Origin of the sequence: Aquimarina hainanensis, assembly GCF_042684685.1 — a bacterium.
GTDB lineage: Bacteria > Bacteroidota > Bacteroidia > Flavobacteriales > Flavobacteriaceae > Aquimarina > Aquimarina hainanensis.
Genome location: NZ_JBHULX010000013.1, coordinates 1 through 115,343, shown reverse-complemented (window position 1 = coordinate 115,343; position 115,343 = coordinate 1). Strand labels below are relative to the sequence as shown.

The window sequence follows — 115,343 nt, the reverse complement described above, 5'->3', positions numbered from 1 at the left end:
ATCTGGTTGTTGCAAAAATTATTACTGCGCTTCTTTTGGTTAGCCATTATCACGCTTTTTATTATTACACTTACTTTTCTTTTGAATGATTTTTCTTTTACCGATAATCTCGGTTCATTTTTATCATTCGCAGGTTTGGTAACAGTTTATATGTTATTTTGGTTTTCTGTATCATTCATAGTAAACTTATTAGTGGGATCTTCTGCTAAAAACGCAATTAGTCTATTAGGACTTTGGGTATTAATTGTTCTTATGTTGCCTGCGATTGTCAGTCAATTAGGAAATACAATTTATCCTGTCCCATCTCGAACAAAAATGATCAATGAAATCAGAACAATTAAAGCAGAAGCTAAGAAACAACAGGATAAAATTTTAGACAATTACCTAAGAGACCATCCGGAGTATGCAACTAACAACAGTGGGAATTATTCTTTTTGGCATAAATACATTGCTTCGCAAAAACTTGTCAAAGATAAAATCGCTCCGCTTGTTGCTGATTATGATCTTCAATTAGAAAAACAACAACAATGGATACAACAGTGGCAATATATTTCTCCTTCTATTATCCTCCAACAGAGCTTTAATCAACTAGCGGGAACTTCGACCGCCAGTTATGAAGATTTCAGAAAACAGGTTATCGGATTTTCTGAGAAATGGAAGGAACATTTTATTCCAATGTTATACAAAGACAAAACTTTTAAAAGTTCCCTGGTCAAAGAATTACCAACGTTTTCATATACCCCTTACAGATATGACAAAGGAGGGCAACATCTGTTCATTCTATTAATATTCCCGATACTTATTGGGGCAATAGGTTGGTACTTTTTTAATAATAAACTAAAAAAAGGAAGTGTTATCACCTGAAACAACTTCCCTTTTTCATCCTATAAAAACTCAAATCAAATTTTATTGGTTTGAGTTTTTTACTTTCCTAACATTAATAATTCACTGACGACAACTTCTGTAATAAATCGCTTCTCTCCTGTCTTCGTTTCATAACTTCTGGTCATCAATTTCCCTTCTACGGCTACTTCCTGTCCTTTTGATACATAAGCTTCTATAATCTCTGCTGTTTTATTCCAGGCAATCAGATTATGCCAATCTGTTTGTGTTATTTTTTCTCCCTGATTATTTTTATAATAATCATTTGTAGCCAAAGAGAATCTTGCCAATTTCTTTCCTGATTCTAAGGTGATAACTTCTGGGTCATTTCCCAAATTACCAATCAACTGTACTTTGTTTCTAAGTGTGTTCATACGAATATATTTTTAAGGTTAACAGTTAATACTATCGAATTTTATTGTTCGACAGTACGAAGCTAAATTTCAATTTATTGTTATTCGGTTCGGAAACACTTGTTATCGTTTGTAGTCGTTTGTAGTCGTTTGGAAATAGCTTTAACATTTCAAAAAAGCCTAACTCACTCAAAATAAACAACAAACCTGCAATTATTTTCTTTTTAACAAGAAAAAACGTACAATAGTTTTTATATTTGATTAACAGATGTGTGTTTGGAAGAGTTAAATTAAGAAAGTACCTTTGTAGTTCCCTACTGTTTTGACCTCCCGATAAAATCTATGTTAATCATGAACGAATTAGAAAAACGTTTTGAAGCCTACGATAATGTAGCATTAATTAAAGTATTCGAAAGCGAAGAAGAAGGTTCTGAGGCTGCTATTGCTGCAAAGAAAGAAATGCAAAAAAGAGAAATTACTGCCAAAGATATTGCTCAGGCGCAAAAGGAACTAGCAATAGAAAGAGAAAAAAAATAAGCTCCTTCGGTGTAAGCTCATGAGATAGTATACAGAAAGTAAACATCAACCTCAGGACAAACCTTACATTGTTTAAATCCTGATAATCGAGCCAGATAGTATTTCTGTAATTTCATAGCTAATCCGACATCCTATTGATTATGTTTGACCTTTTTATACAACTAATCAACCAATATACCTTACTAAATCAAAAGGAAATTGACCTTCTCAAAGATACTGTCTCCATTAGATCTTATAAAAAAAATGAAATCCTATTCGCAGAGGGGAAAGTAGCTACATCTATGTACTTCGTTCTACAAGGCTGGGTTCGGTTATTCTATAATGTAAATGGAAATGATAAAACTGCTTTTTTCTATACCGAAGGAAAATTTATATGTGCTGGGGAGAGTTTTGCAAAGCAAGTTCCCGCCAGAGAAAATTATCAGGCATTAGAGGATACAGTATTGGTACATTTCGAAAAGGAAAATATTGAGAAGTTACTTCAATATTCTTCTAAATTCGAACTTATCTCTCGATTAGCAACAGAAGATGAACTTATTACTTATCAGAAAATTGTAGCATCCTTCGTAACACAATCTCCAGAACAACGGTATCGGGATTTACTCAATAAAAACGGAGTCATTTTTCATAAAGTCCCGCAACAGTATATTGCTTCATTTCTGGGAGTCTCTCCAGAAACACTCAGTAGAATAAAAAAGCGAGTATTAACAAAAGAACATTGACTTTCTTTTTGACGATCGTCAAGAATTTCAAACACTTCTTTCCCTAGCTTTGATTCATGATAATGTAATTACAAATACCATGAATCAAATTATCAGGTAAACCTCGATCTACTGAAACGATAATTAAAATATTCTTTGCAAAAACAGTTGGACACTATGAAAAATAAAAAGATTCTTATTATTAACGGTCATCCTGATCCTGAAAGTTTTAATCAGGGACTCGCTGCTGCTTATATAGCCGGAGCGATCAAAACAGGAGCTGAAGTACAAACTATCTCAATCCGAGCATTAGATTTTAACCCCAATCTTGCATTTGGGTATCGCAAAAGAACACTGCTGGAGCCTGATCTTTTAGATGCTCAGGAAAAAATTAAATGGGCTGCACACATCGTTTTTATATATCCGGTTTGGTGGGGATCGATTCCTGCCATTATGAAAGGGTTTATTGATCGGGTTTTTCTTCCTGGATTTGCTTTTCAGAAAAGAGAAAATTCTGTTTGGTGGGATAAGTTATTAAGTGGAAAAAGCGCACGTATTATCTGTACACTTGATCAGCCTTCCTGGTATTATCGACTTGTTTATAGAGCTCCCAGTCATCGCGCTATGAAAAAACTAACTCTCAACTTTGTCGGAATTAAACCCGTAAAAATCACTACGATTGGTCCTATCAGGCTCTCTAAGGAATCATACCGAAAGAAATGGTTACAACGAATACATACCTTAGGAGAGAAACACCGATAAGTATACACATACGAAAAGGCATTTCTCCATCAGAAATGCCCTTTCACCAACAACATGTATGAAATAAACAATTTTCTTATTTTTTTGGATGATCAACCAAAGCCAAAGCAGGTTTTTCAAGGCGTTTTCTGGCTGCAATTCTCTTTTTTCTTTTTTTAATCGATATCGGAATCGTCACTGTAGCCTGAAATGTTATTGCACCAATCGCATTGGCTCCCATATCAGCCCAGGAAGCAACTCCATTTGATGAATATTTATCCGTTACTTCTTTTAAGGTACCGACAAGCATTGTTGTAGAAAACGAAATGACTCTCTTCTCTAATTCGGATAAATGCTGATAACGCTTGTGATATGACAAATAGGTATACGTGATTGCACTAATTCCAAAAGAGCCTACAGAATGCTTCATTTTATCATCTGCCCAGAATTCTCCTTTTTCATGTTCTTGCGCCATCATCTGAAGTCCTAAAATCATTATAATTCCTGTTACAATCGTTCTCATCTCCTTAATTTTTATCTCTGGGAAGCAATAAAGCCTCTTATCTATTCCTTTTTTATTTGATGATAAAATTACATGGAGAGATCAGCAAATTTTTGGCTTATTCGACCAATCGCCAATATGTATAGGTCGATTGTATGATTTCTTTATACAAATCGATTCATCGTTAATTTAAAATTTTCTTTTCTATTTTTTTTGATTGTTAACCTACTGATAAATGCACTGTTTTTGCTTTCTCATCTAACATTTATTATCGATATTCGTAAGCGTTAGTTATCATATTTATGGAAGATTATTTAATTGGAATTGGAAAACGTATTAAAGAAATACGTAAAAAAAACAAAAAAACAATTAGTGCGATTGCTACCAAGGCAGATGTTAGTAATGGTTTAATCTCTCGAATTGAAAATGGCAGAACAATTCCTTCATTACCTGTACTATTAAATATTATCAATGCTCTCGAAACGGAGATTCCTGACTTTTTTAATAGTATGCCTAAACAATCAGGTGATCTTTTTATTGTTTCCAGAGCAGGCGATAATGCCCTGTTAGAGAAAGAAGATGACGCCAGAGGGTTTTCCTATAAATATATTTTTGGAAAACAATTAGCTGCCATGGGATTTGAAGCAGTTCTCCTCGAAATACAACCCGATTCTTATAGAAAAAAAATAGAAACTGATGCCTACGAGTTTAAATACCTTCTTTCCGGAAGTTGTTCATATGTCATAGGAGAAGAAGAAGTCATCTTACACAAAGGAGATGCTATCTTTTTTGATGGAAGAACTCCCCATGTGCCTATTAACAGAACTGACTCTCCCTGTACAATGATCGTTATTTATTTTTTTATTAAACCTACTCAATAGCTGTTCATTCTTTTATAAATACTGAATTACATGATTCATTTCAAATAAAAAAAGAGACTTACTTTCATACTCAAGTAAGCCTCCATAAGAGTAAAATTTCAAAAAACTCTAAATAAAATCTTTTAATGCTGATAATTCTTCCAGAATATAAGTAGGTTTTGCTTTCTGAAGCTGTTCTTTGGATTGTGCTCCTGTCAAAACTCCCACTGTAATTCCACAATTAGCATTGATTCCTTCTTCGATATCAATTGCAGAATCACCTGCTTTTAATACCCTGGAGGTATCTGTAATATTATATAATTCCATCGCTTTATAGATCATATCCGGATGGGGTCTTCCCTGCGACACATCATCCATTGTTATCAGGGCATCAATATCTGTTCCGATAATCCATCCTAACTTATCCAATAATAAGGTCGCCGTCTTTTTATCATAACCTGTATTTAATACAACCTTTATATTATTTGTTCTCAGATATAAGAGTAATGAGTATACACCTTCGAATGCTGTTACTTCAAGCGTTTCATATGCTTTTTGCAGTGCTTTTTTGAAATTTTCGAAAATCAGGTCTGCTATATAATCATTACTTGGCTCCGTTGTTACATTTTTTAAAACATCTATAATTGCCTGATGTTTATCTTTACCTGCTCCATACTGCAGCACCTCTTCCAAAGAAACATTGTATCCCTGCCTATTGATCTCTTTCTGCACGGTTTTATAAACAACATTACTTTCATTTACTGTCGTTCCTGCCATATCGAATACTGCCAAATCTATTTCTTGTTTCATCTTTTTACACATTAAAAATTTTACTGATATGTTCCTTTGCAAAGCCTGCACTTCCGGTCATTCCTTTTCCCCCAATTCCTGTAACAATATGAATGGTATCATCAATTGTTTTTTGAAAAATATCACCATTCTTACACTGGGAATACATCCCAAACCAACGGTGTTTTATTTCATATGCCGGTAATGTTATGATTTTTTTTGCTTCCTCTATCATAAACCGATCTATATCCATATCCAGCTCATAACCTAAATCATCAATATCAGATGCATCTGCATATTGATGAGAATCTCCCAGAATAACCGATCCGTCTATAGCCTGTTTGAATAAAATATGCACCCCCCACATCTGTTGCAAAGACTCTTTTGCTTCGTTATTTTTTATTTCGCGATAAGAAGGACATTCACTAAACGCTTCATACCGTCGTATAGACCAACCAGTAAGCACAGATCCGGGTAATGTATAGGCTTTCTGTGGATATGTTTGCATCATTTGCAACTTCGAAACCTCTAAATCACTCTTTGCAAAAAGAGTTGGGTACAAACTCTTAAACTCATTCCCATTACATATAATTACTTTTTTCGCGATATACTCCTGTCCTCTGCTACACTGCACTCGTGCATTGCCTGCTTCTGATTCACAATGTATTATTGTCGTTTGATACTGTATCGTCAATCCCAGTATCTTTACCATATAAGCGTGCAATCGGTGAATCATCGTTCGAGGCTCTACCGTTACTTCCTGAGGGAACTGTAAGCCTCCCACAACATATGATTCATTAAGTCCAGGTAGTATTTGCAAGCATTCTTTTTTAGAACGCAAAACAGCGGTATAGTCATTAGCTTTATTAATCTTTGCCAATTCCTCTATCAATTGCATTTCTTCCTCGTTAGAAGCAACATACACACTTCCTTCTTCTCTAACAGTGATATCAAACTCTTGTTGAATTTCTTTATACAATTGCAAACTTTGGCGCCCATACGCCTGCCATTTAGTATTCATTCCTGAAGGTACTACCTGACCAAAATTCTGGGTAGTAGCTCCTCTTGGGACCTTATCTTTTTCGACAAGAAGTACATGTAATCCTCGTTTTAATGCATGGTATGCATGGAAAGAGCCTAAAACTCCTCCTCCGATAATAATCAGGTCATATGCAGCTCTCATATTGTAATAGGTTTACTCAATTAAGGGGCTAATAATTATATTCATTAATATTTTCCAGATTGGTATATTCAATAGGATATCCTATTGAATACTTTGTCTGGTGATGTTTCTTTTTATTTAACAGGTAATATGATCCAAGGACCGCAATCACCCCTATCCCAGAAACTACATATGAACCGTAAATAAAAAAGGAAGTCCACGATAGATTGGGATGTCCAAAATTCTTGTATAACAATACTATTACACTGCCCAAATACCCAAATGCATCTGCTATATAGATGAGAAATCCCGCATTTCCTTTTAGTTTAAAAGCGGCGATAAAGCGATCGAAAAACAAACAATTAAAGGGAACGTAACAACTGTAAAGACCAAATCCGGATAACACCATCCAGTAAAAACCGGACATAACTCCTGATTGAAAACACCAGGTCGTAATTAGAATACACAAAACTCCTGTCAATAAAACCCCGTGATAGGCATGTAAAGCTCTCAGGTTATTTTTGATATAAAATGTCCCTCCTAACAGAACTAATACCACAATAGCAATCAACAACTCTGAAGTGGTATAGATACTGGCATCTTCCGTATATCCAATATCATCCCACAATTCTCTGGTAAAATTATCTCTAAAATCCCTAAAAGCTGTCAAAAACATATAGAAGAAAACCAAAACAGTAATAGGAACAAAAAAATGATACAACACTTGTTTACGACTTTTAGCATCCATTGCAAACCGCTTCATTTTCATGCGTTTATCTTCTGCTGTCGGAGGTGGAATTCTCTCCAACAGCCAAGCAAAAAAACACAAGGGTATTATAAAAATAAGACCTGTGATTGCCGGCATCCAAAATGCTGAAATTCCCCATGAATTCATTATAAAGTATCCTACCGATTTTACCATTCCACTAGAAACAATAAAACTCGAACATAGAATAACCCCTAGTATTTCTGTATATTTTCTTCCTTCCACATAAGAAAATACAATCCCCCAAATCATTCCTAATGGCACTCCGTTAAGAAACATAAAAAAGAGGTTATACGGAGCAGGAACCAGTGCAAAAAACAGTAGCGCTATCTCCGATACTCCTATGAGAGCTAACAGGTAACATACCCTTTTCGAACTCTTTAATTCTGAAATCACTTTAATTCCAATAAATTTAGAGAATGCATACCCTATTACCTGTGCAATAATCAGAAGTATTTTATAATCTATATGAAAAAACTGAATCCCCTCGAACGTTGCTACACTAAAAGGTTTCCTAAAAGCGTACATACAAAAATAGGTTCCGAAAGAGGCAACAGAAGCCTGTAATAAAAAAGGAATGTTTATTTTATTAATATTCATACTTAATTAATAGCAACTGTCAATCTGTTCATGAACCCCTTCACTGATAACATTCTGACAATTATAATTATTTACACTGCTTTCTTCCAGAGCTTCACTTGCGCTCTTTTCGGTTTTCTCTATAGTCTTATCCTAACTAAGATTGCTGTTCTTTTAAAAAAGAATAGCAATCTTGTTTTTTTTACAAATAGTAAATTTATAATTGCAAAAATGATCAATTATTAATTATTTGTAAAAAATAAGAGTTTAAGAAATATTTACGAAGGCTTTGTCAAATTGTTAATTAATTCGACATTTCTATTGTAGTGCAAAAAAAGTATTGGCAAAAGCATTCCTGGGAGGTAAGAAATACCGCTTATCTAAATACTTTAGGAAGTAATCTTCGAATTCCTTTCTTTTTCTTTCTTTCTCCATAGCCATAACCGTACCCATATCCATAGCCGTAACCGTAGCCATAGCCGTATGATTTTTTCTGGTATACATCATTAATCAACAATGCCATTTGCCTAAAGCGCTGGTCTTTATACAAATGCCTTGGAACTTCTATTAATCGTTTATCCGAATAATTAAATCGTACAATGTACAGACACAGATCGGTATATGGGCTTAACAGCAATGTATCTGCTACTAAACTTACCGGAGGGGTATCTATCAGAATATAGTCATAAGTCTCTCTCAGCTGGGCAAATAGTTCTTTTACCCGTTCATTTTTCAATAATTCTGCAGGATTAGGAGGTTTAGGACCTGAAGTAATTACATCCAGGCTTTTAAATGTTGGAGCATTGGTCACGATATCCTCAATCTGTAACTCCTTATCTTTGATAAAATTGGTAATTCCTTTATGAGGTTGAATCCTTAAATTTTCTTTCAGCATAGAAGATCGCAAATCCATCTCTAATAAAACTATTTTCTTTTCTGATCGCCCCAATGTTATTCCTAGATTACTGGCTACAAATGATTTTCCTTCTCCCTTTATCGTAGATGTAATCAGAATCGTTTTGCAACCTGGAGCGGTATTTGCGAGTAAGAAATTAATATTTATCTCCAACAGCCGAAATGATTCTGCAATACTCGACCGGTCTACATCTCCAACAACCAGTCTTCGTTTTTCGTCAGTTCTGGGAATATCTCCAGCTATCGCAAAAGGAATTTTTTTCTTAATTTCTTTTAGACTACTGATCTTAGTATCAAACAGGTCCTTTACAAATATTAATGACACCGGTACTAGTACACTTGCTAGAAATATGGATAAAAACACCCGATTCTTTTTAGGACTCACCGGAGCTCTGCTACTATATGCTTTTTCGATTACTTTGGCATTGGATACAGTTGCCGCCAAAGAAATTGCGGTTTCCTCTCTCTTTTCTAATAGGTAGAGGAACAATGTTTCTTTTATCTGTTGCTGCCGCTGAATATCTCGTAGTTTTCGTTCCTTAGCTGGTAAGGCGGCAATTTTAGAACTCATCTCTCGATCTCTTCTTTTTAGATCCGTGAGTTTTAATCGCAATGTCTTTTTTTGATTTCTCAGACTTTGTTCCAGGCTCTGCTCAATACTTTTTAATTTTTCTGTTATGGTTATCAGTGCCGGGTTGTCTTCATTAGTGCTCTTCTGCATTCTATTCCGCTGTAAAGCAATTTCATTATACTTCAGAATCATTGTAGCGATAGTATGATCCGAAAAACCTAAATTCGCAGGCAATAAATCCACAGATGAATTATTCAGATAGTCCAATATAAAATCAACCAATCCAATCTGAATATTCGTCTCCAAGGCTTCTTTTTCATTAAATGAGGCCGTTTCTAAAAACAATGAAGCTTCTACACTGACATCTGTAAGACTGTTTTCTGTTTTGAAAGATTCTACATTTTTCTCTAAATCTCCCAATTCTTTATTGATAATCTGTAAACGTTCCTTGATAAAAACAGCCGTATTTTCTGCTATTTGGTTTTTATCATTAATAACATCCACATTATATTCGTCAATCAAACCATTTAATATCTCTTTTGCTTTTTCTTTAGCGGGAGTGAGCATGGTTAGCGTAACCACACTGGTTTTCTGATCAGTCAATCCTATTTTAATTGCAGACTTATACCCTTCTACCACATCTAGCAAAGGGATCATGCTTACATGAATTTTTTTTCCGATATATTCTGGTAAGCGCCTATAATCCGGTCTTATGGTAATATCACTAATCTCGGTAAAAGTACACTCTCCAAATGTTCCGCGTAATATGGGATTTCCCAATACATCTACAATTTCATACTGCTCACTGGAAAGAATCTTGATGATAAATGTGATTCCGGGAGTCGTAATGTCAATATCGTGAAAAGCTACTTCGATTGGACTATTTTCTGCTAATTCGACAAGTCGTTTTGAAAATTTTGTCTTGGAATAATACGATACATTGAGATGTAGTTTTTTTACGACATTCTCCATCAATGGTCGTGATCTCAATATTTCGATTTCATTTTCTACTTCCCGGTTTGCATTTTTGAAAATAGTTAAATCTTCAAAAGCAGAAAGTTCAGAAAGCATTCCATTTTTTTCGGCTTTAATCAAAATGGAAGAAGTTACCCTATAAATTTTGGGAGTATATCTCAGGTATAAAAATCCTGCAATGCAGCTAAAAATGAACGCCGCTAAAAATAATTTCCAATAGCGAATATATTTTTCAAATAGTTCTTTTATAACAAGGCTTCCGGAGTCGTCTTCAATCTCATAATTCATCCTATGAGTTCTTTTTGTTTTTTGTGTTTACTAGTAAAATCATTCTAAATTTAACCATTATCCTTCTACCTTCATTATTAAAAATTAAATTTAGAATGATCCATCAAAAAAATTACGTAATCCCCTCAAATAACTTATTTTTAAAGAATTACGAAACAACAACTAAGAACTTCTTTTTCCTCTCACAACGATATTAGTTATGATCTTACACAAGTATTTTATGTCTGTCACTAGAGGTTTTTTCTCATAGGCTTCCAGGTACCTCATTTCAGAAGCCATAATTTCATCCAGTGTTTTGGGCAGGTCTGCATAAAAAGGAGGGATCAATCCTGGTTTAAACCGGATTCTTTTTTCCTGCAATTCTTTAGAGTATAACCCAAAGTAATGGCTACTCAAAGGACGCCCCCCTACCAATTTCATCTCTCCTTTTAGCAAGTTGAGTAACATGGGTAATTCATCTATCCAGTATTTTCTGAGAAGTTTTCCTTCATTAGAAATCCTGAAATCATTTTTTATTTTCCCACCTTCTTTCAGGTCATTACATTCAAAAACATATTGTTGTAGGTATTCTGCATACGGGTACATGGTTCTGAATTTATACACCTTAATGGGTTTTCCTCCTTTTCCTACTCGTTTTAGTCGTATCAATGGTCCATAGCTAGGATCCATATCAAAGTTTGGTCTTTTTACTTTTTTGGCTACAAAATACAGGCGGTCATCGATTACTTTTTCTTCTATGACTTCAAAACCACAGGAATACAACCGACCTAATGTTTCTGCTTTTGTAAGTACTCTTCCATGCCCATTCGTTATATCGAAATATAACTTTTTAGTTAGTTTTAGCTTTGGCATAATACGGGTAAACACAAAATCTGTCAAATAATATGCATAGCTAAAAGGTCTGGGAAATTTTTTTAATATTCTTTTTTTCCGCGTTTCATAGGTCTCAACATTATTAATGAAAAGACCTCCTTCGGGTAACTTCATATTAACGGATTCAAAGAATTTGTTTATTCTTCTATAATCATTAACTCTATGAAGATTAATAATCGCACTGCAAGTGTAAATATCTGAATCGAGTATCCCATTTACTTTTCTGGTATCACATAAGAAAACATCTTGTAATCTCATATGGTTTACTTGTTCACTGATAAATTCACAGACTTGATTACCTAATCGTCTGGTTATTATTTGTTCTAATGTTATCTTACGGGTATCCCTTATCGTATAAGGTTGAGAGTCTGAAGAAACAGGTGTTGTAAGATGTTGGTTTTTTGTTTTGAAATAATGAATAGCTTCAGCCCCCACTGTTCTGCTAATCATTATGTAAGTTTAAATTAATAAAATATGTTCTAAACTGATATGGGTTCGGCTCGATAAGTTCAGAAGTTTTACCTTCTTTTCTAAATAGGTTTTTATTAATTAGTTTACTCATATATTTAAGTCTTGGTTACACACTTAAAGTTATGATATACAACCGAATATACAGAACGGATTTACCGTAGTATTACTACCTAAATACACTGTAAATCAAACTCTTGCTTGTTTTCTACACAAAAACCGTAGCCCATTAGCGCTTAACACACACAGAAGTAGTAAAAACCCTACACAAAAAGTACTTTTTTTCTATAATAATTAAGATATAAATCAAAGAATCCCGATAAAAAATATCAAAACAGGTGTTTCTACGGGGTATTTATCCCCTGTAAATCAAGCTTTATCGTATTTTTTCCCATATCTATTTTTCAATTTTTCGATAAGTCTGGTCGTATGTATACTTCTCCCTTCCTTATTTAAATGATATACGCTATCAAAAAAGTAGTCCGCCGGATAAACAAAATCATCGGGTTCTGATATAATTTCCCATTTCAATTTTTCCTTTATGGTCTCATGTATTTTATCTAACACTTCTCTGTTTTTTTGATATTCTGATTGTTCATAGGGGGCATATGAAAACAACAGAGTGATATTTTGTGACATCATTGTTTCTAAAAACGCATTCAATGCGTGTATTTCTTGTTTCTTATGCTCTTTAATAACTTCTTTACTCCCCAATTCTTTTAGCCCTAGTTTGGGAAGGTGTAAAGTGCCATCTCCTTCTTCATTAAACGTTCTTCTACTATATACTTCATCCAACTCTTTTAGCCCAAACCAACGGTCAATAATCTTCTTGAAAGACAAATGCCGATCTTCCAGAAAAAAAGAAAGTCCTCTTTCTTCTTTATCATAGTAGGTTCTTGATTCAGGATAATAATACGCTGCTAATGACTGTAATTCCTTATTCCCTTCCAAGGTCATCAAATGTTCCATAGATAAGATCACCACATCATTGTCCCGAATCAGATTTTTTGCCTCGTTGAGAATAAATTCTAAACCTAACTGTGCATGCAATCCCATATTTACTATAGGCATTCCTACTGCTTCTCCTATTTGTTTACTATTTACTCCAAAGACCAGATTAGATCCTCCCAAAAGGATAATTTTTGGTTTTTTAATCTTTGAAGCTGCCATATGCTTATCGTTCATTGCTGCCATAAAAGCATCTGAAGTCTCTTTGTTTTCTTCTAACAATGGCAATAAAAATAACGCCAATAAGTAAATAGCGATAAAGAGTGATGATTTATATAGGAACTTTCTCATTAAAATTGAAAATAAATAAATTGTTGTTGTTTTCCTGTAAAATAAAATAGCAGTACGACAAAACCTCCATAAATAATCCATCTCACCATTAGAGGAAAAGCAGTTGGCAAATGTGCTAATGCATGTTCATAATGCCTCCCTAACCATTCAATTACCAGACAGCACATCACCAACAACAGTACTTTTACGGACATTACTTCGGGATAGCTAAACAATGAACCTGAAAACATCGATGCGATGTATTCCACTCCATGGGTTATGTTTTCTGCTCTAAAAAATATCCAGGCAATCGCTGTTAGCAGAAATGTTATCCCTATCTGAACTAATTCTCTCAGAGAAGGAAACCATCGGTCTTCTGCAACAGTATTCAGGTAATTTCTATTCTTATTGGTCAATAGCAATGGCAAAAAATATAAGGCGTTTAATATTCCCCAAACAATAAACGTCCAGTTCGCCCCATGCCAAAACCCACTGACGATAAAGATGATAAACGTATTGCGAATTTTCATTCCTGTCCCCCCTTTGCTCCCGCCTAAAGGGATATATACATAATCTCTAAACCAGGTAGACAGAGAGATATGCCATCTTCTCCAGAACTCAGCTATATTCCGGGAAAAATAGGGATATGCAAAATTTCGGTTCAGATGAAACCCAAATAAACGAGACGTTCCTATTGCGATATCAGAATAGCCCGAAAAATCTCCATAAATCTGAAATGTAAAAAACAATGCTCCCAGAAGTAATGTACTTCCTGAATAATTTTCTGAATGATTAAAAATCAGATTGGCATATTCTGCACAGTTATCGGCTATTACCATTTTTTTTAGCAATCCCCACAGTATCTGCCGCATTCCATCAGCAGCTTTTTCGTATGAGAACACTCTTTTTTTATAAAACTGGGGTAATAGATTAGTTGCTCTCTCAATAGGACCTGCTACCAACTGAGGAAAAAAACTAACAAAAGCACTAAATGCAATAAAATCTCTGGTAGGTTCTATCTTCTCTCGGTAGACATCGATTGAATAACTCAATGTCTGGAACGTATAAAAACTAATCCCCACTGGCAATATAATATTTAATGTATTGACTGCTATTTCAGTTCCAAAAAGGGAAAAAGCACTTTGAAAGTTTTCTATAAAAAAATTGTAGTACTTAAAGAATCCTAAAAAGCCTAAATTCACCCCTATACTGGTCCATAAAAGTGCCTTACGCCGAAGAGGAGCTGATGCTTTCTTCATTTCCAAGCCTACGGTATAATCTACGATGCTACTAAAAAGAATCAGTGTTAAAAACTTCCAATCCCACCATCCGTAAAACACATAGCTAGCAATGACAATCAACCCATTTTGTAATGTTAAACTTTTGGCAACTACAAACCAGTACAGTACAAATACAATTGGCAGGAAAAGGGCAAAATCCAGAGAATTAAAAATCATAGCTTATCGATTGACGTAAAAATGTTTTTTTATAACATTTTTCACATTTTGTACGACTAATTCTTTTCCCCACTTAATAAAGTTATCACTCCAGCGCTGCGGATGAAAAGTGAACATCACTCTAGACGGAAAATCTCCTGCTGCGATAGCATCAATAATTTCCTTTGTGGTATGGTATCTTTGGGTAAAGCTGGTTTGTACTTTATCTCGTACACTGGCAGCATGTCCATCCCACTTTCTACCTGTATCTGTTATATAAAACACCTCATCAAAATTAATGTCAAAATACGGTTCACCTATTATATCATATGCCTGATACCGATATTGTTTCCATAGGTCTTTAGAATCATATTTAGACATTGGACTTCCATGCATACAGATCGTTTTTACAGGAGCCAATTTTCTTAATGCGTTCAGATTTTCTTCAAAATCTACAATCCCTTTCTCCATATCTCCATTACAGGTAGTCAAACACTCGTAATGATATCCTATTTCATGTCCCAGCGATGCTATATAGGTGATTACTTCTTCATTCCAGCTTTCGGGAACTGCCCGGAAATAATAGGTTCCTACAATCCCCAAATCTGATTGTATTTCTGCAAAACCTAACGAATTAAGCGGTAATAAGTCTACATCGTGCCTCAGCATAATCGTCCGTTCTTTAGGAGTATTCAGGTATTGTTCTACAGTTTGAAAACAATAACCGCCAGCTTGTAGGCTCTTTAAAAATTGTGTGTATATCTGAATTGTAAAATCCATAGGTTTTTAAAAATTTAATTGAAGTGCCGGATTCTCTCTTATTTCTTCTCTACTTGCGGGGTAATTTTCTACAAACCACACCATAAAAGCGGTAAGATCGATCTTATCTGCCAGCATTTTTTCTCGTCTCTTCTGAAAGGTTTCTTTTATATTCGGAAGTTGTTCTATTTCCTTTATTTTTTCAAAAACTCCTTCTTCATTCTGAAAATTAAAAACCAGTCCATATTGTTCCTGATCTTCATTATAAGCTCTTCGGATAGAATTCACATAAATTGAAGGGGTTCCTAAAACACCAGACTCTGCTGCCATTGTTGCTCCTTCTCCTACAAAGAATATCGCTTCTGCCAATACCTCATGAATTTTCTCCGGAGAAATCTTTATTCTAAAAGATTCATATTGTACTGGCAAATCTCCCTCTGAAGTAATAAATACTCTATACCTGGAAGACAAGTAAGAAATGATCCTTTCCTTCTCTTTTTCCGAAAACCCCCGCTGCCCTTTATCATGAGATGCGTTCCATGAGACAAATCGCAAAATCACATATTGCTCTCCTTCTTTTAACCCTAAAATTTCACGTGCTTTTCCTGTTGACTGAAAATAATGTGGGTGTAAATATGCTAATTCGTGATATGAAGTATATCGTATTTGTTTTGTTCCCAGATCTTCAAAAAGTACATCTGGTGTTAATACACATGCTGTAAAGGGAAGGTATATTTTCATCTGTTCCCAATTACCGGAATCCTCCAGGGATATATGTGGTTTCCCCAACATCTTTGCTGCATGGGCGGCATATGGCGATCCGTGACTCATTAATATATCAGGTTTAAACTTTACACCTTCGATAAATTCCATAATATCGAACTTGATAAGACCTATTAATTTCCCTATGGTACTGGAATATTTTTTCCCAAAAGAGACATATGAGAACCCTGCTGCCTTGAGTAGTTCTATTTCAAACTCTTTTTCTCTGCATGTAAATAGGATATGATGACCATTAGCCATCATGATATTAGCAAAATTTCTAAATAAATGTACATGTCCGGGATGCCCTATATCTATTAATACTCTCATAGTATCGTTTATTTTTTATTCGCTTTTCGAACAGAAATGCTTACTTTTTTCTCTTTAATACTTTTACAGCGGTTTTGCCTATCTCATACAAAATGGGTTTTGAGACACACAAAAAACGACCGTATTCTACTTCTACTCCTCCGAACTTTGATTTGAATTCTCTAACCCCATATGCTTCTTCGGGTTTCCCGGCTCCCATAAAATCAAAACAAGCAATGTGATGACGATGGGCATATTCCATAGCAGCCCACGTCGCCAATACACTGGGATACACGTCTTTATACACTCTATCCATTCCGCATATAAACCATTCATAAATCACTTTGTCAGAAAAAACAGGACATACAATACCTCCTATAATTTCATCCTTATAAGCTATTAATAAGAATACTGCTGTATTGGTCTCCCAAAGTTTTTTAAAAAACTGATATGTCGGTAATGGAGTTTTTACTTTTGTTTTGTACAGGTGATATAATAAAGTGTAATACGCTTTTATCTCCGCTTCTGTTGTAGCTGTTTGGATACTGGCTCCTGCTTTGATGCTCTTCTTTATTTGCCTCAATTTACTACTACTCATTCGTTTTTTCATTAAGGCATAATCATCACAAGCTACTTGAAAATTGAGATGTGGCTGATATGAAAACCCGACTTCTTCATATAGGTTTCGATAATTGCTATAGTCCGTAAAATTCCGTATTTCAATATATATTACCTTATTTTTTAACCCCTCAATCACAGCAGTAAGAAGTCCGGAAATATCTTGCTTCGTTGCTTTTTTTGAAAAAACAGGACCTCCATATATGATTGCTCTACTGGTAAGAGATGCTTGTATCCCTTTTTTTTTGAGAATAATTCCTGAAACAATACCTAAAACATCTTCTCCTGCTAATGCGATAAATGAAAATGTTTTTATTCCTGTTTTTTCAAAAAACAGTAATGCCTGTGGCGTCTGAAAAAAATTAGCTGTATCTTCTTCCAGTATTGACTTCCATTGCTTCTCAGATAGTTGTGTCCTATCGGTTGTAATACTACATTGATCAATCATCTATCACATCTTTATAAATAGTAGTCAGTTTTTCTGCGATTACTTTGGCGTTCAAATGTGCTATTTGATCACGACCATTGGTTTTTGAAGCATCTAATCGCAGTGCCTCTTTGAGTTTTGAAGCTAGTTCTTTTTCATCAGGTCTGGTCACAAAACATCCGTAAGTATCAGAAATCAGTTCCCGGATATCTCCTACATCCACAGCCACAATCTTACAATTACACGCCATGGCTTCTTTTATCACATTCGGCGACCCTTCCCATAGACTCGTCAAGATCACTACATCTGCAGCATTAAAATAATATGGCATTAAGGGATTGGGGATATTGATTAACGGATGCATTTCTACAGACTCATCTCTCAGACAGTTAAACGCTTTTTCTGCCAGTGCATAGTTCTTTACTTTTCGCCTCGGGTTTCCCGCAAAAAGAATATGTTTTTTATACGGACACCAGCCCGTTTTCTCCAGAGACTTTTTCTTGGAAATAGGCTTGAATGTATCAAAATCTACTCCATTCGGAAGTATTTTTACTTCTTCCATAGCGGTAGCTTCTTTCATATCTTTAGATTTTACAATCACTTTTTTCCAAAAGATTTTTTTAAAAAGTGAAATTCCCCAGGCAATCAGCGAAGATGCTTTGACATCGCTTCCCATAAGGGAAACTACTAAAGGGGATGCTCCTGCCAAGGAGGCAACCATTCCGCTTAATGAATAATGAGCGTGTATGACATCATAAGAATGTCTTTTCAGGTAACTCCTCAGAATGAATATATTCCGGATATATCCTTTTAGTCCTTTTCCTTTAATTGTAAAAAAGGCGACATCATGCCCTATCGATCTTAGGGAGACTCCTTGATTGTATACTATCGGAGTTATTCCTCGTTGTGTATTACCACTACTCACAAAAAGTATTTCCATGCGCTTCTTTTTAAAAAAATTAATACTCTGCTTGATACGCTTCTGAGGTTACCTGATCAGATTGATGACTTAGGTATCGGATGATACTATCCGCAAATACCTTTTCTACCTCTAATTTCTGTTCTATAAATCTCCACCCCTCCTTCATTTTTCTAAAATAGCCTTCTGAATATGGAATCCCTGCCGTACCAAAATAGAGCGATTGAAATTCTATTAGATAAAAGTTAGTCCCATCATATGCAATATCAATAGAAACATGCGGGACTTCGAGTTTTTGAAAAATATCAAATGCAAAATCAAACAATCCAGGAGGTGCTTCTGCTTCCAAGCCATAGTAATAATTATCATATCCTCCTCCACTCGCCTTAATCCCTCTTCCGGATAGAATTGGTCTTTTGAAAATGTATAATTTCTCTCCAAAAAAGTATACCTTCCAGTCATTGACGAGGTCTGGAATAAACTGCTGAAGTACAAATTTTTTTCTATATACAGATTCTTTAATATACCCTTTGTGCTTTAAGGCTCTCAGCTGATCTTTGGCGTCCATCTTATAATTCCTGGGACTTTCTGATTTGATTTTTCTAAGGAGTTCTTTTTCTGATGATACAAGAGATACCCCTGTCCCTGATGCTCCTCCGGATGTTTTGAATACCACTGGATATTCTATAGTATCCAAATGCATTTCTATATCCTTAAGACTCCCAAAAACAACCGATTTTATATTTTCTGTGAGCTGGAGACTATCCCTGTATAATTCCATAAATACCTTGTTATTATTAGCTCTCAGGTGTTTATACTCCGGAATTACTTTTGCTCCTGATAATTCTAATGCATATATGATATCTTCTATATATGATTTATACAGGTATCCTATATCCTCAGAAGAGGTGTAAATAATATGCTTATTCTTATACTCATTGGTTTTTAAGTCAATTTCATTCAGATATCTGTAATGAATTGTATACCCTCCTTCTCTAAAGTAAGCAGCAAGTTTCTTTTTATCCATTCCGCTCCTGTATGGCGTATCAAAATGCTTGGACCCGAACTTACTTTTGTAATCCATTAATGCTATAATCTCTTTCATATATTTGTCATACTTTTTTAGAGCCCCTATAGAACTTATTAAGTCATCATGCTGACCGTAATATTGTAGCTGTTCCATATGTTCTCTTTGTTATTATTTATCGGGTTTCACTTTCTTTGTTAACAAATCAATGATCTCAACTATATTCATATCCATAGTGAATATATCAGGGGATTATGGTATCTGATTTCTCATACGTATTCTTTTTCTTTTTTCTTTTTTACAGATTGTATATTATGTACTAATGATAAGCTCATCAGAAGAGCATCCCGCTCTTTCTCTACTGTGTAGGGAGATAGTTCTGTGAGCTGTTTTTCTATTCTTGCCAAATTAAAGTAAGGGACATCACTCAATGTTTTATACAGGGCTTGCTGATTACTTTTTATCCCTGATATAATCCCCAGATTATCCAGGTTTGTTTTGGTTACTTTGCGTTTCAATCGTTTGGTTAGAAAAGGAATCATAATGTTGTGATGATACCGCATCTCTCTAACATCAATAGGGCGATACCCTTTTCCTGTCATCTGATGGTAGATGGTCTCATTCGTTTTTTTGATAATATCTGCATAGAGATACTGTCCTTTCATCCTTTTTAGTGGGTTGTTGGTAAAAAAATCATTGTTCGCTCCTGCATATTGACTTTGCAATAGCTCTCTGATAAAATTAAAGTCTAAAAAAGGAGTCCTAACGGTGAGGTATTGCTGTTGTGCGACAATCCACTGTCCAAAAAACTTCCTGAAGGTCTCTTCAAAAACAAAAGAGTAAAACTGCTGATTGACAGAAAGCTCCTTAGGCAATCCTTTTTTATAGGCAATGATTTCTTCCAGTAGCTCTTTTAACTCCATAAGAAACTCATTTTTAACCAATACCTCCAATACAGGAGAATTTCGGAGTCTTTCTATTAATTCCTGCTCTCTTTCAATTCGAAAAACATCTGCTAATGCATGGGAAGTAACAGCTCCTGTTGTATGAAGTGCTCTAAATAACTCACTCCCTATAACACCTGAAATCAGATATCTGGATTCCTTACTCACTTGTCTGGCACTATACAAAAAATGAGCGTATAAAAATCCATTCCCCTGATATCCTGATGATAAATACTTTTGGGCATTTGCATAGTACTTATTGTTATAATAGTCTTCAGTTCCTAAATCAAAATAATGATATGGGATGCCTAATTCTTCGGCATTAAGCATAGGAATTCGCACATCGTCATTTTCTATTTTACCAAATGAAAAGGTTCTGAAGTTTTTGTTTAGATGTGTCGCACAACTAACCAGTGTTCTACCATCAAATCCACTGGTAAAAGCGATATTAAAAAAGTCATCAGGGAAATACGTCTTGACAGTATTGATAAACAAGTCACTCAATGTACCGGCAACCTTACTTCCTTCATTAGGGAAACTGGTAAATAGCCTTCTGGTTTCAAAATGTTTAATTACAGAAACGCTATTCTCCTGAAACGTCAAAAATGTATGACATGGCAATAAGTGAATTTCCTGGTATAAGGTTCTATTAAAAAAGCCATAGTTAAATAATAAACACTCCAGAATATATTTTTTATCAATCGTATATTCTGTATTTTTCCATTTCTGTATCCACGAAATTGAAGAAGAGAATATCGTTTTGTCCTTATGATAGAAAATAGGTAATATACTAAGGAAACTGCTGTACAATGATAGTCGCTCGCCTCTGATTACTATAGCATAAAAATTTCCTCTGCATCGGGGAATCGCATGGTCCTCCATGTTTTTGAGGTTTTCTATAGAGTCTATAAAATCGCCCAGAAGAATCACCTTTACATCATTGTATTCTATAATAGTATACGTATCATTTGTCATCAACTCCCAATGCCTGGATAATTGTATAGAAGTTCCTGAAAACACTTTCCTCTGATACGATTTTACTGAAGTATTAAAAAGAATAAATTCACCCATGATCCTCATTTTTAATTATAAAAGTCCTCGATTTGATAGTTTAAATACATTCCACATAAAAATGGCCAGAAAAATAAATCCCAAATACAGTATCCATTGTTGCTTTTTTCTTTTGTGATCGGCGATAATACCATCAGACATGAATACAATTAAAAACGGAAGGGATAAGATCTGGAATCTATCCTGAAATGAGATTCCTGATATTGCCAGAATAACGATATAGATAATCGAAAAGCTAAGTATAAAAATCGTCTCCCTATTACGTAGTTTAACCGCCCTGTACAATCCAAGAAATACAAAGAAGTACAGACTATTCCTTATAATTTCATTCTGATAATGTGCATAAATCCCCAATTGCGCCTCTTCAAAATCCAAGACGGAAGGGAAAGGTGTTATAATTGCCCCTACAATTAACAAGGGGGCTATTAAGGCTGCTGCATAGGTAATCCCTCTATTTTTAGAAGCCGTGGATAATTCCGTTCCGAATTGATTCTTACTTGCTTCTATCAATGGTTCCAGATGTTTATCCATTGATAATGTATTGACCACATATATACTACCTGCAATAAAAATGGCTGTTATCAATCCTGAAAAGAAACGATATCGTTTCTTTTTAGTCTTATAAAATACCAACTGCATCAATACACAGCAAAAAAGTAGGGGCGCTAAAATTGTCCGGAAATAAAAAACAACTCCAAAATGGCATAAAATAATCAATACATATAGAAGTAAAAACCTGCTTTGATTGATAATTTTAGTTGTATAATAAGCTGTATTAACAATGAGAAATATCAAGACTGTTTCTTTAAGAAAAATTCCTCCAAACCATAATAAGGGGGGCATCAGCATGGTAATAATACCTGCCAGCCGAGCTCTTTTCTCATCATATGCAAAAGCTGTAATTTGATAGATTCTGACAACAGTAAAAGCCCCTATAAGAGCATTAAATATTTTGATAACCAGAATATTCTTCCCCAGGAAAGAATACAGGGTACCAATTAATATCGAAAACCCGTAATCGGCTTCACTTTTCCAGAAATAAGAAAGCTTCTCAAAGATATCATCTCCTCCGTGTATTGCATTTGCCACAATAACACCTGAGTAGTGGTAGTTCCAGGAATCTGACGCTGATATCTCCAGAGGTAAATTTGCCGGATCATAGAGCATTGTCAACCAATACATCCCTAATACCCCCAATAATCGATACAACAGACTATGCATAAATATCGACTGTTTGAAATGTGGTTGATGCTTCCAGGATTTATTATAAGCATATACTCCTAAAAAAAAGAACACAATAATTCCTACTCCTGTAAATAAAATTGGTAAAGGCATAATATAAGACGGAAAAAAGAGCATATGAAATAGTAATATGCTAAGTGCAAAGCATATTGATATGTCTGTATATCTTTTATTCCAATCCATTATTACACGATATAGTTTACTAAGTATTCTCTGGCAATTGTTTTTATCTGATAATGATTCTCAAAACATTTTTTGGCATTATCTGACAAGCGTTCTTTTTCTTTCTCCGGCAATGCGATATAACGTCTGATCGCGTCACTCATTGAATCCACTTCCATGTCAGGGGTAATAAATCCGTTATAGTTTTCTTTAATAATATCTACTAAACCTCCTGCCGGAGTTGTAATAACAGGAACTCCCATTGACAATGCTTCTAATACTACAATGGGCATTCCTTCCTGTACGGAACTAACCACTAATGCATCTGTCTCTTTTAGAAAATCAGCTGCTTTTTCTTGCTCTCCGGCCAGAAAAACATTGGGTGCATTAATCGCAATCACCTCATCTGTTAATTGTTTATTTAGTGGCAATCCAACTTGCACGCACATTACTTCAGGATTTGTATCCGCGATCTCTTTAAAACTCTGGGATAACAGCTTAAAATTTTTATGCCGGTTTATATTACCAATCGCTAAAAACCGAACTCCTTTTTTAGGAACTTTAGAGAAGCTATTCCAGAAATCTTTAATTGCGACCATGTTCCTTTTAGGAATGTACGGATGAATTCCATTTCTGATTACTGTACTTTTCAATTTGGGATATGTCCGGCGTAATTCATTATAGATACTGGTTGTTACACATACATGCATTATTTTATTATTGAGATACCGGAGTCTGTTAACCCATACAAATACCTTTTTCCAGTTATCAAAGCTACTGTGAACCGTGTGTATATATTTTACATTTCTGTACAGACATGAAATAGCAAACACATAATAAAAAGGATTGTGTAAATGCACGTGAATTACCTTCGGTCCGATAGCATGGATATGCCGATATAATTCCATAAATTGCCGAATGGAATACTTCTTCTTCCACCCTAATGGAACGATCTTGATATCAGGATGTACATTTCGTATATAATTGCGAAGACTATTTGTCTGTCCCAGCAATACGATGGTTACTCTATTGGCTCGTACTTGTTCATTTGCCAACTGTACTACAAAGTTCTCGGCTCCTCCAATGTTCAAGGTGGATATGACATGTACGATATTCATACCTGTTGTGTCCCGTATATCCAGCTATCAACTACTTCATGTCCTGTGGTGTTATATGTGACTAAAAAGCCATTGTTCTCCAAAAATTCTGCCATGGTTTGTTTGATATTCCGCTGATCATCAAACAAAAAGTCATGGCATGAAACGGCTATGTTTTTTGTAATTTTTATAGCCTTTTGCATTCCTTCTATCATCTGTAATTCAGACCCTTCTATATTGACTTTGAGAAAATCAATTGTATGAATATTTCGCTCAGTAATCAGGTGATCCAATGTTACCCCATCTACTGCAATCCCCTTAGCTTCCTTATTAACCGCATCTACCTGATAGGTGTCGGATTCTTCTATCCATACTTTTTGATTACTATCTGTTATCGCCAGATGCAAGTTCTCTGATATATCAATCTTATTCTTCTTACACAAACTTTCTAACCGGCTGTGACTGGCAGCACTTGCCTCTACAGAATATATTTGTCCCTGATGGGCTGTCTTTTCATAAAAATACAGGGTTTCTGTACCAATACCAGCTCCGATATCCAGAATAACATCTCCTTTTTTGGGAATATAATATTGGCAGGCAATGCGTTCTATACTGGCAAACAATTTATCTTTACTAAAGTTAAAATATGGTTTAGGTACTATATAGAGGTACTCCCCATTGTCTTTTAACCAGTACATATCATAATCCGGATCATATTCTACCTCATTCGTTTTATTCATCAGGATTTTACTGGCAAACTCCATTAAGGAGGCTTTCTTTTTCTTGTTTCTCAAAAAAAACATGATGATATTTAGCCCCCCAGCGATCCCTTTTTTAAGCATATTTTTCATTTCAAAAATGGTTTTATTTGGTTTGTGTTTTTTTTCATATCACCTTTGCTTCTTTATTTTGATTTTAATTTCTTCATAAGGATTTCCTGAATTTCCGTAAGTTCTCTGAACTTAAACACATAAGCGAGCACGATGTAAAATCCTAAATTCATAATGACCCCGACTACCAATTGTATAAGCCCCGAAGGCAGCCCTCTGCATATTAAAAAAGTTAATGCTCCAATTCCTACGCTAGTCATGATATAGGGAGCCAAATCTTTTAGTTGCTCTAATGCTGGATAATTAATATACTTGCGGGTATAGTAGGTATTGATAAAAAAGCCTACAAAGGATACTCCTACATATCCTATAGTCATTGGAATCAGTCCTAATCTATAGGTAAGTACAATTGCAATAACTGTCAATAGGTTTTTGATAAGTTCTAATCTCAAAAACAGATCAGAACGCCCTTTTGCATTGAGAAAATTGAGGTTGATATATTGCATCGGATGAAACACTATTTCTAATGACAATATCTGCAACAACACTACTGTTGGCAACCATTTTTCTGTAAGAAGTGTTTTGATTAATGGTTCTGCACAAAACAGTAAAATAACAATCACCGGGGCTAATAAAAAACCTGTGAGCCGAATACTTCTCACCATCAATAGCTTTACTTTGTCTTGCTCTTCAATAACCTTTACCATAATCGGGAAGGTTACATTTTGTAAAATTGAAGCCACTAAAGTAGCCGGGATTTGCTTGAACAAAGTAGCTCGTGTAAAATACCCCAACTCTTCTGCTTTGTATACTTTTCCTATAATAATAAGGTAGCAATTCTTAAAAAAGATCTTTACTAATTCCGAAAGCATGAGATTCCCTCCAAACCCGAACATACTCCTGAATGCTTTTTTATCAAAAATCAATAACGGTTTCCATCTGTTCATACTCCAATACATCACAGAGGTAACCAGTGTTCTCGTTACGTATTGATATACCAATGCCCACACACCATAGCCTGTCAATGCCAAAAATATCCCTACTATTCCTGAGATTATAATAGCAGCTATATTGACAACTGCCTGTGTCTTAAAGTTCACCTGAGTGGTCAACATTGCCTTATGTACAATAGTGGTAGAGATAATGACGATACTGACCCCTATGACTTTTATAAGTTTCTCTAATACCGGTTCTCCATAGAAATTGGCAATGAGTTTTGACGAAAAAAAGAGTATACTGTACAGTATTCCGCTTATCAATAGGTTAAAGTAAAGTATGGTAGAATAATCGCGCTTATTCACTTCTTTTTTTTGTACCAGAGCCGTATAAAATCCACTGTCAACAAGAGATTGAGAAACTGCCATAAAAATGGCAATCATCCCAATAAGCCCGTAATCTTTGGGCATAAGAATTCTTGCCAAAACCACTCCTAACCCAAACTGAATTAGTAAGGTGGTAAATTTATCGACACTACTCCACACCAGTCCATCTTTTGTTTTCTGGGTTAATGTGCTCACTGGTTTTCGTAATTTTTAATCATAATTATTTCATTCTAATTAGCGTTTTGATTACTCTTACTGACTTTATTGAGTATCAAATATTGCTACCGGATCAGGCGTATTGCTTCTCCAGGGTTGGTTTTTTCAAAAACGGATGATAATCTCCTTTCAGGGATACAATTTCTGCCTCTCTGACATCATGGATAATCTCAATAGAAGGTCTGGCATCAACTAATCCATATCCCTCTCCTCTGAGGATGCCTTTATAGCTTTCTGTATGTAATTCTGTAAATCCGGTGCTAAACTCTATCGCATTACCATCTACTTCTATCGATCTGTAGGTGCGTTGTCCTTTTTCTTTTATCTCATCAGGGATATTCGCATAATCAATGGAAAGAAACCATCGGACTCTGGCTCTCTCTAATTCGAGATATCCAGCGGCAGAATCTTTTGTATGCAGATGTACTCTATTGTCCGTTACACCACCAAAGATCCAACATAACATATCGAAAAAGTGTACTCCAATATTGGTAGCGACACCACCGGATTTGCTAACATCTCCTTTCCATGAACTATTATACCAACTTCCTCTGGAAGTTAGATATGTCAGATCAATATCGTAGATTTTATCCTTGGGACCGTTATCGACTTGTTCTTTTAATGCCAGAATACTCGGGTGTAATCGTAATTGAAGAATGGTATGTACCCTATTTCCCGATTCTTTTTCTATATCTATCAAAGGTTTTATATTCCATGGATTGAGTACAAGTGGTTTCTCGCAGATGGCATCAGATCCCCTCCTAAGCGCCATACGAATATGGGAATCATGCAAATAATTGGGGGTACAAATACTCACATAATCTGTATGAATCCCTTTTCTCCTTTGTAGTTTTTCTATATGCCTATCGAATCGTTCAAATTCGACAAAGAAATCTGTATTCGGAAAATAACTGTCCAAAATCCCGACACTGTCAAATTTATCTAAAGCAGCTATCAAATTATTATTAGTTTCTCTTATCGCTTTCAGGTGTTTTGGTGCGATGTATCCTGCTGCGCCCATTAATGCAAAATTCTTTCCTCCCATATGATTTATATCTTAGTTACCAGTTCATTATTAATACGATATTGTTCTTTACTTTCCGGACATATTGCCAGTCCGTCGGCATTAAATTCCAGCCGGTGCCCGTACTCACTCATCCACCCTATTTGTATTGCAGGATTACCAACAACCAATGCATAAGGTTTTATATCTTTTGTTACTACAGCTCCTGCTCCTATAAAAGAGAAGGCTCCGATATCATGCCCGCATACTATGGTAGCATTTGCACCTATAGTAGCGCCTTTACCCACATGCGTTTTGCTATACTGCCCCCTCCTGTTTACTGCACTTCTGGGATTGGTTACATTCGTAAATACACAAGACGGTCCTAAAAACACATCATCTTCACAGGTTACCCCGGTGTACACAGAAACATTGTTTTGTATTTTCACATTATTCCCTAATACGACCTCTGGAGAAATCACTACATTCTGTCCTATATTACATCCTGCTCCGATATAGCAATTACTCATAATGTGTGAAAAATGCCATATTTTAGTTTTTTCCCCTATGCGGCAATCTTCATCCACTACAGCTGTATCATGCACGAAATATTTTACTGTTGTATCAATCATACTATTTCTATTTTTTATTTATAGCTACATCCAGATGATGGTAGATACTGAGTGCTGAAAATGATTCGCATTTCCAGTACTGTTATTAATCAGGGCGAATTTTGCCAGGCTCATAAAATTGAATCGAACAGATTCATTTATTTTGATATTAATTCCAAAACCAAAATTTAGCGTGACATTCATTGTACTGTCAAAAAAGCTTCCTCCTGCTCCTCCTGTAAGAAATCCATCATACCAGGAGTGGCGCGGGTCTAAAAAGTAGTTGGTTGTATAATTTTTAAATAAAACATCAATTGCTAAATAATTTATATCAACCGTATTCAATTCACTGTTAATCATTTTTCCCTGAGTAAACTCATTTAATGTCATGTTTAACTCTACTCCATAGTCATATTCAAATCGTTTCTCTCCTGATACTTTTATCAATCGGGAGATATTCCAATTATCCTCTACATTTAATATTTGACTCAATTGAGTTCCGGAGTTATCAACTACATTAAACCCAAGACCAAACACCCATGAATGTGATTCTTGTGCTCTTCCTTCGCATATGCACCAAAACATACACCCCATAAAAACAATTCGTATCCATTGCATATTGAATATTTATATTTCATTGAATAGAGATCTTTTTATCAAAAAGATAAGCCCATTGAAATATCATCTGGTCACATATAATATATTGATATGCAAACCGTACTAGTATGTATAGACAGAGATTTAGAAGTAGCGTATTGTTTCGGCTTCATCCCAAAAATAATTTTGAGCAAATCTTAACTATATTACATAGTACTATTATGTAATAGAAGCGATACTATCATGGGGATTGATACAAATTATTTCTTTAGAATTAACTAAACTACTATGGTTTAAAATTAACTATTATTTACTCGAAAAGTATACTGTTTTTCCTCAAACCTTATACTGCATATATTTATAAAACAACCACTTACTACACACAAAGCCTCCTATTCCGCATCTTTTATCAGCAAATAGCTCTTATATTTTCTCTGGAAAATTTCTTCTTTTTTAAAAAAAACAAAAGAAACCCTTAGCTGATTCGTTGCATTTTTATTTCCTTTTTTAATAAAAAGGCACAGGCACCCCCTATCTAATATTATACATACTTTTTTAGCTTATACATATCTATTACCTATGGCTAAAAGCACTCGTAAGAATTAAACATAATGGAAAGGTTTCTTTTATTTCCTTCTATTCTGTTTTTGCAACAAAAAAACAGTAACCATTTCAATAACAGCTATTGTCATCTATCAAAAGATTTTTATTTCCTGAATATGAATTGTCTATAAACAGGAATTATGTCGTACTATAAACATGCCTTTTTATACCCGGATTAGAAGTTTTGTCCATCACTGGATACTACCTGACTGGATACCTTGGTAGCTGCTCTGTTCTCTATGACCTGATTATACTGTCCTGCTAAAACATCTATTTGATTGACCAGAATCGGATATACTTCATGATTACCCAGGGTAGCATGTGCTTCGATATGACGCATGAGAATCCGATAAGCATCTGTTGCTTCTTTTCGCAACTCTTTAATATCATATACCTGGTTTGCTGCAGTTTCTTCTACTCTTTCCAGATAGCTATGAGTAAATAATGTATTCGCTGATTTTAGTTCTGTGACCCAGGATTCTAAATGTAACCTCCGCACAGATGCTACCAGTTCTCGATCGTTTTCTAATTCATCTATAATATTATCCAGTGTTGCCGTTTCTTCCTGATAGCTCATCCGCTGAATACTGGTTCCATGTGCCTGTATCATAGAAAGAATGGCTCTTCCTGCTTCTGCTACTGCTGCTTTAAAATGATAAGTATATGCCTCTGCAAGGGTTTTTATCCCTACAATAGCTCTATCTCTTCGTTCATCTAATAAGATGATTTCCTGAGTAAGAGTGCTTCCTTTTTCTTGTTGAAAAGCAGCGTCTATTTTTTCTACTGGTGCTTCTAATGCTGCTTTCTGGGTCGTTAATTGTAATGTGTTTAGGTCTTGCTGAACTAATAAAGACAGTATGTCTTTCATGTACTGCAAAAAACCTCCATGGCGGAATCGGCTAAGATATGGAGTATTCATACTAAAAATATTTAAGTTAGTTATACATTATTTGATGACAACGCATCAAATTGTTTTTTAATTTAAAAACTAACTAGCACATTTTCAATATTTTAACACTTAATACGTGTATGTTTTTTGCTTTTTACCACAAACCCTTCTTCTTCTTACAATAAAACCATCCTGCAATATGATGTTCTTCGTCATCAGGGCACAAAATATTCCTGCAGATAGGTGGAGCATATCAACAGGATACGAATCTCTGCTGCAGTTGTGTTATCCCCGTCGTCGGTGGACGAAACCTTCCTGCAGTCGTGCTGAAGCTGTCGTCGAACAATAAAATGATCTTGTTTTGATGCGGAGTGAATATTAGAATATGGATCTTCTGGCAATTTTTATGTTTTCTTAACAAATTTGGTAAGAATAACGATGTGCTGACCGTTTACTCTTCCTTCTATTTGTTCGGCATTATCCTGCACCAAAGAAATATTTCGAACAGCAGTTCCTCTTTTAGCCGTAAAATTAGCTCCTTTGACATTGAGGTCTTTTATTAACACAACACTATCTCCTGTCTGTAGTGTGGCTCCATTGCTATCAATATGCCGAATTGTATCTTCATCTTCTTTTCCTTCTCCGGTAGCTGCTGCCCAGGAAGCAGTTTCCTCATCCAAATACATCATATCCAGTAAATCCTGTGGCCAGCCTTCTGCCTTTAACCGATGTAGCAGCCTCCATGCCATTACCTGTACAGCTGGAACTGGGCTCCACATACTATCATTAAGGCATCTCCAGTGATTCACATCCATGGTCTCCGGGATTGTAATCTGATCTGTACATACCTTACATGCCCAGATACTTGTATCGATCGTAGGCGTGCTTACCGGAGGAACTGCATATGCTGCTAATTGCTCCGTATTACCACATAATTCACAGCTGGCATTGCTTCGTTGCAGAAGCTCCTTATCTATCTTCGTCATATTTCCTATCGTAATGTTATTGATATCACTACAGATATCATAGCACAAAATGCAATAATACTACTTATCCTTTGAATTAAGAGGGATTAACTATTCTTTTTGCATGTGCTATCATCTCATCCTGGCAAGAAGCTCCTCTTGTTGTTTATGAGCAACTGGTAACCGCCAGTAAGATAGATTGCAGCTCCTTGCAAGTATCGATCATATAGGTAGGGTTTTCTGCCTGCAAGGCTTCTTTTTTACGAAATCCCCAACTGACAGCAATACTGTCCATTCCTGCATTCTTAGCAGTTTGAATATCAACTTCCGTATCTCCGATCATTACAATATCTGCCATCGGTAGTCCGAACTTTCCTGCCAGGGCTATCGCTCCAGAAGGCTCTGGTTTTCTGTATTCCTTACTTTGCCCAATAACCATATCGAATCGTACCTCCGGGAAATAATGTTTAACACATGCAACAGCCAGATAATGAACTTTGTTCGTCAATACACCTAGCCGAACTCCAGATGATTTTAAGGAGATTAATGTTTCTCTGATGCCTTTATAGGCTTTGCATTTCTCAGTATAATGTTTTTCATACAACTCTTTGAAACGCTCCACCATAGGAGCAATATGATCTTCCGTTTGCTTTTCTGCAGGAAGCGACCTTTTGATAAGATTACGGGTTCCGGAACCTATAAAACTTTTGTAGTCATCTAATGTATGACCCGGAAATCCATACTCCTCCAATAATTGATTTACTAAATACCCGTAAAGATTAATAGTATTTAGCAGGGTTCCATCCAAATCGAACAGTACCCCTTGATACGTTTTTTTCATGATGATTGATTTATGATGATTGACTCATAGAACGTAAAGACGCTCTATATATTAGTACCCAAAGAAGAAAATTTGTTACTAGAAATATTGTAAGATTAATCGTTCTTTTCCTCTGCAAACCTGACAACCCCGCTACCCATCTATTAGTGAAAAAGTTAGCTATAAAAAAAACACCTGAGATGCTAAAAGAATCTACAGGTGTTCTTGTAATATAAATGGTTGTTATATTAATACGCTAATAATTCCAATACTTTGGCTTTGACTTTTTCTGCCGATGGAATCATGGTTTGTTCCAGGGTACTATTTAATGGAATTGCCGGCATATTCTCAGATCCTATTGTCATCACAGGAGCATCCAGAGACTTGAAACATTCTTCCTGTATTTTCCCTGCTAATGCTCTGGCAAACGAGTTATTACTAGGTTCTTCGGTAACGACAAGGCATTTTTTTGCTTTTCGCACAGAGGTCATAATCGTTTCTTCATCGAGTGGATACAGTGTTCTTAAGTCTACTATTTCTACTACTTCTTTATAATCTTTTGTCGCTTGCAACGCCCAATGTACTCCCATTCCATAAGTAATTATGGTTAGCGTTTCCTTTTCTTCCTGCTCCCAAATACGCTGAACAATATTTGCTTTTCCAAAAGGTAGTACATAATCTTCTGCTGGTTCTATGGTTCTTGCTGCTTCTGTCCCTTTGACCTTGGACCAGTATAGTCCTTTGTGCTCTAGTATCACAACTGGATTTGGGTCGTGATATGCTGCTTTCATCAATCCTTTTAGATCCGCTCCATTACTAGGGTATGCAATCTTAATACCTCTAATATTGGTAATTACAGATTCTACAGAAGAAGAATGATAAGGTCCTCCGCTTCCATAGGCTCCGATTGGCACTCTAAGAATCATAGAAACCGGCCATTTTCCATTGGATAAATAGCACGAACGGCTAACTTCTGTAAACAACTGGTTTAATCCCGGCCATATATAATCTGCAAACTGAACTTCTACAATTGGTTTTAATCCTACTGCTGACATTCCTACGGTCGACCCCACTATAAATGCTTCTTGTATAGGGGTATTAAAGACACGTTCATCTCCGAATTTCTGTGCTAAGGTTGCAGCTTCTCTGAATACTCCTCCTAAACGTCCTCCTACATCCTGACCATATAACAAACAAGCTTTATCTTCTCTCATCAACTCTTCAACAGCAAATAAGGCACAATCGACCATTACCACCTCATCTTTATCCTTTGGAGCACGTTCTCCTGCTTCTTCTGTGATCGGTGTAGGAGCAAAGTCATGTGTAAATAAATCTTCTGGTTTTGGATCTTCTGCTTTCATAGCTTCTTCCAAATCCTTTTGCACGGTTTCTTTTGCCGAATTTTCTATAGCAACTACCGCTTCTTCTGTAAATCCATTATCCAATAGTTGTTTACGAAGTACCGGGTATGGATCACGTGTTCTGGCTTCTTCCAGATCATCTCTATACCATTCCATTCGCACACCTGAGGTATGATGGTTTAACAAAGGTACTTTGGCATGCACCAACATTGGGCGACGTTCTTCACGAATCACACGGATCGCTTCCTGCACCGCCAGGTAACTTTCTATAAAATTAGCTCCGTCAATAGAAATAGCATCCAACCCATTAAATCCTCTGGCATACTCAAAAGCATTTTGCGCTCTTGTCTCTGCTTCATTAGCAGAAATATCCCACCCATTATCCTGTACCAGGTATAAAATCGGTAGTTGCTTCAAAGCTGCCATCTGGAATGCTTCTGCGATTTCTCCTTCTGTTACAGAAGCATCTCCCAGAGAACAAACCACTAATGGTTTTTCTTTTATTTCTTTATCATCTATACCTACTAATTCTTTGTACTGTAATCCCAAAGCTACTCCTGTAGAAGGAATTGCCTGCATTCCAGTAGCAGAAGACTGATGTGGAATTTTTGGTTTATCCTCATCTCGTAAGCTCGGATGTGAATAATAGGTTCTTCCTCCTGAAAACGGGTCTTCTTTTTTAGCTAACAATTGCAACATTAACTCATAGGGGCGCATTCCTATTCCTAATAACATAGCGTCATCGCGATAATACGGAAAGGCATAATCCTGTGGTAATAACTGAAGGGCGGTAGCTATCTGAATCGCTTCATGTCCTCTGGAGGTAGCATGAACATATTTGGATACTACCTTAAAATTTTCTTCATATAGTTCTGCCATTGATTTTGCCGTACACAACATATCAAATGCCTTTTGTAGAACTTCTTTTGCAATTGTTTTTTCTGCTAACATCTCTTTATGTTTTGTATTTTGGGATGCTTATTTCATTTCGCATCTCCAAAAGAATTATTTTATTGACACCACCAAAGGGTATCATACCCCGAGGCTTGTCTTGAAATTGAAAATTTGTTTCCAACTAATGCCTCGTGGGCTCGCCCTGAGGTCGTTTGCTTTTTTATTCAGTTACCGGAATAATCCATCCATATGGATCTTCTTGTTTTTGCGCCTTGATTTCATTAATGGTATTCATGATATCTTCACTTACTGGGTTTTCTTCCGGTAATACCAATTCCTCATCTTTATATCCTATGGTCGCTACCATTGCAATTGCTACGGCAGTTCCTGTACCAAATACTTCTTCCAGCATTCCTTCTTTGTGATACCCTATCACCTCATCTATCGTAATTGGACGTTCTTCCACTTCGAATCCTTTATCTTTCAGTAAAGTAATAACACTGTCTCTGGTGATTCCTTTCAGGATAGATCCGTCCGTACTCGGAGTTATGAAACGCCCTCCTATCTTAAAGAAAATATTCATGGTTCCTACTTCCTGAATATATTTATGCTCATTCGCATCTAACCATAATACTTGATCAAAGCCTTTGGCTTTAGCTTTTTCGGTAGGAACAATCGCTGCTGCATAGTTCCCAGCTGCTTTTGCTTCTCCAGTTCCTCCATTTGCTGCACGTATATAAGTGGTCTCTGCAAATAATCGTATTTTTTTTGTAAAAAATGGTCCGGCAGGAGAACAAATCACAATAAACTTATAGCTGGTTGCTGCTCGCATTCCTATAAAAGGTTCATCGGCATACATAAACGGTCGCAGGTATAAGGCACTTCCTTCTTGAGGAGGAATCCATCCTTTCTCTACAGCTACCAATTGCTTTACCGCATCCACAAATAAGGTTTCAGGTATTTCTGGCATTCCCATTCGATCCGCACTAAGATTAAGTCGTTTGGCATTGTCCTCTGGTCTAAATAACAAAGGGGTATTATTTTTTCCAACGGTTGCTTTCATCCCTTCGAATATTGCTTGCCCATAATGCAATGCCATTGCTGCCGGATGTGTAGGAATTAATGTTAATGGTTCTATTCTGGGGTTTGTCCATTTTCCATCTTCATACTCACAGATAAACATATGATCTGTGAATGTTTTCCCTAAGGGGATATTATCAAAGTCAACGGTCGCTAAACGAGAAGCCTCTGTTTTTGTTATCGTAATGTTATGTCCCATGTCAAAATATTTTAGTATTCCCTAATCAAGAGAAGGGATGTTATTTTCTTTTTCTGATATTGATCTGATAGAAAAAGAAATAACAGATTTATGCGTACTTCTTTTATATCTCTTGTTTTCTTGCCTTATATACTCACTACGTGAGCTCTTGATGTTTCCGAGTGGTTTCAGTTTATTTTACTCCCTCGGAACATTGTATTTATATTGTTCTATTGCTGTCAAACGCTTCTAACTCATCTCCTATTTTTCGCAGAAAAGAACCTCCCAGGTACCCATCGACAATTCGGTGATCAAATGATAAAGAGAGGTACATCATACTTCTGATAGCGATTTGATCTTCTCCTTCGGGAGAGGTAATAACCTCAGGCCTCTTCTTAATAATTCCCATGGCTAAAATAGCAGCCTCTGGCTGGTTAATAATAGGAGTTCCCATCAAACTTCCAAAGGTTCCTACATTAGATATCGTAAAAGTACTTCCTTGGATTTCTTCCGGTTTTAAAGCGTTATTTCTGGCATTATTCGCCAGGTGATTTACATTTTTAGCCAGTCCCAGTAAGTTTTTCTCATCTGCATTTTTTACTACCGGCACAATTAGGTTTCCTGTAGGAAGAGCTGTTGCCATTCCTATATTGACATCCTTATGCACTATAATTTTGTTTCCATCCAGAGAGGAGTTAATCATAGGGTACTCTCGAATCGCTTTGGCTACTGCTTCTACAAAAATTGGAGTGAATGTTAACTTCTCTTCGTATTTCTCCTGAAAATCTTTTTTGACAGCATTTCTCCAATTTACCATATTGGTTACGTTTACTTCTATATAACAGGTTACATGCGGTGAGGTATGCTTGGAATACACCATGTGATCGGCGATCATTTTTCGCATACGGTCCATTTCTATGAGCTGATCTTTTCCTTCTACATAAGAAATAGGAGGAGCATTATAAGTACTAACGGGACTCTGAACTGTAGGTTGCGGTCTGCTTGCTACCGGATAGGTTCGGTTTTTGAGGTATTGCATCACATCACTCTTACACACACGACCATCTGTTCCTGTCCCTGGAATACTGTGGAGCTCTTCTATTGTAAGATGCTCTTTTTGTGCAATACTGATGACTAATGGTGATAAAAAACCATTGGTATTAGGACTTCCTGAATTTTTTACAGCAAAACCTTCGGATGCTACCGTTACCTTTTTTATTTCTTCTTTTTCCTCTGCAACTATTGTAGGAGCAGTAGTTGTTGTTTTTGCAATTCCTTCTGTTGCTTCTGCATCTATTATGGCGATAACTTTTCCTACTTCCACTACTTCATTTGCCTGATGCAAAATCTGCTTTACAACACCACTACAGGGAGCTGGTACTTCTGAATCTACTTTATCAGTAGCGACCTCTAAAAGTGTTTCTTCTTCTTCAATATATTCTCCTTCTTGCTTCAGCCAATTAATTATGGTTGCTTCTGATATACTTTCGCCCATTTTAGGCATCTTCAATTCAATCAAAGCCATCTTTATTTTCTTTATGAACTAACGTTCGTTAGTTGTTTTGTTGTAAAAATACGAAATCTTTTATCTTCTTTTGCTAGCCCTTTGTGTTAGTAAACACATAGCGCTCACGATCCTTTTATCAGGATTGCACATAGTGCCTGTTATCTTTTACCAACCGGCACTATGTCCTGTATTATTTAACTATGCTAGTGTTTCCAGTGTTTTACCATTAAAACTATGGTTAATCTGGTCCCACAATGCAATTCTTTTTTCTAATGCTATACGGCTATAGTGAATTGCTTCATTCCATTTCTCTTCATCATCTCCACAAAGCTCTTCCACCATCTTCAGGCTAATGGGACCATGTTCATCTCCATCCAGCTCTATATGGCGTTCTAAATAATAGATTAGCTTTCCTATAGATGTATTATTGGATTGTTCCAGTCCTTTTACAATTCCAATAAACATATCCGGGATAAGATCTTCTCTTCCAAAGGTAAAAACGGCTGCGATTACATGTGGTTTTTTTGTAGCCAATACATCAAAGGTAAAGGTTACAAAATCTTGAACAACCACATCTGCCCTCACTTTTCTCAATGCGTTAGTCACGGTTTCTCCTGCTTCTATCTCTCGAATAAAACGTGTGATCTGAACCGTATCTGCATTGATTTCTTCCATTGCTTCCAGATACATTTCATAATGACTCATTGGAGTTCCTGTTGCATCAATATCGCTTTCTTCTCCATGTACAATTTCATTAATAAAACGCCTTGTTACTGGGTTATCCGAAGGAACCCATGGGACACGTGTGCATGTTAAATGAATCTGTAATCCTTTTAGCAGCGACATAAAATCCCATACAGCATATACATGATGTTCTGTAAATAACCGTATATCTTCCAGATCTTTTACGCTAGTGTATAGTGGGTGTGCTGTTAGCTGTTCTCTCAGTGGATCTAATGTTTGAAGTACCTTATTAATCATAGTTTTCTAATTACATTCGACGTCCTATTCTTCTATTTTTGTTCCTTAAATTCTTCCAGTGTTTTATAAAACTCTTCTTGCTTTGGTCTTGATTTCGGTATTTCTCTTAATGGTTCTACCGCTTTAAGACTATTAAAACAATCTTCCGGTAACTGCTGATACAATCGGGTTCCCTTGGTTTTCCATGCAATCATTTCATCAGACACCTGCTTGATTACTTTTGCTGGATTTCCTACGATAAGGCTTCTTTTTTCAAAAACACTTTTTGCTTTTACAAAAGACATTGCTCCAACAATACATTCATCTCCTATTTCTGCATCATCCATAATCACTGTATTCATACCAATCAGGCAATTCTTCCCCAGGTTTGCTCCATGAATCACTGCCCCATGTCCTACATGTGCACTTTCACTGAGTACAATCGATTTCCCGGGAAACATATGTACCGTACAATTTTCTTGTACATTTACTCCATCTTCCAGCACAATTTCTCCCCAGTCTCCACGGATTGCAGCTCCGGGTCCAATATAACAGTTTTTCCCGATAATTACATTACCGGTAACAGCTGCTAACGGATGTACAAAACTACTTTCGTGTATCACAGGGATATACCCTTTAAACGCATATATCATCTCCTACCCTTATTCGATTAGAACTTTAAAAAACTATCCTATATAAGATACTACTTTTTTATTTAAATCGCTTTAATGTTTCTTTTGTGAATTCTGATAACACTAAACGCCCACTGATAACAGCTCTTTCCGCCAGCAAAGTGTCCCAATGCTCTGTCCCTTCCCAAAATGCTGCTTTCATATCCCGCATAGCTTCCGGGTTATAGGTACAAAGATGGGCTGCAAATTCATTTACAGCGGTATCTAAAGCTTCGATATCTTCATATACATGGGTATATAATCCTTTATCTCTAGCCCACTCTGCACTATAAAATGTATTTGCATCGATTGCAATTTGTGTCATGGCAGATAATCCTATTTTTCGTTCTACTGCGGGACCTACTACAAATGGTCCTATCCCTACATTAAGCTCACTTAGTTTTATAGCTGCATATTTTGTTGCCATACAATAGTCTGTAGCTGATGCCAGCCCCACTCCTCCTCCAACAGTTTTGCCTTGTACCCGACCAATAATAAATTTAGGGCACGTACGCATCGCATTAATAACATTAGCAAATCCTGAAAAAAATACTTTTCCGGTTTCTGCATCATTAATATTAATCAACTCTTTAAAACTGGCTCCTGCACAGAATGTTCTATCTTTTCCACTTTTAAGAATAATTACTTTTATAGCATCATTCTTACCTGCTTCGGTAATTGTTTCTGCCAATTTTGCCAGGATATCTCCAGGTAATGAGTTATGTGCTGGATGAAAGAACTCTATGGTTCCTATTCCATTTTCTTCTGTTATGGTTACATATGGTTGTGTCATACGATATGTGATATATAAAAGCTATTGTATTTTGATAATAAAAACACAATAGCTTTTTTCAAAAAATTATTTTTCTTCTATTAATCCGAATTGTACAAAATGGTGATTAAAGTGTTTGGTATGCAATAGTTCCCACTCAAACTTATTCAGTGCACCAAAAACTACGTTTTTAGTAATTGCTTCTGGATTTTCTTTAAAAAATTCCTTGTAAGCATCATATGCTTCTAACAAACTGTTTTTAGCGCTATCCAAATCTTCATGGACCAAATCTTCTAATCCTTCTTCTTTGGACAATGGGAATTTATGTCCTTTCGGCATAGAGACATGGTTATAAACCATTTCCTGTACTTTATCTAAATATTTCTCCGGAGTAGCTACTTCAAAATCACTGATTTCTCCTGTCGCTATCCGTAGTGTTTTTTCTAAATGTTCTAACATATGTTGAGGGGTCATGATCCCCCATTCTGCGGTAGATTCTTCTGTTAATTGCGCCAAATAAGAGGTGATTGTTTCTCTATTGATCGGTACAAACGGGGTTTTCTTCTGAACCATTGTCAGAATTGTGGCTACTGCCGCCAGTTCATCTTCTTGATCAAAAACTTCTACAAACCATTTTGCGATCCCGCTAGGTAATTCCTTTCCTCTGTGATCTCTATCAACTTTCTCTTTACAGGTTAATCGTACATATACGGTATCGTTATGATAAATCGGTCTTAAGAAACGACATTCCTCTAATCCATAATTCGCTGCTACAGGTCCTTTATTTGGATAAACAAATAATCCTGCTGCTGCTGCAAGGATAAAATACCCATGTGCTGTTCTCTTCTCAAAGATACTTCCTTCTAGAGAAGTAATATCTGTATGCGCATAAAAATGATCCCACGTCAAGTTCCCAAAATTGATTATATCTGTATCTGTGATAGTACGTTTATGGGTTTTGATAGACATTCCTGCTTCTATATCCTCCCAATAATATGCAAACGGGTGCTTATCTGTTTCCTTATATGCTGCATTTGCCTGATATATTCCGGTTACTTCTGTTAAAGTGGTAGGAGTTCCCTGAATAGCACAGCGCTGCATATAATGCTTCACTCCTCTCATACCTCCCATTTCTTCTCCTCCTCCGGCTCTTCCCGGTCCTCCATGCGTAAGCATTGGTAACGGGGATCCATGTCCCGTACTTTCTTTTGCGTTCTCCCTGTTCAAGACCAAAATACGACCGTGATGAGAGGCGGCTCCTACAATATAATCTCTTGCCACTTTATCATCATAGGTAACAATGGAAGATACTAAAGACCCTTTTCCTTTTTGAGAGAGTGTAATCGCGTCTTCTATTGTATCATATGGCATAATCGTAGCTACTGGACCAAAAGCTTCTATTTCATGGGCTCCACTATTTTCAAACGGATGGTCTTCTCGTAATAAAACCGGACTTACAAAAGCTCCTTTGGATGCATCTGCTCCTATCGTTTCAATCGTATCCAGATTACCATAGACAATTTCTGCTGTCTTAGCAATCTCTGACACATTATTTCTAAAACTTGCTACCTGAGCTGCACTTGCTAAAGCTCCCATTCTAACTTCTTTTAGTCTTGGGTCTCCTATAGTTACTTTATCTAACTGTTTTCCTAGTGCAATTTGTACATCTTCAACTAAATCAGAAGGTACAATAATACGTCGAATTGCAGTACATTTCTGTCCACATTTCACTGTCATTTCTTTTCTCACCTCCTTGATAAACAAATCAAACTCTGGAGTTCCCGGCACGGCATCTTTCCCTAAAACAGAAGCATTTAGAGAGTCCGCTTCCATTGTAAAAGGAACAGATTCTTCTATTAGTCTAGGATGTGCTTTTAGTATTCTTCCTGTATGTGCTGATCCGGTAAAAGTAACAACATCCTGAGAAGTTACTGTATCTAATATTGAGCGTGTCAATCCACTCAGTAATTGCAGTGCACCTTCTGGCAATATCCCAGAGTCTATAATTACCCGAACCACTGCTTCTGTAAGATATGCTGTTTGTGGAGCTGGTAATACTACTGCCGGCACTCCTGCCATCCAGTTTACCGCACATTTTTCCAACATTCCCCATATTGGGAAGTTAAATGCATTAATATGTACAGCTACTCCAGTTTTTGGCACCAAAATATGATGTGCCATAAAACGTCCTCCTCGTGATAAATCAATCGGATCTCCTTCTACATGAAAGGGCTGATTAGGAAATAGCTTTCGCAGTGATGCATTGGCAAATAGGTTTCCAAAACCTCCTTCTATATCTATCCAACTATCGATACGAGTAGCTCCGGTACGGTAACTTAATTCATAAAATTGCTCTTTTCTCTTTGTCAAATACAAGGCTAGCTTTTTCAGCATATTTCCTCGTTCCTGAAACGTCATTTTGCGCAATACTTCTCCTCCTTTGGTTCTTCCATACTCCAAAGCTGAAGGCACATCCAATCCTTCTGTGGTTGACAATGCGATTAACTCTCCGGTTATAGCATCTACCATAGGAGTTCCTTCTCCGGTACCTGCTACCCAATGCCCATTTATATAGTTTTCTAGTTTTTTCATGCGTTTACAATCTTGTTATCTGATATTCACCAAAAATATTTTTACCGGTTCCCCTGTGACTACAAGTTTACATTTTCTATAATAGCTGCATACCCCTGCCCTACTCCAATACACATTGTAATTAAAGCATACTTCTTTTGTTGCTCTTGTAATTCCAGCGCAGCTGAATATGCAATTCGTGTTCCTGTTACTCCCAGTGGGTGTCCGATTGCTATTGAACCTCCATTAGGGTTAATTCTAGGGTCATTATCTTCTAAGCCCCATTCTCTGATACAGGCTAATGCCTGAGAAGCAAAAGCTTCATTCAATTCGATAATGTCAATATCATCCATGGTCAATCCTGCTTTTTCTAATGCTTTATTAGAAGCTTGTACAGGACCTATTCCCATGATTCTAGGTTCTACCCCAACTACTGCAGAACTTACAATTTTAGCCATTGGCTTTAGTCCGTATTTTTTTACAGCTGCTTCAGAGGCTATGATGGTTGCTGCTGCTCCATCATTTAACCCTGAAGAATTTCCTGCTGTTACACTTCCATCTTTCTTAAATGCAGGACGTAACTTTGCTAATATTTCCGGAGTAGTTGTCGGCTTGACAAACTCATCTGCTGTAAATTGAATCGGATCTTTCTTACGCTGTGGGATTTCTACCGTTGTAATTTCTTTTGCTAACCTCCCCGATGCTTGTGCTTTACTGGCTTTCATCTGACTCCAATATGCAAAGGCATCCTGATCTTCTCTGGAGATCCCATATTTTTCGACCAGATTTTCTGCAGTATTCCCCATTCCGTCTGTACCGTATAAATCATGCATTTTTTTATTCACAAAACGCCACCCAAAACTAGAGTCATACATTTTTGAATCATTTCCATACGCAGAGGAAGGTTTTGCTATAACATATGGTCCTCTGGTCATGTTTTCTACTCCTCCTGCAATAAAAACATCTCCATCTCCTGCTTTTATAGCTCTATTGGCATGGATAATTGATGACAGTCCAGAGCTACACAATCTATTTACTGTTTCTCCTGGAACTGTAAAAGGTAACCCTGCCAACAATAATGACATTCGTGCTACATTTCTATTGTCTTCTCCTGCTTGATTCGCACATCCCATAATTACATCATCATATGCTTCTTTTGGGATACCAGGGTTGTTTGCCACTAGTTTTTCTATCACTAAAGCTCCTAAATCATCTGTTCTAACAGCTGATAATGTCCCTTTATAACTACCTATTGGAGTTCTTACTCCATCGATGATATATGCTTCCATGTTTTTTATGGTTTAAAACTGTAATCGATGCTTCTACAAAAAACGTCCTTCCTTATATCTGCTTTCTATTACTGTTATTAATTCCAGTCAACCGTTTCTACATTCGGATTAACTGTTACTTATATTGATCTTATTTTACGCTATAATAGAGTTTCTAATACTCTGGGAGATGCAGAAACACAAAAACTCATATGCTATTCCCAATCTTTGGATGTTCTGTACACCACTCCTTTAAAAAGAGCAACGATTTCTTCTCCTCTTTTTACTTCTACCACATTAAAACCTACTCTGGTTTTTACGATATCCGTAACGGCTTCTGCTGTTATGTAATCTCCTTCTTCCAAAGCTTCAATATGATTAATCGATGTCTCTATTGAGACGGCATATTTTCCATGTGTATTTGCAGAAAACCCAAAGGCTGTATCCGCCAAACTATACGAAATTCCTCCATGAGCTTTTCCCATACTATTAAGCATTTCTTTTCGTATGGTCATTCCTACTTTGCATCTTCCTTTTTCTACTGATAACACTTCTATTCCCAACCATTGGCTAAAGGGATCTAAGCTTAACATCTTATGCGGAATCTGAATCCCTGTTATTGGCGTTTCTTTATTAGTATTCACTATTCTCCATGTTTTGACTGAAGGTGGTTTTGATATGCCTGTAGCATCTTAGCCAACTCCGTTACTTCCATTCTGTTTTTTTCGTCCTGCTCTGCCGAAATATATCCTCGCAACTTCGCTTTGGTACTACATACAATACAATCATGTGCTTCGTCATATGCCAATTGAAGGCAGGTCATAAATTCAATAACATCATTACTCATAGCTCCATTTGCTATATTTACTGCGAGATCATCTGCTGCTTTGCTAAAACGCGCTGTTAACAAATGAAGTTCTTCTTTTGGAAAGGTTTGTATTTGTTTATAAACAGCTTCTCCAAAATCTATTGCTTTATCATAGATAGTCAGTTCTTCAAACTTGAATTGAAATTCGCTTTTCAATGGTGTATTTTTTTTAATTTGTATTAGTTAAAAAAGGTAGTCTTCTCTCTTTTCATTTTTCTAAGTAACGGACTACATCTGTATCTATCTTCTCGATATTCATCATATAATGCATCTAACTGATGAACACACCAATCAATTCCTTTTTCATCTGCCCAGGCTAACAATCCTTTTGGATAGTTCACTCCTTTTGTCATAGCATTATCTATATCTGTTGCAGAGGCGATATTCCAGAACAATGCATCGGCTGCTTCATTAATCAACATAACCAATACTCTGTCAAAAATTTGCCGAGCTAATTGCGAATCCTCATTCGGGCTTGCTTTTTCTGCCCCATCTGTATATTCATAATACCCCTTTCCTGTTTTTCTTCCTAGATACCCTGCTTCTGATAATCGTTTTTGCGTAAATGAAGGTTTGTATCTCGGATCATTATAGAATGCTTTAAACACAGTTTCTGTTACTGTATAATTCACATCATTACCGATAAAGTCCATTAGTTCAAAAGGACCCATTCTAAATTTCCCCAATGTTTTGAGGCTGGCGTCTATCGTTGCAAAATCGGCAATTCCTTCTTCGTATATCCTCAATGATTCTCCATAAAAAGGACGAGCTACTCTATTGACAATAAAACCTGGGGTATCCTTGGTTACCGCCACTACTTTTTTCCACCCATTGATTACCTCAACAATCTCTGAGGTTACTTCTTCAGAAGTCTGAACAGCTGGAATTACCTCTACCAGTTTCATCAACGGAGCCGGATTAAAAAAGTGAATTCCGATACATCGTTCTGGTTTTTTTAGTGAAGAAGCAATTGATGCAATTGACAGCGAAGAGGTATTGGACGCTATTATAGCTGTATCCGATACATAGGTTTCTAATTCTGAGAAAACTTTTTGCTTAATATCCAGATTTTCGATAATTGCTTCAATTGTAAGATCTGCATCTCCTAAATCTTTTAGGGTAGATACATAGGAAATATTCCCCTGAATCCTCATTTTTTCTGCTTCATCGATTCGTCCTTTAGTCACCAATCGATTTAATATATTATCAAGTGCATTCTTACTTTTATCTAATGCTTCTGGTTTGGTATCATATACTTTTACAGAACAACCTGCTGTAGCAGCTACTTGAGCAATACCACTCCCCATTGTTCCTGATCCTATTATTCCTACTTTTTGTATCATATATAGGTATACTGTAAATTATAAAGACATCACAATAATCATGATGTCTCTTTTGGTTTTATTTTCCTTTAAAATTAGGTCTTCGTTTCTCTATAAATGCGGCAACTCCTTCTGCATAATCTTCACTTTCTGCTGCGGTTATTTGCAGCTCTGATTCTTTTGCTAATTGTGTTTCCAGGTCATTTACCATCGACTGATTTAATAAATCTTTAGTGAAGCCCAGTGCTTTTGTCGGCATCAACGCCAATTTTGAGGCTAGTTTATGTACTTCTTCTTCAAAGGTATCGGCAGAGAATACTTTGTATAACATTCCGAGTTTTTCTGCTTCTGAGGCATTTACTTTATCTCCTAACATCATTAATGCAGAAGCTTTCTGAAACCCAATTAATCTGGGGAGAAAGAATGTTCCTGCACTATCCGGAACCAATCCTATTTTACTGAAAGCCTGAATAAATGAGGCTTCTTCTGTTGCTACCACAATATCACATGCTAATGCTATATTAGCGCCTGCGCCTGCTGCCACTCCATTGACTGCGGCTATGATTGGTTTTTTAATTTTTCTGATTCGGGTTATAATCGGATTATAATGCTCTTCCAGGATTTTTCGAAATCCCGGATTTAATTCCGGAGAAGTAACTTCTTTTAAATCCTGACCTGCACAAAATGCTTTACCACTTCCTTTTACCACTATTGATCTCACATCAGCATTCTCTTCACATTGATCCAGCACTTCCTGAAACAATAATGCCATTTCTCTATTAAAACTATTGAAGGCCTCGGGTCTGTTTAGTGTAATCGTTGCAACATTATTATCAATTGCAATTAGAATTGGCTTGCTCATATATTTTTAAAAAATTAATTCTTCTTATAGAATTGTATATATTTATTTTAAACATTTAAAATAATCAAATGGCTCCAGGCAATCCTGACATTGAAATAATGCCTTACATGCGGTAGAACCAAATTGACTTATCATTTTTGTATTTAATGATCCACAATGGGTACATTTCACTACTTTTTTCCCTTCCAGAAGGGCCTCCTTATCAACTGCTGCTTCTAACGGGGCTGCAATTCCATATGCTTCTAATGCTTTTCTTCCTCTGGGAGTTATCCAGTCTGTAGTCCATGCCGGAGCTAATACCAGAGAAACGACTGCTTTTTTATTTTCTTTGGCAAAAGCTGCTGTAATATCATCCCCTATTACATCCATTGCCGGACACCCGCTATAGGTTGGTGTTATTTTTACATGTACCGTATCATCGATTATCTTGGCGTATCGAACTACTCCCATATCCATAATAGAAAGAACCGGAATTTCGGGATCAGACACTTGTTCCAAAATTGGAACTAATTCGGGTGATATGTCTTGTTCTAATTCGATAATCATTCTATTTTACTCAGCTTGTGAGGTTCTATCGCGTTATATGCCTTATATCCATGGTTGCTTTTTCTGGTAACCTTATAGCTCATTTGTTTCCTATACAGTGTCTCCTGTGTTCACTACCATGGTCGTTTATTACCACTTCATATTAGGATAGGTTCGCTGCATATATTGCATGTCCGAAAGTAAGTACCCCATATGCTCTGTATGAATTCCCTGCTTTCCTCCTTTTTGAAACCATTTAGATTCTGGCACTTCCAGAGTAGCTTCTTCCAGAATTTCTTTAACTGTTTCGTAATATGCTCCTTTTAACCTGGATACATCGACTCCTATTCCTAAGGTTACTGCTTTTTCATCCTCTTTAGTCATATGGAACAATTCATCTGTATATGTCCACAAATCATTCACTGCATCTTGCACTTTTTGATGACTAATGGCTGTTCCATCTCCAAGTCTTTTTATCCAATCAGAAGAAAATCGCTGGTGATAGCTCACTTCTTTGCTACTTTTTTTGGCGATAGCTGCTAAGGTTGCGTCATTGCTTTTTTCTAATTCAGCTAACAGCATTTTATGAAAAACATCAAAAAAGAATTGGCGTGTAATCACATACCCAAAATGTGTATTGGGTTGTTCTACTAACAATACATTTTTATATTGTCGTTCTGTACGTAAAAAGGCAATATCGTCTTCTGTCTTATCTTCTCCTGATAATTGCGCCACATACTGATAATAGCTTCTGGTTTGCCCTAATAAATCCAATGCAATATTAGATCCTGCAATATCTGTTTCCAGACTAGGTCCGTGACCACATAATTCTGATAATCGTTGTCCCAGAATTAAAGAATTATCTGCAATTCCTAAAATGTATTGTATGATCGTTTCGTTCTCCATTATTTACTTTTTTACTCGATATTCGAGAATTTAAATGCTCCGGGGCTTGCCTCGAAATGAACATTCTTCCTAGTTATAATACCTCGTGTATTCTCACAGAGGTGGGGTTTACTATGCCTGATGAAAGTTTACAATTGTAAAAAAAGCTTCTCAAAATAAGCATACTTATACAACTTCCTTACTATTTATAAACCGTTTATTGGGGCATTCTGACCAACCAACGTTTACTACATATGTTTTACTTCATCTGGTAAGTCATAGAAAGTAGGGTGTCTATACACTTTGTCCTGAGCTGGCTCGAATAACTCTCCATTATTTTCCGGGTTAGAAGCCGTTATATCCTTAGATTCTACTACCCAAATACTCACACCTTCGCTTCTACGGGTGTATACATCTCTCGCATTTTCCAACGCCATTTCTGCATCTGCAGCATGTAAGCTTCCACAATGACGATGTTCCAGTCCATTTTTACTTCTTACAAACACTTCCCAAAGAGGCCAATTTTTCATCTGATTATTTTTTTAGTCATTTCTAAGTAAATGAATCCATCTACTTATTTTCTTTATTTTTTAAAAAAGGTATATCTCTTTTTTATCTACTGATTATATTGCTTTCTGAAGGTTTCTATTCTCCTTTTTTTCTGCGTACGCTACTGCGGCATCACGTACCCATTCTCCTTCTTCCCAAGCATTGACTCTATCTGCCATCCTTTTTTTATTACAAGGACCGTGACCTTTTACTACCTGCCAGAATTCATCCCAGTCTATTTCTCCAAAATCATAATGTCCTCTTTCTTCATTCCATTTTAGGTCTTCGTCAGGAATGGTCAATCCGATCAATTCTGCTTGTGGTACTGTCTGATCAATGAACTGCTGACGTAGTTCGTCATTGGTCTTTCTTTTTAGCTTCCATTTCATGGATTGCGCCGTGTGAACAGATACATCATCTGTAGGTCCCAACATCATTAATGAAGGCCACCACCAACGGTTTAATGCATCTTGCGCCATTGCTTTTTGCTCAGGAGTTCCTTTGGCCAATGTAAGCATGATCTCGTATCCTTGTCTCTGGTGGAAACTTTCTTCTTTACATACTCTGATCATTGCTCTGGCATATGGTCCATATGAGGTACTACATAATGGTACTTGATTAATAATAGCTGCTCCATCTACTAACCATCCAATAGCTCCTATATCTGCCCACGTCACTGTAGGGTAATTAAAGATACTGGAGTATTTTGCTTTTCCAGAGTGCAATTGTTCGTATAATTCTTCTCTTGATATCCCCAATGTTTCGCAAGCACTATACAGATATAAGCCGTGTCCTCCTTCATCCTGTACCTTCGCTAACAATGCCACTTTTCTTCGTAAAGAAGGAGCCCTGGTAATCCAATTCCCTTCCGGAAGCATTCCTATTATCTCAGAATGTGCATGCTGAGAAATTTGACGGATATGTGTTTTGCGATACTTTTCGGGCATCCAATCCTTAGGTTCAATTTTTTCATCCCGGGCAATTTTTTGCTCGAAAAGCTCTTCTAAGTTCTTAATCTCTTTTTCACTCATAACACCAGGTTATTTAGATTATTCGATTTTATTTTTTTCAGAAATGCACCTATCCATAGCAGGTACTATTCATTTTACCTTTTTTTGATCTGGTCAAAATAGGTTACACATCAAAATCAACCACAACATTTTCTGCAGTTGGTACTGCCTGACATGATAGCACAAGTCCTTTTTCTACTTCATCTTTCTCCAGTGCGTAGTTGATTTTCATTTCTACAGTTCCTTCTACGACCTTACATTTACAGGTACTGCAAACTCCTCCTTTACATGCAAATGGAAGGTCTGCTCCTGCTGCAAGAGCCCCATCGAGAATATTATCGTGTTCATCATCCATGGCGAAATGAAATTCTTTCCCTCCATCAATGATGGTTACTTTTGTTCCTTCGAATTTTTGTTCTGCAATTTTAGCTGCTTTTGCTTTATCTGCATCACTTCCTCCGGTAAAGAATAATTCGTAATGAATTTTCTCTTTGGGCAATCCTGCTGCTGCCAATTCATCACGTATTAAAAATATCATCTCTTCCGGACCACAAATAAAGCACTCATCAACTTCTTTTATATCGATTACTTTACTTGCCAGTATTTGTAGTTTTTCTGAAGTAAATCTACCATTAAGCAATGGTATATCTCTGTGTTCTTTGGTCAGGAAATAAAATATTTCAAACCTTCCGAAATACGTATTCTTAAGCGCCTCTATTTCTTCCTTAAAGATAATGGATTTTACAGTACGATTCAAGTAAAACAACTTAAAGGTACTATTAGGTTCTTTTGCTAAATGGGTTTTGATAATAGACAAAATAGGCGTAATTCCACTCCCCGCAGCAAATACGATATAGTCTTTTGATTTGGTAGTATCTACTTCTGTATAAAAGTTACCATTAGGAGGCAATACTTCTAATTCATCTCCTGCTTTTATGTCTGTGCACGCATAAGTAGAAAACAGCCCTCCTTCTATCTGCTTTACGGCTACCTGCCATTTATCTTCTACCGGACTGGAGCATAACGAATAAGACCTCCGAACTTCTTCTCCATTAATCATTGCTTTTAGAGTCAAATACTGCCCTTGTTTATAAGCGAATTTCTCCTTGAGTTCCTGAGGGATATCAAAAGTCAACGAGGTGCACTCGTTCGTTTCTTTTGTTACTTCTGCTACTTTTATGGTATAAAAATCATTCATGCATTTGCTATATACAACGTTAACTTATAACAAAACTAACAATTGTTAGTTTTGTTAGCAAACACCTTTATTAATTTAGAATTATTTTAAATAACCCTAAATCACCCCCTTAAGCAAGACCGAAATCATATCTTTTTTTAAGATTTCTGCATCAATCGTTCCTTGCTTAGGGTACCACAAATACAATGTTCTCAGAGTAGATAATGTAGAAAAAACCATGATATCAATATTATATGGTTTTATCTCTTTTTCCTTCACTCCTTTTCTGATAATGTCACTGAAGTTTTCTTCATATTCATGGCGCATTTTCTCGAAGTATTGTAAGTTTTTCTCTTCTAAATGCATCCAATCATTATTAAGAGAAGCTAAGCCATCTGCATTCCTGAGTGTCACATCAATATGCAATGCTATAATATTCTCTAATTTCTGAATTGTCGTCTCTTCAGAGGTTGCTATTTGGTCCATTCCTGTTGTAAACTCCTCTGCCAGATCAATAATTATAGTCGATAAAATTTCTTGCTTAGACTGGATATGATTGTATAAACTTGCTGCTTTAATCCCCATAGCTCTCGCCAAATCCCTCATAGTAACAGCACTATATCCTTTCTCCTTAAAAAGTACGGATGCTGCATTAATGATTTCTTGTTTTCTACTTTCGGGTTTCATCTGTTCTATAATTTATTTCAAAAATAAATTATAATCTCTAATAAACGATTGTTTCTCTCTAAAATCCTTCATTATGACTTCCGCTGGTCATATTTGATCATAAAAATGATTTCTTTATGCTTTTTCTTTTCTCACAACCAGTTTTTTTGAGATCGCTAACGCTGCATTTTCTGTTTCTTTTAATAACATAAAATATACTCCATTCGACAAGGAACTAATATCGACACTCTGCTCCAGCGAATTCACCACTCCTTTTTTCACTCGCTGTCCATTTATTCCAAAAATCTCATAAAAAAATCGCTGTGTTCCTAAATTTGCTACGTTCACAATATCAGAAGCCGGTATAGGATACAATACAATCCCTCCTTCATTCTCTTCTCCTTTTTTTATAGCTTCTGATAGCATTTTTAATTTTTCCACTCCGGTTCCTGTTGGATCCAACCAATCTGACAAGCGCGTTTCTCTCGTCATCCCTTCATTCCACGAAACGGCAAACCTCCCATAGAAATCCTTCAGGTTATTATCTACTGTTGTCTCATCAAATCTACACGCTGCATCTCCTCCGTACAACTGACCAATCAACAGCCCTTCTTCATTAAACAGGGGACCTCCTGATGATCCTCCTTCTGTGACTCCTAATTCCCAACCATTTCCTTCGGCAGTAATTTCCCAAGTTTCTGCTTCAAAACCTTCTACTGCTGCACCATTATTGATTGCCTTAATAACCCCACTATCATCCCTACATACTTTCATAATATCTCCATTAGGGTGATGAATACTCACTACATAGGACGGCATATTGTCTGTTCTATCCCATCCTGCCCATTCTAAATCCCATGCTTTATCCAATCCGCCTTTTATTTCCAGAAGCTTAAAATCAGAGGCTACATTAGAAGCTAATTCCCTGGCTCCACTTGTTGTCTGATAATACTCTTCTTCTCCATTATCGATACTATCATCTGTAGAAGCACAAACTGTATTCTGGCTGACCCAATTAAAACGGAATGCCCAATTAACGACATTCCCTTCGCAATGATTTGCTGTCAAGAAATAGGGAGCATTATCATTATTCGTATTATTAACCAGTGCACCTGTGCAAAAACCATTACTCCCTACAATGACAATCCCTACGGATTTTTTTAACTGTTCCTTAAGAGTATCAAAATCCTCTCCCACAGAGCAATTCACATCTAAATTACAATCTCCAGAATCATTCAGTGCTTTTTGAGTTCTTTTATAATTCGCTACACTTCGATAGCCGTGTACCACCGTTCCCAGATGAAGTTTCCCTTCTCCCCGAACCTCAGCAGGCTCATAATATTCTATCCAGACCCGACCTCCATCGGCTAACCACGTTCCTAATGACTCATTCTCATTATTCATCAAACTGGTATACGCCCCTAGTTTAAATGTTCGCTCATCATTATACAAGTATACAGTAGCTCCTTCTGGCAATTTATATCGATCAAAAACAAAGTTTAATGTCTTAGCCCCATTAGAAACGATTAATACCCGCCACAATCGATCTCCATTAGGGAGTTCTTCCCATTTTCCGGCATTACCCAATCCTATATCTACACTAAATTCGTAACCAAATCTCCAAGCTTTGGTACTATACCTATCATTAATACGATCTTCTGCCTGTACTTTTCTCAAATCAAAAGAGGGCATATAAATCGGCGCTACTTGCTGCTTTTTAGTGATTGACCAACTAACAGGAATCCCCTGATTACTAATCTGTGCCTGAGTCGTTAGCACAGACATTAAAAAACAGACTATGAATATTATTCTCATAAGTTAAGACATTTGTGTTATGGGTTTTTCAAAATTAACAAGCTTCACCCACTTAGTTCAAAATAAAACTATTATTTTTCGAATCTAAAACTTTTTTATAAATTTTAACCATCAACATGGAGCCATCAATAGAGTCTAATCCGCTAATCGACAAACTACCTCCACATCTTAAACAGTTTATAAAGCCTCAAAATTATGAGGAATATACTCCGATGGATCAGGCTGTTTGGCGTTATGTTATGCGAAAAAACATAGCCTCTTTAAGCAAAGTTGCTCATGAATCTTACATAAAAGGACTGCAGCAAACAGGAATTTCTATTGATTCAATTCCCAGTATGTATGGCATGAATCGTATTCTGAAAGAAATTGGTTGGGCGGCTGTTGCCGTTGACGGTTTCATTCCTCCGAATGCATTTATGGAATTCCAGGCATATAACATTCTCGTTATTGCTTCTGATATCCGACAATTAGAAAACATAGAATACACCCCTGCTCCAGATATAATTCATGAAGCAGCAGGACATGCTCCTATTATTGCGAATCCTGATTACGCAGAATATCTTAGGCGTTTTGGAAAAATAGGATGCAAAGCCATTTCCTCTAAAAAGGACTATGAAATGTATGAAGCTGTTCGCCTTTTATCCATTCTAAAAGAAGCTCCTGGAACCCCTAAAACAGAAATTGAAGCTGCTGAAAAAAAAGTGGAGGCTTTACAAAATGAAAAATCCACTCCTTCTGAAATGTCTCTGATCCGTAATCTACATTGGTGGACTGTCGAATATGGTTTAATCAACACTGTGGATGACCCTAAAATTTATGGTGCAGGATTACTCTCTTCTATAGGAGAAAGCGAATGGTGTATGACAGATCAGGTAAAAAAAATTGCTTACTCTCCAGAAGCAGCTTTTCAGGATTTTGATATCACCAAACCACAACCACAACTTTATGTAACACCTGACTTTGCTTATCTATGTCAGGTATTAGAAGAATTTGCTAATTCGATGGCTTTGCGAAAAGGGGGACATCGGGGACTAGCCAAGCTCATCGAATCCGAAAACCTGGGAACTATTGAACTAAGCACAGGTTTACAAATTTCAGGAGTCTTTAGTCGTATGATTACGAATGAAGATAATGAAGTCATTTATTTTGAAACAAAAGGACAAACAGCATTATCTTTTAGAGAAAAAGAAATTATCGGACACGGAGTCGATGCACATCCTAACGGATTCCGATCTCCACTGGGAAAACTAAAAGGAATCAACCTTGCTATTGAAAACATGTCTCCAAGAGACCTCAAAGCATATCATTTCTACGATGGGGAATATATCGAATTCGAATTTGAGAGTGGCATTACAGTTGCCGGACTCAATGTGACTGGTATGAGAAATATCCAGGGCGAGTTGATCATTATTCAATTCAAAGAATGCACCATTAAATATAAAGACGAGTTTCTATTCCGTCCCGAATGGGGAACATTTGACCTCGCTGTTGGAAAAGAAGTAGTCTCCGCTTTTTCAGGACCTGCAGACGATTACTCTTTTGACCTTATTACTCACAAATCTTCATCTACAACTGTAAAAAAAGAGTATAATACCAAAGAACTGGAATTACATGAACTATATCAATCTGTAAGGAACATCCGAGAAGGAAACAATACTAAGTTTTCTCTGGATGCAGTTTTTGACATTCTCAAACAGGAGTTTCCTGATGACTGGTTACTTCCTCTGGAAATTTATGAACTAACACATAATAAGGACATTCGATTAAACACTTTAATCGTAGAGCATCTTACTAATTTAAAAGAAAAAAGAGAAGAAATTCGTCATTTAATAGAAAGTGGGATTCAAATCGCAAATACTCCAGTTTCTGTCTAATCATTTTATTTCTTCAGGTCTTTTTATATTATCCCAAACAAAAAACCAACAACTAATCAACTAACAACAAGACAATTACAACAACAAAAACTCTTTTTACATTATTTTATTATGCATGCATAATTTTTTGATCATTTCCAAATAAATACCGCATGAATTCATGCGGTAAAACCACCTTTCTTTTGTGCATGAGGCTCATAGCTGCATCAGCTTAATTCCCTAATTTTAAAGCCTTAACATATAACAAATTCACTTACGTATTATGAAAAAAACTATTTTCACAATTACCGCCCTAATTCTGATCATGCTACACATTAGTTGTGAATCAGAAAAGACCACTTTTGAACCTGCAAATGATACTGAAGTACCTAAGTTATCAGGAATTGATAAGAAAAAGATGGCATTTGATCTTATCGATCTCTTAAACAGTCCCTCATTCAGCACAACAATTGTACAGGAATTAAGTAACAACAATACTCCTGGAATCAAACTCGCTACTTTATTACAACAACAAAACTCTTTCTCTCATCACACAGCTTACAAATCACTTATTAAGAGTATCGAGACTTCCAAAAAACAGAGTAAAAACTACACTGCAGACTCTTTTGAAATTCCTGAATTATGGATGCATCGCCCAGCGAATAAAAAAAGCATCAACACAGAGGATATTCTTATTTCTTTTGCCCCAGAAGGAGATGAAAGCGAATGGAAAACAATCACTGCTTATACATTAGATAAGAAAGCAGTTGAGTTAGATCCTGAAAATGCTCCTGATCTTCCTGTTATTGTCATAGAAACTAAAGGATACGAAGTATTAAAAGCAGAAGTTGACTATATGAATACTCAATTACAACTTTCTGGACTGCAAAACGATCGATTTGCTACTCAAAAGATGGATCTACGACCTACAGCTAAAATCAATGCGGGTCTTGAAACTACAAAATTGGATAAAATCAGACTTAATAATGATGAGGAGCCCTGGATTAGCGGAGCTGCCGAAATTTATGCGATTACCTCTGGAATAAAGAATGCTGGAAATGATCCGGAAATCAAGATCATACCAATGTATTATTTAGATCACGAGGGAAAAGATTACTATCCTAACCAGGTATTGTTATTCTGGGAAGACTACAAATACCAAGCTGCTAATATCCAATTATTTGAAAAAGATGATAACCACAACTATAAAAATCTTGTTTCTGTTATCGTAGACGGTGTTTTTAAAATCATTGGAGCTGTCTCAGCTCAGCCATGGGTTTCCGTTTTAGGTCAGGTTGCCGGAGCTATTATTCAGGCTATGCCAGATGAGTGGTATACCAATAGCGATGACTATGTAGATTCTTTTTACACTATTGAAAAAAACAAACATTACACGGATCATATCGGAGCTGCAGGGAATGCGAAAGCAACGTTCTCTCCTTTGTTCATTCCGGAGAATTAACCAATAAAATGAATGCAATAAAAAGGGAAATATGTTTATATTTCCCTTTTTTATTTTTTTTATTACCAAGTAATATGTGCGTATTGTTCTTTTAACTGAAGCTTTTTTTCTTCTAATCTTTCTAAAAACCTGAGATGTTGTTCACTATCCGGATTAAAAGCTCTATGGGACATTCCTCGTTGAATCTCTTCTACACGTTTCATCGTTTGCTGAATATTTTCAGAAAGCCAAACATACGAGAATCGCTCCCAAATATAATTAATCGCTAATTCATTTGGATGAAGCATATCCATTTCATAGAACCGGTAGTCCCTCAATTCATCCATCACAATCTCATATGCAGGAAAATATCCTATTCCGGGATCATTATCCAATACTTGATGAAGCCCGGTCAATAAATGAGATTTACTTCTTGAGTTTTCTACAAATCCATCCTTACTATGCCGAACAGGCGATACCGTAAATGTGACAGTTATTTTGTTATTAAGACTTCGTATCAAATGAATACTGTTCTGAATACATTGACTAATTTCATCCACTGATAGCAACTCTTTTCTAAATTCTTTCTGTGGGATCTTATGACAATTCGCTACAATCATATCCAATGCCTGTAACCGATATACCCAAGCAGTACCTAATGTAATAAACACATGAGTAGCGGTCTTCAATCTGGCACGAGTAGTAACAAGTGTGTCATTCAACAACGCTAACAGCTCTTCTTTATTAGCCGTACTCAATTTGGAATGCGCATCAAAACAATGCCATAATTCATTGTATTGGAAAAGATCGCTTTCTGTATACTGCTCTTCCTGAGTAGCCATCCACAAAAAAGTTTCTATGGCTTTAGGATGAAAAAGAATTCCAAACGGATTGATCAGCGATTTAAACTTATAATACGAAAATTTACTCCCAATATTTTCTGCAAAACAAGACCCTAACAATACTACTTCTGAGGTATAATCAATTTTATGCTCCTGAGGCTGTAACTGTATTTTGGTCTGTAAATTCATAACCGATCTTATTTTACACTATACTATTTATTGAAAAGATATTATCCAATTTCGAAACAAGCTTTTTTTATTAAAAACGCTACACCCTCTCATATCTTATACAAAAACAATATACATCATTTTTTTTAGTTCAGATATTGTTTGGCTTTTTCGAGTGCTTCTTCAATTCCTTCAGGTTTTTTACCTCCTGCAGTCGCATAAAATGGCTGTCCTCCTCCGCCTCCCTGGATATACTTCCCTAATTCACGTACCATCTGTCCTGCATTCAGCCCTTTTTCTTCTACTAATGTTTTAGACACATAGCAAGACAATAAGGCTTTTCCATTCTGTTCTGTCCCGAAAAACGCGACCATATTCTCTATCTCACCTCCTAATTCGAACGAAAGATTCTTGATTCCCGAAGCATCCAGATCTACTTTTTTTGCTAAGAACTTAACACCATTTACTTCTTCAAATGCATTTTTAAGTTCTCCTTTAAGGTTTTTTGCCTTATCTTTTAATAATGCTTCTATTTGTTTTTTCAAGCTTGTATTTTCTTCCTGTAAAGAAACAATTGCCTTGATAGGATCTTTAGGGTTCTTAAGCACTGATTTTACTTCAGAAAATGCTTCTGACTGTGTTGTAAAATACTCTTTAGCCGCATCACTGGTAATCGCTTCAATACGACGCACTCCTGCAGCAACTGCTCCCTCTGATGTTATCTTAAAATGCCATATATCTCTGGTATTCTCTACATGGGTTCCTCCACAAAGCTCCATAGACTCTCCAAATCGAATTGCTCTCACCGTATCCCCATATTTTTCTCCGAATAATGCAATCGCTCCTTCCTCGATTGCCTGATCATAAGAAATAGATCGTTTTTCTTCTAATGGCAGATTTTCCCGTATTCTGGCATTTACAAACTCTTCTACCTGTAGTAATTCATCATCTGTAACCTTGGAAAAATGAGAAAAATCAAAACGCAGATTTCCACTATGCACCATTGATCCCTTCTGCTCCACATGAGTCCCTAACACCGAACGAAGCCCCTGATGTAATAAATGGGTTGCCGTATGGTTTGATGCGGATCTTGCCCGCTGATTTTTATCAACTACTGCCTTACATTCTTTCTCTAAGTTTTTAGGAAGGTTTTTGGTAAAGTGAATAATCAGGTTATTTTCTTTTTTGGTATCGATTACATACACAACATCTCCATTAGGTTCCTCTATATATCCTTTATCTCCCACTTGTCCTCCTCCTTCTGGATAAAACGGTGTTTTATCAAAGACTAACTGATATAAAGAACCGTCTTTTTTACTATCTACTTTTCTATATCTGGTGATCCGTACTGTCGATGATAACTGATCGTACCCAATAAACTCTTCTTCATTATTTTCTAAAAGAATTTGCCAATCTCCGGCAGACACCTGAGATGCAGCACGAGAACGTTCTTTTTGTTTCTGCAACTCTTTTTCAAATCCTTTTTCATCCAAATCATATCCCTGCTCACTCAAAATCAAAGCGGTCAGATCAATCGGAAAGCCATAGGTATCATACAATTCGAATGCTTTCTCTCCTGATATGGTTGTTCCTTTGGTATCTTTTATAACATTTTCCAACAACACCAATCCCTGATCTAATGTTCTTAAGAAAGATTGTTCTTCTTCCTTAATTACATTAACAATCAGATTCTTCTGTGCTTTTAACTCTGGAAAAGCATCACTCATCTGAGAACTCAATATATCTACTAACTTATAAATAAAAGGTTCTTTAGTATTTAGAAAGGTGTACCCATATCGGATGGCACGTCTCAAAATCCTACGAATAACATACCCCGCTCCTGTATTACTAGGCAATTGCCCATCTGCAATCGAAAAGGACACTGCTCTGACATGATCGGCTACTACCCGAATTGCTACACTCACTTTTCCATTTGCTTCTGTAGGCAGTGTAGTTTTATCATAATTCGTATTGGTTATTGTTTCTATTTCTCTGATTAAAGGGGTAAAGACATCTGTATCATAATTAGATTTCTCTTCTTGCAAAACCATACATAATCGTTCGAATCCCATTCCGGTATCTACATGCTGTGCCGGTAATTTTTCCAAACTCCCATCGGCTTTTCTATTAAACTGCATAAATACCAAATTCCAGATCTCTACCACATGTGGATCGTCCTGATTAACCAAATCACGTCCCGGAACTTTTGCTTTCTCTTCTTCGGATCGAATATCCACATGGATTTCAGAACATGGGCCACAAGGTCCTTGATCTCCCATTTCCCAGAAATTGTCTTTTTTATTCCCCATAATAATTCTATCCTCAGGAACAATTTCCTTCCACAAATCATATGCCTCCTGATCCATCTCCAGATTATCATCTTTGGAACCTTCAAAAACAGAAACATATAAAATATCTTTATCGATACCATATACCTCCGTCAGTAATTCCCACGCCCATTGGATGGCTTCTTTTTTAAAATAATCCCCAAAACTCCAGTTCCCCAGCATCTCAAACATGGTATGATGATACGTATCCATCCCTACCTCTTCCAGATCATTGTGCTTACCACTAACCCTCAGACATTTTTGGGTATCTGCAATACGATTATTCTTAGGAGTACCATTTCCTAAAAAGAATTCTTTAAACTGATTCATCCCGGCATTTGTAAACATCAAAGTAGGATCGTCTTTAATCACCATTGGTGCTGAGGCGACAATGCCATGTTTTTTGGATGTAAAAAAGTCTAAAAACTGTTTTCTAATTTCTTGGGATCTCATGAGTTTTATTTTATTACTTATCAGCCAACAACAATATATATTAAATCTGCAAAAAAAACGTTACTATATTATATCTTGATCAATAGAGAAGCTGCATCCGATGTCAGCTTTTTCTGATCTTTAATACATTTTATTATATTTGTTCCGATCACATGGATATAAGCATGTCGTTTTTCGGCTATTATCCTGCAAAAATAGTATATTTTAGATTATGTCAAAGGTTAAATATTACTACGACAGTGAGACGCTTTCTTATCGCAAAATAGAATACAAAAAAGGTCATAAAATTGGTCTTGCGATTTTGGGGGTTCTCGGTGCGTTTTTAGCTGGTTTTATCCTACTGGTTATCTACTTAAATATCCCGCAATTACAGACCCCTAAAGAAAAAGCATATAAAAGGGAACTGGATAACATGAAGCTTCAGTTCGAATTACTGAACAAGCGACTAAAACGAGATGAAGCCATCCTACAAGAAGTTGCAGAACGAGATGATAACATATATCGTTTATATTTTGGAGCAAAACCAATCCCTAAAGAATTGCGTAATGCGGGATTCGGAGGTGTAAACCGCTATAGAGACCTGGAAGGTTTTGACAATTCTGAGATTATTATTCGCGCTACTAAGCAGATTGACAAGATTACGAAACAGATTGTAGTACAGTCTAAATCATTAGATGAAATTGCCAAGCTGGCTGAGCAAAAAGAAGATTTATTAAGTACTATTCCTGCCATTCAACCTATTGCTAATTCTGACTTGAAAAGAATGGCTTCCGGATACGGATGGAGAAGTGATCCTTTTACAAAAGCTAAAAAATTCCACTACGGAATGGATTTCTCTGCAAATACAGGAACTCCCGTATACGCCTCTGGAAATGGTGTGGTTACCCGTGCTGATTCTAATTCATCGGGATACGGAAAGCACATTCGAATTGATCACGGATTTAATTATGTCAGCTTGTATGCTCACTTAAGTAAATACAATGTAGAGAAGGGACAAAAAGTAAAACGAGGAGATATTATCGGATTTGTTGGTAGTACAGGACGATCTGTAGCACCGCATCTACATTATGAAATTTTTAAAGGAAAAGAGCGAATTAATCCTCGTAATTTCTACTATGGTAGTTTAACCTCTGAGGAGTTTAATGAAATGCTTAAAGCCTCATCCCTAATCAATGAAACTCTAGATTAAACACACACATGCGCAAAGCACTCTTATTATTTATTTTTTTGGGTCTAGGATATACTATTCAGGCTCAGAAATACCGAGGAGAAAGACTTGACTCAATACACACATTGGCTGTACAGACAAAAGCAGCTTTAAAAAAACTCGAAAAACCAGCTTCTATTAGATTAATGGCTGTAGGTGATATTATGATGGGAACTGATTTCCCTAACAAAAGCTATCTTCCTCCTGCCGGAAAAGGTCCTTTTGATGATGTCAATGCTATTCTACAGCAAGCAGATATCCTTTTTGGCAATCTGGAAGGAACTTTAACTGACACTGGTGAAAATGCAAAACGATGCTCCGACCCATCAAAATGTTATTCATTCCGATCTCCTGAATACTTCGGAAAGTATCTTGAGGAATCCGGATTTGATGTCATGAGTATTGCCAATAATCACATTGGTGATTTTGGAAGTATCGGAATTAAAAACACTGCCAAAACATTAGAGAAGCATCACATTGCTTACGCAGGTGTATTTGCCAAACCCTCTGCAATCTTTGAAAAAAATGGAATTAAATATGGATTTTGTGCCTTTGCTCCTAATAAAGATTGCATAAAAATTCATAACTTAAGCAATGCTAAGAAGATAGTAACCGAATTACAAAAACAGGTAGATATTGTGATTGTTTCTTTTCATGGCGGAGCTGAAGGAGCTGAACATACTCATGTCCCCAGAAAAACAGAGCGTTTTTATGGAGAAGACAGAGGAGATGTATATCGTTTTGCACATACGATGATTGATGCTGGTGCCGATGTTATCTTAGGACACGGACCACATGTATCCAGAGCATTCGAAGTGTACAAAGATCGATTTATAGCATATAGCTTAGGAAACTTCTGCACCTATTCCAGGTTTAATTTATCAGGTATTAAAGGATATGCTCCGATAGCGGAAATTACCATTGATCCCAAAGGAAAGTTCATTTCCGGGAAGCTACACTCTGCAAAACAAGTCGATGAAGTATACCCTTATATGGATGATAAAAAACGTGCCTTAAAAGAAATCAAACAACTTACCCAAAGTGATTTTCCGGAAAGCAAACTAATCTTTGAAGAAGATGGAACTTTCAAACAATTAAAAGAGTAAGTATGTATATAAATTTGCCTAAAAAATTATACTACAGTATCGGAGAAGTAGCAGATGCTTTTGAGGTCAATACTTCTCTGATTCGTTTTTGGGAAAAAGAATTTGATATTCTAAAACCTAAAAAAAATGCAAAAGGCAATCGAAAATTCACTCAGGAAGATGTAAAAAACCTGGAGCTTATATATCATTTAGTTAAAGAACGAGGGTTTACATTAGAAGGAGCTAAAATCCACCTAAAAGAACAAAAACTAGAAGCGTTGGATAGTTTTGATATCATTCGGAAACTAGAAGCTATTAAAGGCCAATTATTAAAAATCAAAGATCAATTATAAGATTACGACAAACCTATTACCCAAAAAATATACGAAGCATTACAAAACACACAACACATGAAAAAACTATTGATTCCTATTATCGTTATTGTGGTACTTGCAGGTATTGCATATTCATTATTTGCAGGAAGATACAACACAGCTATTGGGCTTCAAGAAGATGCCAAAACAGCTTGGTCTAATGTAGAAAGTGCCTACCAACGAAGAAGTGACTTAATTAGTAACCTGGTGAAAACGGTACAGGGAGCTGCTGATTTTGAAAGAAATACCTTAAAAGAGGTTATTGAAGCAAGAGCAAAAGCAACCTCAGTATCTATCGACCCTAGCAATATTACCCCTGAGCAAATGGCACAGTTCCAACAAGCACAGGGAGGCTTATCTTCTGCCCTCTCCAAACTATTGGTGACAGTAGAACGCTATCCAGACCTAAAGGCTAATCAGAACTTCCTAAACTTGCAAACCCAGCTGGAGGGAACAGAAAATAGAATTAACACAGAGCGCAATCGCTATAATGAAAAAGTAGGGATCTTTAATAAGTATGTAAAATCATTCCCTAATAATTTCATACTTGGTCTCTTTGGTAATTTTAATGAGATGACTCGTTTCAAGTCAGATCCGGGAACAGAGAAAAAACCTGATGTCGAGTTTAATTTTTAATCATGTCTAAGGTAGAGGATTTTTTAAGTGCTGATGAGGAACAAAAGATTGTTGCTGCCATTCGTACTGCAGAAAAAACAACTTCCGGAGAGATCAGGGTTCACCTGGAAAAAAGCACCAATAAAGATTCTTTTGAAAGAGCGAGAGAGGTATTTCATTATCTAAAAATGGATAATACCATCCAGAGAAATGGAGTACTTATTTATATTGCTGTAGAAGATCGCCAATTTGTCATCTACGGAGATCAAGGTATTAATGACGTCGTTGCTGATAATTTCTGGGAACAAACTAAAGACCGTATTCTTTCTCAATTTAAACAAGAGAAGTATGCTCAGGGTATTATCGATGGAGTACTACTTGCCGGAGAGCAATTACAACATTATTTCCCCTGGGATCACAATGACACGAATGAACTCTCTGACGAAATCTCAAAAGGCTAAATGAACAATTATCAATATCATATTCGTCTTATAACATTTCTGTTGCTATTTATATGGCTTCCTTTTACAGGAAATAGCCAGCTGACCATCCCTCAAAGACCCTCTAATCAGACAAGTGTCTATGATGGAGCAAAACTTTTATCAGCACAGCAATTCAAAAGATTAGAACATAAGCTCATTACTTATAGCGATACAACCTCTACTCAAATTGTAGTTGCAACTATCCCATCACTTAATGGGGAATATATTGGCTCGTATGCTACTGAATGGGCCCATAAATGGGGTATTGGACAAAAAGAGGATGATAACGGGATACTACTTCTCGTCGCTAAAAATGATCGAAAAATATGGATTGCTACCGGATATGGAGTCGAAGAAAAATTAACGGATTATGTATCCAAAACTATTATTGATCAAATCATCACTCCTCATTTCAAACAAGGAAATTACTATCGAGGCTTAGATAATGGCACCACTGCTATTTTCAAAGTACTGGACGGCACCTTTAAAGGTAGCAGGAAGTCTGATAACGATGTTTCATTTCTTCCTATCTTGTTTTTCTTTATCATTTTCGTCATTATCATAATTTCTTTTTCTAAACGAGGTAGAAATGGCGGCGGCGGAAGAGGAGGAAACCGTTCTTCTATGGGAGACAGCCTTCTGGATGTGATCATCCTAAGCAATATGGGAAGAGGCGGATTCGGTGGCGGCGGATTTGGCGGAGGCAGTTCTGGTGGTGGATTCGGTGGTGGATTCGGCGGTGGTGGATTCGGCGGCGGCGGAGCTGGAGGTAGCTGGTAACTAAAGTCCAAAAAGAAGAAATAACAAAAGCACCATTAAATATGGTGCTTTTGTTATTATCCAAGTCTTATTTTTTATTTTTTCCTAAAATACACTGCTACCGGAACTCCATGAAAATCAAATTCTTTTCGCAACTGATTTTCTACAAATCGTTTATACGGATCCTTAATATATTGTGGCAAGTTGCAGAAAAACACAAATTGTGGTTGTGGTGTCGGCAATTGCATACAATATTTAATTTTTACATATTTCCCTTTATATGCAGGTGGAGGGTTATGTTCTATAATTGGTAGCATGACATCATTCATCACGCTTGTTTTGATCTTTTTTGATCTATTTTTATATACCTCTACAGCTGTTTCTATTGCCTTAAAAATTCGTTGTTTGGTCAGAGCAGAAATAAAAACAATAGGCACATCTGTAAAAGGCTCTATTTTTTTTCGGATATGTTTTTCGAAATCTTTGAGAGTATTACTCTCTTTATTTTCTATCAGATCCCATTTATTTACTAAAATAACAACCCCTTTTCTATTTCGTTCTGCCAGCCAAAAGATGTTTTGCACCTGCGCATCAAACCCTCTTGTAGCATCTACTAACAGTAAACAAACATCACTATGTTCAATAGCCCTTACCGATCGCATAACCGAATAAAACTCCAGGTCTTCTTTTACTTTAGATTTTCTTCTGATTCCAGCGGTATCAACCAAATTGAATTCAAACCCAAAACGATTGTACTTCGTATCAATCGCATCTCTGGTCGTTCCTGCAATATTGGTTACGATATAGCGATCTTCTCCTATCAGTGCATTAATAAATGAAGATTTTCCTGCATTTGGTCTCCCTACTACGGCAAATCTGGGTAGTTCTTCTTCTACGGTATCATCTTCTTCTGGTAACTTCTCTACCAAAGCATCTAGTAATTCTCCAGTTCCACTACCATTAATACTAGCTATTGTATAATATTCTCCCAACCCTAGTGAATAAAACTCAACTGCATTAGCTACCCGCTGTGCATTATCTACCTTATTCACCGCCAAAAACACAGGTTTTTCTACTTTTCTGAGCAACTCTGCAACCTCTTCATCCATTCCTGTAACTCCTGATTCTACATCTACCATAAATATAATAGCATCTGCTTCATCAATAGCTAATTCTACCTGCTTGTCAATTTCTGCTTCAAAAATATCATCACTCCCTACGACATATCCTCCTGTATCTATCAGAGAGAATTCTTTTCCATTCCAATCACTTTTTCCATAATGACGATCACGCGTCACTCCACTAACTGCATCTACGATAGCTTCTCTTCTTTTGATCAAACGATTAAAAAAGGTAGACTTTCCTACGTTAGGTCGTCCTACAATTGCTACTATACTACCCATTGATTTTTATTCTGAAATTTTCTGCAAAACTAGGCTTTTTATTTTAGAAGTCTCCTTTCTTTTTTATCAAACCAGTATATATCTTGCACAATACCCTGTATTTAATATAAAACTGTTATAAAAAAACCTCTAAAATTCTTCTTAAAAAGGATAGTAAAAAAAAAGTCCAAAGGCAGCGCATTGCCAATGGAACTTTTTCATAGTTGATAATCAGTCAGTGAAATAATTACTTATTACAAATATAGAAAACAATCATTATAAGGTGGTTACTGCAAAACAGCAAACTTTCTATGGAAGACTATTTTATTTCGTAAATTGATACTGAATTAGACACTTCATTAGAAATAATGATCAAATCATTTCCTGTAGGACTATCCTCTGCAGTAACAGCAACCAGTCCTTCAGGTCCCACATCAGCTGTTTCTCTTAGCCATTCCAAAAAGACAGGTGACCTAGGGTTACTTATATCAAAAACCATCGCGCCTCCTGTTCTTTCTAATCCAACAAATAACAATGTCTTCTCTCCTATTTTTAATATCTCTACTCCTTCCGGTTCTGCACCTTTGTCATCTGACCTCCCATCTGTTTTCCCTTCATCATTATTAAACAGCTCTGGTTGTAACTCCCATGTTTTTTCTCCAATAAAAGATCCACTATCATATACCAGTGTTCCCGAGGTAGTCCAAATAGTAAAAGACCTACCCCCATAGCAATATAAAGTATCGTAATCACCATCTCCGTCTGTATCTCCCTGAGCAGTGGTTATTTTTAGCCTCCCCAGGTTTTCTGATTTCTGTAATTCAGCTGCATCCGGAAACACCGTTGGGTCTAATAGTATGTCTTTTACTCGTTCTTCTTCAGAGAATCCTTTATAGTCTCTGGCATCTCCTTCATTTGCTGTTATTAAATATGGAGTTCCTCCAATGGTGGTATAGGTAATTGCATCTGGCATAAATATTCCATATACCGGCCAGTTTTTAAAATTCCCGGAGATATTGTCTTTATTACTTGCATCTATTTTATTCGATGCCAATGTGTGATCTTTAACACCTAATCCTACGATATCACTAATAACTTTATTTGTTAAATCTACTATTGCAATTCCGTTATTTTCCTGTAAGGTTACATATGCTGTTTTAGAATTCTTTGCTACTGCTATATACTCTGGCTCTACATCCTGAGAAAAAGTAGCAGAAGGACCAAAAACACGAAAGTCATATCCAATACTCTCAGCCGTAAACCCCTCAAAACCTACCTGATTGACCATTCCTGTTTCAACTTCTACGATGGTCACTGAACCTTCCGGGTCACTAGAGTAATCATCATTTGGTTCCCCTTCATTTGCTGCAATTATATAATTTCCATCGGGGCTAAACGTAACCATATCGGGCATTGCTCCGGCAGTATATTCAGCAAGTAATTGATAATCTTCTGTATCATAGGTCGTAATTGCTCCCGGAGCTTGCGGATTTCCACCATTTTCTACGGCTACTGCAACTACTCCATCATGAACCGCAACACTGTTTGGGGTTCCTGATACTGGAATACCTGTAAGATGTACCGGGCTTTTAGGATCAGATAAATCCCAAACAGAAAGTTGTGAGGCTGCCGGATTGACAATAAATAACTTATCGGTTTCCGGATCAAATGCCGTAATTTCGACAAACCCTTCTTTTCCTGTGCCATTAACAAAGCCTCCTATTCTTGTAAAAGTCAACGGATCTCCATTTCCTCCTCCACTATGGTCATCAGGAATACAAGAGTATGCTCCGCCTAAAATTGCTCCTAAAACAATTGCTTTTTGTAAAACGTTCATAATTTTCATGTGTATTAAATGAGTTAATGTGTTAAAATTCACCAATACAACAGTTACGAAGCATTATCCCCTAATTAAATAATCTTTAAATAATCCCTAATATTTTCAAAAAAAAGATAAAAAACGGTGTCTTAGTTTAGAGTACAAAAAAAAGCCATCAAAGAATGATCGCTTTTTATATTGTATAAAACCGGATGTTTTCTATTTATTATTATAGCCAAATCTTTTTAGTTGACGTTCGCTACTTCTCCAATTCTTATTTACTTTTACATATAATTCTATATGGATTTTCTTTCCAAAAAACTTTTCCAATTCTTTTCTGGACTCTACCCCTACTCTTTTTAATGCAGTTCCCTTATGCCCAATAATAATTCCTTTTTGGGATTCTCGTTCCACCATAATAACTGATCGTATTCTGATGATATCTTCATCTTCCAAAAACTCTTCTGTTTCTACCTCTACTGCATATGGAATTTCTTTTTTGTAGTGCAACAGTATTTTTTCTCTAATGGCTTCATTGACAAAAAAGCGTTCTGGCTTATCTGTTAATTGGTCTTTTGGATAAAATGGTGGTGAATCAGGTAACAGACTAACAATTCTATCAAACACTTCTTTGACATTAAAGTTTTCCAGTGCAGAAATAGGGTAAATTTCTGTTTTCGGTAATTTTTCTTTCCAATACTGTACTTGCTCTTCCAAAATTTCCTGAGAGGATGTATCTATTTTATTAAGCAATAACAACACGGGGATCGAAGCATTGGAGATTTTAGTAAAGAAAGCTTCATCTTTTAAAGCTTTTTCTCCTATCTCTACCATATATATCAGAATATCGGCATCCTCAAAAGCTGACTTTACAAAATCCATCATGGAAGATTGGAGTTCATATGCTGGTTTTATAATCCCTGGAGTATCTGACAGAATTACCTGAAAGTCATCTCCATTGACAATTCCCAAAATACGATGTCTGGTCGTCTGAGCTTTAGAGGTAATTATTGATAACTTTTCTCCTACAAAGGCATTCATGAGTGTGGACTTCCCCACATTTGGGTTTCCTATTATATTTACAAAGCCTGCTTTATGTCCCATTTCCTATCAATTAATTCGCTGCAAAGTTAGCTCAATTGATAGAATTACAACAAGGAACTCTTCTTTTTTCCATTCGTCTATCGAAAAAGACCATTCACCGAACTATAAAACCAACTGAACGAAATACAATCGTTTTTAGGAGAAAAAAGAAGAAATTTATTCTTGTAAATATTGATTATTCACCTTAACTTATGTTAAAATGAGAGACTTAACTTTTTTATTAGTAGAAGATGACGAAATAGAAAGAATCAAATTTTCTAGAGTTTTACAAAAAAACCAATACCCGCATCAGATTATTGAAGCGACAAATGGAGAAGAAGCTTTAGAGGCATTAAAAGACAACGAAAGGGTCCCGGATGTTATATTTCTGGATCTAAATATGCCAAAAATGAACGGAATTGAGTTCATCAAAATTCTTAAAGCCGACCCTAAATGGATGTACATCCCTGTTGTAATTTTGAGTACATCTAATAACCATAGCGACCTAAAAGAATGTTATGAAACAGGCATTGCAGGATACATTGTAAAACCATTAAAATACCAGGACTATGTGACTAAAATAAAAAGGTTAGTTGAATATTGGAGTGAAAATGAGCTCATACAATAATAACTAAAACACCAACATAGGATGAAAGGTATCGTATTTACAGAATTTTTAGAATTGGTTGAGGAAAAATTCGGTCTGGAAATGGTTGATAAAATCATTGCACAATCAGACCTCCCTTCTAATGGGGTTTATACTGCAATTGGCACGTATGATTTTTCAGAAATGCTCAGTTTGTTGAAAAACCTCAGCCAACAAACCAAAATAGCAATAGACGATTTGCTATTAGTATATGCAGAACATTTTTTTAATGTATTGGCTAATGAATATCCGGATCTTATTAAACGATATAAAGATCCATTAGAACTATTAGCCTCTATAGAAAACCACATTCATGTAGAGGTACAAAAAATTTATCCAGAAGCTGAACTTCCTACCTTTCAAATCGTAGAAAAAACTTCGGATAAACTGGTTATGATCTACAAATCCAGCAGAGCTATGTACAGCTTTGGGTTAGGACTAATGCGAAAAACATTCGAACACTTTGATTCAAGGGCTACAATAACGTACGAAAAACTTACATCAGATGGAACGGAAGTTAAATTCAGCATTGTCAAAACCAATGGATAATTCAGAAATTGACATATTAAAAAGAACCCTACAAAGAGAAAAAGCTGCCCGAAAACAGGCAGAAAAAATCCTGGAAAGCAAATCCAAGGAATTATTCTACCTCACTCAAGAATTACAAGAAACCAACGAGAAACTCGAAGATCTCGTTAATGAAAAAAAAACTGAGTTACAAGGTGTTTTTGACAATCTGGTAGACGCCTATGTATTGATGGACATCTATGGGAATGTCATAAACTTTAATGCGACAGCTACTGAGCTATTCGGATATGATATCAAAGAAGAAAAACTCAATGTAGTACAACTTATTTATAAAGAAGATTATCAATATGCAATGAAGTCGTTCCAGCAACTGATCAACCAGGGGTTTTTCTCTGATTATCAAGCAAGAGTCTATACAAAACATAAAGGTGTTCGTACTGTACACATCAATGCCAGTATTATCTATAACAAAGAAAAAAAACCGATAGCTGCTCAGGGAATTGTTCGGGATATTACCGATGAAATTGCTCAAAAAAAAGCTTTTGAACAGCAAAAGAAACAATTAGATATTATTGTTAATAATTCTTCCCTGGGAATTGTCCTGGCACAATTCGGTAAAATTATTCAAACCAACGCTTCTTTCCAGGAATTATTAGGATATGAGAAGGAAGAGTTGCTGAATGTTGCTGTCAAAGATATTACCGTGGAAGAGGATCAACAAACCGGAGAAAGTCTACGACACCAACTCAATGCGGGGTTGATTGATCATTTTACTATTAACAAACGATATCAGCGAAAAGATGGCTCTTCTGTATGGGCAAAAACCAATGTAACTTCTGTAAAAAATGAGCAAGGAAGTATTACACATCAAGTTGCCATTATTGAAAACATAACTGAGCAATTGGCTTTTGAAAAGCAACGGGAAGAACTGGTAAAAGACCTCGAAAAAAGTAATCAGGAACTCAATGACTATGCACATATTGTATCTCATGACCTGAAATCTCCTTTGCGAAGCATCAATGCTTTAGTCAATTGGCTCAGGGAAGATTATGAAGAAGTTTTAGATGATACGGCCATGAATCACATATCGATGATTGAGACTACACTAGAAAAAATGGAGAACCTCATCAATGATATTCTTAATTATTCCAGTGCCGACAATAAAAATGAGATGGAAAATGAAGAGGTAGATCTCAATAAAACAATTAGAGATATTACCAGTACTATTTACATCCCTACACATATCACTGTTTCGACATTGCAACCACTCCCGATAATAAAAGCTGATAAAACAAAAATTCAGCAATTGTTTCAGAATATTATCGGTAATGCTATCAACTACAATGATAAAGACAAAGGAACTGTAGAAATCGACTTTGAGGATCACGGATCATACTATGTTTTCTCTATAGAGGATAACGGAATAGGAATCGAGAAAGAATATCACGATAAAATCTTCAAAGTATTTCAGTCTTTGGGAAAACATGAAGATTCCACGGGAATAGGACTCTCCATTGTTAAAAAAATTGTAGACCTATACGAAGGGGATATTTGGTTAGAAAGCACCCCTACTATTGGAACTACCTTTTATTTCAGTATTAAAAAAAGATAATTATGTATATAAATACGACCGATATTACAGAGATCATACAGTGTATTCGCCAGAGAAAATCAGTTGCCTCTACAACGATCTTATTCTTCATAGCAGAAGAAACTCCTATCGATATTACGGCTTTAATTGATGCTTGTAATGCACAGGAAATTGCTTGTGCCGGAGGAATTTTTCCGCAGGTTATATTTCAAAATAAGTCTTATAAAGAGGGAATTGTTATTAATTTTATAGAAGAAGTGGTCACTACATTTGTCTGCAATCATCTAGACACAAAAGACTTTAGTATCCCTAAGGTTTCTTTGGATAAAAATCACAGCTATTGTGCATTTACATTCGTCGATGGGCTTTCTTCAAACATCTCTCACTATCTATCAGAATTATATCGTCAATTCGGGAATAGCTCCTCTTACCTGGGAGGAGGGGCTGGAAGTCTAACCCTGATTCAGAAGCCATGTATTTTTACAAATGATGGTTTTTTTCAGAATGCGGCAATCTGCCTCCTTTTTAAGTGTCAGGTTAGTATTGGTGTGAAACATGGGTGGAAAAAAATATCCGGTCCGGTCATAGCCACCAAAACCAATAAAAATGTGATTGAACAAATCAATTGGATGAATGCATTAGATGTCTATAAAAGTATTATAGAGCCGGATTCTTCTACTACTCTGAAAATTGACAACTTCTTTGATATCGCTAAAGGGTATCCCTTCGGAATCATTAAGGAAGATGCTGAATGTGTGGTTCGGGATCCTATTGCTACTAATGAGAGAGGAGAGCTTATCTGTGTCGGAGAAGTTCCTGAAAATACTGTTCTGGATGTATTAAAGGGAGAAAACAATGCTTTGATTTCCTCTGCAGAACAAGCTGCCAGCCATGCACTAAATGCCTCAAAACACCCTCAAAATGCATTTATTATCGACTGTATTTCCCGAGTATTATTTTTAGAAGATGAGTTTCCGAAAGAGCTCAATAGTACCGTACAGGCACTACAACAAAAGAGTAAAGGTATTCCTATCGCGGGTGCACTGACTCTGGGGGAGATCTCTTCTTATAATGGATACCTGGAATTTTTTAACAAAACAATTGTCATTGGGCTTTTAGAATAAAATAATATGGATATAAGTAATGTTTTGCAGATTTATGAGTTTTCGATGGCTATTGGTAATTCTTTAGACTATCAAACAAACTGTGAAAATTTTTTAAAACTCGTCCTTGCCAGAAAAAACTTAAGTGCCTGCTGGATCCTCAAAAAAGAAGTCAACGGGTATCTCCCTCAATACTCATACCCTTCTTATATCTCTAATTCGCTCCCATCCGTAGAGGAAGAAGAGGTTTCTTCTTTTTTTTCGCATCAGGTGCTAGCCACTGAACAGATTCCGGAAGTAATCTCCAAAGTATCTCCGGTTGCCATAGACCAGGGATCATTCTTGTTTTTTAATCTAAAAAACCACGGAGGGTTGTTCTTTTACAAAACACAACTTCCTGCTTTTTCTGATAAAGAAATTGCCCAGCTACAACCTATCATTAACAAGTTCATTCTTTCATTAGATGCCTGTGAATCCTTTTCTGAGCAAGAAAAACTACTCAAAAAATTAGCCATTCAGAATCAGGAGCTCAATGATTATGCACATATTGTATCTCATGACCTAAAATCTCCCCTTCGATCCATCAATGCCCTGATCAATTGGATACAGGAAGACAATTCGGAAACATTAGATCAAACGATTAAAGGATACCTGGATAAGGTGGGGGATAACATAGAAAAAATGGATAATCTTATCAATGGAATTTTAGAATACGCAGTAATAGACAAGAAATTAAAACATGTAAACACTCAGGTTAATTTATATTCATTACTCCAGGAAATCTTTACTCAGATTACGGTACCTGACCATATAAAAATCACTATCAAAAAACACATTCCCGTTCTGCATGCGGATCGTTTCAGGATGAAGCAGTTGTTTCAGAACCTGATCACAAATGCGATTCAAAACATGGATAAAGAAAAAGGAATTATCGATATCAGATATAAGGAATTTCCTTTATACTGGGAATTCGAAATAGAAGATAATGGCAAGGGAATCCCCAAAAAATATCACGATAAAATTTTCAAGATGTTTCAATCCCTAAGCACTCGAAAATCGTCAACCGGAATAGGTCTTTCTATTGTAAAAAAAATCATTGATTATTACGACGGAAAAATCTGGATCACCTCTACCCCGGGTGTGGGCACCATATTCCATTTTACCATAAAAAAAAATAACCATGACTGAAAAACCGAACCTAGATTACATCAAAGAGATTGCGGGAGGATCAGAAGCCTTCGAGCAACAGTTAATTGATATTGTCAAAAGAGAATTTCCTGCTGAAAAATCAGAATTTCTCAATAACTATCATGCAAAAGCATATCGAAAAACAGCTGAAAATGTACATAAATTAAAGCATAAAATCGGGATGATGGGGCTGGAAAACGGGTATACTCTGGCTGTTGATTTTGAAGAGGAGTTGAAGCTAAATAAAACTACCTTATTTCCGAAATTTATGCTAACTTTAAGTTCAATAGAAGATTTTCTTATAAACCTTTAAACCAATAACCAACATGAAATGTATTATCATTGATGATGAAGAAACAGCAAGAGTTATTATAAGGCAATTGTGTAGTAATGCCAAGGATCTCGATGTAATTGAAGAATTCCCTAATGCAATACAAGCTATGAAATTTCTAAATAAAGAAGAGGTTGACCTTATTTTTCTAGATATTCATATGCCTGACTTTACTGGGTTTGATTTTATTCAGACATTAAAAAACCCTCCTAAAATTATTTTGACAACCTCTGACAAGGATTTTGCCTTAGAAGCTTTTGAATATGAGTGCATTGTAGATTATCTGGTTAAACCAGTAACCTTACCTCGGTTCTTAAAAGCATTGCAAAAAGCAGAGGCAGCGAAGACTGTTACCCCAACCAAAGCTATTGAAAAAGAAGAAGCGACTTCTTCAAAAACAACGGATTCCGGAAATGATCTATATGTCAATATCGACAGAAGGCTTATCAAAATCGACATTCCCAGCATTTATCTCATTGAAGCAAAAGGGGATTATATCAAAGTAAAGACGGATCGCCAGAATTACACGGTTCATTCTACCTTAAAAAAGATTGAAGAGAAATTGCCTACGGATCTTTTCTTAAAAGTACATCGTTCCTATATTATCAATACTCAAAAAATTATTGATATTGAAGACAATAGTGTGTTAATTGCCAAAGATGTAATCCCGGTAAGTCGTTCTAACCGTCCTGAATTGATGAGGCGATTAAATTTACTCTGATCCAGGGTCTAATTGTTTATTCTGACGGGCTTTCTGCATTCACTTCCGTTTTTAATACCCGAATTCGTTTATCAAAGACTGGTTTTTTAAGGAAATACCATCTTAGTACCACCCCAACTTCAGAATACTCAAATCCAGCTGCTGTAGAAGAGGCGATATTACTATACTTACCATAGGCGTGCATCTTGAATCTGTTTACCTGATACCCCAATTTCCCCTCTAATCGATATGTATTGGATCCCGCATCATCCTCGATGAACTGTCTTCCTCCTGCTACATTAAAATGATAAAACCATTTTTGATCCTGCTGGTTTAGTATTTCTGCAAATACTTCTACTACATTAAATCGTTTAGGGCTAAAATAGAGTGCCGGATATTGATCTTTAAAAGATATGTATTGATAATTAACCCCTGCTTTTATTACCGGAGTATGCTTTATATTATAATAAAGCGATGTAAATAACAAGTGGCGATCATTATCATCTGTTTGATTGGTATACATATATTGTGTGTACCACCCCAGCCCCATCGTAGAACTCAGATTATTATTAAGAAAATAATGATTCATCAATATTTTTTCATTAATCAACTCAGCATTAAAATCTTGCAATTCTCTTTTTGCTCCTATTTCCAGATGTTGCATAGCCGAAGGTTTGGTTTTTAGCATAATTTCTCCAATGGATTCCATATACTCATTAGTATATGAATCTGCATTCGTAATTCCTCCTCTGGCTAACAGCGTTATTCTTCCATTAAACTTATATGATAAACCAACCTGCCCGTCATTCAAAGAAGCTTCATTTCTCGTGATATCATTTTTAGTATTTCTATATCGAACTCTTGTACCTATTGATAATTTAGTAGACAAAGGGATTTCTACTCTTACAGAGTTATTCATCGCTTTGTTTTCTCCATTATCTTTGGTGATTGCTACTTTTCCCTCTATATAGGGCATATGCGAGCGTTTCATTTTAATGAGTAGTTTTTCTGCATCTGGTTGCTTGGGATAATATGTGAGTGTTTTATACAGGTATTCGTATGTTTTCATATCATCTCCTACTGCTCTGTAGGCATTGGCTATTCCTAAATTTCCATCGAAGGAACGTTCGTCTTTTGCTAATAACATTTTATAAAACTCCAATCCTAAGGTGTACTTACTAGCATACATGCCATATGCTGCTAACAAACTCAAAATTTTAGGCTCTTCCGGGTAGTCAAATCGCAATTTATCTATTTCCATTTTTGCCTTTGAAAATTTTCGATTCCACAAAAGTGCCTGTACATAACGTTCTTGTGTCATCAGGTATACATCTTTGTTCTTCTCCTTATATATTTGTGCTTTTGTCCGGGCAGTATCTGCGATAGCCAATGCTTTTTTCTCTTTCTTATTCTTGTGCGCCACTAATGAAAGTCCAACCATCGACTGTATACTATCTACCGGACTAGTCGCTAGAGCTTCATAGACTTTTTGGGCTTGATCCATATCGTTTGTCATCAAGAAAATATTTGCCCTGTTTAATTGTGTATCCTTATCATTCGGGAAATCAACCAAGTTTAGATCCAACATTGCCAAAGCTCTATCATATTCTTTGTCTTGTGCTAATTTATTAGCATATCCCAGGTGTACGTATTTTCTGGAAATTAGCGCATTTTTATTTCCTTTTTGGATGGTCAAAGCTCTATTGACATAATCTAATGCTTTTTCATATTCTTTCAGATTTGACAAGGTATTTGCATATCCTAAAACTGCTGAGAAACTCGTAGCATCTTCTTTCGTTAATCCATCATATAAGGAGGCTGCTTTTTTATATTTCTTGTCCCAAAGCAATGATTCTGCATGATTTAATTTTATTTCAAAATCTTCTGGGTATTCTTCTAGTAATTTTTCAAATAACAGCACTGCTTTTTCGGAATCTCCTGAAAGTCCCAATGCTCTTCCATAACACAATCTGGCCGTTTTATTGTCTGGAAACCGTGTCAAAATATTTTTAAAAATAGCTCGTGCTTTTTCATACTTTCCCGTTTCTAATGCTTTAAAACCTTCTTTCATATTCTGCACTGACAATATCGAATACACTTTCTCTGCATTTTTATTATCTTTTTTCAGCTCATATAATCGTGCTTTTTTCTGCATAATCTCTGGATCATTGGGTAGCTCTTTTTCATTTTCTTCTAATAATTCCAACGCTAGATCATAGTTTTTTTTCCTTGTCAACTCCTCTGCATATTCATTCCTCACAGTCCTTCTTAATATGCTTACTTCTTCACTTTTTTGCACAGAGAGAATTTCATTTATATATGCCAACGCCTCAGGGTATGCTTTTGTGTGATATAAAACATCTACATAAGTCGTCATCATAGGCAGTTCTTTTTTTACAGAGAGTACTTTCTTATAATAAGGAACCGATTCTGAGTATAATTGCTTACGGTATAGTGCCTGTGCATATAATGTGTTAAGTCGGATATCCTCTGGTGTTTGATGTAGTAAGCTTTCTAGAATTGGCATTGCTTGTTTAATATTATCTGTATACATCAATGCCTCTGCGTATGGTTTCATAAAACTCGAATTATCTGGGTGCTCTTTTCGTATTTTTTCAAACTGAACGACTGACTTATTATATTCACCTAACTCCAATGACAATACAGCCTGTTGGATCTGTTTGTCCAAGAGAGAAGCTTTCCTCTCTTCTTCTATTTTTTTTTGACTCTCGACCTGCTCTCTCTTCTTTCTATTTTCTTCCTCATTTTTTTGTATTTGAATATTTGCAATATTCAATTTTAATTCACTATCATTTGGGTAATCTATGACGTTAGCTTCTAATTGCTGAATTGCTTTATCGTATTCTTTTTCCTTTCGTAATTCATCTGCATACCCTAGCCGAATATATTTTCTGGATGTCATCGCATTAGGGTTTCCTGATTGAAGAGTCAAAGCTTTATTTACATATATTAAAGCTTCTTTATATTTTTTCAGGTTTGAAAGTGTATTGGCATAGCCTAAAATTGCAGGAAAACTATCTTCTTTTTCCTGTATCAATTCTCGATAATAGTTTTCGGCTTTTAGAAATTTCTTATTCCAGAGTAATGACTCTGCATAATTCAATTTAAACTCATAATTAGTGGGTTCTTCGGATAGTAACGCTGTAAAAATTTCGGTAGCTTTTTCCGGAGTTCCGGATAATCCTATAGCTCTCCCATAACACAAACGTGCTGTTTTATTATCGGGATACGTTTTTAGTATTTCTTCAAAAAAAAGGCTCGCTTTTTCAAACTTCCCTGATTCTAAATAAGAAAACCCTTCATTCATATCCTGAGCCTGTACACTCATAAAAAACAATAAAAAGAAAGGAGTAAGTAATCTTTTGGTCATCATGTTATAGCTTTTGTTGTTCATTAACCATTACCAACAAAACACTTGGTTTGGGGTACGTACTCTGATAAACAATTATTCCCTTATTACATCGTGTGTATTTCTCTTGTCTACTTTCCCTAACTCGACAATCTTTTTAGTACATCTATACTAAAAAATATGAAATCATACTAGATCACTCATATACTACAATTTAGCTATATTTTTTTGTTTTCGAAACAATTCTCTCATTTTTTTAATCTATGCAATTCTACCGCTTATCTACACTAAAATGCAACTAAACGAATTACTGCTGTCTCTCCTTGTTTTATGCTGCATATTTGTACCATATCAACCTATTAAACAAAACGTTATGGCTCTTAAGATAACAAAAAACCAAGGGATATTTGAGATCAATGGTCCTATTAATACTAAGAATGCTAAGTCTTTGTTTGATCATTTCGAACAGCTTTTAGAGACCTCTGAGAGAATTATTTTATCCTTGGATCATGTAAATACGATAGACGTTTGCGGTATTAATGCCTTAACTTCTCTATATAAGACTGCGGTAAAAAAGAATAAAGTTTTTTCGATTATTGGAAAAGAAAACAATGCAATAAAAAGAATCTTTGCCCGAAGAAAAATAGAACATATTATCAGAAGGGATGTTGTCTAAAACCCTTAAACTTTCTTTATCCCGCTCCTTGCCCTTACAATTCTAAGTAATCCCTCTTAGCATACTAGCCTAACCAAATTAAAAATCTACCATCATGAAATTACATATCTCTAACAACCTCGGAACCTATGAAATTATAGGAAATTTTACTTCCAAAAACACGCATATAGTAAAAGACCATTTTGATTATCTGTTGAATCATTATGATGAGATTGTCATTAGCCTAAACAAGGTAAAAATAATGGATGTAAGAGCTATTAAAGTATTACAGGTTATTTATCTAAAAGCTTTAAAAAGAGGTAAAGTCTTATTTGTTCTGGGGAAAGACAATTTCGTTATTACTTCTTTATTTGATGAAACAGGAATGAATCATATTTTTAGAGATGACTATTAGTACTTACATCCCGAAATTGAGGGCTGAACAAAAATTTATGCTTAGTGTGCTGATTGTTAATGCAGGTAATTATGTATACAATCTGGCACTGGGGAGAATTCTCGGTCCTGAAGCTTTTGCTGATGCTGCTATTCTAATCACCTTATTATTAGTGCTCTCATTCGTAGCGATGACTTTCCAGTTAGCTACCACAAAATTTTCTGTGATTTTTGAATCTAGTATTTTCCGGGGATTTATCAATATTATGTATCGCTATTCCCTGATTACAGGAATTTTAATCGGACTCTCATTTATTATTTTCTCTAAGGAGTTACAAGCTATTTTTCACACACAGTCATCCACCATTTTTATCATTTTTGGTCTGGGTATCCCAATTTATTTTGTGATGAGTGTCAATAGAGGAATCTATCAGGGTATCAAAAAATTTGACCGATTAGCCTATACATATCAGGGAGAAATGATTTCCCGACTGGTTATTACATTGGCATTACTATATCTACTTCCCATTCCTTCTTCTATGGTAGTAGCTATGGGTATCGCTTGCTCTTTTATTTTTGGATTATACCCTTTTAGAACAAAAGATATTACAACCAACTTTTCTATCACTCTTCCTTCTTCTCATAAAAAACAAGTATATCGTTTTTTTACTCTTACTGCTTTTTATGAACTGACTCAGATTATTATTAATAATAGCGATATATTACTCGTCAAACATTATTTTGAAGGATATGAAGCTGGATTATATGCTTCTCTGGCGTTAATTGGTCGGGTTGTTTATTTCGTTGCCTGGATGTTTGTCATGTTATTATTGCCCAAAGTTGTACAGAAACAAAAAGAAGGCAAAAATACTACGAGCATTTTGTTTTCCTATGTCGGATATATTAGTATCCTGGCTTTTATCATTGTTCTGAGTTGTTATTTATTTCCCGAATTAGTAATCCAATTAATGTTTGGTTCAGAATATCTGAGTATGGCACCTCTTTTATGGAAATATGCAATTGCTACTTCCTTATTTGCCTTATCCAATATTTTTGCATATTACTTTTTATCACTGGATCATTATATCCCTGTATTCTTATCCGGAATATTGGGAATTACTCAGGTGCTTCTTATTGCATTATTTCATCAATCCCTTACTCAGGTAGTACATATGCAGATAATTGCAATGGCTATTCTATTGGTTGTACAGCTCTTGTTTTTCTTCAGGAAAAACGCTGATAAGACTTCAAAGGACTAGGGCGTTTTCTTACCTCATTTTTTCACTTAATACCATCTCGTATAAAAGAACTCTTTACCTCCTTTTGTACAGCATCTCTCCAAACTCATACTGTTATTTCATTCATCGCAAACACATTCAACTACAGCAATTTGCATTTTACCGATAGCAATAATTACTTCATCCAAAAACATCAATTAAACACCTAATTATTAGGCATTTTTGTATTAAACCTATACAAACTTAAATACCAAAAGAATTATGAAATTAGCCCTTGTCACAGCCTATCCGCCTAGTAAAGTTACCTTAAATGAATATGCGTATCATCTGGTAAAACACTTCAGACAGCATCAAGATGTTTCTGAGATAATTTTACTGACCGATATTACAGCAGAAGCTGTCAATACACATCTGGAGAGTCAAGGGTGCACAGTAACCGTACTTCCTTGCTGGAAATTTAATAGTTATAAAAATATTTTTAGCATTATGAAGGCGGTAAAAACGACGGAACCTGACGCCATTCTTTTTAATCTTCAATTTATGAAATTCGGAGATAAAAAAATTCCGGCAGCACTGGGACTATTAGCTCCTTTGTTTTGTAAACTTTCTAAAATCCCTACGATTGTATTACTTCACAATATCATGGAAGAAGTTGATCTGGAAAAAGCTGGTTTTACGAATAATTTTATTGCGAAGAAGCTATATACTTTTATTGGGACTACCCTAACTAAATTCTTATTAACAGCAGATATCATTGCTGTTACTATGCAAAAATATGTAACCATTCTACAAGATAAATACAAAGCAACTAATGTAGTATTAATTCCTCACGGTACTTTTGAAATCCCTGAACGCCCTATTTACTCCTTACAGGAAGGACCACTAAAAATAATGACTTTTGGTAAATTTGGCACTTATAAAAAAGTAGAAATCCTTATCGAAGCTGTTGAAAAGTTACGATCCAAAACCGGTATAGATGTAGAAATAGTAATCGCAGGAACAGATAATCCAAACGCCAGAGGATATTTACAAAAAATGGAAGAAAAATATTGGTATGTGCCTCAATTAACCTTTACGGGGTACGTAGCAGAGCAGGATGTTCCCTCTTTGTTTAGAGAAAGTGCTGTGGTAGTTTTCCCATATACAGCAACAACTGGAAGTTCCGGTGTTTTACACCAAGCAGGAAGCTATGGGAAAGCAGTTGTCATGCCTGATCTTGGAGATTTAAGCCTCTTAACTAAAGAAGAGGGGTATGATGGAGCCTTTTTTACCCCAGAAGATATTGATAGCCTCGCTAATGCAATAAAAAAAATTATTACAGACGACACCTATAGAATACAATTAGGAAAAACAAACTATCAAGCTGCAACCGCATATCCAATTAGTACCATTGCTGATATGTACATCAAACAATTTTTGAAAATACAAACCACTAAGTGGGAAAATGAATTAATAAAAATAGATTTTTAGAAAAATACACTTAATCCATTACAATAAACCAACAAAACTATAACAACATTGGGATGAGGCGGGGTCTCTAAACTCTGGTAAAAATTGGCATGGAATTTTTACCAGAGTTTATAAAATCGTTTTTATTACATCTTATTTTTTGCTTCAAATCGAATTGCTATGAAAAAGGAAGCAAACTACTTAATTCCGATAAAATAGTTACTTCTATTTTATCGGAGTTTAAAAAAGTAAAAACATAATATACCCCTTTATCTACATTGCTCAAACACCTGATGATTGCTATAAAAGAAAGGTGTCCTAAAAAGAGTCCTGGCTTAGGACTCTTTTTTAATGCTATAACGAATCGTAATAGTAGCGGCTGATTTTTCTTTTCTATCTGCTTATAAATTGAAAAGCTGGTTTTTTATTTCCTTTTGTATCAATAAAACCAAAGAATTTTTGTTTATGCTTTCTCCAAGGGAGCCTCCCTACAACTGAGGTAGGAATTTTATCAAAGTCATATAACGTCCAGGACATGACATGTACATCTTTCTCTCTGAGAATTTTATGAAAATCCTTATAATATATTGCCTGATCTTCCTGGGTTGCTCCAAATGGATTCCATAACCCTTTACTTGAGGACAGCCCATATTCTTGTAATACTAATGGTTTTGACGTTTTTGTTTGTAGGGTATCATATTGCTGGGAAAATTCTTTAATATCACCATAATAATGAAACGATAGAAAATCTACTTCCTTTTCGAGGATCAAAGAAGATTGCATGTCATACCAACCAATGGTGATCAGATGATTCGGGTCGTAACGTCTTATTTGACGAATCATCTCTCTTAACCACGCTACCACTGCTTCTTTGGTACGACTATCAAAATCCAGGTCGGGTTCATTTTTAATATCCCACGCTAATATCGCTTTATGATCTTTATATGCTCTTACTAATTGTTCTACATGTCTATGGGTTACGGTCCAGTCCAACACTGAATAATCTCCATAAAAATCAAAAAGTGTCACGACTACTTTTATTGCTTTCTTTTCGGCGAGGTCTAGTACCTTTGTTAGTTTCTCTAACTTCTCTATTTTCACTTTTTCTTTTCCAAATTCCTGATACGGCACAAAAATCCGAATCGTATTTAACCCCGCTTCTTTTATAATCTCAAAATCTTTCTCGATTACTTCTACATCGAATGTATCTCCATACATATTCCAGGGAGCATCTTTGGGATAGTAATTAATCCCCTTAACCGTATAAGGATAATTATTCACTAATAATGTATCTCCTTTTACTGCTGCTTTTTTATTGACTTCGATACTATCCTGTATGGTTTCTAATTTATCTTTTACAATATGACGAATCCTCCAGAAACCATCTTCTAACAGCATCACTACTTTATAGGTGGATGTTAATTCTGTATCCATCATAAAATCTTTATTGCGATAGACTCGCTGATATTCTTTCACATCCTTATCTGTAAACACAACCGTCTGCCCATCAGCACTATAAAACTCTAAAAACAAATGATGTTGAAGTGTCGTTGCTTCTATCCGATTCTTCATTTTTTTGTTATAGTTAATATTATTGATCAGATTCTTTCTGGCACTCTTGGTATAATACTGATCAATCCCAGTAGAATCATTTGTCTGATATGAAACATTTCGCACATACCAAGCACTTAAGTAATCATTACTTATATTGGTTAAGGTTTGAGAATCTACTTCGCGTCCAGGATTATCTTGAGCTCTCCAAGAAACTGTAGGCAGGTATACAAAATCTTTTTTCATAGAAATATGTAGCATTGAAGATCGATCTGCACCTGTATTGAGAAAAGAAAATACTTTACTTAGCCCTAATAAGACAATTGCTATCACTGCTGTAAAGCCGATCCCTATTAAAAATATGTATATGGCTCTATTCCATCTTTTCATATGAATACTTCTCTTGCTCCTTATTTCATCTTATAAAAACACCTATTTCGAATATGTTCTGAGCTATAGTTTTTTGTTTTCGAATTCTTTGGTTATTCCTAATGCTTCTACCTCAAATCGGTACATTCCGCTATCGTAAAAATTTTCTTTGAGTAAAAAAGTCACATTTCCTCTAAAAGACTCTTTCACAACAGTCTCTTTAAAAATTCCATCTTTATAAATATGTAATTTTACCAACGTCCCATCTGCTATAAGTTGCTCCATAAAACTCAATAAAGGTCCGACATTAATAGCTCTGTTATTTTGTTGGAATTCTACATCAAAATCATCTAATACAGGCTTATAGTCTAATAAAACAGTATTACTTTCGGCCATTCCGTTAATAAATGCATGCGTCTTCCAGGTATCTTGATGATCCGGGTGTAGCATTTTGGCATTCGCAACCCCGTTCAAAGTACTTCCTGATGTCCGCAAAAAAGCTCCTGAAGTATTTTGAGTAACAAACTCAACCATAGTCCCATCACTGACCACATTTCCATATCGGTCTCTAATCACAGATGTATTAAATTCTGTCACCTGATTCCCATCAGCATAAAAATGCTTCCGATCACTACTAATACTAAAATCTGTAGGATGTGTTGGTGACATATCTATAGAAAATTCTTTAGAATAAAAGGTACTAATTTTTGAAGAAAAAAGCACTCTTCCTGCTTTATTATATGAATACAAATCTTTTCTTCCGTACATATTCTTCATATAAATAACTTCATCTTTTTCAATTCTTTCGAATTGATGTTTGATAGTTACAGGGGTCCCATCAGGTAATGGGTTATCATAAATATCTGATGGAATAATTACAAACGACGACATATCGCTCCCTCCTACAAGAATACTGGTTGGTCCCATATATGCTTCCATATTAATAGGAGATTTTATGTTTGCTTCTATACGCAATTCTCCTTCATAAATAGCATTAGAATCATCTAATAGCTTGTATGTTACTTTTCCTTTTTTATTGACAATAAAGTCTGGCAAAATAAAGCTAACAATAGAAGCTTCTTCTGATTCTAATATTGTACTTCCATACGAATTACTTATGTATAGGTGTGCTATTGACCTCTTACTTAATTTAAAAAACAATTCAATATCTTCTCCTGCAATATATTGTTGTTGTTTAGAAGCATCCTGTTCCTTAAGTACTACTACAGATACTTCTTGTCGGGGTAATTTTATAACACCCGAAAAGCCTACAGCTAATAACACTATAGGCAAGAGAAAAATGATATGTTTCTTTTTAAATTTCATTAAAAAGGGTTCCCCAAATAATTATTGAGTTCTATTTTTATATAACTAAAACCTCTCCCTTCAACCGGGATTAATTGTTTTTCCTGATGTTTTTTCTTTCGACCAGGTACATAATTAATCTGTACTTCTGAGTTACGCCTACCATTTATAAATACATTAGCAATATCAGACGTAAGAATAGTTACTTCTTCCAAGTTCATAAGAGAGTAGGTGAAATATTGTTTTCGTTGTATCCGTATGCTTTCTTCCTGATACTGATGATCTATCCAAATTAGTTCTTTATCCTTTGTATAATAGGATATTAATAATTGAGGAATCGTTGTCTCTCGCAACCCTGCATTAAACAATACTCCACTAACCTTTCCTTCTTTAATTTTCAAATCATTAATAGTTAATCCTTTATAGAGATCTGTAGTTGATATATTTCCTGCACATTGTAGATTGAATTTTTCTGGTCTTTCTTTTAATTGAATGGGAGTAAATTGATGTGGATCAAAAGTTTTAGGTACAGAATCAAGAGCACTCAACCAGGCTATTCCTTCAAAATTAACTTTGAAACTAGTGGTTTCTTTCGGTAATAGTTTATGTTTTATTAAATGTTTAGCGTTATGACTTGCCAATTCTTTATCTTTAGCACTATATAAAGTCCCTTTAACAACCACATCAGCAGGAGTATTATCTATGTTTTGTAATTCTCCAATTATAGAAAACTCATCCCTGTAACGAACTAAGCTTGCTGAAAAAACTTCTAACACAGGCTGTCTTAATACATCCTCATGATAGGTTTGTTCTGAAGAAACTTTCCTCCTTCCATGATTAAAAAACTGAGTTCCATTCTCTGAGAGCAATTGATCTGCAGGGATATCTCGACTATATTCATTCGGTCTAATTACCCATTTTCTTTTATGATACCTCAATTCATGGTGAAATTCTTTATAAATTCGGTCTAATGGAGTTACCCAATGAGTTGCTACCATTGCTTTTGCTGTAGAATCTGTTTGTTCTGTAATCGCGACATTGATCTCATCTAACTTAGCATAAGAACTTAACAGACCATCAGTTATTGATACTTCAAGCATATACTGATCCAATGTTTTTTGTTCTAAAGGATCAAGGTAGGTATACGCTTTTTCGAACTCTTTGAAATCCAACGCATCATAATAAGCTTTCATTACATTCTCCGGACTGATCTGAGAAGCATTTTTTATATAAAAGATATATACTCCCACCCCTACTAATAGTAATATCATCAAACTCCATGTAAGTGTTATCCGTAATAACCATTTTTTAAAATGACCAAATTCTGTGACAAATAACAGGCGATAAATATCTTCTACTACTTTTTCCATTGGTTTTTCATCTTCTTTTTCTGAGGTAGATTTTAAGGTTTCTATCCATTTCAAAACAATATTGATGATAAATGCGATTAAACCAGATAGTACAGGAATCAACCCCCACATCAACTTTTGATATAAGGGGACATCCTCTTTTGGTAAAATACTGGATAATGGTGGAACATTTAATTTCTCCCATACCATAATCCCATTTTCCAGCCTTCGTAATCGTTGCCAGCCACAGAAGTATAATAAAGGATCGTAAAACTTATCATTCGAAAACACATATTTTAGATGATATTTTTCGGGAACGGTAAGAAATTGTTGCAAGGAACCAATTCCTTCGACTCCTTTGAACTTAGAGTTCTCTAGACGTTCTATTGCTCTGGAAGTCAATTCCGGCAATCGTCGAGAAGAATGATAATTCCCATCTACTGTCATTGCATTTGTCTGAGCAGATAACCATGCCATCTGGTCTCCAAACCCTAATGGAAGATACCGCCAATGGTCATGTTGGTCCTGACTCAGAAAATTAAGAATTGGCAACATTTTTATTTTTTGAGGTTGCATTGGTCTAAAATACCCCAAACTCATGGTGAAAATCATCATAAAAACAAATGCCACAGCAAATGCCCCTCCTATTATTTTATAGAAAGCCTGACCAAAACGATCAACAATCGCTCGTTTCAGATCTGATTCTACAAATCGATATACCAATTCCCCAAATATGGGTAATGACATAATTGCTCCCCACAATGTGAATCTATCCAAAGTAAGAATGTTAAATGCATTTTCTCCTAATATTGTTAATGGTATCGGGGTTGTCCCTCCAGTTCCTAGTATAAATAATAAGGTAAGGGATAATCCAAAAAAGAAATATCGTTTACTATAATATCTATAAAATATATAAGGTAATACAAAAAGGAGTACTCCCCAGGGAATGACAAAAAATACAAGTCCGGAAGAAGTTACTTCTAAAAAATTATCCCTTGACCCGTGTGGAATAGGAATCTGGGTAATAGGATTATCCCTTACATTAATCCAATACGGTAAAATACAGAATAATGTGATGAATAAGATTCCTCCTACCAATCCAATGATTCTTTTAAACAATCTAAAGAAAATCCTAAAAAACCGAAGAAATCCGATTCTCCTTCCTTCTCCTACTTCTCCTTGTCCTATATCTGTAATTGCCATTCCTATCAATGGAAAGATAAAAAAGACCAATCCAAAAATAGACGTTACATGATGAGAGGTGATTGTTACTGCTAATAAACTAAACGATGTAAACAAGAATTTTTTATTTCCTGTTGTTACCCACCCATAAATTTCAGGTAGTGTATGCATCAAAATAGCGATTCCTACGATACTGGGTAATTGCCCAAAAATATGCATGGTTTCTAAAAAGGCAGAGGATAAGACTCCTAAAATCGCGGCATAACCGGAAACTCTTTTATTAGAGGTCATCAGATAAGAGAAACGATATATCCCGGTTATAAACAATAGTGTCGCAATAATTGCTACACTAAACAAACCAAACTTTAAACCTCCTATAAAGGAGAACAAAGCAATACTTTGATGTACTAACGGTGGATATCCCAAAACGCTAAAACCAGTATACCATCCATAGTTCCATGGTTCGAACCAGCTATTGGCATAGTGATCTGCAAAATAAATATGAATTAGGGCATCATACGTAAATTCCAGAGTAAAGAAAATACTGGTTCCGTGAAAAAGAATCCCGATCAACAAGGCAACAACTAGATGTTTATTAGTAGATGTAAGCATAAGAGTAGGTCTTTAATTTGGGTATACCTAAAGATACAACAAAGCTTTGATAACCAACAAATTATACATCTACACTAAAAATCATTTCACCGACAGCAAAATACCATTAATCGAATTATTCCATTTTTGGGAGGCAATCAGCGGTAATTTTGAGGTATAAATCTCAAAAAAATACACTATGAAAACCGGAATAATCATACCCTGCTACAATGAAGAAAAAAGATTAAATGTCAGTATCTTCCTTAATTTCATTATGGAAGATAATGAATTTCACTTATGTTTTGTCAATGATGGAAGCAAAGACGATACGATAAGTGTTTTAAAAGAAATTCAGAATTCTAATCCAGAAAAAGTAAGTGTCATTGATATGAAAAAAAATTCTGGAAAAGCTGCTGCTGTACGAGCAGGTGTACGTTATTTAAGTAATAGAGGGGATATCGATTTTATTGGATTTATTGATGCTGATTTATCTACGGACTTTAAAGATTTTAATGATCTGCTAAAAACTCTAAAAACAAATGATAAACTAGCCATGGTATTTGGATCCCGATCTAAAAACGGAACTCAAAAAATAAAAAGAGATACCTTCCGAAGTATTTTTTCTATGATCATACAAACAATGGTCAACTTTATATTGCACTTACCTATTCAGGATTCTCAGTGTGGAGCTAAGGTGTTTAGAACCGAATTAGCCACTGTATTATTCGCTAAAAACTTTTTTAGCAGATGGTTATTCGACATAGAAATGTTCCTGCGTTTAAAAAAATATTACGGAAAAGAAGATGTTATGAATCGTATCTATGAGCAACCTCTAAAAAGATGGGTTCATGTAGATGATTCTAAAATCGGAATTAAAGATGCAATAAAGATTCCATTCAGGTTAGCTTCTATCTGGGTAAATTATAACCTTACAGATCTATTATCTATGGAAATGACATATAACACTGTAGAACCTAGAATCGAAGTATACGCATAAAAAAATATACTCGTTCTACGAACGAATTATTCTAACCAATATAGTCAAATAGGGATTTTAAAGGCTGGAAATTAATTTAAAAAATTAATCTCCAGCCTTTTTTATATGTCTTTCAAAATATGTCTTTGCTCTTTTATTAACCTTATTTGCTAATAATAAACCAGATATAACAGTCGGTATTGCCATCAGTGCAAAAGCACTATCTATCAAATCGATCGCTACTTCTAGTTTTACTACTGCAGCTACTACTATTGACAGGATATAAATATAATTATAGTATTTTCCATATCTCGGTGTTAGTAAAAATCCAAGGCAACTTATTCCGTAATAAGAATATGAGAATAAGGTAGAAAACCCAAAAACCAATACCATTACAAAAACAACTATATTTCCAATATTATAAGGCAATGTTTCATTAAAAGCTGTAAGTGTTACGGTAATTCCATTATCTCCTCCCTGCTGCCAGGCTCCTGTACATAAAATTGCCAGGGCGGTAAGAGTACATACTAACAGGGTATCAATCGCTGGCCCTATCATAGCTACCAAACCTTCTCGTATAGGTTCTTTGGTCTTAGCAGTACCATGCATCATCGGTGCTGTTCCAATTCCTGCTTCATTAGAAAAAGCGGCTCGTTTGACACCTGTTTTTATTAAGCTCCCCAATATCCCTCCTGCCACAGCGTGCCCTGAAAAAGCGTCTGTAAAGATTGATGAAAACATTGCAGGAATCTTTTCTATTTGTATGATTAATACCATGAGAACTGTTATAAAATATAAGATCACCATCAACGGTACCAGTTTACTTGCTACTAAACCGATCCGTTGAATTCCTCCCAAAATCACTACGGACGCTACTATTGCCAGACTTATCCCTATATAAAGTTTAACACTTTCATCCCACCTCATTACATCCACCATTGTCTGTGTCAACTGATTAGCTGTAAAAGCGGGTAGTGTTCCTATCAAACCAGCTAACGCAAATAATATGGCCAGTGGCTTCCATTTTGCACCAAGTCCTTCTGTTATAACATACATAGGGCCACTAAGTACAGTTCCCTGACTTGTTTTGGAACGATACATCACTGCTAATGAGCAGGTATAAAACTTAGTTGCCATCCCCATCAAGGCACTGATCCACATCCAGAAAATAGCCCCTGGACCCCCACTGACAATTGCAATAGCTACTCCACTGATATTCCCCATTCCTACAGTTGCTGCCAGTGCAGATGACAATGCCTGGAAGTGACTTAATTGTCCTGGTGCATCATCCCTGTCATATTTTCCTCCCAAAATCTGTAGGGCGTGTTTGAAATACAAAAAAGGGGTGAAACGAGAATAAATCAGAAAAAAAATCCCTCCTCCGATGAGTAATATAAGTAAAGGCCAATCCCATATCCATTTACTAAATGCTTTGAGATAAGCCGGTATTGAATCTATTGGTGTTAGTCTATTAAAAAGCATTCTATAAATGTAAGAAAAAAGCAAGCGCCTTTAACTCTCTATCTCTTTTCTTCTTTTTTCCAAAATATCATCTGATAAACCGGGGTTTCCCTATACCTCTGTCATAAAGCACAATACTACCCGCTACTGCCACATTCAGGCTATAAGTAGAGGAGAATTGTACCAATCGATGGGATTTTTCAATCGCTTTTTTAGAAAGTCCATGATCCTCTGCCCCTAAAAGATATACACAGCGTTTAGGGTGATGAAATGTTTCCAAAGGTTCTGCACGTTCATCCATTTCCACTCCGACTAACATGGCTCCTTTGGGCAAATGCTTATAAAAATCATCAAAGGTATCATAATGAAAATATGGCATCGCTGCTACTGCATTGTGCGTATCACATGCTTGCTTAGCATAACGGTTACCAATGGTAAAAATAAAGCTGGCTCCCATATTCTGGGCCGAACGCCATAGCACCCCCAGATTCTCCGGAGTTTTTCCATTTTGAATTCCTATTCCAAAAAATTCGTTTTCAAAAGTATCGATCATGCTACAAAAATATAAAAGCCATAGAAACCAATATCCTATAATTTTCTTTTTATATAGCTTCTTAATTTAAAGGTAGACAAACTTCTTTTTATTCTTACAAAAACAAAAAAAAGGGAGCTAAAAACTCCCTTTTTAAATCACTAAGTATATACCTTGAAGGCGTCCCTTATGTTAATTCATTTTAGAGATTTCCAGAAGGGCCGCTTCAAAGACACTATCTTTAATCTCTGGATTTTCTCCTAATCCAAAAATTTCTTCTTCTGTAGGAAGAATATGTATATCTGGCTTGACTCCAATGCCTTCAATTACATTTTTAGATGCATCTCTGGTAGCCATTAAAGGCATGTAAAAATTAATATTTCCTACATCTCCAATATATCCTCCGTTCATCGAATCATTATCTCCCAATCCTGCTGTACCTCCACGAGTATAGTCCCCTACAGAAATCACATGACTTCCTTGTGACTTGATTGCCATGGTAGACATTTCCGGCATACTAATAGAAATTTTGTTTGTTAATATAGCTATCGGGATTTTTTGGGGAATTCCAAAAGGATGTGGAGCAATTGTATTAGCTACCCATGGAGTATAATTAAATCGTCCGTTCCCTTCTTTGGTTCTTTGATAAGAATACACTTTTTCTTCTGTGATAACGCGTTCTACAAATGTCCTAAGATCTAATGCCATTCCTCCTCTATTACCTCTAAAGTCTACAATAAGTTTTTTGATTGTTCCATCTGTTAATTTATTATAGAAGTTCCGGTATAGCTCATATGCACTATTTATTTTTTCTTGCGTTTTAAAAAATGATTGTAATCCATGTAATATAGAAAGTTCTCTATGAAGATTAAACAAACGACTCGCATTGAGCACCTCTCCTAAATTACTGATATCTAACTGATCAATCGCTGGGTTTAATGCTAAGTTTTGTTGAACAAGAATTATTTCCTCTAACATCTCATTAATGGTATCAAACAAGTGTTCAAATTCGATAGCTAGTTCATCTGAAGCTTCCTTCAGAGGAGTTATTTTTTCTGTTTCCTGAAAAATAGCCACCGCTTGTTTATAAGATGTATATTTTTCAGAAGATCGGATCTCTCCTAAAGTTCCTATCCACGTAGCTACAAATCTATCTATGAAATCTGTTGCATAATTCCGTACTTCTTCATTTTTAATGACATCTAATGGAAATAAAGAAACTGTCGGAACTAATGAAGGGGTTAACTCTTTAATTTCGAAAGCACTTCCTATAATCAAATCTCTATTGGTAAGTGAAAAACTACCAAAAGAAAAATAATACACATCCGGGTCAGATTTTAGAAAACCTCCATAGGCAGAAAATGTGACGTTTCCTTTTTCGTCCTTATCTGTGATATTAATATCTCGATCAATCTTAGTTTCCATAACTCTTCTTATTTGACCTCTGCCTACTGCTGTTTTTTCCTGTACCGAATAGTTATATGGAAAGTCCTTATATACGTCCTTATCCGTCATTCCTGTTCGATAAAATGCTTTCAAAGGAAAATTTGATAGGGAAGGGATATTAAATGATATAGAAATGTTCAGGTGGCGATCTATTAACGGATTAATTATCTCATAAAAATAATCTACAGCTAATCGAAGCTCTTGTAAAGCCAACTCCTTATTTGCCTCCTTATCGCCATAGGTAGATAGCTTTGCAAACTTTGGATAATATTCCCGATAAACCTCATCCCAATCTAATCCATTTCTAATTTTTTCTTCATAAAAATAATTATACCGCTTATCCATTACATCCCATAATAACCGAAATGTTTCTGCATAAGATGTCGGTAGTGCTTTTCTAGAAGGCTCTTCTATAACTGTATCATCTTGCGTACAAGAAAACTGTATACTTCCTAAGAAAAGAAAGAGTATACTTATATAATAATTTTTCATCTATTGTTTTATTTATCTATTAGAACTACAACTTGTTGGTTTTCAAAACTTCACCTTTTTTAAGAATAATCATCCTGTTTGAAAATCAGAAACAACAATCCCCTACGCATACAATCTGTCTATGAATATTTTTACTATCGTTATGGATTTTATTCTGAAAAAAGAGTGAGTAGAGTATTTAAAGTTTATAGGACATGCCTATCGATATAACAGAGGTACGGTTATATATAGGATGGTCATTGATATTTGTTTTATAAATATTAGAAAGCCCATGCTTATAGGTATACCCCAAAGAGCATCCCAGGTATTTTGAAAAGTCATATATTACTTTTACCTCTCCTTGTACTCCATAATCAAATCGATTCAATTGATTCTCATTGGTATCAAAATCATATCGTTCCTCTACCGTAGCCCAAGGAAACACCTCTTCCTTTACCACATCATCAAACTCTAACCCTGCAAACGACTGATATCTTCCTTTTCTTTTTAGATCTAACCAATGTCCTAGATATCCTCCTGCTGCTACAGAAAGTTTCCAGCCTTTTTCCTTATATGGATTGATCAGATAAGCTCCCAACATTATTGGAAAATTAAGATATGTCGTATTATAATCTGTAAATACTCCTTCATAAGGACCTGAACGCTTAAATTCAAAGTCTTTCTGCAATAATGAAATCCCGGCAGTGATAATCAACGGATCCTCAAACCTATATGCTACTGATGCATTGACAAAATACCCTTCTTTTCCTATATACCGAGAATGAATTAGGTTAGATAGGTTTTGCCGGACACTATTCATAGATAGCCCCCCCGACACCTCAACTCTAAGCATTGTTTGATCCTGTTTTGCTTTTATTTGTACTTCCTGGGCTCCCAGATGGAATACCATTAGGAAGCAGGCTATACAGCCATACAATTTTATATTCATAAATTACGTTTTAAATTTTTAAGTCACCAATTATGATCATCACTACAATAAGTGCATACTTATGTACTCCGTACTGTTTTGTACCGATACACAACAATCAAAGAAGCGGGTTTATAAAAATATTTTTATAAGTACTCCCTTTATAAAAAAATGATTTGCTTAATAAAGAATCAGACCTTTTGATTGTCTGTTTATGCAATTATTGATGACTTGTTTTTGGATAAGAATTAAGATGATCATACTATCGTTTTAGTTTTGGTGAGCAGCAAATGTATCTTCTGGTATTGGCAATAACACCCAATACCTTGTTAAAACCCCCTAAAAATAGCGTTAAACCCATTGTTTGCGCAACATTAAAACCTTATTTATTTTATGGTTTTTACATACATTTTAAATGATTAAGTCTTTTAAAAAATAAATACACAATTGATTACCCCGTCCAAAACACTATTTCTCCTTTTAATAGGCAAACATCTCATATTTTTACTATAAATAATACTACTTTATGTCTCAGAAGTTAACATCTCATTACTATTCGATTTAACTTTTAGTCGCTATTCTATAGCTCTTGGATACTCGAAGTGCCCCCTGAGAGCCGAATGCAGTCTTCAAAATACAAGCACTATTTTTTCAATTACGATCAAGAAGAAAGAACGTATATCTTTTACCTTCTTTTTCTGTTTAAGCAAATTAGCTATCCACTTAAAAACCAAGAGAGCCTGTACATAATGTACAGGCTCTCTTGGATATTGTTGATTGACTCTTTACTCAAGTAAAGAGTCATTAAAAGTATAATCTGAATAATCTACCTTATACAGGACACTGTAAAATGCGGGAATAAATACCAGAGTGATAACCGTTCCAAAAAGCAATCCTATCATAATAGTTACTGCCATGGGTTCCCATAGTTCTCCTCCTCCTAGGTACAAAGGAATAAGCCCTAATACCGTAGTAAAAGTCGCTAATAAGATAGGGCGAAAACGCTGTAAACAAGCTCCTATAATAGCATCCTGAGGAATCCGCTGCAATTCTTTTTCTTCGATTTCGATCCGATCAACTAATACAATTGCATTATTAATCACAATTCCTGCCAGCGATATAATTCCTAAAAAGGCCATAAATCCAAAAGGCACTCTAAAGACCAATAATCCGATAACCATACCAATAACACCTAGTGGAATGGTACTGACAATCATTGTCATTTTTCTAAAAGAATTAAACTGGATAATGAGTAACATCACTATAATAAAACCGGCTAATGGTAAGTATTTTGCTACTGCTCCCATATTTTCTGCTGTATTCTCTGCATCTCCCCCAAGGGTATAGGTATATTCATCTCCCCATTCCTTTTTCTGTTCTTCCAACCAGGGTTTCATCTCTGACATAATCTTAGAAGCATTTCCTTCTTCGGTCAACTCACTAGAAATAATCATTGTACGTGTAAGATCCAGTCGCTTGATCTTGGAGTACTGCCATTTTGGTATCACATTTGCCACTTGCAACAATGGTACACTCTTTCCAGAATTTTGTGCATAAACATTAAGAGTTTCCAAAGAAGCTAATGTTTGTTCTTTCCCCTGATCACTCATCATTACAATCGGGATAAACTTATCTCCTTCTCTAAATTCTCCTGCCTTAAATCCATCCAATACTGTCTGTAAAGAGGTGGCAATATCTTGATTAGTAATTCCTGCTGACTGAGCTTTATTTTGATCAATCTCGATTACAAATTTTTTCCCTTTAGGCCCCCAGTCATCTTTGATATTCTTAGTCCCATTAATTCCTGATAAGCGGGTTTTAATCGCTTCCGAAATAACAGCCAAACGATCCGGGTTATCCCCTGATACCTTAATCTCGATAGGAACCCCTCCTCCTCCAGATCCTAAAAACCCTACTTTGATATCTGCATTGGGGAAAGTATTAAAGCAATAAGCATCTAATTGTTTAACCATCTCAGCATTTACAGTAAATGAGGAGGTATTAATCACAATATGAGCATAATTAGAGTTTGCTTCATCCGCACTATACCCTAAATCATATGCAGATGGTCCTTTTCCTATAAAGGCAGCCCAATTAGCAATTCCCTCAGAGCGTTGCTCCGTCACTTCCAACTCTTTTCTGATATAGGCTTCTATAGCATCTACTGTTTTCTGAGTCGTACTGATTTTAGTCCCCTCTGGCAGATTAATATCCATGGTAATCATATTCCGGTCACTATCCGGGAAAAAGACAAATGCCAGTTTAGTGAACCCAAAAATCGACAAAAGAAATAAGACGACAATACCAATCAACACAGATTTTTTCCAGGACAAGGCAAACATGATTAAAGCTTTATATTTTGTTTTCAGACTATTGATCAACTTATCCAGAAAAGAAGGTTTCTGATCTTTTTCTTTTTTCTTAATCTTCAGAAAAAACACACACAATAAAGTAACAATACTCAAAGCAATAATCCATGAAGATAAAAGAGCAATGGAAATCACCACAAACAATGGTCCCATAATATCTCCCATAACAGATTCTGCAAGAAAAAATGCTAAAAATGCTGCCGAAGTAGTCAGTGTAGAAATTAACAGAGGAGTAAATAACTCGGAGCAAGAATCAATGGCTGCTGTTTTTACCGAAACTCCTTGCTCCATCTTAACCATGACGGATTCTGCCACTACTATGGCATTATCTACCATCATTCCTAAAGCCATAATTAAAGCTGCCAGTGTAATTTGGTTGAGTCCGGTTCCCAGTAGTCCCATGATCATGATGGTAGTAATAGTTACCATCGGAATTAAACTAGCAATAATCAATCCGGTTCGTATTCCTAAAAACAGCAACATAACCGCTAACACAATAACAATAGACTGAATCAGATTCCCTACAAAATCATTGATTTTTAAATCAATATAACTATCAATAGAAGCGATTCTTTGTACTTCGAGTCCTACAGGTAGTTTTCCTTCCCATTTTTTTAATACCTGGTCAATTTCCTCTCCCAATTTGATAACATTGGCTCCTTCTTTTAAAGAGACATGTAAAGAAATTGCTTCTTTCCCGTTGATACTTACTTTCTGTTTTGGAGGGTTAATATATCCCTTGCGAATTGTGGTTATATCTTCCAATGCTACTACCTGATCTCCTTGTCCTATAGGAATCAACATGCTTTTTATATCCGACAGATTATTAAAGTTCCCTGTAGGTTCTAAAATAATTCGTTCATCTTCTACATTAATTTCTCCTCCGGAACTAAGAATATTCGTATTATTGATAATTCCTTTTAGTTTTCCGGCTGTCAACCCATAAGCTTTGAGTTTGGTATTATCAAACATCACAAAAACGCGTTCTTCCTGATCTCCATTTATCTCCACCTTAGCTGCATCTTCTAACTTGATCAGATCATCTCTAAGATCATCAGCATATTCCTTCATTTCTCGATAAGAATATCCATCACTGGTGATCCCTACTGCAATTCCGAATACTTCCCCTATTCCATCATCATCAAGCATAGGTTCTACATTGCTCGGCAATCCTTTTAATGCATCTAACTTTCTTCGCAGACGATCCCAAACAGATTGTAGCTTCTCTGGGGTTACATCCATTTTCAGTTCTACTTTTACGACGGATAGCCCTGTTCTGGACGTACTTTTTACATTTTTTAATTCTGGAAGTTCCTGAACTACTTTTTCTATTTTATCTGTAACTAACTCTTCTACTCGCTCGGGGCTAGCTCCCGGAAATGAAGATACAATCGTAGCAACCCGTACCGTATACGGTGGCATACTATCTCTGGACAGCGATTGGTAAAACGCCATTCCCATAATAAGTACTACCCCAAGAATACTAAGTACTACCCGGTTTTGACTTATTGAAAATTTTGTAAGATTCATAGTGTTTCTGTTTTGTATACGGTTATTGTAATCTTACTTTTTGTCCATCTAACAGGGTCTGTAATCCTGCAGTAGCTATTTTCTGCCCTGCAGTGATTCCTGAACGTACTGTAAACCCTTCTGTCGTCAGTTCTCCTATCTCAATGGTTTGTTTTTTGACAATTCCGGTTTTTCCATCTGCAGTCTCAATTAAGAAAACAAAATTTCCATTTCCGTCTTCACCTACTGCTTTTACAGGTACAATCAATTGGCTGCTTGGTATTTTCTCCTGCTCTCCAAAATCAAAAGTCACATTTGCAGCCATCCCTGGTTTGATTGCTGTTTCCGGTTTTTTTATCGCGATTTTCACCGGATATGTGGAAGATCCTGTATCTACAATTGGAGAAATCTCAATAATAGTTCCTTCGTACTTTTTCCCATTAAGTGCCGAAAAAGAAAGGGATGTCTTCATCGACAACGCAACCTTATTAATCACATTTTCAGGAAGTCCTACCTCTACATTGATCTGCTCTCCTGCATTTAGCACTGCAATTACTTGTCCCGGATTCACATTTTCATTCAATTCATTATTTTTAGCTGCAATTGTCCCATCACTAGGGGCATAGATATACCCGTAATTTACCTGTGATTGTTGTATGCTTTTATTTCTTTTTGCAGATTCATACTGTTCTAAAGCATTTTGATATGCATTTTTAGCAGCTTCATAATCACTTAGAGAATTGCTTCCTTTCTCGTATAAGGATTTCATTCGTTCCAGGCTGGACTTTGCTGTTTTCATTGACGATTTAGCACTAATCGTAGCAGAAACTGCTTTCTCATAGGATAAATTAGCTTGTACATTATCCAGCTTGGCAATCAGATCTCCTTTTTTTACTTTTTGACCTACTTTGATATTAGAAACCGTAATGATTCCACTGCTTCTAAAACTTAATTCGATTTCATCTCCTGCTTTAGCTACTCCACTAAAGGTTCTCACATTCTGAGTGGCAATTGTACCTATTGTCTGGTATTTTACAGGTCGTAATATTTCTTCTTTTTGTTCTTCTTTTTTACTCTTACATGATCCCAGTAAAAAAACCAGCATCAGGGGTAATCCGATATATTGTATACACTTCATGAGTTGATTGGTATTAGTTTTTATTGAGTATAAACTGATTTGCTTTTTGAATAAATTCCTGATTTCTCTCGTCCGTGTTCATCAAGAAGAAATATCCGATCACTCTTTCTAACTGCATTGTCGTCATCAGATAATTATACACAGCAGTAGCACTGGCCAACTGAGACTGTAATAAATTATTCTGGGTATCTATTAATTGTATAATCGGAATGGCTCCCTACTTATAAGCATTCTGGGATAATGAAAGACTTTCTTCTGCGGTTCGCTCTGCCTCTTTAGAAATTTCAATATTTGCAATTTGATTAATCACATTTAGCACCATGTCATTTAATCGTTTGTCAAGGTCCAGGGTAATGTTATCTTTCTGAATCAACAGTTGATCTTCCTGTATTTTGGCAATTTGTTTATTGATATTTCGTTCATTTCTTTGAAAAATCGGTAGAGAAATATTCAATCCTATATTGTAATAATTATCTGGTAACATTGGAAAACCTGTCGGTGGAGAAGCTCCTTCTCCCGATCGGGAAAAAGTTATATTATAATTTCCTTGTAAGGCAACCGTTGGTATCAATCTTCCCAGATTATTCAACTTATAATTTATCTGTGTAGCATCCAGGTTATATCCCAGGTTTTTGAGCTCAGGAGAATTGGTTTTTGCTTCTTCTATTAAAAACTCTATAAATGCCGGGCGTAATTGAGGGCTATCTAAAATTTCCTGAAATTCTTCATATCGATAATTCTTAAAGATTCCGTTGGCAATACCAGCATCCATTACATCTATTTTGGTACTCATTGGGTTATTCATCAACTGATTGATTGCATTAAAGGCTTGTTGCAATGAGTTTCCTGCATTAATCAAACTTTGGGTATTCTGGGCCAACTGACTTTGTAATCTCAGGACATCTGATTTTCCAGAAGCTCCGGTTTCAAAATTTTGTTGTGCTATCTGTAGGTTCTTTTTGGTCACCTGTAGGTTTTGATTCTGAATTCTTACATTCGTTTTTAATATCAATGCATTAAAATAAGAAGCTGAAGCATTGAGAATTGCATCGAGTTCTTCTGCATTATACACCTCTTGCTGTGCTTTCTGTAAGTTTTTCTGAATTTTTATGTTGGCATTTGCTCCCTCTGAATAAATCACTTGCTCTAACCCTATATTTGCAGAGGTTGATAGTTCTGGCCGCTGTCCATTGGAAACCTTAGCCAATTCCGGGTCTACATAAGCTCCGGATGCACTCGCGACTACATTGGGCAAGAAATTACTCTTAGCCAGTTTTACATCTTGTTCACTTAGGGCAACTTCTTTTCTGGCAGCTTCTAATGATAAGTTCTTTTCTACTACCCCGTTTAATATATCTGTAATCGTATAAGATTTCTGATTAGGTCCCGGGTGAATCTCCTGAGAACCTTCTACAAAATCTACCGAAGACAACATACTATATCGCATCGGAAAACCGATTTCATCTGCTGTTCTGTAATTCACCGTTAACTTATTCTTGTAATCGACAAAAATGGGCAGGTCTGAAGGGTTTACTCCACTGATAATTGACTCTACATTCAAGGCTATTCTCCTGAAAAACCTATCTATATTCGTCTCTGGTTGATTCGTCGCTAAAATTCCTCTTTCTACATCTGCTATACTATTGGCAGAAAACGAAGGGATTTTATTTTTATTAATTGTTGTAACCAACTCTCCAAATTGAGTTTCCTGAAGGTAAAAACCGCTAATAAGATATACCGCATCAACCTCATTAAGAGAAGAAGGGTTTAATTTTCCTTCTTTGATAGGTAGTAAGGAATAGGTAGCCTCTTTATCCGAAAAATGAGTATCAAAAAGCGATTGCAATGGAAGAATCTCCGGTAAAAACTCATCCACTATAATTCCTACGTGATCGTACTCGTACAGACTATGAAAAGCTTCCAAATCCTTCGTGTATGAAAAAGGTGTAATGAGGTACGTAATATTAGGAATTTCTGATGTTTTTTGTTCCTTTGGGAAATCAGTAAAATCACTATTCACAGAACCGAATAAAATAGTAGGTTTTGCGTATTGTTTTATTTTATTAATCACTAAGTTATTTACTACCCCAAATGCCAAAATGATATCCGCATCTCCAGCAACCATTTTTTCATAGTTCTTCTTAGCCTCCGGAAAGTTAAACTGGTTTTCTAAGGGTTGTTTAAACCGAACAGTAACATCTTGTCCTATAACTGCTGTAATTTCTTTTTTCATCTGCTGAAAAAGAACTTGTGTTCTGGCAGTTGATTTGTCTGTTAAAACTCCTATTGTAACTGTTTTATTGGTTTGCGCATATCCAAACACCATACTGAATACAATACAGAGTAGAAGTGTTATGTGTTTCATCTGAAAAATAAGTTCTAATTATCTTTTTGTTGTGTCTTTCTATTGTGAACACTCTTAATAATGTCTCCAAAAATACTTAGATGCTTTGCATATTGCTCTTCTGTCAAGATCCCTTTTACTTCTTTGTTTTGCTTTAGCAACAGCGTCTTTGCTTTATCCCTTATTTCTTCTTTTGTCAACGTTTTTTTATCGTCTAGTCTTGTAATTTTCACTATGTGATATAAAACAATACTAAAATACTCTTCTTCTACCTCCATTCCAAGTTTCATGTCTTTTACTTTTTCATGAAACCATACTTGTAGATTATCTCTTTCCTGTGGAGTAAAAATTTCTACTTTTTTGTTTTTTTCCACTGGTGCTTCCTGTGCATAAAAAGCGATAGAAAAAATTAAACAGATGAAGGTTGCGATTGGTTTTACTAATTTCATGGTTTTTTTATTTTGTTTTTTAAACTTGTTATATCTGATATTACACCCCTTAAAATCAAATAACTACACACAAAAATATTATACATCAAAAGGTAGTTCCTCATTTTTTAAGGTCAAGTATTCTTTTTGACAGATCAAATGACCTTTATAACATGTGAAACCACCTTCCATATATTTTATCTTCTAAGTAAAAGGTTCCTTCCTTTATCTTCCAAACTTCAGTGTAGCTCTTAAGAAATACTTGTTTTCTGGCGATAAATCCAATGCTGTTTCACTATCACTATCTGTCCACTCCAGTTTATTAGCAACAGTAATTCCTCCACTAACATTGATTTTTAGTTTTCCTCCTATTTTTGTTTCGTATTCAGGTCCTATATTAACACGAGTATAATTTAACTTATCCAGGTTCAATCCTGCTCCTGTATCGTCATAAAAGTTATAATTATTACCATTGGCTATAATTGACAGACCAACTTTTCCATTTTTTAAATGATAAAACTGAGAAATATAAGCAGGTAGGTAGGCATAGGTTCCCCAATGTCCTTTTTTATACACTAACTGTACTAATGGAATCACCATTCTTCTACCAAAACGCGTATTATAAGACACTCCGAACCCGTATTTAAATGACCTGCTTACTTGTTTACTGACTAGAGCGGTTCCTCTAAGCATAAAATCATCAGAAGAAATTCCACTCTGAAAATCAGATGCGAAGGCAGGTTTTAATCCAATTGAATAACTCCATTGTTTTCCGATTCTATTATTCAATGCTAAATAATACGCTACAGAATAAAAGTTTCTGGATACGGAAGAAGAGGCATCTGCTTCATTAGAAAAATTAGGTTTTAAATTGGTAAACTCAACTCCATTAATTATGATTGTTTTTTTATTTTTTAAAACATAAGGGAATTTTAAGTCTACTAAAACCTCAGAGAATCCAACTTTTCCTTCATATTGTTTTTCTTCAAAACTGGATTCTCCAAAATGTGTGTAACTAACAGTCCCAATATAAAACTCTTCCATAGGATCTTTTTGCGATCTTTCCTGACCGATAACAAGAATCGTTTGAAAAAAAAGTACTGCGGTGGTTAATAAAATCTTATTATTCATTTTTAGTCATTTAATTTGTGGCAAATAAAAACAATATTTGCCAATTTCAATATTTGGTTTATAAATAAATTCAGCTATAAATCAACTATGTAGGACTATTATGAGTAGGTATACTCAGCAAAAAACAGGGGTATTTTATTTTTTTTTCAGAACTACATAATGGCAAGTGATTATCGGTGGGTTTTTCTTATTTTTTTAATGTTTTTTTTGACATTTTACTATTTTCTATTTTTCCTGACTTCTTTTTTAAAAAGAAGAAGCCTCCATTACTTCTGGAGGCCTGATCAAAATACGGTGAAGGGACGTGTAATCAACTTTAGTTAGGGGGAAATTTTGGGGGAGTGTCCCTTCACTGTTTGACTGCTACCTACTTTACTTCATTTACTCATCATTCATTCTGGTAGTCATCTTCTTCCGAACCTTTTCCTTCATCTTCCAAAAGGTTCTTCTCATTATCTTCATCTGCTAATAGTTTCTCTATTTTCTCTATTGTCGTAAGCTCTCTGGTTATTGACTCATTGCATCTTTTTTTACAAAAATCATATTTTCCTTTTCCTATCATTAACCAAACTACTCCTGCAATCACCAACATTCCTATTAACAGATTTGAAGTTCTCATAACTAATATTTAATAGTGGTGTTTTATTTTTTCTACACTCCAAAAATACGACACCAATCAGGCTCAAAATCTGCTTTTCTGGGTGAAGCAGACAAATCCGTACCTGAACTATCCTATAAGAACAGTCAACCGTTTTTTATCAATAGAGGTTTTATTCTACATCCTATTATGTTTCTCTTTTTGTGTTTTCTGATACATCGTATTCTATGCATATCTTTTATCCTTAATAATAAATATTCTTATATCCCTACTGACTACAAAAAAATACCGGAAGCTATTTAGAACTTGCTTCCGGTAATTAACCAATCCAATTATGAAAAAATATGTACGACTCGTACATGAATTTTATATTTCTTAATCATTGCTTTGTATCCAATCTGATAATATTTCAGCAACTTGTTTTGTTTTTAAAAATTACCGGAGGCGCCCTTTACTTCACCTCCGGCAATCAACCAATCCAATTATGAAAAAAATGTACTACCTGTACATATGTTTTTATCTTTTTTAAAAACTGCCGGAGATGCCCTTTCCCTTATTTATCTCCGGCAGTTTACCAACCCAATTATGAAATAATTACTTACCTCTTATTTTTATGTTTTTCACGGTTTTCTTTTCTTAAGAAACTACCAGAGAATTCTCTTTACTACTCTCTGGTAGTCACCAACCTAATTATTATGAAAAAAAAATTACTTACTATTTTTTAATGCCCCCTCTCTACTTTAAAAAAAGCCACTGGAAATGTTTGTGGGGGGAATACATTGTGATTCCAGTGGCTTACTCACTTAATTATTATGAAAAAAATTACTTACTATTTCTTTATGCATCCCCTCTCTTTTCTTTATTACTGATTCTTTTTCTTTAAAAACAATCACCGGAGATGTTTGTGGGGGAAATACATATCCTCCGGTGATTTGCTAACCTAATTATTATGAAAAAAAATTACTTACTCACTAACGCTTCTACAATCTCTTTCGAGAACTCTCTCGACACTGAGGTAAGCTGTTTCGGATTATCAATTTCTGTAATCATCACTGATAACAATTGCTTTTCCTTTTCTTCTTTCAGATCATATACCAATGTCTCGAGCACAAAGCTTCTTTTTATTGTTTTTATGACTTCTTCTGGTGTTGATTTTGTATACAGTACACTATCTCCTGATCTGAAGGGTCTATAAAACAAAGGGTATGATTTTGTTTCATAGGTTGTTTTTACAGCTTTTTTATACTCCTTTCGATCCCTGAGTACCGTAAGAAATAAAATATCAGCTCCTCTTCGTATCAAACTATTTTTTATCCGTACAACCTCTCTATTATCTAAGTTGTTTAATCTTGATAGTTCCGGCATCACTAAATAACTCTCAAGTGCGATATACCCTTCTTTATTTAAAGCTGTCGTGATATCTCTCTCGAACTGCTTTCTTATATCTGTATCTGTTGTTTTACTAACAACGACTACATTTTCTTTTTTCCAGTCTGTAGTTTGGCTTCTATTCCATGTCTTAGTTACATCTACCGATGAACAACTACAGTACAACAATGCGATTACACTTACCCCTGCTAACCTTAACATCCCTCTATATTTTAGTTTCTTTTTTCTATTTGTGAAAAACAAAAAACATAACCTTCTGTTTCCTCTATAAAAACAGTTTTCTTTTCTGGTTTAAAAACGGTAGAAATGCGTGCTAATACTTTTTCTATTTTTAGTTCTAAATTCGATTGTAATGTTTTCATTGTTATATCCTTTTGTTTTGTTTACACAAAGGTATCACTGCTATCCCCTTTGTTTAAGGGCTTTTTGGGTGAAGCAACCTATTTTGACGGTGAAGTTTCCTTTTTAGACAGTGAAGTGTTTTTCTGATTTTACAATCAGAATCTGGCATCGGTTTTTTCAAAAACAACAATACTTTTATTGTTTATTACTTCTATATAACAAGCTAGACTGTATCCCATTGCCTTCTTTTCTGAGAAACCTCGCTTCTCTTGCTTCTTATATAAAGACTTTGGAGTAAGCTGAAGAATATTTACGTCTCTTTATAAGAAAAGGCTGTTTCTAAAGTAAGAAACAGCCTTTTCTGTCATACAACAGGGATATTCTGGATTTATATATAATAGAACAGAACTACCCGCAGTAAATACACACTCTACTCTTCTGAGAATTAATATTAATTTCGAGACTCGTCACAAAGTAATTATATCACGATTATCGAGTTAATAATAACAATAAAAAAACCTTTCGAGGGATGCTCCCGAAAGGTTCACAACTTACTAGTTGTATTCACACAGATAATAAATTACCATCTTCTCTTTTTAGGAGAATCATACTCATTCCTCTCTTCTCTGTCATCTTTTCGTTCTCTTCTATCTTCTCTTCCCTCCCTTTTATCTTCATTAATCTCTCTCTGAGTGGCTACTACATCTGCTCTCAAGGTTTCCAAAAATTCGTTTAACAGCTTTCTGTTTACTCTAGACTTTTCTATTCCTCTTGCATCAAATGAGAAATTAACTGTCTTCATGGTTTTCAGAATAACGGCTTGTCTATCCGCTCTTTTTATTTGATTTTCAAAATCTCTTATATCGTCTTTTCGATCTCTTTTATCATCTCTGGTATTTGCTCTGTCTCTCGCCAGGTCTTTTTTATCATCCTTATGATCATAGCGCCCTCTATTCGAATCTTTCACATCATCTCTCACTTCTCTTCTTTCTGATCGTACTTCTTGCGAACTTTGCGCTATTTCTCTTCTGGCTCTTTTTGCTTTTTCTTCACTCTGACGTACTTCTCTCGCCATGTCTGTTAACAAATCTGCTTTTAGGGTATTGATTTTTCCATCTCTGGCATCGAATGAGCGATTAAACACTTCCATTTTTACTTTGAAAGCTTCCAATTCCCTAATATCTCTATCCAGATCTCTTTTTCCCTGATTAATTTGTGCCCTGTTTTGTACGGCTTCTCTTCCGTTTTGTGCTTGTACTGTTGCACCTAACATCATTAGTGTGATTACGATACTCCCTGAAATTCTCATTTTTTTATTTTTTATAGTTTTTGCAATTATTTCTTATTATTAATTCTCTTCATTTTCTTTTACATAGACCACTTTATATCCTTTTCTTTCCTGATCCAACGTAACTTTCTTGTACATAACATCATTGTATTCATAAAATACATTGCCATCGATCATCACTTCTTCTGCATCTGCTGATATTTCTGAAACAATGGTATCTACCGGTGGCTGTATGACTTCATACCGTTCCTCTTCTGTGGTAGCCCCCTGGATTTCCATGTAATAAATCCCAGAATGGTAGTACATTACTGAGGGTCCTACTACTACTCTTACATGTCCTACTGGTAAGACCGCGATGCGTACTCCCACTGGTGGCAATACTGCGATATACCCATCATTATATATAGTATAATACAACCCAGCATAGAAGAAGTACGGTAAACCTCTGTATACAACGCGAACATGATGCGCTGGTAATGTTCTGATTACTCTTCTGTGTCGGGGATATCTGTAATGCGGGTTTCTATAAATCGGCTGTGTTCTGTAGCGTCCTCCTTTATAATGATTTGTTCCTACATGATTTCCTCCTCTATGAGAAGTTTTCACACCTCTGTTTCCTGACCTTCCTTGTGCCTGAAGATCCTGACCAGCCAAACAGCTTATGATAATGATAATTCCGATAATTCTTTTTATTGCCTTCATAACTACTAGGGTTTAAATATTTGTGAAATCAATTTCTTTGAATTTCTTTACACAAAAGTACCCTGGCTTACCGGTTTACCCGGGAAGGAAATAAGTGAATTAAATAAAATTAGCTGTGAAGTGTACTTTTCTGGTTGTGAAGTACAAGCGGTAAATCTATCTCTATTGCTTATAGAACTCAGCAGTTCCTATTTTTCCATGCCTGAGAATAGAGATCGAGATTTTTTCTCCTTTTTTGAATTCTTTTAACTTCTTTTTTATCAGATATCCAGAGTTATCATCTGTAAAAGGAATTCCTGCAATTTGCAGGATTACATCTCCTCCCAGTAGTAATTCAACTCCGTCAATTACAGCAGGAACATACCCTCCTTGTAATCCCAATTTACTGGCTGCTCCCTGAGTTGCTGTACTAAGCACCAGCAGCCCTGATTCCTGAGGAACATTTAACGCTTTGGCAACATTTCCTGTGATTAAAAGCCCTTCCATCCCTGTCCATATGTTCTCTTCTTCGGATAGCAGTTTTTGGGCAATATTAGAAGATACGGCAAATCCAATACCACTAAACCCTCCCGATGCTGAGTAAATTCTACTGGCAATTCCAATAACTTCTCCTTTCATATTAAACATAGGCCCTCCAGAGTTTCCTGGATTTATGGCCGCATCAGTTTGTAAAAACTCTATCTTTACAAAATCATTACTCCTGTGATCAGGCACATAACGTCCACTTATAATTCCTCTGGATAAAGATTGTTTAAACCCGTGAGGGGCTCCCAAAACAAAAACATCTTCCCCTATTAATGTTTTATCGGAATCTCCAATAGTTGCGACTTTTTTATTTTTTAACTGGAAATTATTTTTGATTTGTAATAAAGCTACATCTGCCTGAGGATTAGAAGAAACAATTGTCGCTTCATAAATATCTCCATCCACAAATTCTACTGAAACTACTTCTGCCGATTGTACTACATGTGCTGCTGTCCAGATTTTTCCATCTTCAGAGATTAATACTCCAGATCCCTGAGAAGATTCTTTGACTAATTGTCTGTTACTCCCATTCGATTCTGTTCCGACACTAATAATTTCTATTACAACCACAGAGGAATTTACTTTCTTATATAAGTCCGATAATTTCTGAGCCTGTACGGATACTACAAACAATAAAAAGAATAGTAATTTCAGCAATTTCATCTCTCTGTATTTTTTGTCAAATATACTATAATTTGCTTGTGACATCCTAGAATCACTCTTTATAAAAAGCGGTTCTATCTATATTTTTTTTAGCTGATAGATCTAGAAAATGTTTCGTAATTTCGCCCTTAGCCAAAAAATCCAGATAGGTCATGATGACGAAAAAATGGTTTAGTAAAGTAACCACATTTGTAATAGGCTGGTTTATTTCTTTATTTATATGGAGCATGACCAGAAAATATGGAATCAAGTCCTATTTAAGTGTTTTCGACATCGAATATTCTGCTTCTAATTCTTTTTTATATATCGCTTTGATAGCTGTCATTTGCGGTATCTTATTTGGCAGTATTCAGCTTCTTAGTGAAGAATCTATTGCTAATAAGCAACGATCTTTTAGAAATATACTTATTAAGGGATTAGGGCTTCATGTCTTTATCATGATTCTTATATATCTGATTATTTATATACAGCTAAACCTGGCAATTGAGAAATTGGAAATACTATTTATTGATTTTTTAACCAGTCCATTGATTTTGGTTAATCTTGGATATTCTATTGTCACTAATATTTTTATTGTAATCACGATTCACCTCGAAAAATTACTAGGGAAAGGAAATCTATTAAAATTAATTACCGGTCGTTTCTATCATCCACAGGAAGAAGAACGTGTTTTTATGTTTATAGATCTCACATCTTCTACTATGATTGCAGAAGATTTAGGACATTTACAGTACAGTCGTTTTATCCAAGATTGTTTTCTGGATCTGGCTGTAGTAGAAAAGTATAATGCCGAAGTATATCAATATGTGGGAGATGAAGCTGTATTAACCTGGAAAATGAATAAAACAGTTAATACCGATGCTTGTTTGTTAGCATTTTTTGCTTTCTCTAAGAGGTTACAAGATCGTACGTCTTATTATCAAAAAAACTACGGACATGTTCCTTTTTTTAAAGCTGGGGTGCATGGAGGTATCATTACTGTAGTAGAAATAGGAAGCATCAAACATGAGATCGCATATCATGGAGATACTATTAATATTGCCTCCAGAGTTCAGGAACAGTGTAAGAAACAAGGGGTGTCTCTTCTGATTTCAAAGACGATTTTTGATCGAATTAAAAACCCTACTGTTTTTGAATTGATTAATACGGGAAATCCCTTATTAAAGGGCAAAAAAAATACACCTGAACTATATAGTGTATCGCTAAAAAATAACACTGTATTGGTTTAATAAAATGAACTCAATATAGATAAACAGAACATTAGAGGAAATAAATATCATTTCAAAAGAAATTCCGCCACCTCTAAATCTCGATTATCGAATAATAATAAACTCACTTCGTCTGTTCTTTTGATGTTCTTCTTTACTACATTTGATTCCATTACTACATTTATTAAGTAATTCAGTTTCTCCATACCCTTTACCACTAACTCTTTCTGAACTTATTCCTCCTTGCTCAATAATGTAATTCACAGTACTCTGTGCTCTTTTTTCACTTAACATCATATTGTATTTGTCTTTCCCCCTACTGTCCGTATGGGATCTTACATTAATCCTCAAGCGGGGATATTCTCTTAATGCTTCTATTATCTTCTGCAGTTCTACTTCTGCATCAGGTCTGATATTCGCTTTATCAAGATCAAAATAAATGACTTCTAATTCCAGTACTGCCGCCAGATCATTCCCTTCTTCTACTTCTTTTTCTTCCAATCCTCCTCTTTCTAATTCCAACGGGTATTCATTTTCTTCTCCCAAAGAACTATTTGTTGTAAAAACAGTTTCTGTAGGGGCATATGCTATTTGTTTCGCTTGTAAGATGTATGACTTATTACATTCTACATCTAGACTATACTCTCCATCTTCATTAGTTAGTGTTCTGGTGATTTCATCATTGTTTTCATCCAGAAGAATAACTGCTGCATCTCCCATTCGCTCTCTTGTTTCTTTATCTGTGACAGTTCCTTTTATAAATTGTTTACATTTGGTTATCAACTCTTCTGTTTGCTTAAAACTGTAAATATCATCATTCCCTTTTCCTCCATTCCGATTACTAGAGAAATACCCCATTCGAGTGGTTTCATTAACCACAAAAGAAAAATCATCTTCCGGACTATTAATCGGTCTTCCTACATTATAGGGTAATGAAAAATACCCATCCTCCTGAACCGCAACAAATACATCTAACCCTCCTAAACCTGTATGTCCATCACTCGAAAAATAAAGGACTCCCGAATCACTTATGTAAGGAAATGTTTCTCTACCTTCTGTATTGATTTGATCGCCTAAGTTCCTAGGAACTCCAAAGCTTCCATCTTCATAAATATCAATTTCATATATATCCGACTGTCCTCTACTTCCAGGCATATCACTGGCAAAATATAATTTTGTTCCATCTGCGCTTAATGCCGGATGTGCAACTGAATACTCTTCTCCATTAAAAGGTAATTCTTCAATGTCTGTCCATTGGCTCCCTTTTAATTTTGCTTTATAAATTTTCAACAAAATAGTTCCTGTAGAATCCATTTTTACTTTTCGTTTCGTAAAATTATTTCGGGTAAAGTACATGGTCTTTCCATCTTTGGAAAAGGTTGAAGAAGATTCATGAAAACGCGTATTAATACCTCCTCTTATTTTTTTGGGTGGGCTTAAGTCTCCATCAATATTCATTTTGGAATAAAACAGATCTAAAAAAGGCATTTCATTCCATTCATGAACGGTTTTGGTCATATTACGGCTATTTCTGGAAGAAGCGAAAATCAAATCTCCATGATGATTAAAACTTGGAGCATAATCCGAATGTTCTGAATTTACACTTAGTTTCAGCAGTTGAAATTTTCCAGATTGCATGTCTATAAATTTCAAATAATCTCTGGTCGTCATAAATGAATTTGCCCGTTGATCATTCCCTGTCTGCATATAAAATTTTTCCATTACTTTATCTGCTTCCACATATCTTTTAGCACTTTTCAGGCTCTGAGCATATCGAAACAGGTATTCTGCTTCTATTTCATCTTCATATTCATTGACTAATGACTCATACCATTTTACCGCTTCTTCCAACTCTCCATTAAAGTAATAGGAGTCGCCTAGTTTTTGGTATAAATCGGGAGAAGAGTATCCATTTTTAGCTACTTTTTGATATATTTTTCTGGCATCTACATACGCGAATCGCTCAAAATCTTCATTCGCTTTTATCAACTGATTTTCCTGAGCATATATATTAAAGAGAGAGAGAATTAAAATCAATACACTGTATTTTCTGAAATTCATTATCATAAATAGTATTTTATCATTAAAAGAAACGAGGAGTTAACATTCTACTATACTTCTTAAAGAGTTCGAATCGTATAAAAACCTCATAACTTCCATCATTAAATTGCGCTTTTCCTAATTCTGTTGTTTCTCTGTCGTACCCCAATCCTATCATCATTGCATTAGAGAGTTGAAATCCGATCATTCCACTCCACGCTGCACTCCATCTATACCCTGCTCCCAGTGTCAGGCGTTCATACAATAAAAAGCTAGCGGATAAATCTACCTGTAATGGGGCTCCAAAAACCGCTTTGGTCAATAATGCCGGTTTAAATTTCACTTCTTCATTTAAATCAAACGTATATCCGGTAATCAAATAATAATTGATTCGTTCTCTAGCGATAAAGGCTTCGGAGTTATTATTACCAACCGTAGCACTTTCATCAAAATGTTCTGTTTCTAAGATATTTGGAGCGCTCAGTCCAAAATAGAATTTATCTGTATAATAATAGATCCCTACTCCGACATTCGGACTAAATCTATTGTCTATATTTTGCTGAAAATTCGCATCGTTTACATCAAATTTTGATAATTTATTAAAGTCCACATCTAATAAGTGACCTCCTCCTTTAAGACCAAAACTTAGCCTTCCTTTTTCTGAAGTAGGAATTGTATATGAAAAATCAATATCAAAGTAGGTTTCTCTGGTCGGTCCTATTTCGTCATTTACTATTGATATTCCTAGACCTACTCGCTCACTTTGCCCTAAAGGAGTATTTATCGATATTGTTTGCGTTCTGGGAGCCCCATCTAATCCTACCCATTGACTACGATGTAATCCGTTAATACTAAAAACGCCTCTACTCCCTGCATATGCCGGATTAACGCTTATTGTATTATACATATATTGAGTGTATTGAGCATCTTGCTGCGTATATCCTTTATTCCATAAAGAAATAGACAAAATTATTAGTATCGAAAAGTATAGTTTCTTCATATGATCTATTTTTTTATTTAGTTAGCTATATCTGCATAAGCCCAACTACATATCCTATTTTGAAAAAAATATTATTGATTTCAAAACTTGTCATGAGTATTAAAGTCCTCTTGAACGAATCAATTATTGTTTTTCCATTTATTCATTTTTCTTTTTTCATAGTATAACACTCCTCATAACCTATTAGCTATAAGGAGTGTGTTTATATCATTTATTGATATAGAGATATCCCATTCTACTTTTCCTTACTCCGGAAGGTAATACATACTCCAATAAATAATAATATGTTCCTACTGGTAATTCTTCTTCTTCATTAATAGTTAATCTTCCTTCTGACATTCCTGTAAAGTATTTATTATCTACTCCATAATTATCAGCTTCATAAACCTTTACTCCCCACCTGTTATAAATTTCTAATCTATTTTCATATTGCTCTACTCCTCTAATCATAAATACATCATTATCCCCATCTGCATTTACAGACATCGCTGTAAATATTTCTATTCCATCTTCTGCATCCGTTAATGTATTTGGTTCTAAGTAGTTTGGAATTCCATTGTTATTACTGTCTATAGCGTCATTAGGATTTCCATCTCCGTTTGGATCCGAGTCTTCATCTATTGTAAGAATTTCATCTCCATCATCATCAGGGTCCAGATAATCAGGTATAGAATCACTATCTGTATCATCTGGTTCTTCTCCATCATTATTAACGTCTAATTCATATTCTGTATGTATCCCATCTCCATCATCGTCTATATCCAAATAGTCTGGAATTGTATCTCCATCTGTATCTTGTATATCTCCCGTTGATGGATCTCCATCATTATCTGGATTCACCCCTTCATTAGTAGTCAACACGCCATCCCCATCGTCATCATCATCTAGGTAATCAGGAATCCCGTCTGAATCAGTGTCTTGATTTACAGGGTTTGAATCTCCATCATAATCTTCATTATATGTCAGTATTCCATCATTATCATCATCTATATCCCGATAATCGACATCATCTGTATCATCTGTATTCTGAAGATCTTCTGACCCTCCATTTAATTCATCATTCGTATCAAATCCATCGGCAGAGTCACTTCCTTCAAAAATATCCAATAGCCCATCTCCATCGGTATCTGTTATATCTATAGCGATATCGAACCCTGCTTCTATAACATCCGGAACAGAATCATTATCTGCATCTGTATCCAAGTAATCTGGAATTGTATCACCATCTGTATCCATTGGTCTATTTAAACTAATACCTTCGTCTAGATCAGTATCATAGGCATCATCAATACCATCTCCATCTCCATCTCGCCCTAATGGTGGCACATATCCAGTGGTGGACTGAACTTCTACATTGTCAGGAATCCCATCATCATCACTGTCTATATCCTGAGAATCCGAACCGCCTGTGTCATCACTGTTAGGAACCTGTAAAGCAGTACCAGTGGTAACCTCACCTGCACCACTACCATTGTCGATCGTATCCAGACTATCGGCTAATCCGTCCCCGTCAACATCAACCATACTACTGGCATCACCAGGAGTCGGATAATCAACAGCTCCATCTCCATCTGTGTCTACCCCACCAGCTTCTATAATATCTACCAAACCATCATTGTCACTATCCAAATCCAAATGGTTGGCAACGCCATCCCCGTCATAATCAAAATGATCATTAATACCATCGCCATTACTGTCTACATAACCAGGGTAGTCCGAATCTGCATAGTTTAAAATACCGTCATTGTCATCATCTGCGCTAGGATCAACTCCGCCTCCTTCTATACGATCAACAATACCATCATTGTCATCATCCAAATCAACTGCATCAGGAATCCCATCATTATCCCAATCCAACTTCTCTCTAAAATCTACCTCGAATGTTGTAGGATAATCATTATTATTGGTATCTCTTGCCCCATTATTTAATTCATCATTCGTATCAAAACCATCATTTGAATTTCCTCCTTCAAAACCATCATCTAAACCATCATTATCGCTATCAACACCTATAAGCGTCCCTATCCCTGCTTCTAAAACATCCGGGATTTGATCATCATCAGAATCTGTATCCAAATAATCTGGTATTCCGTCACGATCGGTATCTATTGCGATTAGTGCATTTCCTGTATCAGGGTCGCTATTATCAATATCATACGCATCATCAATACCATCTCCATCTGTATCTCGTCCCAATGGTGGCACATATCCAGTGGTGGACTGAACTTCTACATTATCAGGAATACCATCATCATCACTGTCTATATCCTGAGAATCCGAACCGCCTGTACCATCACTGTTAGGCATCGGAAGCGCCGTACCACTGGTAACCTCGCCTGCACCACTACCACTGTCAATCGTATCCAGACTATCGGCTAATCCGTCCCCGTCAACATCAACCATACTACTGGCATCACCAGGAGTCGGGTAATCAACAGCTCCATCTCCATCTGTGTCTACCCCACCAGCTTCTATAAGATCTAACAAACCATCATTGTCACTGTCTAAATCTAAATGGTTGGCAACGCCATCTCCGTCATAATCAAAATGATCATTAATACCATCGCCATTACTGTCTACATATCCAGGGTAGTCCGAATCTGCATAGTTTAAAAT

98 protein-coding genes (1 of these 98 running past the window's edge) are annotated in these 115,343 nt (G+C 35.7%); 26 read left to right on the top strand and 72 right to left on the bottom strand.

Annotation, left to right across the window (positions count from 1 at the left end; translation table 11 throughout):
- Positions 1–864: the 3' portion of a DUF3526 domain-containing protein gene (locus ACFSTE_RS08895; protein WP_378258798.1), read on the top strand. The gene continues 564 nt to the left of window position 1, outside the view; the window shows 864 of its 1,428 coding nt (coding positions 565–1,428); its start codon lies beyond the left edge, outside the window; it ends in the stop codon at positions 862–864.
- Between the two features lie 59 nt (positions 865–923).
- On the opposite strand, the gene ACFSTE_RS08890 is transcribed toward ACFSTE_RS08895, so the two are convergent.
- A complete protein-coding gene (locus ACFSTE_RS08890; RefSeq protein ID WP_176027392.1) occupies positions 924–1,256 on the bottom strand; it encodes a single-stranded DNA-binding protein in 333 nt (110 codons plus the stop codon).
- Positions 1,257–1,586: 330 nt separating this feature from the next.
- On the opposite strand from ACFSTE_RS08890, the gene ACFSTE_RS08885 reads away from it, so the two are divergent.
- From ACFSTE_RS08885 to ACFSTE_RS08875, 3 genes are all read left to right on the top strand, one after another.
- Positions 1,587–1,772 (top strand): hypothetical protein, encoded by a 186-nt coding sequence (locus ACFSTE_RS08885; protein ID WP_176027393.1) that lies wholly within the window; start codon positions 1,587–1,589, stop codon positions 1,770–1,772.
- A gap of 140 nt (positions 1,773–1,912) precedes the next feature.
- Positions 1,913–2,494, top strand: a complete 582-nt coding sequence (locus ACFSTE_RS08880; RefSeq protein WP_378258796.1) for a Crp/Fnr family transcriptional regulator — start codon at positions 1,913–1,915, stop codon at positions 2,492–2,494.
- 156 nt (positions 2,495–2,650) lie between these two features.
- Positions 2,651–3,235 carry an NAD(P)H-dependent oxidoreductase gene (locus tag ACFSTE_RS08875; RefSeq protein ID WP_378258794.1) on the top strand — a complete coding sequence of 195 codons (585 nt, stop codon included), beginning with the start codon at positions 2,651–2,653 and terminating at the stop codon, positions 3,233–3,235.
- A gap of 76 nt (positions 3,236–3,311) precedes the next feature.
- On the opposite strand, the gene ACFSTE_RS08870 is transcribed toward ACFSTE_RS08875, so the two are convergent.
- Complete coding sequence (locus tag ACFSTE_RS08870) at positions 3,312–3,737, bottom strand: hypothetical protein (protein WP_378258792.1); 426 nt, start codon at positions 3,735–3,737, stop codon at positions 3,312–3,314.
- A 281-nt stretch (positions 3,738–4,018) separates the two neighbouring features.
- On the opposite strand from ACFSTE_RS08870, the gene ACFSTE_RS08865 reads away from it, so the two are divergent.
- Positions 4,019–4,597: a helix-turn-helix domain-containing protein gene (locus tag ACFSTE_RS08865; RefSeq protein ID WP_378258790.1), complete on the top strand. Its 579-nt coding sequence runs from the start codon at positions 4,019–4,021 to the stop codon at positions 4,595–4,597.
- A 108-nt stretch (positions 4,598–4,705) separates the two neighbouring features.
- Here ACFSTE_RS08865 and ACFSTE_RS08860 read toward each other — a convergent pair whose 3' ends face one another.
- From ACFSTE_RS08860 to ACFSTE_RS08655, 42 genes are all read right to left on the bottom strand, one after another.
- On the bottom strand, positions 4,706–5,386 hold the full coding sequence (locus tag ACFSTE_RS08860) for a phosphonatase-like hydrolase (protein ID WP_378258788.1): 681 nt from the start codon (positions 5,384–5,386) through the stop codon (positions 4,706–4,708).
- 4 nt (positions 5,387–5,390) lie between these two features.
- Positions 5,391–6,548, bottom strand: coding sequence for a TIGR03364 family FAD-dependent oxidoreductase (locus ACFSTE_RS08855; RefSeq protein ID WP_378258786.1), 1,158 nt, complete (start codon positions 6,546–6,548; stop codon positions 5,391–5,393).
- A gap of 28 nt (positions 6,549–6,576) precedes the next feature.
- Positions 6,577–7,893: a DUF5690 family protein gene (locus ACFSTE_RS08850; protein WP_378258784.1), complete on the bottom strand. Its 1,317-nt coding sequence runs from the start codon at positions 7,891–7,893 to the stop codon at positions 6,577–6,579.
- A 355-nt stretch (positions 7,894–8,248) separates the two neighbouring features.
- Positions 8,249–10,621: a GumC family protein gene (locus ACFSTE_RS08845; RefSeq protein WP_378258782.1), complete on the bottom strand. Its 2,373-nt coding sequence runs from the start codon at positions 10,619–10,621 to the stop codon at positions 8,249–8,251.
- A gap of 162 nt (positions 10,622–10,783) precedes the next feature.
- Entirely contained in the window at positions 10,784–11,944 is a 1,161-nt protein-coding gene (locus ACFSTE_RS08840) for a sugar transferase (RefSeq protein WP_378258780.1), read from the bottom strand.
- Between the two features lie 387 nt (positions 11,945–12,331).
- Positions 12,332–13,261: a hypothetical protein gene (locus tag ACFSTE_RS08835; RefSeq protein WP_378258778.1), complete on the bottom strand. Its 930-nt coding sequence runs from the start codon at positions 13,259–13,261 to the stop codon at positions 12,332–12,334.
- On the bottom strand, positions 13,261–14,697 hold the full coding sequence (locus tag ACFSTE_RS08830) for an MBOAT family O-acyltransferase (RefSeq protein WP_378258776.1): 1,437 nt from the start codon (positions 14,695–14,697) through the stop codon (positions 13,261–13,263). Before ACFSTE_RS08830 ends, ACFSTE_RS08835 begins: the two co-directional genes overlap by 1 nt.
- Before the next feature lie 3 nt (positions 14,698–14,700).
- Positions 14,701–15,456: a hypothetical protein gene (locus ACFSTE_RS08825; RefSeq protein WP_378258775.1), complete on the bottom strand. Its 756-nt coding sequence runs from the start codon at positions 15,454–15,456 to the stop codon at positions 14,701–14,703.
- A 6-nt stretch (positions 15,457–15,462) separates the two neighbouring features.
- Positions 15,463–16,527 (bottom strand): DUF354 domain-containing protein, encoded by a 1,065-nt coding sequence (locus tag ACFSTE_RS08820; protein WP_176027405.1) that lies wholly within the window; start codon positions 16,525–16,527, stop codon positions 15,463–15,465.
- Between the two features lie 40 nt (positions 16,528–16,567).
- Entirely contained in the window at positions 16,568–17,572 is a 1,005-nt protein-coding gene (locus ACFSTE_RS08815; protein WP_378258772.1) for a lipid II:glycine glycyltransferase FemX, read from the bottom strand.
- Positions 17,565–18,491: a glycosyltransferase gene (locus tag ACFSTE_RS08810; protein ID WP_176027407.1), complete on the bottom strand. Its 927-nt coding sequence runs from the start codon at positions 18,489–18,491 to the stop codon at positions 17,565–17,567. The genes ACFSTE_RS08815 and ACFSTE_RS08810 overlap by 8 nt, the downstream gene beginning before the upstream one ends.
- A 19-nt stretch (positions 18,492–18,510) precedes the next feature.
- A complete protein-coding gene (locus ACFSTE_RS08805) occupies positions 18,511–19,653 on the bottom strand; it encodes a hypothetical protein (protein WP_378258770.1) in 1,143 nt (380 codons plus the stop codon).
- A gap of 113 nt (positions 19,654–19,766) precedes the next feature.
- Positions 19,767–21,512 carry a hypothetical protein gene (locus tag ACFSTE_RS08800; RefSeq protein ID WP_378258768.1) on the bottom strand — a complete coding sequence of 582 codons (1,746 nt, stop codon included), beginning with the start codon at positions 21,510–21,512 and terminating at the stop codon, positions 19,767–19,769.
- Positions 21,513–21,527: 15 nt separating this feature from the next.
- Complete coding sequence (locus tag ACFSTE_RS08795; protein ID WP_378298082.1) at positions 21,528–22,847, bottom strand: hypothetical protein; 1,320 nt, start codon at positions 22,845–22,847, stop codon at positions 21,528–21,530.
- A gap of 92 nt (positions 22,848–22,939) precedes the next feature.
- Positions 22,940–24,034 (bottom strand): glycosyltransferase, encoded by a 1,095-nt coding sequence (locus ACFSTE_RS08790; RefSeq protein ID WP_378258764.1) that lies wholly within the window; start codon positions 24,032–24,034, stop codon positions 22,940–22,942.
- Positions 24,031–24,864: an FkbM family methyltransferase gene (locus ACFSTE_RS08785; RefSeq protein WP_378298080.1), complete on the bottom strand. Its 834-nt coding sequence runs from the start codon at positions 24,862–24,864 to the stop codon at positions 24,031–24,033. Before ACFSTE_RS08785 ends, ACFSTE_RS08790 begins: the two co-directional genes overlap by 4 nt.
- Positions 24,865–24,917: 53 nt before the next feature.
- Positions 24,918–26,360, bottom strand: a complete 1,443-nt coding sequence (locus tag ACFSTE_RS08780; protein WP_378258760.1) for a lipopolysaccharide biosynthesis protein — start codon at positions 26,358–26,360, stop codon at positions 24,918–24,920.
- 94 nt (positions 26,361–26,454) lie between these two features.
- A complete protein-coding gene (locus ACFSTE_RS08775; protein WP_378258758.1) occupies positions 26,455–27,426 on the bottom strand; it encodes a Gfo/Idh/MocA family protein in 972 nt (323 codons plus the stop codon).
- Positions 27,427–27,431: 5 nt separating this feature from the next.
- On the bottom strand, positions 27,432–28,016 hold the full coding sequence (locus ACFSTE_RS08770; RefSeq protein WP_378258756.1) for an acyltransferase: 585 nt from the start codon (positions 28,014–28,016) through the stop codon (positions 27,432–27,434).
- A 24-nt stretch (positions 28,017–28,040) separates the two neighbouring features.
- Positions 28,041–28,613, bottom strand: a complete 573-nt coding sequence (locus ACFSTE_RS08765) for a hypothetical protein (RefSeq protein ID WP_378258754.1) — start codon at positions 28,611–28,613, stop codon at positions 28,041–28,043.
- 757 nt (positions 28,614–29,370) lie between these two features.
- Complete coding sequence (locus tag ACFSTE_RS08760; RefSeq protein ID WP_176027417.1) at positions 29,371–30,114, bottom strand: DUF6261 family protein; 744 nt, start codon at positions 30,112–30,114, stop codon at positions 29,371–29,373.
- A gap of 374 nt (positions 30,115–30,488) precedes the next feature.
- On the bottom strand, positions 30,489–31,070 hold the full coding sequence (locus ACFSTE_RS08755) for a PhnA domain-containing protein (RefSeq protein ID WP_176027418.1): 582 nt from the start codon (positions 31,068–31,070) through the stop codon (positions 30,489–30,491).
- Positions 31,071–31,215: 145 nt separating this feature from the next.
- Positions 31,216–31,890: an HAD family hydrolase gene (locus ACFSTE_RS08750; protein ID WP_176027419.1), complete on the bottom strand. Its 675-nt coding sequence runs from the start codon at positions 31,888–31,890 to the stop codon at positions 31,216–31,218.
- Positions 31,891–32,117: 227 nt separating this feature from the next.
- On the bottom strand, positions 32,118–34,181 hold the full coding sequence (locus tag ACFSTE_RS08745) for an alpha-ketoacid dehydrogenase subunit alpha/beta (RefSeq protein ID WP_378258751.1): 2,064 nt from the start codon (positions 34,179–34,181) through the stop codon (positions 32,118–32,120).
- 163 nt (positions 34,182–34,344) lie between these two features.
- A complete protein-coding gene (locus ACFSTE_RS08740) occupies positions 34,345–35,403 on the bottom strand; it encodes a branched-chain amino acid aminotransferase (protein WP_378258749.1) in 1,059 nt (352 codons plus the stop codon).
- A 199-nt stretch (positions 35,404–35,602) separates the two neighbouring features.
- Complete coding sequence (locus ACFSTE_RS08735) at positions 35,603–36,907, bottom strand: dihydrolipoamide acetyltransferase family protein (protein WP_378258747.1); 1,305 nt, start codon at positions 36,905–36,907, stop codon at positions 35,603–35,605.
- A 180-nt stretch (positions 36,908–37,087) separates the two neighbouring features.
- The gene (locus ACFSTE_RS08730; RefSeq protein ID WP_176027423.1) at positions 37,088–37,870 is read right to left on the bottom strand and encodes a DUF3050 domain-containing protein; all 783 of its coding nucleotides are present in this window, start codon (positions 37,868–37,870) and stop codon (positions 37,088–37,090) included.
- Positions 37,871–37,902: 32 nt separating this feature from the next.
- Entirely contained in the window at positions 37,903–38,502 is a 600-nt protein-coding gene (locus ACFSTE_RS08725; protein WP_378258745.1) for an acyltransferase, read from the bottom strand.
- 58 nt (positions 38,503–38,560) lie between these two features.
- On the bottom strand, positions 38,561–39,313 hold the full coding sequence (locus ACFSTE_RS08720) for an enoyl-CoA hydratase/isomerase family protein (RefSeq protein WP_378258743.1): 753 nt from the start codon (positions 39,311–39,313) through the stop codon (positions 38,561–38,563).
- A 66-nt stretch (positions 39,314–39,379) separates the two neighbouring features.
- Positions 39,380–41,884 (bottom strand): phenylacetic acid degradation bifunctional protein PaaZ, encoded by a 2,505-nt coding sequence (gene paaZ / locus ACFSTE_RS08715; RefSeq protein WP_378258741.1) that lies wholly within the window; start codon positions 41,882–41,884, stop codon positions 39,380–39,382.
- 59 nt (positions 41,885–41,943) lie between these two features.
- Positions 41,944–43,152, bottom strand: coding sequence for an acetyl-CoA C-acyltransferase (locus tag ACFSTE_RS08710; protein ID WP_176027427.1), 1,209 nt, complete (start codon positions 43,150–43,152; stop codon positions 41,944–41,946).
- Positions 43,153–43,346: 194 nt separating this feature from the next.
- Positions 43,347–43,724: a PaaI family thioesterase gene (locus ACFSTE_RS08705; protein ID WP_176031025.1), complete on the bottom strand. Its 378-nt coding sequence runs from the start codon at positions 43,722–43,724 to the stop codon at positions 43,347–43,349.
- 50 nt (positions 43,725–43,774) lie between these two features.
- A complete protein-coding gene (locus ACFSTE_RS08700; protein WP_176027428.1) occupies positions 43,775–44,155 on the bottom strand; it encodes a four helix bundle protein in 381 nt (126 codons plus the stop codon).
- Positions 44,156–44,178: 23 nt separating this feature from the next.
- Positions 44,179–45,342 carry a 3-hydroxyacyl-CoA dehydrogenase NAD-binding domain-containing protein gene (locus ACFSTE_RS08695; RefSeq protein ID WP_176027429.1) on the bottom strand — a complete coding sequence of 388 codons (1,164 nt, stop codon included), beginning with the start codon at positions 45,340–45,342 and terminating at the stop codon, positions 44,179–44,181.
- 58 nt (positions 45,343–45,400) lie between these two features.
- Positions 45,401–46,183, bottom strand: a complete 783-nt coding sequence (locus ACFSTE_RS08690; protein WP_176027430.1) for an enoyl-CoA hydratase-related protein — start codon at positions 46,181–46,183, stop codon at positions 45,401–45,403.
- A gap of 42 nt (positions 46,184–46,225) precedes the next feature.
- Positions 46,226–46,726: a 1,2-phenylacetyl-CoA epoxidase subunit PaaD gene (paaD, locus tag ACFSTE_RS08685; protein WP_378258972.1), complete on the bottom strand. Its 501-nt coding sequence runs from the start codon at positions 46,724–46,726 to the stop codon at positions 46,226–46,228.
- A gap of 132 nt (positions 46,727–46,858) precedes the next feature.
- A complete protein-coding gene (gene paaC, locus ACFSTE_RS08680) occupies positions 46,859–47,614 on the bottom strand; it encodes a 1,2-phenylacetyl-CoA epoxidase subunit PaaC (RefSeq protein ID WP_378258737.1) in 756 nt (251 codons plus the stop codon).
- Positions 47,615–47,841: 227 nt separating this feature from the next.
- Positions 47,842–48,123 (bottom strand): 1,2-phenylacetyl-CoA epoxidase subunit PaaB, encoded by a 282-nt coding sequence (paaB, locus tag ACFSTE_RS08675; protein WP_176027433.1) that lies wholly within the window; start codon positions 48,121–48,123, stop codon positions 47,842–47,844.
- Positions 48,124–48,216: 93 nt separating this feature from the next.
- The gene (paaA, locus tag ACFSTE_RS08670; RefSeq protein WP_176027434.1) at positions 48,217–49,173 is read right to left on the bottom strand and encodes a 1,2-phenylacetyl-CoA epoxidase subunit PaaA; all 957 of its coding nucleotides are present in this window, start codon (positions 49,171–49,173) and stop codon (positions 48,217–48,219) included.
- Between the two features lie 103 nt (positions 49,174–49,276).
- Complete coding sequence (gene paaE / locus ACFSTE_RS08665; RefSeq protein WP_176027435.1) at positions 49,277–50,350, bottom strand: 1,2-phenylacetyl-CoA epoxidase subunit PaaE; 1,074 nt, start codon at positions 50,348–50,350, stop codon at positions 49,277–49,279.
- Between the two features lie 96 nt (positions 50,351–50,446).
- A complete protein-coding gene (locus tag ACFSTE_RS08660) occupies positions 50,447–51,016 on the bottom strand; it encodes a TetR/AcrR family transcriptional regulator (protein WP_378258734.1) in 570 nt (189 codons plus the stop codon).
- Positions 51,017–51,130: 114 nt separating this feature from the next.
- Entirely contained in the window at positions 51,131–52,810 is a 1,680-nt protein-coding gene (locus tag ACFSTE_RS08655) for a T9SS type A sorting domain-containing protein (protein WP_378258732.1), read from the bottom strand.
- A 116-nt stretch (positions 52,811–52,926) separates the two neighbouring features.
- On the opposite strand from ACFSTE_RS08655, the gene ACFSTE_RS08650 reads away from it, so the two are divergent.
- Both ACFSTE_RS08650 and ACFSTE_RS08645 read left to right on the top strand, forming a co-directional pair.
- Positions 52,927–54,684 (top strand): aromatic amino acid hydroxylase, encoded by a 1,758-nt coding sequence (locus tag ACFSTE_RS08650; protein ID WP_378258730.1) that lies wholly within the window; start codon positions 52,927–52,929, stop codon positions 54,682–54,684.
- A gap of 262 nt (positions 54,685–54,946) precedes the next feature.
- On the top strand, positions 54,947–56,125 hold the full coding sequence (locus ACFSTE_RS08645; protein WP_176027439.1) for a DUF3103 family protein: 1,179 nt from the start codon (positions 54,947–54,949) through the stop codon (positions 56,123–56,125).
- Between the two features lie 62 nt (positions 56,126–56,187).
- On the opposite strand, the gene ACFSTE_RS08640 is transcribed toward ACFSTE_RS08645, so the two are convergent.
- Together ACFSTE_RS08640 and alaS are read right to left on the bottom strand one after the other, a co-directional pair.
- Positions 56,188–57,135 carry a GSCFA domain-containing protein gene (locus ACFSTE_RS08640; protein WP_378258727.1) on the bottom strand — a complete coding sequence of 316 codons (948 nt, stop codon included), beginning with the start codon at positions 57,133–57,135 and terminating at the stop codon, positions 56,188–56,190.
- 125 nt (positions 57,136–57,260) lie between these two features.
- A complete protein-coding gene (gene alaS, locus ACFSTE_RS08635) occupies positions 57,261–59,894 on the bottom strand; it encodes an alanine--tRNA ligase (RefSeq protein WP_378258725.1) in 2,634 nt (877 codons plus the stop codon).
- A 211-nt stretch (positions 59,895–60,105) separates the two neighbouring features.
- Between alaS and ACFSTE_RS08630 the strand changes: the two genes are divergently transcribed.
- From ACFSTE_RS08630 to ACFSTE_RS08605, 6 genes are read left to right on the top strand one after another with little or no spacing between them, the layout of a single operon-like run.
- Positions 60,106–61,083, top strand: coding sequence for a M23 family metallopeptidase (locus ACFSTE_RS08630; RefSeq protein ID WP_176027442.1), 978 nt, complete (start codon positions 60,106–60,108; stop codon positions 61,081–61,083).
- Between the two features lie 8 nt (positions 61,084–61,091).
- The gene (locus ACFSTE_RS08625) at positions 61,092–62,207 is read left to right on the top strand and encodes a CapA family protein (protein WP_176027443.1); all 1,116 of its coding nucleotides are present in this window, start codon (positions 61,092–61,094) and stop codon (positions 62,205–62,207) included.
- 2 nt (positions 62,208–62,209) lie between these two features.
- Complete coding sequence (locus ACFSTE_RS08620; protein WP_176027444.1) at positions 62,210–62,539, top strand: MerR family transcriptional regulator; 330 nt, start codon at positions 62,210–62,212, stop codon at positions 62,537–62,539.
- Positions 62,540–62,596: 57 nt separating this feature from the next.
- Positions 62,597–63,196, top strand: coding sequence for a LemA family protein (locus ACFSTE_RS08615; RefSeq protein ID WP_176027445.1), 600 nt, complete (start codon positions 62,597–62,599; stop codon positions 63,194–63,196).
- 2 nt (positions 63,197–63,198) lie between these two features.
- Positions 63,199–63,636 (top strand): TPM domain-containing protein, encoded by a 438-nt coding sequence (locus tag ACFSTE_RS08610; RefSeq protein ID WP_378258722.1) that lies wholly within the window; start codon positions 63,199–63,201, stop codon positions 63,634–63,636.
- The gene (locus ACFSTE_RS08605) at positions 63,637–64,437 is read left to right on the top strand and encodes a TPM domain-containing protein (RefSeq protein ID WP_378258720.1); all 801 of its coding nucleotides are present in this window, start codon (positions 63,637–63,639) and stop codon (positions 64,435–64,437) included.
- Positions 64,438–64,511: 74 nt separating this feature from the next.
- Here ACFSTE_RS08605 and der read toward each other — a convergent pair whose 3' ends face one another.
- The 3 genes from der to era form a co-directional block, all read right to left on the bottom strand.
- Complete coding sequence (der, locus tag ACFSTE_RS08600; protein ID WP_176027448.1) at positions 64,512–65,819, bottom strand: ribosome biogenesis GTPase Der; 1,308 nt, start codon at positions 65,817–65,819, stop codon at positions 64,512–64,514.
- A gap of 298 nt (positions 65,820–66,117) precedes the next feature.
- Positions 66,118–67,644 carry a choice-of-anchor I family protein gene (locus ACFSTE_RS08595; protein WP_378298078.1) on the bottom strand — a complete coding sequence of 509 codons (1,527 nt, stop codon included), beginning with the start codon at positions 67,642–67,644 and terminating at the stop codon, positions 66,118–66,120.
- Between the two features lie 192 nt (positions 67,645–67,836).
- The gene (era, locus tag ACFSTE_RS08590) at positions 67,837–68,721 is read right to left on the bottom strand and encodes a GTPase Era (RefSeq protein ID WP_176027450.1); all 885 of its coding nucleotides are present in this window, start codon (positions 68,719–68,721) and stop codon (positions 67,837–67,839) included.
- A gap of 199 nt (positions 68,722–68,920) precedes the next feature.
- Between era and ACFSTE_RS08585 the strand changes: the two genes are divergently transcribed.
- The 7 genes from ACFSTE_RS08585 to ACFSTE_RS08555 are packed head-to-tail and all read left to right on the top strand — an operon-like array spanning position 68,921 to position 74,808.
- Positions 68,921–69,328: a response regulator gene (locus ACFSTE_RS08585; protein WP_378258714.1), complete on the top strand. Its 408-nt coding sequence runs from the start codon at positions 68,921–68,923 to the stop codon at positions 69,326–69,328.
- A gap of 21 nt (positions 69,329–69,349) precedes the next feature.
- Positions 69,350–69,895: a heme NO-binding domain-containing protein gene (locus ACFSTE_RS08580; RefSeq protein WP_378258712.1), complete on the top strand. Its 546-nt coding sequence runs from the start codon at positions 69,350–69,352 to the stop codon at positions 69,893–69,895.
- Positions 69,852–71,486 carry a PAS domain-containing sensor histidine kinase gene (locus ACFSTE_RS08575; RefSeq protein ID WP_378258710.1) on the top strand — a complete coding sequence of 545 codons (1,635 nt, stop codon included), beginning with the start codon at positions 69,852–69,854 and terminating at the stop codon, positions 71,484–71,486. Before ACFSTE_RS08580 ends, ACFSTE_RS08575 begins: the two co-directional genes overlap by 44 nt.
- 2 nt (positions 71,487–71,488) lie before the next feature.
- On the top strand, positions 71,489–72,589 hold the full coding sequence (locus ACFSTE_RS08570) for an FIST signal transduction protein (protein ID WP_378258708.1): 1,101 nt from the start codon (positions 71,489–71,491) through the stop codon (positions 72,587–72,589).
- Between the two features lie 6 nt (positions 72,590–72,595).
- Entirely contained in the window at positions 72,596–73,756 is a 1,161-nt protein-coding gene (locus tag ACFSTE_RS08565; RefSeq protein ID WP_378258706.1) for a sensor histidine kinase, read from the top strand.
- On the top strand, positions 73,749–74,069 hold the full coding sequence (locus ACFSTE_RS08560) for an Hpt domain-containing protein (protein WP_378258704.1): 321 nt from the start codon (positions 73,749–73,751) through the stop codon (positions 74,067–74,069). Before ACFSTE_RS08565 ends, ACFSTE_RS08560 begins: the two co-directional genes overlap by 8 nt.
- 13 nt (positions 74,070–74,082) lie before the next feature.
- Positions 74,083–74,808, top strand: a complete 726-nt coding sequence (locus tag ACFSTE_RS08555; RefSeq protein ID WP_176027456.1) for a LytR/AlgR family response regulator transcription factor — start codon at positions 74,083–74,085, stop codon at positions 74,806–74,808.
- A 16-nt stretch (positions 74,809–74,824) separates the two neighbouring features.
- Here the strand turns inward: ACFSTE_RS08555 and ACFSTE_RS08550 are convergent, their stop codons facing one another.
- Positions 74,825–78,181, bottom strand: coding sequence for a tetratricopeptide repeat protein (locus tag ACFSTE_RS08550; protein WP_378258701.1), 3,357 nt, complete (start codon positions 78,179–78,181; stop codon positions 74,825–74,827).
- A gap of 349 nt (positions 78,182–78,530) precedes the next feature.
- Between ACFSTE_RS08550 and ACFSTE_RS08545 the strand changes: the two genes are divergently transcribed.
- From ACFSTE_RS08545 to ACFSTE_RS08530, 4 genes are all read left to right on the top strand, one after another.
- On the top strand, positions 78,531–78,833 hold the full coding sequence (locus ACFSTE_RS08545) for an STAS domain-containing protein (protein ID WP_176027457.1): 303 nt from the start codon (positions 78,531–78,533) through the stop codon (positions 78,831–78,833).
- A gap of 94 nt (positions 78,834–78,927) precedes the next feature.
- A complete protein-coding gene (locus ACFSTE_RS08540; protein WP_378258699.1) occupies positions 78,928–79,227 on the top strand; it encodes an STAS domain-containing protein in 300 nt (99 codons plus the stop codon).
- A 37-nt stretch (positions 79,228–79,264) separates the two neighbouring features.
- Positions 79,265–80,464: an oligosaccharide flippase family protein gene (locus ACFSTE_RS08535; protein WP_378258697.1), complete on the top strand. Its 1,200-nt coding sequence runs from the start codon at positions 79,265–79,267 to the stop codon at positions 80,462–80,464.
- Between the two features lie 240 nt (positions 80,465–80,704).
- Positions 80,705–81,913 (top strand): glycosyltransferase, encoded by a 1,209-nt coding sequence (locus ACFSTE_RS08530; protein ID WP_378258695.1) that lies wholly within the window; start codon positions 80,705–80,707, stop codon positions 81,911–81,913.
- A 372-nt stretch (positions 81,914–82,285) separates the two neighbouring features.
- Here the strand turns inward: ACFSTE_RS08530 and ACFSTE_RS08525 are convergent, their stop codons facing one another.
- The 3 genes from ACFSTE_RS08525 to ACFSTE_RS08515 form a co-directional block, all read right to left on the bottom strand.
- A complete protein-coding gene (locus tag ACFSTE_RS08525; protein ID WP_176027460.1) occupies positions 82,286–83,833 on the bottom strand; it encodes a cellulase family glycosylhydrolase in 1,548 nt (515 codons plus the stop codon).
- Between the two features lie 63 nt (positions 83,834–83,896).
- Positions 83,897–85,138, bottom strand: coding sequence for a hypothetical protein (locus tag ACFSTE_RS08520; protein WP_176027461.1), 1,242 nt, complete (start codon positions 85,136–85,138; stop codon positions 83,897–83,899).
- On the bottom strand, positions 85,138–88,260 hold the full coding sequence (locus tag ACFSTE_RS08515) for a hypothetical protein (RefSeq protein ID WP_378258690.1): 3,123 nt from the start codon (positions 88,258–88,260) through the stop codon (positions 85,138–85,140). Before ACFSTE_RS08515 ends, ACFSTE_RS08520 begins: the two co-directional genes overlap by 1 nt.
- A 178-nt stretch (positions 88,261–88,438) precedes the next feature.
- Here ACFSTE_RS08515 and ACFSTE_RS08510 point away from each other — a divergent pair, with 178 nt between their 5' ends.
- Positions 88,439–89,236: a dolichyl-phosphate beta-glucosyltransferase gene (locus ACFSTE_RS08510; protein ID WP_378258688.1), complete on the top strand. Its 798-nt coding sequence runs from the start codon at positions 88,439–88,441 to the stop codon at positions 89,234–89,236.
- 84 nt (positions 89,237–89,320) lie between these two features.
- Here ACFSTE_RS08510 and ACFSTE_RS08505 read toward each other — a convergent pair whose 3' ends face one another.
- The 16 genes from ACFSTE_RS08505 to ACFSTE_RS08430 form a co-directional block, all read right to left on the bottom strand.
- A complete protein-coding gene (locus ACFSTE_RS08505) occupies positions 89,321–90,697 on the bottom strand; it encodes an alanine/glycine:cation symporter family protein (protein ID WP_378258686.1) in 1,377 nt (458 codons plus the stop codon).
- Between the two features lie 67 nt (positions 90,698–90,764).
- On the bottom strand, positions 90,765–91,229 hold the full coding sequence (locus ACFSTE_RS08500; protein ID WP_176027465.1) for an RNA methyltransferase: 465 nt from the start codon (positions 91,227–91,229) through the stop codon (positions 90,765–90,767).
- 171 nt (positions 91,230–91,400) lie between these two features.
- Positions 91,401–93,146 (bottom strand): S41 family peptidase, encoded by a 1,746-nt coding sequence (locus ACFSTE_RS08495; RefSeq protein WP_378258684.1) that lies wholly within the window; start codon positions 93,144–93,146, stop codon positions 91,401–91,403.
- Positions 93,147–93,324: 178 nt separating this feature from the next.
- On the bottom strand, positions 93,325–94,074 hold the full coding sequence (locus tag ACFSTE_RS08490) for a porin family protein (protein ID WP_378258682.1): 750 nt from the start codon (positions 94,072–94,074) through the stop codon (positions 93,325–93,327).
- 764 nt (positions 94,075–94,838) lie between these two features.
- Positions 94,839–97,952 carry an efflux RND transporter permease subunit gene (locus ACFSTE_RS08485; protein WP_378258680.1) on the bottom strand — a complete coding sequence of 1,038 codons (3,114 nt, stop codon included), beginning with the start codon at positions 97,950–97,952 and terminating at the stop codon, positions 94,839–94,841.
- 22 nt (positions 97,953–97,974) lie between these two features.
- Complete coding sequence (locus tag ACFSTE_RS08480) at positions 97,975–99,069, bottom strand: efflux RND transporter periplasmic adaptor subunit (protein ID WP_378258678.1); 1,095 nt, start codon at positions 99,067–99,069, stop codon at positions 97,975–97,977.
- 13 nt (positions 99,070–99,082) lie between these two features.
- Entirely contained in the window at positions 99,083–99,229 is a 147-nt protein-coding gene (locus ACFSTE_RS08475) for a hypothetical protein (RefSeq protein ID WP_378258676.1), read from the bottom strand.
- Positions 99,230–99,286: 57 nt separating this feature from the next.
- Entirely contained in the window at positions 99,287–101,434 is a 2,148-nt protein-coding gene (locus tag ACFSTE_RS08470; RefSeq protein ID WP_378258674.1) for a TolC family protein, read from the bottom strand.
- 14 nt (positions 101,435–101,448) lie between these two features.
- On the bottom strand, positions 101,449–101,862 hold the full coding sequence (locus ACFSTE_RS08465; RefSeq protein WP_176027470.1) for a hypothetical protein: 414 nt from the start codon (positions 101,860–101,862) through the stop codon (positions 101,449–101,451).
- A gap of 204 nt (positions 101,863–102,066) precedes the next feature.
- Positions 102,067–102,972 (bottom strand): DUF6268 family outer membrane beta-barrel protein, encoded by a 906-nt coding sequence (locus ACFSTE_RS08460; RefSeq protein ID WP_378258671.1) that lies wholly within the window; start codon positions 102,970–102,972, stop codon positions 102,067–102,069.
- A 388-nt stretch (positions 102,973–103,360) separates the two neighbouring features.
- The gene (locus ACFSTE_RS08455; RefSeq protein WP_378258670.1) at positions 103,361–103,591 is read right to left on the bottom strand and encodes a hypothetical protein; all 231 of its coding nucleotides are present in this window, start codon (positions 103,589–103,591) and stop codon (positions 103,361–103,363) included.
- A 939-nt stretch (positions 103,592–104,530) separates the two neighbouring features.
- Positions 104,531–105,160, bottom strand: coding sequence for a hypothetical protein (locus ACFSTE_RS08450; protein ID WP_176027473.1), 630 nt, complete (start codon positions 105,158–105,160; stop codon positions 104,531–104,533).
- Positions 105,161–105,171: 11 nt separating this feature from the next.
- A complete protein-coding gene (locus ACFSTE_RS08445; protein ID WP_176027474.1) occupies positions 105,172–105,321 on the bottom strand; it encodes a hypothetical protein in 150 nt (49 codons plus the stop codon).
- Positions 105,322–105,881: 560 nt separating this feature from the next.
- Positions 105,882–106,610: a hypothetical protein gene (locus tag ACFSTE_RS08440; RefSeq protein ID WP_378258664.1), complete on the bottom strand. Its 729-nt coding sequence runs from the start codon at positions 106,608–106,610 to the stop codon at positions 105,882–105,884.
- Positions 106,611–106,649: 39 nt separating this feature from the next.
- The gene (locus ACFSTE_RS08435; protein ID WP_378258662.1) at positions 106,650–107,291 is read right to left on the bottom strand and encodes a DUF6515 family protein; all 642 of its coding nucleotides are present in this window, start codon (positions 107,289–107,291) and stop codon (positions 106,650–106,652) included.
- A 162-nt stretch (positions 107,292–107,453) separates the two neighbouring features.
- Complete coding sequence (locus ACFSTE_RS08430) at positions 107,454–108,479, bottom strand: S1C family serine protease (RefSeq protein WP_176027477.1); 1,026 nt, start codon at positions 108,477–108,479, stop codon at positions 107,454–107,456.
- A gap of 152 nt (positions 108,480–108,631) precedes the next feature.
- On the opposite strand from ACFSTE_RS08430, the gene ACFSTE_RS08425 reads away from it, so the two are divergent.
- Positions 108,632–109,708, top strand: coding sequence for an adenylate/guanylate cyclase domain-containing protein (locus tag ACFSTE_RS08425; protein WP_378258659.1), 1,077 nt, complete (start codon positions 108,632–108,634; stop codon positions 109,706–109,708).
- Positions 109,709–109,792: 84 nt separating this feature from the next.
- On the opposite strand, the gene ACFSTE_RS08420 is transcribed toward ACFSTE_RS08425, so the two are convergent.
- The 3 genes from ACFSTE_RS08420 to ACFSTE_RS08410 form a co-directional block, all read right to left on the bottom strand.
- Positions 109,793–111,754 carry an OmpA family protein gene (locus ACFSTE_RS08420; RefSeq protein WP_254884087.1) on the bottom strand — a complete coding sequence of 654 codons (1,962 nt, stop codon included), beginning with the start codon at positions 111,752–111,754 and terminating at the stop codon, positions 109,793–109,795.
- A 16-nt stretch (positions 111,755–111,770) separates the two neighbouring features.
- On the bottom strand, positions 111,771–112,727 hold the full coding sequence (locus ACFSTE_RS08415) for a PorP/SprF family type IX secretion system membrane protein (protein ID WP_176027479.1): 957 nt from the start codon (positions 112,725–112,727) through the stop codon (positions 111,771–111,773).
- A gap of 207 nt (positions 112,728–112,934) precedes the next feature.
- The coding region (locus ACFSTE_RS08410; protein WP_378298075.1) for a T9SS type B sorting domain-containing protein at positions 112,935–115,343 on the bottom strand (2,409 nt) is incomplete at its 5' end.

Coding starts and splice junctions, on each gene's coding strand:
- ACFSTE_RS08890 (WP_176027392.1), bottom strand. CDS start 1,256: ATGAACACACTTAGAAACAAAGTACAGTTGATTGGTAATTTGGGAAAT.
- ACFSTE_RS08885 (WP_176027393.1), top strand. CDS start 1,587: ATGAACGAATTAGAAAAACGTTTTGAAGCCTACGATAATGTAGCATTA.
- ACFSTE_RS08880 (WP_378258796.1), top strand. CDS start 1,913: ATGTTTGACCTTTTTATACAACTAATCAACCAATATACCTTACTAAAT.
- ACFSTE_RS08875 (WP_378258794.1), top strand. CDS start 2,651: ATGAAAAATAAAAAGATTCTTATTATTAACGGTCATCCTGATCCTGAA.
- ACFSTE_RS08870 (WP_378258792.1), bottom strand. CDS start 3,737: ATGAGAACGATTGTAACAGGAATTATAATGATTTTAGGACTTCAGATG.
- ACFSTE_RS08865 (WP_378258790.1), top strand. CDS start 4,019: ATGGAAGATTATTTAATTGGAATTGGAAAACGTATTAAAGAAATACGT.
- ACFSTE_RS08860 (WP_378258788.1), bottom strand. CDS start 5,386: ATGAAACAAGAAATAGATTTGGCAGTATTCGATATGGCAGGAACGACA.
- ACFSTE_RS08855 (WP_378258786.1), bottom strand. CDS start 6,548: ATGAGAGCTGCATATGACCTGATTATTATCGGAGGAGGAGTTTTAGGC.
- ACFSTE_RS08850 (WP_378258784.1), bottom strand. CDS start 7,893: ATGAATATTAATAAAATAAACATTCCTTTTTTATTACAGGCTTCTGTT.
- ACFSTE_RS08845 (WP_378258782.1), bottom strand. CDS start 10,621: ATGAATTATGAGATTGAAGACGACTCCGGAAGCCTTGTTATAAAAGAA.
- ACFSTE_RS08840 (WP_378258780.1), bottom strand. CDS start 11,944: ATGATTAGCAGAACAGTGGGGGCTGAAGCTATTCATTATTTCAAAACA.
- ACFSTE_RS08835 (WP_378258778.1), bottom strand. CDS start 13,261: ATGAGAAAGTTCCTATATAAATCATCACTCTTTATCGCTATTTACTTA.
- ACFSTE_RS08830 (WP_378258776.1), bottom strand. CDS start 14,697: ATGATTTTTAATTCTCTGGATTTTGCCCTTTTCCTGCCAATTGTATTT.
- ACFSTE_RS08825 (WP_378258775.1), bottom strand. CDS start 15,456: ATGGATTTTACAATTCAGATATACACACAATTTTTAAAGAGCCTACAA.
- ACFSTE_RS08820 (WP_176027405.1), bottom strand. CDS start 16,527: ATGAGAGTATTAATAGATATAGGGCATCCCGGACATGTACATTTATTT.
- ACFSTE_RS08815 (WP_378258772.1), bottom strand. CDS start 17,572: ATGATTGATCAATGTAGTATTACAACCGATAGGACACAACTATCTGAG.
- ACFSTE_RS08810 (WP_176027407.1), bottom strand. CDS start 18,491: ATGGAAATACTTTTTGTGAGTAGTGGTAATACACAACGAGGAATAACT.
- ACFSTE_RS08805 (WP_378258770.1), bottom strand. CDS start 19,653: ATGGAACAGCTACAATATTACGGTCAGCATGATGACTTAATAAGTTCT.
- ACFSTE_RS08800 (WP_378258768.1), bottom strand. CDS start 21,512: ATGGGTGAATTTATTCTTTTTAATACTTCAGTAAAATCGTATCAGAGG.
- ACFSTE_RS08795 (WP_378298082.1), bottom strand. CDS start 22,847: ATGCCTTTACCAATTTTATTTACAGGAGTAGGAATTATTGTGTTCTTT.
- ACFSTE_RS08790 (WP_378258764.1), bottom strand. CDS start 24,034: ATGAATATCGTACATGTCATATCCACCTTGAACATTGGAGGAGCCGAG.
- ACFSTE_RS08785 (WP_378298080.1), bottom strand. CDS start 24,864: ATGAAAAATATGCTTAAAAAAGGGATCGCTGGGGGGCTAAATATCATC.
- ACFSTE_RS08775 (WP_378258758.1), bottom strand. CDS start 27,426: ATGGGAGGAAAGAATTTTGCATTAATGGGCGCAGCAGGATACATCGCA.
- ACFSTE_RS08770 (WP_378258756.1), bottom strand. CDS start 28,016: ATGATTGATACAACAGTAAAATATTTCGTGCATGATACAGCTGTAGTG.
- ACFSTE_RS08765 (WP_378258754.1), bottom strand. CDS start 28,613: ATGCAATGGATACGAATTGTTTTTATGGGGTGTATGTTTTGGTGCATA.
- ACFSTE_RS08760 (WP_176027417.1), bottom strand. CDS start 30,114: ATGAATACTCCATATCTTAGCCGATTCCGCCATGGAGGTTTTTTGCAG.
- ACFSTE_RS08755 (WP_176027418.1), bottom strand. CDS start 31,070: ATGACGAAGATAGATAAGGAGCTTCTGCAACGAAGCAATGCCAGCTGT.
- ACFSTE_RS08750 (WP_176027419.1), bottom strand. CDS start 31,890: ATGAAAAAAACGTATCAAGGGGTACTGTTCGATTTGGATGGAACCCTG.
- ACFSTE_RS08745 (WP_378258751.1), bottom strand. CDS start 34,181: ATGTTAGCAGAAAAAACAATTGCAAAAGAAGTTCTACAAAAGGCATTT.
- ACFSTE_RS08740 (WP_378258749.1), bottom strand. CDS start 35,403: ATGGGACATAACATTACGATAACAAAAACAGAGGCTTCTCGTTTAGCG.
- ACFSTE_RS08735 (WP_378258747.1), bottom strand. CDS start 36,907: ATGGCTTTGATTGAATTGAAGATGCCTAAAATGGGCGAAAGTATATCA.
- ACFSTE_RS08730 (WP_176027423.1), bottom strand. CDS start 37,870: ATGATTAATAAGGTACTTCAAACATTAGATCCACTGAGAGAACAGCTA.
- ACFSTE_RS08725 (WP_378258745.1), bottom strand. CDS start 38,502: ATGATATATGCGTTTAAAGGGTATATCCCTGTGATACACGAAAGTAGT.
- ACFSTE_RS08720 (WP_378258743.1), bottom strand. CDS start 39,313: ATGACACAACCATATGTAACCATAACAGAAGAAAATGGAATAGGAACC.
- paaZ (WP_378258741.1), bottom strand. CDS start 41,884: ATGAAAAAACTAGAAAACTATATAAATGGGCATTGGGTAGCAGGTACC.
- ACFSTE_RS08710 (WP_176027427.1), bottom strand. CDS start 43,152: ATGGAAGCATATATCATCGATGGAGTAAGAACTCCAATAGGTAGTTAT.
- ACFSTE_RS08705 (WP_176031025.1), bottom strand. CDS start 43,724: ATGTTAAGCTTAGATCCCTTTAGCCAATGGTTGGGAATAGAAGTGTTA.
- ACFSTE_RS08695 (WP_176027429.1), bottom strand. CDS start 45,342: ATGATACAAAAAGTAGGAATAATAGGATCAGGAACAATGGGGAGTGGT.
- ACFSTE_RS08690 (WP_176027430.1), bottom strand. CDS start 46,183: ATGAGCAAGCCAATTCTAATTGCAATTGATAATAATGTTGCAACGATT.
- paaC (WP_378258737.1), bottom strand. CDS start 47,614: ATGGAGAACGAAACGATCATACAATACATTTTAGGAATTGCAGATAAT.
- paaB (WP_176027433.1), bottom strand. CDS start 48,123: ATGAAAAATTGGCCTCTTTGGGAAGTGTTTGTAAGAAGTAAAAATGGA.
- paaA (WP_176027434.1), bottom strand. CDS start 49,173: ATGAGTGAAAAAGAGATTAAGAACTTAGAAGAGCTTTTCGAGCAAAAA.
- paaE (WP_176027435.1), bottom strand. CDS start 50,350: ATGAATGATTTTTATACCATAAAAGTAGCAGAAGTAACAAAAGAAACG.
- ACFSTE_RS08660 (WP_378258734.1), bottom strand. CDS start 51,016: ATGAAACCCGAAAGTAGAAAACAAGAAATCATTAATGCAGCATCCGTA.
- ACFSTE_RS08655 (WP_378258732.1), bottom strand. CDS start 52,810: ATGAGAATAATATTCATAGTCTGTTTTTTAATGTCTGTGCTAACGACT.
- ACFSTE_RS08650 (WP_378258730.1), top strand. CDS start 52,927: ATGGAGCCATCAATAGAGTCTAATCCGCTAATCGACAAACTACCTCCA.
- ACFSTE_RS08645 (WP_176027439.1), top strand. CDS start 54,947: ATGAAAAAAACTATTTTCACAATTACCGCCCTAATTCTGATCATGCTA.
- ACFSTE_RS08640 (WP_378258727.1), bottom strand. CDS start 57,135: ATGAATTTACAGACCAAAATACAGTTACAGCCTCAGGAGCATAAAATT.
- alaS (WP_378258725.1), bottom strand. CDS start 59,894: ATGAGATCCCAAGAAATTAGAAAACAGTTTTTAGACTTTTTTACATCC.
- ACFSTE_RS08630 (WP_176027442.1), top strand. CDS start 60,106: ATGTCAAAGGTTAAATATTACTACGACAGTGAGACGCTTTCTTATCGC.
- ACFSTE_RS08625 (WP_176027443.1), top strand. CDS start 61,092: ATGCGCAAAGCACTCTTATTATTTATTTTTTTGGGTCTAGGATATACT.
- ACFSTE_RS08620 (WP_176027444.1), top strand. CDS start 62,210: ATGTATATAAATTTGCCTAAAAAATTATACTACAGTATCGGAGAAGTA.
- ACFSTE_RS08615 (WP_176027445.1), top strand. CDS start 62,597: ATGAAAAAACTATTGATTCCTATTATCGTTATTGTGGTACTTGCAGGT.
- ACFSTE_RS08610 (WP_378258722.1), top strand. CDS start 63,199: ATGTCTAAGGTAGAGGATTTTTTAAGTGCTGATGAGGAACAAAAGATT.
- ACFSTE_RS08605 (WP_378258720.1), top strand. CDS start 63,637: ATGAACAATTATCAATATCATATTCGTCTTATAACATTTCTGTTGCTA.
- der (WP_176027448.1), bottom strand. CDS start 65,819: ATGGGTAGTATAGTAGCAATTGTAGGACGACCTAACGTAGGAAAGTCT.
- ACFSTE_RS08595 (WP_378298078.1), bottom strand. CDS start 67,644: ATGAAAATTATGAACGTTTTACAAAAAGCAATTGTTTTAGGAGCAATT.
- era (WP_176027450.1), bottom strand. CDS start 68,721: ATGGGACATAAAGCAGGCTTTGTAAATATAATAGGAAACCCAAATGTG.
- ACFSTE_RS08585 (WP_378258714.1), top strand. CDS start 68,921: ATGAGAGACTTAACTTTTTTATTAGTAGAAGATGACGAAATAGAAAGA.
- ACFSTE_RS08580 (WP_378258712.1), top strand. CDS start 69,350: ATGAAAGGTATCGTATTTACAGAATTTTTAGAATTGGTTGAGGAAAAA.
- ACFSTE_RS08575 (WP_378258710.1), top strand. CDS start 69,852: ATGGAACGGAAGTTAAATTCAGCATTGTCAAAACCAATGGATAATTCA.
- ACFSTE_RS08570 (WP_378258708.1), top strand. CDS start 71,489: ATGTATATAAATACGACCGATATTACAGAGATCATACAGTGTATTCGC.
- ACFSTE_RS08565 (WP_378258706.1), top strand. CDS start 72,596: ATGGATATAAGTAATGTTTTGCAGATTTATGAGTTTTCGATGGCTATT.
- ACFSTE_RS08560 (WP_378258704.1), top strand. CDS start 73,749: ATGACTGAAAAACCGAACCTAGATTACATCAAAGAGATTGCGGGAGGA.
- ACFSTE_RS08555 (WP_176027456.1), top strand. CDS start 74,083: ATGAAATGTATTATCATTGATGATGAAGAAACAGCAAGAGTTATTATA.
- ACFSTE_RS08550 (WP_378258701.1), bottom strand. CDS start 78,181: ATGATGACCAAAAGATTACTTACTCCTTTCTTTTTATTGTTTTTTATG.
- ACFSTE_RS08545 (WP_176027457.1), top strand. CDS start 78,531: ATGGCTCTTAAGATAACAAAAAACCAAGGGATATTTGAGATCAATGGT.
- ACFSTE_RS08540 (WP_378258699.1), top strand. CDS start 78,928: ATGAAATTACATATCTCTAACAACCTCGGAACCTATGAAATTATAGGA.
- ACFSTE_RS08535 (WP_378258697.1), top strand. CDS start 79,265: ATGCTTAGTGTGCTGATTGTTAATGCAGGTAATTATGTATACAATCTG.
- ACFSTE_RS08530 (WP_378258695.1), top strand. CDS start 80,705: ATGAAATTAGCCCTTGTCACAGCCTATCCGCCTAGTAAAGTTACCTTA.
- ACFSTE_RS08525 (WP_176027460.1), bottom strand. CDS start 83,833: ATGAAAAGATGGAATAGAGCCATATACATATTTTTAATAGGGATCGGC.
- ACFSTE_RS08520 (WP_176027461.1), bottom strand. CDS start 85,138: ATGAAATTTAAAAAGAAACATATCATTTTTCTCTTGCCTATAGTGTTA.
- ACFSTE_RS08515 (WP_378258690.1), bottom strand. CDS start 88,260: ATGCTTACATCTACTAATAAACATCTAGTTGTTGCCTTGTTGATCGGG.
- ACFSTE_RS08510 (WP_378258688.1), top strand. CDS start 88,439: ATGAAAACCGGAATAATCATACCCTGCTACAATGAAGAAAAAAGATTA.
- ACFSTE_RS08505 (WP_378258686.1), bottom strand. CDS start 90,697: ATGCTTTTTAATAGACTAACACCAATAGATTCAATACCGGCTTATCTC.
- ACFSTE_RS08500 (WP_176027465.1), bottom strand. CDS start 91,229: ATGATCGATACTTTTGAAAACGAATTTTTTGGAATAGGAATTCAAAAT.
- ACFSTE_RS08495 (WP_378258684.1), bottom strand. CDS start 93,146: ATGAAAAATTATTATATAAGTATACTCTTTCTTTTCTTAGGAAGTATA.
- ACFSTE_RS08490 (WP_378258682.1), bottom strand. CDS start 94,074: ATGAATATAAAATTGTATGGCTGTATAGCCTGCTTCCTAATGGTATTC.
- ACFSTE_RS08485 (WP_378258680.1), bottom strand. CDS start 97,952: ATGAATCTTACAAAATTTTCAATAAGTCAAAACCGGGTAGTACTTAGT.
- ACFSTE_RS08480 (WP_378258678.1), bottom strand. CDS start 99,069: ATGAAGTGTATACAATATATCGGATTACCCCTGATGCTGGTTTTTTTA.
- ACFSTE_RS08470 (WP_378258674.1), bottom strand. CDS start 101,434: ATGAAACACATAACACTTCTACTCTGTATTGTATTCAGTATGGTGTTT.
- ACFSTE_RS08465 (WP_176027470.1), bottom strand. CDS start 101,862: ATGAAATTAGTAAAACCAATCGCAACCTTCATCTGTTTAATTTTTTCT.
- ACFSTE_RS08460 (WP_378258671.1), bottom strand. CDS start 102,972: ATGAATAATAAGATTTTATTAACCACCGCAGTACTTTTTTTTCAAACG.
- ACFSTE_RS08455 (WP_378258670.1), bottom strand. CDS start 103,591: ATGAGAACTTCAAATCTGTTAATAGGAATGTTGGTGATTGCAGGAGTA.
- ACFSTE_RS08450 (WP_176027473.1), bottom strand. CDS start 105,160: ATGTTAAGGTTAGCAGGGGTAAGTGTAATCGCATTGTTGTACTGTAGT.
- ACFSTE_RS08445 (WP_176027474.1), bottom strand. CDS start 105,321: ATGAAAACATTACAATCGAATTTAGAACTAAAAATAGAAAAAGTATTA.
- ACFSTE_RS08440 (WP_378258664.1), bottom strand. CDS start 106,610: ATGAGAATTTCAGGGAGTATCGTAATCACACTAATGATGTTAGGTGCA.
- ACFSTE_RS08435 (WP_378258662.1), bottom strand. CDS start 107,291: ATGAAGGCAATAAAAAGAATTATCGGAATTATCATTATCATAAGCTGT.
- ACFSTE_RS08430 (WP_176027477.1), bottom strand. CDS start 108,479: ATGAAATTGCTGAAATTACTATTCTTTTTATTGTTTGTAGTATCCGTA.
- ACFSTE_RS08425 (WP_378258659.1), top strand. CDS start 108,632: ATGATGACGAAAAAATGGTTTAGTAAAGTAACCACATTTGTAATAGGC.
- ACFSTE_RS08420 (WP_254884087.1), bottom strand. CDS start 111,754: ATGATAATGAATTTCAGAAAATACAGTGTATTGATTTTAATTCTCTCT.
- ACFSTE_RS08415 (WP_176027479.1), bottom strand. CDS start 112,727: ATGAAGAAACTATACTTTTCGATACTAATAATTTTGTCTATTTCTTTA.